Annotated in this window: 93 protein-coding genes and 3 pseudogenes (1 of these 96 running past the window's edge); 55 read left to right on the forward strand and 41 right to left on the reverse strand. The window is 64.5% G+C overall.

Annotated features, from left to right (window positions below; genetic code table 11):
• Positions 1–138: 138 nt before the first annotated feature.
• From EAV90_RS00005 to ugpB, 6 genes and pseudogenes are all read right to left on the reverse strand, one after another.
• A pseudogene (locus tag EAV90_RS00005) lies at positions 139–1,041 on the reverse strand (ABC transporter ATP-binding protein); the annotation flags it as partial.
• Between the two features lie 106 nt (positions 1,042–1,147).
• Positions 1,148–2,047, reverse strand: coding sequence for an ABC transporter permease (locus EAV90_RS00010; RefSeq protein ID WP_122406128.1), 900 nt, complete (start codon positions 2,045–2,047; stop codon positions 1,148–1,150).
• A gap of 3 nt (positions 2,048–2,050) precedes the next feature.
• Entirely contained in the window at positions 2,051–3,064 is a 1,014-nt protein-coding gene (locus EAV90_RS00015; RefSeq protein WP_122406129.1) for an ABC transporter permease, read from the reverse strand.
• Between the two features lie 98 nt (positions 3,065–3,162).
• Positions 3,163–4,785, reverse strand: a complete 1,623-nt coding sequence (locus tag EAV90_RS00020; protein WP_129142245.1) for an ABC transporter substrate-binding protein — start codon at positions 4,783–4,785, stop codon at positions 3,163–3,165.
• A 376-nt stretch (positions 4,786–5,161) separates the two neighbouring features.
• The gene (locus tag EAV90_RS00025; RefSeq protein ID WP_129142246.1) at positions 5,162–6,109 is read right to left on the reverse strand and encodes an aminoglycoside phosphotransferase family protein; all 948 of its coding nucleotides are present in this window, start codon (positions 6,107–6,109) and stop codon (positions 5,162–5,164) included.
• Positions 6,110–6,206: 97 nt separating this feature from the next.
• Positions 6,207–7,532: a sn-glycerol-3-phosphate ABC transporter substrate-binding protein UgpB gene (ugpB, locus tag EAV90_RS00030; RefSeq protein ID WP_164936706.1), complete on the reverse strand. Its 1,326-nt coding sequence runs from the start codon at positions 7,530–7,532 to the stop codon at positions 6,207–6,209.
• Between the two features lie 201 nt (positions 7,533–7,733).
• On the opposite strand from ugpB, the gene EAV90_RS00035 reads away from it, so the two are divergent.
• The 10 genes from EAV90_RS00035 (at position 7,734) to EAV90_RS00080 (ending at position 19,295) form a co-directional block, all read left to right on the forward strand.
• The gene (locus EAV90_RS00035) at positions 7,734–8,729 is read left to right on the forward strand and encodes a TRAP transporter substrate-binding protein (protein WP_122406132.1); all 996 of its coding nucleotides are present in this window, start codon (positions 7,734–7,736) and stop codon (positions 8,727–8,729) included.
• 6 nt (positions 8,730–8,735) lie between these two features.
• Positions 8,736–10,814, forward strand: coding sequence for a sensor histidine kinase (locus tag EAV90_RS00040; RefSeq protein ID WP_245162707.1), 2,079 nt, complete (start codon positions 8,736–8,738; stop codon positions 10,812–10,814).
• A complete protein-coding gene (locus EAV90_RS00045) occupies positions 10,784–12,529 on the forward strand; it encodes an ATP-binding response regulator (RefSeq protein ID WP_122406133.1) in 1,746 nt (581 codons plus the stop codon). The genes EAV90_RS00040 and EAV90_RS00045 overlap by 31 nt, the downstream gene beginning before the upstream one ends.
• Before the next feature lie 22 nt (positions 12,530–12,551).
• Entirely contained in the window at positions 12,552–13,289 is a 738-nt protein-coding gene (locus EAV90_RS00050) for a response regulator (protein WP_122406134.1), read from the forward strand.
• Between the two features lie 491 nt (positions 13,290–13,780).
• Positions 13,781–14,392, forward strand: a complete 612-nt coding sequence (locus EAV90_RS00055; protein WP_122406135.1) for a sigma-70 family RNA polymerase sigma factor — start codon at positions 13,781–13,783, stop codon at positions 14,390–14,392.
• Between the two features lie 405 nt (positions 14,393–14,797).
• Positions 14,798–15,496 carry a cytochrome c biogenesis CcdA family protein gene (locus tag EAV90_RS00060; RefSeq protein WP_129142248.1) on the forward strand — a complete coding sequence of 233 codons (699 nt, stop codon included), beginning with the start codon at positions 14,798–14,800 and terminating at the stop codon, positions 15,494–15,496.
• 30 nt (positions 15,497–15,526) lie between these two features.
• Positions 15,527–16,090 carry a thioredoxin family protein gene (locus EAV90_RS00065; RefSeq protein WP_129142249.1) on the forward strand — a complete coding sequence of 188 codons (564 nt, stop codon included), beginning with the start codon at positions 15,527–15,529 and terminating at the stop codon, positions 16,088–16,090.
• Between the two features lie 103 nt (positions 16,091–16,193).
• Positions 16,194–17,168 carry a hypothetical protein gene (locus EAV90_RS00070; protein WP_164936707.1) on the forward strand — a complete coding sequence of 325 codons (975 nt, stop codon included), beginning with the start codon at positions 16,194–16,196 and terminating at the stop codon, positions 17,166–17,168.
• 410 nt (positions 17,169–17,578) lie between these two features.
• The gene (locus EAV90_RS00075) at positions 17,579–18,172 is read left to right on the forward strand and encodes a L,D-transpeptidase (protein ID WP_129142251.1); all 594 of its coding nucleotides are present in this window, start codon (positions 17,579–17,581) and stop codon (positions 18,170–18,172) included.
• A gap of 85 nt (positions 18,173–18,257) precedes the next feature.
• On the forward strand, positions 18,258–19,295 hold the full coding sequence (locus tag EAV90_RS00080; protein WP_122406992.1) for an amino acid ABC transporter substrate-binding protein: 1,038 nt from the start codon (positions 18,258–18,260) through the stop codon (positions 19,293–19,295).
• A 196-nt stretch (positions 19,296–19,491) separates the two neighbouring features.
• On the opposite strand, the gene EAV90_RS00085 is transcribed toward EAV90_RS00080, so the two are convergent.
• Entirely contained in the window at positions 19,492–20,631 is a 1,140-nt protein-coding gene (locus EAV90_RS00085; RefSeq protein WP_129142252.1) for an acyl-CoA dehydrogenase family protein, read from the reverse strand.
• Between the two features lie 150 nt (positions 20,632–20,781).
• Positions 20,782–21,981 (reverse strand): acyl-CoA dehydrogenase family protein, encoded by a 1,200-nt coding sequence (locus EAV90_RS00090; RefSeq protein ID WP_162500507.1) that lies wholly within the window; start codon positions 21,979–21,981, stop codon positions 20,782–20,784.
• A 137-nt stretch (positions 21,982–22,118) separates the two neighbouring features.
• Here EAV90_RS00090 and EAV90_RS00095 point away from each other — a divergent pair, with 137 nt between their 5' ends.
• Together EAV90_RS00095 and EAV90_RS00100 are read left to right on the forward strand one after the other, a co-directional pair.
• A complete protein-coding gene (locus EAV90_RS00095; protein ID WP_122406143.1) occupies positions 22,119–22,664 on the forward strand; it encodes a carboxymuconolactone decarboxylase family protein in 546 nt (181 codons plus the stop codon).
• A gap of 88 nt (positions 22,665–22,752) precedes the next feature.
• Positions 22,753–23,247 carry a VOC family protein gene (locus tag EAV90_RS00100; RefSeq protein WP_122406144.1) on the forward strand — a complete coding sequence of 165 codons (495 nt, stop codon included), beginning with the start codon at positions 22,753–22,755 and terminating at the stop codon, positions 23,245–23,247.
• A 129-nt stretch (positions 23,248–23,376) separates the two neighbouring features.
• Here the strand turns inward: EAV90_RS00100 and EAV90_RS00105 are convergent, their stop codons facing one another.
• Both EAV90_RS00105 and EAV90_RS00110 read right to left on the reverse strand, forming a co-directional pair.
• Positions 23,377–24,612 carry an MFS transporter gene (locus EAV90_RS00105; protein ID WP_129142253.1) on the reverse strand — a complete coding sequence of 412 codons (1,236 nt, stop codon included), beginning with the start codon at positions 24,610–24,612 and terminating at the stop codon, positions 23,377–23,379.
• Positions 24,613–24,736: 124 nt separating this feature from the next.
• On the reverse strand, positions 24,737–25,984 hold the full coding sequence (locus EAV90_RS00110) for an MFS transporter (RefSeq protein WP_164936708.1): 1,248 nt from the start codon (positions 25,982–25,984) through the stop codon (positions 24,737–24,739).
• Positions 25,985–26,169: 185 nt separating this feature from the next.
• On the opposite strand from EAV90_RS00110, the gene EAV90_RS00115 reads away from it, so the two are divergent.
• Together EAV90_RS00115 and EAV90_RS00120 are read left to right on the forward strand one after the other, a co-directional pair.
• A complete protein-coding gene (locus EAV90_RS00115; protein ID WP_164936709.1) occupies positions 26,170–28,239 on the forward strand; it encodes a prolyl oligopeptidase family serine peptidase in 2,070 nt (689 codons plus the stop codon).
• A 155-nt stretch (positions 28,240–28,394) separates the two neighbouring features.
• On the forward strand, positions 28,395–29,222 hold the full coding sequence (locus EAV90_RS00120; protein ID WP_129142256.1) for an alpha/beta fold hydrolase: 828 nt from the start codon (positions 28,395–28,397) through the stop codon (positions 29,220–29,222).
• A gap of 253 nt (positions 29,223–29,475) precedes the next feature.
• Here EAV90_RS00120 and EAV90_RS00125 read toward each other — a convergent pair whose 3' ends face one another.
• A complete protein-coding gene (locus tag EAV90_RS00125) occupies positions 29,476–30,147 on the reverse strand; it encodes a DUF938 domain-containing protein (RefSeq protein ID WP_129142257.1) in 672 nt (223 codons plus the stop codon).
• A gap of 227 nt (positions 30,148–30,374) precedes the next feature.
• On the opposite strand from EAV90_RS00125, the gene soxX reads away from it, so the two are divergent.
• From soxX to EAV90_RS00185, 11 genes and pseudogenes are all read left to right on the forward strand, one after another.
• A complete protein-coding gene (gene soxX / locus EAV90_RS00130) occupies positions 30,375–30,731 on the forward strand; it encodes a sulfur oxidation c-type cytochrome SoxX (protein ID WP_129142385.1) in 357 nt (118 codons plus the stop codon).
• A 25-nt stretch (positions 30,732–30,756) separates the two neighbouring features.
• The gene (soxY, locus tag EAV90_RS00135; protein WP_129142258.1) at positions 30,757–31,248 is read left to right on the forward strand and encodes a thiosulfate oxidation carrier protein SoxY; all 492 of its coding nucleotides are present in this window, start codon (positions 30,757–30,759) and stop codon (positions 31,246–31,248) included.
• Positions 31,249–31,263: 15 nt separating this feature from the next.
• Positions 31,264–31,575 carry a thiosulfate oxidation carrier complex protein SoxZ gene (gene soxZ / locus EAV90_RS00140; protein ID WP_027577526.1) on the forward strand — a complete coding sequence of 104 codons (312 nt, stop codon included), beginning with the start codon at positions 31,264–31,266 and terminating at the stop codon, positions 31,573–31,575.
• Entirely contained in the window at positions 31,575–32,438 is an 864-nt protein-coding gene (soxA, locus tag EAV90_RS00145) for a sulfur oxidation c-type cytochrome SoxA (RefSeq protein ID WP_162500510.1), read from the forward strand. Before soxZ ends, soxA begins: the two co-directional genes overlap by 1 nt.
• Positions 32,435–32,740 carry a hypothetical protein gene (locus EAV90_RS00150; protein ID WP_129142259.1) on the forward strand — a complete coding sequence of 102 codons (306 nt, stop codon included), beginning with the start codon at positions 32,435–32,437 and terminating at the stop codon, positions 32,738–32,740. Before soxA ends, EAV90_RS00150 begins: the two co-directional genes overlap by 4 nt.
• Before the next feature lie 54 nt (positions 32,741–32,794).
• Positions 32,795–34,546, forward strand: coding sequence for a thiosulfohydrolase SoxB (gene soxB, locus EAV90_RS00155; protein ID WP_129142260.1), 1,752 nt, complete (start codon positions 32,795–32,797; stop codon positions 34,544–34,546).
• Positions 34,543–34,996: pseudogene (locus EAV90_RS00160) on the forward strand (DsrE family protein). The gene soxB and the pseudogene EAV90_RS00160 overlap by 4 nt, the downstream one beginning before the upstream one ends.
• Positions 34,997–35,205: 209 nt before the next feature.
• The gene (locus EAV90_RS00170) at positions 35,206–36,243 is read left to right on the forward strand and encodes an MBL fold metallo-hydrolase (RefSeq protein WP_122406156.1); all 1,038 of its coding nucleotides are present in this window, start codon (positions 35,206–35,208) and stop codon (positions 36,241–36,243) included.
• Between the two features lie 88 nt (positions 36,244–36,331).
• Positions 36,332–36,502 carry a hypothetical protein gene (locus tag EAV90_RS00175; RefSeq protein WP_164936710.1) on the forward strand — a complete coding sequence of 57 codons (171 nt, stop codon included), beginning with the start codon at positions 36,332–36,334 and terminating at the stop codon, positions 36,500–36,502.
• Positions 36,503–36,633: 131 nt separating this feature from the next.
• Positions 36,634–37,848: an MFS transporter gene (locus EAV90_RS00180; protein ID WP_129142263.1), complete on the forward strand. Its 1,215-nt coding sequence runs from the start codon at positions 36,634–36,636 to the stop codon at positions 37,846–37,848.
• A 108-nt stretch (positions 37,849–37,956) separates the two neighbouring features.
• Positions 37,957–39,672, forward strand: a complete 1,716-nt coding sequence (locus tag EAV90_RS00185) for an N-acyl-D-amino-acid deacylase family protein (protein ID WP_129142264.1) — start codon at positions 37,957–37,959, stop codon at positions 39,670–39,672.
• 55 nt (positions 39,673–39,727) lie between these two features.
• Here the strand turns inward: EAV90_RS00185 and EAV90_RS00190 are convergent, their stop codons facing one another.
• Positions 39,728–41,053 carry an MFS transporter gene (locus EAV90_RS00190; RefSeq protein WP_122406160.1) on the reverse strand — a complete coding sequence of 442 codons (1,326 nt, stop codon included), beginning with the start codon at positions 41,051–41,053 and terminating at the stop codon, positions 39,728–39,730.
• Between the two features lie 143 nt (positions 41,054–41,196).
• Here EAV90_RS00190 and EAV90_RS00195 point away from each other — a divergent pair, with 143 nt between their 5' ends.
• The 4 genes from EAV90_RS00195 to EAV90_RS00210 are packed head-to-tail and all read left to right on the forward strand — an operon-like array spanning position 41,197 to position 45,797.
• The gene (locus EAV90_RS00195; protein WP_129142265.1) at positions 41,197–41,850 is read left to right on the forward strand and encodes an ABC transporter ATP-binding protein; all 654 of its coding nucleotides are present in this window, start codon (positions 41,197–41,199) and stop codon (positions 41,848–41,850) included.
• A complete protein-coding gene (locus tag EAV90_RS00200) occupies positions 41,847–44,309 on the forward strand; it encodes an ABC transporter permease (RefSeq protein ID WP_129142266.1) in 2,463 nt (820 codons plus the stop codon). The genes EAV90_RS00195 and EAV90_RS00200 overlap by 4 nt, the downstream gene beginning before the upstream one ends.
• Positions 44,299–45,381, forward strand: a complete 1,083-nt coding sequence (locus tag EAV90_RS00205) for a lipocalin-like domain-containing protein (protein ID WP_129142267.1) — start codon at positions 44,299–44,301, stop codon at positions 45,379–45,381. The genes EAV90_RS00200 and EAV90_RS00205 overlap by 11 nt, the downstream gene beginning before the upstream one ends.
• 26 nt (positions 45,382–45,407) lie before the next feature.
• Positions 45,408–45,797, forward strand: coding sequence for an MAPEG family protein (locus EAV90_RS00210; protein WP_122406164.1), 390 nt, complete (start codon positions 45,408–45,410; stop codon positions 45,795–45,797).
• A gap of 152 nt (positions 45,798–45,949) precedes the next feature.
• Here the strand turns inward: EAV90_RS00210 and EAV90_RS00215 are convergent, their stop codons facing one another.
• The 3 genes from EAV90_RS00215 to EAV90_RS00225 all read right to left on the reverse strand — a co-directional run bounded on the left by EAV90_RS00215 (position 45,950) and on the right by EAV90_RS00225 (position 51,805).
• Entirely contained in the window at positions 45,950–47,140 is a 1,191-nt protein-coding gene (locus tag EAV90_RS00215; protein WP_122406165.1) for an ABC transporter substrate-binding protein, read from the reverse strand.
• A 310-nt stretch (positions 47,141–47,450) separates the two neighbouring features.
• The gene (locus EAV90_RS00220) at positions 47,451–50,609 is read right to left on the reverse strand and encodes an efflux RND transporter permease subunit (RefSeq protein ID WP_122406166.1); all 3,159 of its coding nucleotides are present in this window, start codon (positions 50,607–50,609) and stop codon (positions 47,451–47,453) included.
• Positions 50,606–51,805 (reverse strand): efflux RND transporter periplasmic adaptor subunit, encoded by a 1,200-nt coding sequence (locus EAV90_RS00225; RefSeq protein WP_164936711.1) that lies wholly within the window; start codon positions 51,803–51,805, stop codon positions 50,606–50,608. Before EAV90_RS00225 ends, EAV90_RS00220 begins: the two co-directional genes overlap by 4 nt.
• Positions 51,806–52,115: 310 nt before the next feature.
• Here EAV90_RS00225 and EAV90_RS00230 point away from each other — a divergent pair, with 310 nt between their 5' ends.
• The 7 genes from EAV90_RS00230 (at position 52,116) to EAV90_RS00260 (ending at position 60,593) form a co-directional block, all read left to right on the forward strand.
• Positions 52,116–53,270, forward strand: a complete 1,155-nt coding sequence (locus EAV90_RS00230) for an iron-containing alcohol dehydrogenase (RefSeq protein WP_129142269.1) — start codon at positions 52,116–52,118, stop codon at positions 53,268–53,270.
• A 16-nt stretch (positions 53,271–53,286) separates the two neighbouring features.
• Complete coding sequence (locus EAV90_RS00235) at positions 53,287–54,837, forward strand: AMP-binding protein (protein ID WP_129142270.1); 1,551 nt, start codon at positions 53,287–53,289, stop codon at positions 54,835–54,837.
• Between the two features lie 278 nt (positions 54,838–55,115).
• The gene (locus EAV90_RS00240) at positions 55,116–56,714 is read left to right on the forward strand and encodes an ABC transporter substrate-binding protein (protein WP_129142271.1); all 1,599 of its coding nucleotides are present in this window, start codon (positions 55,116–55,118) and stop codon (positions 56,712–56,714) included.
• A 38-nt stretch (positions 56,715–56,752) separates the two neighbouring features.
• The gene (locus tag EAV90_RS00245) at positions 56,753–57,700 is read left to right on the forward strand and encodes an ABC transporter permease (protein WP_129142272.1); all 948 of its coding nucleotides are present in this window, start codon (positions 56,753–56,755) and stop codon (positions 57,698–57,700) included.
• A gap of 9 nt (positions 57,701–57,709) precedes the next feature.
• Positions 57,710–58,603, forward strand: coding sequence for an ABC transporter permease (locus tag EAV90_RS00250; RefSeq protein WP_129142273.1), 894 nt, complete (start codon positions 57,710–57,712; stop codon positions 58,601–58,603).
• The gene (locus EAV90_RS00255) at positions 58,603–59,610 is read left to right on the forward strand and encodes an ABC transporter ATP-binding protein (RefSeq protein ID WP_129142274.1); all 1,008 of its coding nucleotides are present in this window, start codon (positions 58,603–58,605) and stop codon (positions 59,608–59,610) included. Before EAV90_RS00250 ends, EAV90_RS00255 begins: the two co-directional genes overlap by 1 nt.
• Positions 59,607–60,593 carry an ABC transporter ATP-binding protein gene (locus EAV90_RS00260; RefSeq protein WP_122406172.1) on the forward strand — a complete coding sequence of 329 codons (987 nt, stop codon included), beginning with the start codon at positions 59,607–59,609 and terminating at the stop codon, positions 60,591–60,593. The genes EAV90_RS00255 and EAV90_RS00260 overlap by 4 nt, the downstream gene beginning before the upstream one ends.
• Before the next feature lie 148 nt (positions 60,594–60,741).
• Here EAV90_RS00260 and EAV90_RS00265 read toward each other — a convergent pair whose 3' ends face one another.
• From EAV90_RS00265 to EAV90_RS00295, 7 genes are all read right to left on the reverse strand, one after another.
• The gene (locus tag EAV90_RS00265) at positions 60,742–62,718 is read right to left on the reverse strand and encodes an acetyl-CoA carboxylase biotin carboxylase subunit (protein WP_129142275.1); all 1,977 of its coding nucleotides are present in this window, start codon (positions 62,716–62,718) and stop codon (positions 60,742–60,744) included.
• A complete protein-coding gene (locus tag EAV90_RS00270) occupies positions 62,715–64,331 on the reverse strand; it encodes an acyl-CoA carboxylase subunit beta (RefSeq protein WP_129142276.1) in 1,617 nt (538 codons plus the stop codon). The genes EAV90_RS00265 and EAV90_RS00270 overlap by 4 nt, the downstream gene beginning before the upstream one ends.
• A 114-nt stretch (positions 64,332–64,445) precedes the next feature.
• Positions 64,446–65,312: a beta-keto acid cleavage family enzyme gene (locus tag EAV90_RS00275; RefSeq protein WP_129142277.1), complete on the reverse strand. Its 867-nt coding sequence runs from the start codon at positions 65,310–65,312 to the stop codon at positions 64,446–64,448.
• A 199-nt stretch (positions 65,313–65,511) separates the two neighbouring features.
• Positions 65,512–66,312, reverse strand: a complete 801-nt coding sequence (locus EAV90_RS00280) for an AraC family transcriptional regulator (protein ID WP_122406176.1) — start codon at positions 66,310–66,312, stop codon at positions 65,512–65,514.
• Positions 66,313–66,520: 208 nt separating this feature from the next.
• Positions 66,521–67,174 carry a glutathione S-transferase family protein gene (locus EAV90_RS00285; RefSeq protein ID WP_129142278.1) on the reverse strand — a complete coding sequence of 218 codons (654 nt, stop codon included), beginning with the start codon at positions 67,172–67,174 and terminating at the stop codon, positions 66,521–66,523.
• Positions 67,174–68,337, reverse strand: coding sequence for an acyl-CoA dehydrogenase family protein (locus EAV90_RS00290; RefSeq protein WP_129142279.1), 1,164 nt, complete (start codon positions 68,335–68,337; stop codon positions 67,174–67,176). Before EAV90_RS00290 ends, EAV90_RS00285 begins: the two co-directional genes overlap by 1 nt.
• A gap of 139 nt (positions 68,338–68,476) precedes the next feature.
• The gene (locus tag EAV90_RS00295; protein WP_129142280.1) at positions 68,477–69,613 is read right to left on the reverse strand and encodes an acyl-CoA dehydrogenase family protein; all 1,137 of its coding nucleotides are present in this window, start codon (positions 69,611–69,613) and stop codon (positions 68,477–68,479) included.
• Between the two features lie 268 nt (positions 69,614–69,881).
• Here EAV90_RS00295 and EAV90_RS00300 point away from each other — a divergent pair, with 268 nt between their 5' ends.
• Positions 69,882–71,432: an acyl-CoA synthetase gene (locus tag EAV90_RS00300; RefSeq protein ID WP_164936712.1), complete on the forward strand. Its 1,551-nt coding sequence runs from the start codon at positions 69,882–69,884 to the stop codon at positions 71,430–71,432.
• A gap of 72 nt (positions 71,433–71,504) precedes the next feature.
• Complete coding sequence (locus EAV90_RS00305) at positions 71,505–72,728, forward strand: ABC transporter substrate-binding protein (protein ID WP_129142281.1); 1,224 nt, start codon at positions 71,505–71,507, stop codon at positions 72,726–72,728.
• Between the two features lie 182 nt (positions 72,729–72,910).
• Here EAV90_RS00305 and EAV90_RS00310 read toward each other — a convergent pair whose 3' ends face one another.
• Positions 72,911–73,672, reverse strand: coding sequence for a helix-turn-helix transcriptional regulator (locus EAV90_RS00310; RefSeq protein ID WP_164936713.1), 762 nt, complete (start codon positions 73,670–73,672; stop codon positions 72,911–72,913).
• A 187-nt stretch (positions 73,673–73,859) separates the two neighbouring features.
• Here EAV90_RS00310 and EAV90_RS00315 point away from each other — a divergent pair, with 187 nt between their 5' ends.
• The 4 genes from EAV90_RS00315 (at position 73,860) to EAV90_RS00330 (ending at position 80,193) form a co-directional block, all read left to right on the forward strand.
• Positions 73,860–76,124, forward strand: a complete 2,265-nt coding sequence (locus EAV90_RS00315) for a marine proteobacterial sortase target protein (RefSeq protein ID WP_129142283.1) — start codon at positions 73,860–73,862, stop codon at positions 76,122–76,124.
• Between the two features lie 130 nt (positions 76,125–76,254).
• Entirely contained in the window at positions 76,255–76,824 is a 570-nt protein-coding gene (locus tag EAV90_RS00320; protein WP_122406184.1) for a class GN sortase, read from the forward strand.
• Positions 76,825–76,964: 140 nt separating this feature from the next.
• On the forward strand, positions 76,965–79,181 hold the full coding sequence (locus tag EAV90_RS00325) for an acetate--CoA ligase family protein (protein WP_129142284.1): 2,217 nt from the start codon (positions 76,965–76,967) through the stop codon (positions 79,179–79,181).
• A gap of 181 nt (positions 79,182–79,362) precedes the next feature.
• Positions 79,363–80,193 (forward strand): MlaD family protein, encoded by an 831-nt coding sequence (locus EAV90_RS00330; protein WP_129142285.1) that lies wholly within the window; start codon positions 79,363–79,365, stop codon positions 80,191–80,193.
• 66 nt (positions 80,194–80,259) lie between these two features.
• Here EAV90_RS00330 and EAV90_RS00335 read toward each other — a convergent pair whose 3' ends face one another.
• The 8 genes from EAV90_RS00335 to urtA form a co-directional block, all read right to left on the reverse strand.
• Positions 80,260–81,300 carry an aliphatic amidase gene (locus EAV90_RS00335; RefSeq protein ID WP_122406187.1) on the reverse strand — a complete coding sequence of 347 codons (1,041 nt, stop codon included), beginning with the start codon at positions 81,298–81,300 and terminating at the stop codon, positions 80,260–80,262.
• 39 nt (positions 81,301–81,339) lie between these two features.
• Complete coding sequence (locus EAV90_RS00340; protein ID WP_122406188.1) at positions 81,340–81,717, reverse strand: FmdB family zinc ribbon protein; 378 nt, start codon at positions 81,715–81,717, stop codon at positions 81,340–81,342.
• A 104-nt stretch (positions 81,718–81,821) separates the two neighbouring features.
• Entirely contained in the window at positions 81,822–83,051 is a 1,230-nt protein-coding gene (gene fmdA, locus EAV90_RS00345) for a formamidase (RefSeq protein WP_024336981.1), read from the reverse strand.
• A gap of 29 nt (positions 83,052–83,080) precedes the next feature.
• A complete protein-coding gene (urtE, locus tag EAV90_RS00350; RefSeq protein ID WP_122406189.1) occupies positions 83,081–83,770 on the reverse strand; it encodes an urea ABC transporter ATP-binding subunit UrtE in 690 nt (229 codons plus the stop codon).
• Between the two features lie 233 nt (positions 83,771–84,003).
• Positions 84,004–84,759, reverse strand: coding sequence for an urea ABC transporter ATP-binding protein UrtD (gene urtD, locus EAV90_RS00355; RefSeq protein WP_027575221.1), 756 nt, complete (start codon positions 84,757–84,759; stop codon positions 84,004–84,006).
• Between the two features lie 119 nt (positions 84,760–84,878).
• On the reverse strand, positions 84,879–86,021 hold the full coding sequence (urtC, locus tag EAV90_RS00360) for an urea ABC transporter permease subunit UrtC (protein ID WP_164936714.1): 1,143 nt from the start codon (positions 86,019–86,021) through the stop codon (positions 84,879–84,881).
• 13 nt (positions 86,022–86,034) lie between these two features.
• Positions 86,035–86,961, reverse strand: a complete 927-nt coding sequence (gene urtB, locus EAV90_RS00365; RefSeq protein WP_122406190.1) for an urea ABC transporter permease subunit UrtB — start codon at positions 86,959–86,961, stop codon at positions 86,035–86,037.
• Between the two features lie 131 nt (positions 86,962–87,092).
• Positions 87,093–88,352, reverse strand: coding sequence for an urea ABC transporter substrate-binding protein (urtA, locus tag EAV90_RS00370; RefSeq protein WP_122406191.1), 1,260 nt, complete (start codon positions 88,350–88,352; stop codon positions 87,093–87,095).
• A 169-nt stretch (positions 88,353–88,521) separates the two neighbouring features.
• Between urtA and EAV90_RS00375 the strand changes: the two genes are divergently transcribed.
• Positions 88,522–91,893 carry a hybrid sensor histidine kinase/response regulator gene (locus EAV90_RS00375; protein ID WP_129142286.1) on the forward strand — a complete coding sequence of 1,124 codons (3,372 nt, stop codon included), beginning with the start codon at positions 88,522–88,524 and terminating at the stop codon, positions 91,891–91,893.
• Positions 91,877–92,803 (forward strand): response regulator transcription factor, encoded by a 927-nt coding sequence (locus EAV90_RS00380; protein WP_162500516.1) that lies wholly within the window; start codon positions 91,877–91,879, stop codon positions 92,801–92,803. The genes EAV90_RS00375 and EAV90_RS00380 overlap by 17 nt, the downstream gene beginning before the upstream one ends.
• Positions 92,804–92,932: 129 nt before the next feature.
• Here the strand turns inward: EAV90_RS00380 and EAV90_RS00385 are convergent, their stop codons facing one another.
• A complete protein-coding gene (locus tag EAV90_RS00385) occupies positions 92,933–94,435 on the reverse strand; it encodes a flavin-containing monooxygenase (RefSeq protein ID WP_162500517.1) in 1,503 nt (500 codons plus the stop codon).
• A 125-nt stretch (positions 94,436–94,560) separates the two neighbouring features.
• A pseudogene (locus EAV90_RS00390) lies at positions 94,561–95,319 on the reverse strand (S1 family peptidase).
• Positions 95,320–95,429: 110 nt separating this feature from the next.
• Here EAV90_RS00390 and EAV90_RS00395 point away from each other — a divergent pair.
• Entirely contained in the window at positions 95,430–96,065 is a 636-nt protein-coding gene (locus tag EAV90_RS00395; RefSeq protein WP_162500519.1) for an HAD-IA family hydrolase, read from the forward strand.
• Positions 96,066–96,185: 120 nt separating this feature from the next.
• On the opposite strand, the gene mtnA is transcribed toward EAV90_RS00395, so the two are convergent.
• The 3 genes from mtnA to EAV90_RS00410 all read right to left on the reverse strand — a co-directional run bounded on the left by mtnA (position 96,186) and on the right by EAV90_RS00410 (position 98,597).
• Positions 96,186–97,292, reverse strand: a complete 1,107-nt coding sequence (gene mtnA / locus EAV90_RS00400) for an S-methyl-5-thioribose-1-phosphate isomerase (RefSeq protein ID WP_122406196.1) — start codon at positions 97,290–97,292, stop codon at positions 96,186–96,188.
• A gap of 18 nt (positions 97,293–97,310) precedes the next feature.
• Complete coding sequence (locus EAV90_RS00405) at positions 97,311–98,186, reverse strand: S-methyl-5'-thioadenosine phosphorylase (protein WP_122406197.1); 876 nt, start codon at positions 98,184–98,186, stop codon at positions 97,311–97,313.
• Positions 98,187–98,324: 138 nt separating this feature from the next.
• Positions 98,325–98,597, reverse strand: coding sequence for a phosphopantetheine-binding protein (locus tag EAV90_RS00410; protein ID WP_122406198.1), 273 nt, complete (start codon positions 98,595–98,597; stop codon positions 98,325–98,327).
• A gap of 359 nt (positions 98,598–98,956) precedes the next feature.
• On the opposite strand from EAV90_RS00410, the gene EAV90_RS00415 reads away from it, so the two are divergent.
• The 7 genes from EAV90_RS00415 to EAV90_RS00445 all read left to right on the forward strand — a co-directional run bounded on the left by EAV90_RS00415 (position 98,957) and on the right by EAV90_RS00445 (position 108,542).
• Positions 98,957–100,174 carry an acyl-CoA dehydrogenase family protein gene (locus EAV90_RS00415; protein ID WP_122406199.1) on the forward strand — a complete coding sequence of 406 codons (1,218 nt, stop codon included), beginning with the start codon at positions 98,957–98,959 and terminating at the stop codon, positions 100,172–100,174.
• A gap of 57 nt (positions 100,175–100,231) precedes the next feature.
• Entirely contained in the window at positions 100,232–101,212 is a 981-nt protein-coding gene (locus EAV90_RS00420) for an amino acid--[acyl-carrier-protein] ligase (RefSeq protein ID WP_129142287.1), read from the forward strand.
• A gap of 41 nt (positions 101,213–101,253) precedes the next feature.
• Positions 101,254–102,129: an acyl-CoA acyltransferase gene (locus EAV90_RS00425; protein ID WP_122406201.1), complete on the forward strand. Its 876-nt coding sequence runs from the start codon at positions 101,254–101,256 to the stop codon at positions 102,127–102,129.
• A 213-nt stretch (positions 102,130–102,342) separates the two neighbouring features.
• A complete protein-coding gene (locus tag EAV90_RS00430) occupies positions 102,343–105,207 on the forward strand; it encodes a PAS-domain containing protein (protein ID WP_245509432.1) in 2,865 nt (954 codons plus the stop codon).
• Positions 105,208–105,411: 204 nt separating this feature from the next.
• Complete coding sequence (locus EAV90_RS00435; protein WP_122406203.1) at positions 105,412–106,389, forward strand: tripartite tricarboxylate transporter substrate binding protein; 978 nt, start codon at positions 105,412–105,414, stop codon at positions 106,387–106,389.
• Positions 106,390–106,543: 154 nt separating this feature from the next.
• Entirely contained in the window at positions 106,544–107,029 is a 486-nt protein-coding gene (locus tag EAV90_RS00440; RefSeq protein WP_129142288.1) for a tripartite tricarboxylate transporter TctB family protein, read from the forward strand.
• Positions 107,030–107,033: 4 nt separating this feature from the next.
• A complete protein-coding gene (locus EAV90_RS00445; RefSeq protein ID WP_122406205.1) occupies positions 107,034–108,542 on the forward strand; it encodes a tripartite tricarboxylate transporter permease in 1,509 nt (502 codons plus the stop codon).
• A 108-nt stretch (positions 108,543–108,650) separates the two neighbouring features.
• Here the strand turns inward: EAV90_RS00445 and EAV90_RS00450 are convergent, their stop codons facing one another.
• Positions 108,651–110,345: a bifunctional diguanylate cyclase/phosphodiesterase gene (locus EAV90_RS00450; protein ID WP_129142289.1), complete on the reverse strand. Its 1,695-nt coding sequence runs from the start codon at positions 110,343–110,345 to the stop codon at positions 108,651–108,653.
• A gap of 221 nt (positions 110,346–110,566) precedes the next feature.
• On the opposite strand from EAV90_RS00450, the gene EAV90_RS00455 reads away from it, so the two are divergent.
• Positions 110,567–110,827: a hypothetical protein gene (locus EAV90_RS00455; protein WP_162500520.1), complete on the forward strand. Its 261-nt coding sequence runs from the start codon at positions 110,567–110,569 to the stop codon at positions 110,825–110,827.
• On the opposite strand, the gene EAV90_RS00460 is transcribed toward EAV90_RS00455, so the two are convergent.
• The 3 genes from EAV90_RS00460 to mtgA all read right to left on the reverse strand — a co-directional run bounded on the left by EAV90_RS00460 (position 110,828) and on the right by mtgA (position 112,638).
• Positions 110,828–111,472 carry a hypothetical protein gene (locus EAV90_RS00460; protein ID WP_164936715.1) on the reverse strand — a complete coding sequence of 215 codons (645 nt, stop codon included), beginning with the start codon at positions 111,470–111,472 and terminating at the stop codon, positions 110,828–110,830. It lies immediately after the preceding gene.
• Positions 111,473–111,611: 139 nt separating this feature from the next.
• Positions 111,612–111,794: a 50S ribosomal protein L32 gene (rpmF, locus tag EAV90_RS00465; protein WP_007598106.1), complete on the reverse strand. Its 183-nt coding sequence runs from the start codon at positions 111,792–111,794 to the stop codon at positions 111,612–111,614.
• A gap of 169 nt (positions 111,795–111,963) precedes the next feature.
• A complete protein-coding gene (gene mtgA, locus EAV90_RS00470) occupies positions 111,964–112,638 on the reverse strand; it encodes a monofunctional biosynthetic peptidoglycan transglycosylase (protein ID WP_122406209.1) in 675 nt (224 codons plus the stop codon).
• Between the two features lie 161 nt (positions 112,639–112,799).
• Here mtgA and EAV90_RS00475 point away from each other — a divergent pair, with 161 nt between their 5' ends.
• Together EAV90_RS00475 and EAV90_RS00480 are read left to right on the forward strand one after the other, a co-directional pair.
• Entirely contained in the window at positions 112,800–113,723 is a 924-nt protein-coding gene (locus EAV90_RS00475; protein ID WP_122406210.1) for a polyprenyl synthetase family protein, read from the forward strand.
• A gap of 131 nt (positions 113,724–113,854) precedes the next feature.
• The gene (locus EAV90_RS00480) at positions 113,855–114,544 is read left to right on the forward strand and encodes a DUF1345 domain-containing protein (RefSeq protein WP_122406211.1); all 690 of its coding nucleotides are present in this window, start codon (positions 113,855–113,857) and stop codon (positions 114,542–114,544) included.
• Positions 114,545–114,589: 45 nt separating this feature from the next.
• On the opposite strand, the gene EAV90_RS00485 is transcribed toward EAV90_RS00480, so the two are convergent.
• A protein-coding gene (locus EAV90_RS00485) for a caspase family protein (protein WP_129142291.1) crosses the window boundary here: on the reverse strand, positions 114,590–115,343 show its 3' portion. It continues 1,073 nt past the right edge of the window; only the last 754 of its 1,827 coding nucleotides appear in the window; the start codon falls outside the window, past its right edge; its stop codon occupies positions 114,590–114,592.

Below are 115,343 nucleotides of genomic sequence, written 5' to 3' on the forward strand. Positions count from 1 at the left end.
AAGCTGCGCAGCCCCGCCGAGCTGCGTAACCACTCTCGTCCAGTCCTCGTTCAGAAGCGATTCGTCTGCCATCCCGCCTTGGAATCACGTGTGATTCCAACACTCAAGAACAAACTTAACGCCTATGGGGCTGACCCGGGGGTCCATCGACTGAGATGAATCTTGCGACGTGTGATGGATGGCCGGGTCAAGCCCGGCCACGACGGCCGTGCCCTCCTCTTCCGGCAGCAGATCCCGCAAGGACACCCCGAGCCGCGGCGTCGCGCGCATCAACCTTTTTGTATAGGGGTGCTGCGGGTTCGCAAAGATGTCGGCGGCCTTGGCGGTCTCGACGACGCGGCCCTTCTCCATCACCACGACGCGGTCGCAATAGGCGGCGGCGAGGCCGAGATCGTGGGTGATCAGGATGGTCGACATCGCGCGGCGTTTGGTCAGCTCGACGATCAGGTCCATCACCGCCTTCTGGGTGGTGACATCGAGACCCGTCGTCGGCTCGTCCGCGATCAGCAGCTGCGGGTTGCAGGCGAGCGCGAGGGCGATGACGACGCGCTGGCACATGCCTCCCGACAGTTCGAACGGATAGGCATGATAGCGCTCGCGCGGGCGGGCGATCTTGACTTGCTCCAGCGCCTCGATGGCCTTCTCGCCGTGATCGGCAACCTGGGCCTGCTGCACATGAGTGCGCAAGACGTCCTCGATCTGGTCGCCGACTTTGCGGATCGGGTTCAGTGCCGCGCGGGGGTTCTGGAAGATCATCGAGACTTCGCGGCCGCGCAGATCGCGCATCTGGTTCTCGGTCGCGGCCTTGACGTCGATGCCGGAGAACATCACCGAGCCCTCGGCGATCTTGCCGGCGCGATCGAGGATGCGCATCACAGCGTAGGAGGTCACCGACTTGCCGGAGCCGGACTCGCCGACGATGGCCAGCGTCTCGCCCTTGGCGACGGAGATGTTGACGTGCTGCACCGCCTTGACGATGCCGCGGCGGGTGGTGAATTCGACCGTGAGGTCCTGGACGTCGAGCAGGGGCTGGGCGGTCATGGGCGGCTCGCGACACTCAAAAGGTCGAAAACAACCCCATGCACAGTAGACACCCCGTTGAAATCGTTAGGGAATTTTAATGAGGATTTTGGACGTGGAGCAACCATCACGTCCTCCGCTGGGGGTCGACGATGTCGCGCAGGCCGTCGCCGAGAAGGTTGAAGCAGAACACGGCGATCATCAGGGCAAGGCCGGGGAAGAGCGCGATCCACCATTCGCCTGAGACCATGAAGCCGGCGCCTTCGGCGACCATGATGCCCCATTCGGCGGTCGGCGGGCGGACGCCGAGGCCGATGAAGGAGAGGCCAGCGGCATTGAGGATGGCGTAGCCCATGGTCAGCGACATCTGCACGATCATGATCGGCATGATGTTCGGCAGAATATGCACCAGCAGGATGCGGAGCTCGCCGTTGCCGGAGAGACGCGCGGCCTGCACGAAGCCGGCGTTGCGGCGGACATTGGCTTCGGCGCGCGCGACGCGGGCATAGAGCGGGAAGTTGACGATCGCGGTCGCCAGGATGATGTTCTGCACGGTGTTGCCGAGCGCGGCGACGATGCCCATGGCGAGCACGAACAGCGGGAAGGCCATGATGGTGTCGGCGATGCGGCCGACGATGCGATCGGTCCAGCCGCCGAAATAGCCGGCCGCGATGCCGGCAAGGCCGCCCATCAGGAACACCAGCGCGACGGAGGCGATCGCGATGAACGTGTCGAGCCGTGTCGCCACGATGACTCGGCTGAAAATATCGCGGCCCAATTGGTCGGTGCCGAACCAGTGCGCGGCCGATGGCGGCTTCAGCGCCGCAGCAGTATCGGACGCGAGCGGATCGTACGGCACGACATAGGGGCCGAAGATCGCGGCGGTGAGGATCAGGATCAGTAGCGCGAAGGCGAAGCCGGTGACCTTGTTCTCGCCCAGGACGTAGCGGGTTTGTTCGAGGACGGCGGCAAACCCCGAGGTTCGTGCGGGACCAACGGGTTCAACAGCAGGCGCAACGGAGCTCATGGTTTAGCCCTCCAGCCGCACGCGCGGATCGATCACGCCGTACAGGATGTCGATGACGAGATTGAGCAGCACGTACATGACCGCCATGGTCAGCACGAAACCCTGTACCGGCGCGAAGTCCGACGAGATCAGCGCTTCCACGGCGTAGGAGCCGATGCCGGGCCAGGCGAACACCTTCTCTACCAGCACGTTGGCGCCGAGCAGGAACGAGAACACCATGCTGAGCGTGGTGATCACCGGGAGCATGGCGTTGCGGAAGGCGTAGGTGACGATGACGGTTGCCGGCGACAGGCCGCTGGCGCGCGCGGTGCGGACGAATTCGGATGCGAGCACCGCCAGCATCGAGGCGCGGGTCATGCGCGCGATCGGCGCCAGCGAGAAGATCGCGAGCGTCGTCGCCGGCAGGATGAGCTGGCTCAGCGCCGAGCGGAACGCCTCGACATCGCGGGCCAGCAAAGTGTCGATCAGATAGAAGCCCGTCACCGTCGGCGGCGCGCTGTAGAACACGTCGAGGCGGCCGAGCGGCGCCGGCGACCAGCCGAGCCGGAAATAGAAGACATAGACCAGCACGAGGCCGGTGAAGAACACCGGCAGCGACACGCCGGCCGTCGTCGTGACACGACAGAGATGGTCAATCCATGATCCCGGTCGTGTCGCCGCCAGCACGCCGAGCGGGATGGCGATCGCAATGGAGACGATGAGGCCGAGCAGCGTCAGCTCGGCGGAGGCCGGCAGGCGGTTGCGGATCTCGGTGGCGACCGGCTGGCCCGTGGTCAGCGAGTTGCCGAAATCGCCATGGGCGAGGTCGTTGGTATAGCGGAAGAACTGCTCGATCAGCGGCTTGTCGAGGCCTAGCTTCTTGCGGATCTGCTCGACCGCTTCCTTGGTCGCGGCGGGACCGGCGAAATAGGCGGCGGGATCACCGGGCAGCGCGCGCGTCAGCAGGAAGGTGACGATGACGACGCCGATCAAGGAGGGAATCGCGAACATCAGGCGCTTGCCGATCATGGTCAGCATGACGACCTCCCAGCGAGGAAATGAGATCGTGCGGCGCGCTCTGCTGCACTCCGAAATACGGCTAGCGTCGCGGCCATGTTGCGCGCGAGCATGTCCTCTCACCCCTTCGCCAGCGCGCGATAATCCAGTCTCCGGTGGAACCAATACTGGTAACCGCTGACGTTCTTCTGCATGGCGACGTTGACGAAGGGTTGGTACAGCGGGATGCGCGGAACGTCGGTGTAGGCGAGATCGATGAAGCCCTTCACGTCGGCATCATAGGCCGCCTTGTCGCCGGTGGCGGCGGCGGTGCGTGCGCCGTCGATGAACTTGTCCATCTCCGCCGACTTGTAGCTCATGGTGTTGAAGACGGAATTGTTGCCGTGATAGCACCAGTAGAAGAAGTACTCGGGATAATCGAGCCAGCCCGAGAACACGTTGGTGAAGAGCGGCATCTCCTTCTTGTTGAGCTCGGTGCGCCAGTTGGCACCGGGCACCTTGTTGATGGTGGCCTTGATGCCGATCTGCGCAAGGCTCTCCTGCACCAGCACGCAGAGCGGCTCGTTGACGCCCGCAAAATTCAGGTCGAACGAGATCGTGGTCTCGAAGCCGTTGGCGTAGCCGGCCTCGGCCAGCAGCGCCTTCGCCTTGTCCATGTCGGTGTTGTACTTGTGCGGCTGCGGCCAGGCGACCTCGGTGGGCTTGTCCTTGGGCGCACCGAACATCGGGTTGGCGAGGCCAAACATCACCGCGTCCATGATCTTCTGATAGGGCAGCGCGTAGGCGACCGCCTGGCGGACTTTTGGATTATCGAACGGCGGCTTGGTGACGTTCATGCCGATATACTGGATGCCGTTGGAGAACGGCAGCGAGACGACGTTGAGCTTGCCGTTCGCCTTCATCTCCTGAAAATCCTTGTTCGGCAGTTCGTAGGAAATGTCGGCGTCGCCGCGCTCCAAGAGCGCACGGCGGTTGCCGGCCTGCGGCACCATGCGCCAGATCACGCGCTTGATCTTCGGCAGCGGACCGCACACCCAATCGTCGTTGCGCTCCATGATCACTTCGGTGCCGGCGGTCCATTTCGTGACCTTGTAGGCGCCGGAGCCCGCGGTCTGCTGCTTGGTGAATTCCAGACCCCAGGGATCCTTCTCGCTGGCATTCTTCTTCACCAGCTCGGAGTTGACGATGCAGGGCACGATGACGGCGAGATCGGGAATGGTGAGCTTGTCCTTCTTCAGGAAGTCGACGCGTACGGTATGGTCGTCGATGACGACGAACTGCTCCGGCTTCGTGAGAGAGCCCGCGCTCATCTGGAAGGTCGGGAAGCCGCCGACGCTGACGGCGCGGTCGAGCGACCACTTCACGTCCTTGGCGGTGACGGGCGTGCCGTCGTGGAATTTGGCGTTCTTGCGCAGCTTGAAGGTGACCGACATGTCGTCGATCCTGAAGTCTTCGGCCAGTTCGCCCTTGAACTTGTCGCGGTCGTAATAGGGCACGCCGCCTGGGCCGCTCTTCATCTCGTGGCTGATCAGGCGGTCGTAGCAATTCCAGGACACCTCATAGCCGGGCACGTTGGTGCCGACGCCGTGGATGTCCAGATTGTTGGGGCCGCCTTCCGAGACGATCAGCAGCGTCTCCGAGCGGGCATCGGCATAGGCGGAGGAGATCACTGACGGCACGGCCGGAAGCGCCGCGCCAGCGGCCAATCCGGAAACGGACTTGAGGAAATCGCGGCGCTTCATGAAATCGCTCCAACACAACGTTTTTGGTTGGAACCGGATTCGCAAGGTTCGTGCCAGAGCTTAACGGAAGCTTACATCGCACCTAAACGATTGATCTGTAATGGGATTGTCCGAATTCGGCCCACTGGGCAGTTTTGAGGAGCCCCACTCTTTGCATACAAAGAAATGATTTTGACCATAAAATAAGCAGACGAAGTCAAGGGCCCGATTTGTCGCCACCTCCGCACACATTTCATGCCGCGGGCCGCAGCCTCGACTGGATCCGGGCTCGCGCACCAAACTCGCCATTGCGAGGAGCCCTTGCGACGATGCAATCCAGAATCTTTCCGAGGAGACGATCTGGATTTGCTTCGCTGCGCTCACAATGACGGAGCGCTCACCCCGGCCAGATCAGGTCCTGAAGCTCGGCCAGGTCGTTGGCTTTGTCCTGCCAGCCCGCGATACAGATGTGCGCGTTCAGGTCGCTGGCGCGGTGCAGCAGCATCAGGGCCATCAGGCGGCGCTTCAACTCGAAATCCAGCTTCGCGTAGCCGAAGCCTTCGAGCAGGCTCTTCACCCGGCCCGGACGGCCCGCCGCCATGAAGGCGCTGGGGCCGAGCAAGTCGTAGTCGCGCCATCCTGCGAGCACGTCGCCGAAATCGAACAGGCCTTTGAGCGACCATTGACCGTCATTGCAGGCGAGCAGGAAATTCTCCGGGATGTATTCGCCGATCAGGATCACCGGCGGTGCATCCATCGGAATGAGCTTTGTGGCATCGCGCAGGAGGTCGTCGAGGCCGGCGAGGAATTTTGGTGCGAGGCCGAGACGGGTGTGCCGCGCGCGGCAGCCCTGCATCTGGGTGCGCATGAACGCGTCCCAGCGCGGCTCGATATGCGCGAGCTCCCCAAACGGGGCACGCTGCACGGCGGCGATGGTCTCGCCGATCTGGCGCAGCAGGCGTTCCTTCTGATCTTCCGGCAGTGAAGGCCACACCTCCGAGCCGAGCGTGCCGGCAAGGCGCGTGATGATGAGGTACGGCCAGCCGTCGCGCGTCCCTTCGGCGACGATCTCAGGGATCGGCAGGGACAGCCGGCCGGCGAGCTGCGTCAGCGAGACGCGCTCGGAGAGGAATTGCGCACGGAGCAGCGGCGGAAAGATTTTCAGGATCAGCTTGTCAGCGAGCCCGACCACGAGATTGGTGCCGGTCGCGAACGCATGCGGCGAGCCGGCATCGAGCTCGTGGCTGCGCGCGATGTCGAGCGCGATTGGCAGCCATCGTGAAGAAGCGGAACGAAAGGCGCGAAAGCTTTCCGCGTCGGCGAAGTGAGGGAGAGTCATCGACATTGCGAGCTTGATGCGTTTGAGATGGCGGGGACAAGCCCGGCCGTGACGCGATGGAAAGATCCTGCGCCAACGCCAAGCTTCGCTTCTCAGGTCATAGCTACCGTTCCGGACTCGCGCGCTCGAACTGGCGCAAGAGCTTATTGCCGCGCTCGACGGCGGAATCCAGCGCGGCTTGGGCGCTCTTGTGGCCGGCGAAGGCCTGCTCGAGTTCGTCCTCGATCGCGCCGCGGATCAGGACGAAGGAGCCGAGCCGGGTGCCCTTGGAGTTCTCCGTCGGCGGATTGAGCGTGATCTGCTCGAACGAGATCGCCGAGCCCGGATTGCGCTCGTAGAATCCTTGAGCGCGAGTCAGCTCGAAGGCAGCGCGGGTCACAGGGAGATAGCCGGTGTTCTGGTGCCAGGCGGCCTGCACGCCGGGTTGCGACAGATAAGCGAAGAATCGCGCCACGCCCTTGTATTCCTCGCGCGGACGATCGCGCAGCACCCACAGCGTGGCACCACCGATGATCGAGTTCTGCGGCGCGCCCTTCACATCAGGCCAATACGGCATCATGCCGTAGCCGATCTCGAATTTCGAGTTCGCCTTGATGTCGGCGCGCGTCGCCGAGGAGCCGATGAAGATGCCGCATTCGCCGTTCTGGAAACGCGGCTCGGCCGCTTGTCCGCGCCCGCTATAGTCGAACAGCTTCGTCTTCTGCCACTCGGCGAGCGCCGCGATGTGATGCACGAGAGACGGATTGTTGATGGTCAATTCCGCGTCCAGCCCGGCAAAGCCGTTCGCCCGCGTCGCCACGGGCAGATTGTGGAAGGCGGAGAAATTCTCGACGTGAATCCACGATGGCCAGGACGTGGTGAAGCCGCAAGGCGCACCGCGATCGCGCAGGCGCTTCGCGGCCGCGCCCAATTCCGGCCAGGTCTTCGGCGGCGCCTCCGGATCGAGGCCGGCGTCGCGGAACATGGTCTTGTTGTAATAGAGGATCGGCGTCGAGGAATTGAACGGGAAGGACAACAGATTGCCGCCCGCATCGGTGTAATAGCCGGAGACCGCGGGCAGGTAATCACCCAGCGAGAACGGCTCGCCCTGGTCCCGCATCAGGCGAAACACGGGATAGACCGCGCCCTTGGCCGCAGTCATGGTCGCGGTGGCGACCTCGTTGACCTGGACGATCGCAGGCTGGCTGCGCGAGCGGAAGGCGAAGATCGCGGCCGTCACCGTCTCGGTGTAGTTGCCCTTGTAAGCAGGCACGATGCGGTAATCGGACTGCGAGGCGTTGAAGTCGGCGGCGAGCTTGTCCAGTTGCCGGCCGAGCTCGCCGGACATGGCGTGCCACAACGCGATGTCGGTGGCGGCGCGCGCCGGGGCGGCCAGCGAGAGAGCCGCGACGGCGGCGAGGACCTGCAAAAGGCGCGATGCTGACGTCACGATGGCTTTTCCCGTGTCGCACGACGAAAGGCGGCTGCCCTGCTTAAGGCGCGGCCTCTGCGGTTTCAACCGGGAATGAGCGCCGACCGCGCCGCACAATCGAACCGTGGCCCCCCGGCGGGATGGCCTTCCCTTGACCATCTGCTAGATTGCATTGAACCTTTTCCTTCCGCCATAGACTCCATCTCTGAGGGGTTGAGTGTGCCAGTGCTGAGCCGTGCCGAACTCTCGCGGACCGGGGTGATCTTCGTCGCGCTTCTGCTCGTCGCCTGGGCGACGGACGCCGTTGCGCGCGAATTTCGCGCCGCCGATACCCAGGCCGAGGACTACCCGACCGTCCAGGCGCTGCGCTACATGGGCGCGCTGATCGCCGAGCGCACCAAGGGCCGGCACGAGATCAAGGTGTTCCACTCCCGTCAGCTCGGCGAGGAAAAGGAGACCATCGAGCAGACCCGGGCCGGCGCGATCGACCTCAACCGGACCAACGTGGCGCTGATCGGCAATTTCGTCCCGGCGATGAACGTGCTCGCCATGCCGTTCCTGTTCCGGTCCATCGAGCACATGCGGGAGGTGCTGGACGGGCCTATTGGCAACGAGATCCTCGGCAGCTTCGAGCCCTACGGCTTCGTCGGGCTCGCATTCTACGATTCGGGCGCGCGGTCGATCTACAACGGCGTCCGCCCGGTCCGGGGCATCACCGACCTCCGGGGCCTGCGGATCCGGGTGCAGCAGTCGGAGTTGATGAGCCAGATGATCCGCTCGCTTGGCGCCGAACCGGTCGAGATGCCCTACGGGCAGGTGCTCACCGGGCTTGCCAACCATCTGATCGACGGCGCCGAGAACAACTGGCCATCCTTCGTGACGACGGATCATTACAGGCATGCCGGCTACTACACGCTCACCGAGCACACGATGAGCCCCGAGGTGCTGGTGATCTCGCTGAAGGCCTGGAAGAGCCTTTCGACGGAGGAGCAGACCATCTTCAAGGAGGCCGCGCAGCGCTCCAGCCGGTTCATGCGCGAGAAGTGGCGCGACCTCGAGGAGCAGTCGCAGCGCAAGGCACAGGGCGCCGGGGTGACCATCATCAGGGATATCGACCGCAAGCCGTTCGAGGAGGCGATGGCTCCGATCTATGCCAAGGCCGCGCGCGATCCGGCGGCGGCCGCGCTGATCGAACGCATTCGCAAGGTGGAGTGAGGCCTGTTGGCTGCGCTTGGACATCAGGAACACGCGGACAGGCCGCCCGGCCCGATCGGGCAGCTGCGCGCGCGCCTCGTCGGCGTGCTGCGGGCGGTGCCGATCCGCTGGCGCATCCTGTCGATCGCGGCGCTGAACTCCGCCGTCGTGGTGGTGCTGGTCGCGATGATCTGGAACGGCGCGCAGGTGCTCGGCTCGGCCTGGGACGACGTGCGCCAGGTGCGCGAATCCGATCGCATCCTGGCGCTGCTCGAAAGCGAGACCGGGCGGCTGCAGAACCTGATCCACCGCTACATCAACCAACCGAGCCCGGACCTGTTCGCCGAGATCCTGCTGTTGCGCGAGGCAGTGCTGGGCACGCTGACGGGCCGCGCCGCCAAGGACCCGATGCTGTCGGGCTCGGTCGAGGAGCTCGAGCGCACCACCGACCGCTTCCTCAACGGCTTCGGCGAGCTGCGCAGCGTGCAGGCGACCATCGCGAAAACCTATGAGGAGCAGGTGCAGGGCCCGGCCAGGGACATGGCGGGCCTCTACTCCATCATCGAAGGCGCCACCGGCCATCGCGACGCGCTGATCTGGCCCTCGCTCGGCAAGTCCCGCGAGGCCTTCACCGCGATGCTGGTGGCGGCCAATTCCTATTATCTGTCGCAGTCATCGGGCGCCGCCGACGACGCGCGCCGCAACACCGAGACGATCGAGAAGACCATCCCCGTCATGATCGATCTCGCCGACAACGACCTCCAGCGCATGGCGCTGCAAAAGCTCGCGGCGCGCACCGCGTCCCTGCGCGAGGGCTTCGCAAAGCTCTCCGAGCAGCTTGCGAGCCGCACCGAGCTCCTGCGAAACACCATCGACGCCAGCCAGGCCGAGGCGATCGGCGCCATCGACGACCTCTCGACCAAGATGCGCCGGCGCGAGCAGAAGGCGCAGGAGACCTTCGACCGCACGCTGGCCGACATTTCCCGCCGGGTGCTGTCGATCGCGATCATCTTCCTCGGCATCATCCTCACCGCCGGCGTTCTGATTGCCTTGTCGATCCGCCTGCCGCTGCAGCAGATCATGACGGCAATGCGCGCGATCACGCTCGGCGACCTCGGCCGCGAGGTGCAGGGCACCAATGCACGCGACGAGGTCGGTGCCATGGCACGCGCGGTGGAGGTGTTCCGCGAGAACGCGATCGCCAAGCGCCAGACCGAGGACGAGCTGCGCGCCTCGAAGGAGAAGGCCGAGAGTGCGCTGCTCGAGCTCAATACCGCACAGCAGAATTTGATCGATGCAGAGCGGCTCGCCGCGCTCGGCGGACTCGTCGCCGGCGTTGCCCACGAGGTCAACAACCCGATCGGCATCAGCCTGACCGTGGCGTCGAGCTTTGCCCGCCGCACCGAGATTTTCGAAGCCCAGCTCAAGGGCGAGGGCGGCCTGCGCCGCTCTCAGCTGGAAGAGTTCGTGCAGTCCTCGCGCGACGCCTCGCAGCAGCTCGTCGCCAACCTGCAGCGTGCCGGCGAGCTGATCCAGTCGTTCAAGCAGGTTGCCGTCGACCGTTCCCATGCCGAGCGCCGGCAATTCAGCTTGAGCGAAGCCACCGATCAGATCATCGCCAGCCTGCGCCCGGTGCTGAAGCGCTCACCGATCACGCTGGAGGTCGACGTGCCCGAGGGGCTGCTGCTCGACGGCTATCCCGGCTCCTACGGCCAGATCCTGACCAACCTGTTCCTCAATGCCGCCAACCACGCCTTCGCCGATGGGCGCGCCGGTACGATCGCAATCTCGGCGCGGCCGCGCGGGACCGAGGACATCGAGATCAGCTTCGCCGACAACGGGGCCGGCATGACCCCCGACGTGCAGCGCCAGGCCTTTGACCCTTTCTTTACCACCCGGCGCAATGAAGGCGGCACGGGACTTGGCCTGCACATCGTCTATAACCTCGTGACCCAGCAGCTCGGCGGCCGCATGATGCTGGAATCCAAGCTGGGACAAGGCACGACTTTTCGCATTATCATGCCCCGCATCGCCAAGGGCGGCGCGCAAAGCACAGAAAGTGACGGGACTTCTCAATGGCCGAACAGGACGATGTCCTCCACCTGATCGACGACACCGGTACCGCGTCGGAGGACAGCAACGCCCGAAAATGGAAGATCGCCGTCATCGACGACGATCCGGCCGTGCATGACGGCACGCGTTTTGCTCTCTCGGATTACAGCCTCAACGGCCAGAGCCTGGAGATCCTGTCGGCCTATTCCGCGGCGGAAGGCCGCAAGCTGATGGCCGAGCACAGCGACATCGCCGCCGTGCTGCTCGACGTCATCATGGAGACCGACGTCGCCGGCCTCGAGTTGGTCGAGTTCATCCGCAACGAGATCAGGAACGAAACCGTGCGCATCATCCTGCGCACCGGCCAGCCCGGCCAGGCGCCGGAGCGGCGCGTCATCGTGCAGTACGACATCAACGACTACAAGGCCAAGACCGAGCTCACCGCCGACAAGCTGTTCACCTCACTGACCGCGGCGCTACGCTCCTATCAGCAGCTCGAGCGCATGGTGCAGACGCGGCGCGGCCTGGAGATCATCATCGACGCCGCCTCGACGCTGTACGACTTCAAGTCGATGCAGCGGCTCGCCGAGGGCGTGCTGACCCAGCTCGCTTCGCTGCTCAACGTCGACTGCGCCGGCATCCTGGTCCTGCGCGACAATGGCGGCGCCGATCCGGAGCTCTCGGTGCTCGCCGGCAGCGGCTGCTACAGCCGCTTCATCGGCACCACATCCTCGAAAGCGCTCGACCCCGAACTGCGCGAGATGGTGGAGGCCGCGTTCCAGCGCCGCAAGAACGAATTCGCCGACCACCGCAGCGTGATCTATCTGCGCACCGGATCCGGCCGCGAGGTCGTGGTGCTGCTGCAGGCCGAGCGCGAATTGTCCGAGACAGACCGCTCGCTGGTCGAGATCTTCTCCAGCCGGCTCTCGATTGCCTTCGACAACGTGATCCTCTACCAGCAGCTCCAGGACGCCAACACCCAGCTCGAAGACCGCGTCGCCCAGCGCACCCGCGCGCTTATGCAGGCCAACCGCCGCCTCTCCGCGCAATGGCTGCGGCTGCAACGCGCCAACGGCTTCAAGAACGAGATTCTGGGCACCGTCGCGCACGACCTGAAGAACCCGCTCGGCGTCATCCTCGGCCGCACCGAGATGCTGAAGGAGCTGATCTCGACCGGCGCATCGATGGGCGGCGTGGTCGCCCAGGTCGACCACATCCGCGACGCCACCAAGCGGCTGACCACGATGGTCGATCACCTGATCTCGGATGCGATGGCCGATGCCTTCGACATCACCATCCGCCGCGAGCCGGTCGACGTCGCGGCGCTGGTCAAGGAGGTCGCCGAGGCCAACCAGCCGCTGGCGTTCAACAAGCAGCAGGCGATCAGCGTCACCGCGCCGCCCAACATCGTCACCATGTGCGACACCGACCGCATCCGCGAGGCGATCGACAATCTCATCAGCAACGCCATCAAATACTCGCCGATCGGCGGCAAGATCGACGTGGCCGTCACTCACGAGGGCAGCGACACCATCGTCCGCGTCAGCGACGAGGGTGCCGGGCTGTCGCCGGAAGATCTTGGCCGCCTGTTCGGCCGGTTCCAGCGGCTCTCCGCAAAACCGACCGGCGGCGAGAGCTCGACAGGGCTTGGGTTGTCGATTGTAAAGCGTATCATCGACATGCATGGCGGCGAGGTGACCGCAGACAGCGACGGACCCGGCCAGGGCTCGACATTCACCATCACGCTGCCCGCGACAGAAATGCCATGATTTGAGCGAAGATTTTAGTGACATGACCCAAAGCCAGCACATCATGATCGTCGACGACGAGGCCCCGGCCCGGGAGATGGTCGGCGATTACCTCAAGATGCACGGCTTCACCGTGACGCTGTGCGACGGCGGCAAGAGCTTGCGTGCTGCGATCCAGGGCAGCATGCCCGATCTCGTCGTGCTCGATCTCAACATGCCCGAGGAAGACGGGCTCTCGATCATTCGCGACCTCAAGAGCCGCAACAACGTGCCTGTCATCATGCTGACGGCGACCGCGAGCCCGATCGACCGCGTCGTCGGGCTCGAACTCGGCGCCGACGATTACGTGGCAAAGCCGTGCGAGCTGCGCGAGCTGATGGCGCGCATCCGTTCGGTGCTGCGGCGGAGCGGGCCGGCCAAGGCAGCAGCGCCCGACGCGTCGGCGGCGAAGTCGGACAAGGACCAGCTGGTTCGCTTCGGCACCAAATGGCTCGATCTCGAAGCGCAGGCCTTGCGCGACGACGAGGGCAACGAGCATCCGCTGACGGCGTCCGAATTCGGGCTGCTCAAGGTGTTCGCGGCCAATCCGAAGCGCGTGCTGTCGCGCGAGCGCCTGCTGGAGCTCGCCAATGCGCGCGACGCCGAAGCCTTCGACCGCGCGGTGGATCTGCGCATCATGCGCATCCGCCGCAAGATCGAGCCAGATCCGGCAAAACCGGCCGTGATTCGCACCATCCGCGGCGGCGGCTATCTGTTCTCGCCCCAGGGCGAGAAGGCGTAGGGCGGCACCGCCGGCTCCAGACCGTCATTGCGAGCGCAGCAAAGCAATCCAGAGTCCGTCCGCGGAAAGGCTCTGGATTTGCTTCACTGCGCTCGCAATGACGGAGCAAATGGCATCGGCGCCACGCTCCATCAGGCATTTCAGGCAGCAGACCCACCGCCCGCACGATGCCGCTTTGACCCGATCAAACGCCCTGGACCCGGCGCTTCCCTCCGCGAGCACGGCATGGGTGCCGCGCCGCCAAACGCAATCCTCCGAAATACGTTCCCGGCGCCTGCGCCGGCATCAAAACCTCCGCCCCGTATTTCCCGTATATTGAAATTCCACGACTTTTTGCCCCGAATGTTTCGTCGACCCATTTGCGACGAAACAATTTGGCGGCGCACGAAACCATTTTCCGCTTTTCGTGCAGACGTCCCGAAACGTTGGCTCATTAACACTTTCACCGAAGGAAACGCCGCTCGGTTGCGGCGGTACGGGGAGCCAAGTCCATGCGGAACGTCATCGCCATCAACGCCCAGGCCAGCCAGAGCATCATTGCCGCTCAGGCGACTTCGGACGACATGCTCCTCGAAAGCATCGCCGACGGCAACCGTACCGCCATGCACATGCTCTATTGCCGGCATAATGTGCGGGTGTACCGCTTCATCCTGCGCATCGTGCGCGACGCCACCACGGCGGAAGACCTGGTCAGCCAGGTGTTTTTGGACGTGTGGCGGACCGCCGGCCAATTCCAGGGCCGCTCGCAGGTGTCGACCTGGCTGCTCTCGATCGCCCGCTTCAAGGCGCTGACCGCGATGCGCCAGCGCCGCTTCGAGGACATCGACCAGGAAGACGTCCGCCAGATTCCCGACGATCACGATACGCCCGAGACCTCGCTCGATCGCAGCGACACCAGCGCCATCCTGCGCGCCTGCGTGCAGAAGCTGTCGCCCGCGCATCGGGAGATCATCAATCTCGTCTACTACCACGAGAAGTCGGTGGAGGAGGTCGGCCAGATCATCGGCATCCCCCAGAGCACGGTGAAGACGCGGATGTTCTACGCCCGCAAGCAACTGGCCGACTTGCTCAAGGGCGCCGGCGTCGATCGCTTCGCGGCCTGAAGTTCAGATATTTCAACGGGATAGGACCATAGCTTGGGTTCTACCGGGACACGGAAACGTTACCGCCGACGAAACAATTGAAACAAACGACAACATCAGGCGGAAAAACTTTCCCCCTATAAAGCTCGCATACGGTTTCGTTAAACCTCCCAAGACCTCCAACGACCCGGACGATGCCCAGTCCGGGTCGTTTTGTATTTGGGGCGCCCGGACGCCTCCGCATCGTCATGGCCGGGCTTGACCCGGCCATCCACGCCTTCCTGCGCGACAAAGAACGTGGATGCCCGGGACAGGCCCGACATGACGGCCTCGGCAAATTCCGCCCCCGTCACGAAGCCGTGACGCGGCGTAACGATCGACGCGCGACGGACGAACTGCCCTCGTGACCTCATCCACGAGTGCCTCATGCTCGCACTGATCTTCGCTGTCCTCGCCGGCATCCTCACCATCGCCGCGCCCTGCACATTGCCGGTGCTGCCGATCCTGCTCGGCGCCTCGATCGGGCGCGCGGGACATCTGCGACCGGCGATGATCGCGCTCGGCTTCGTCATTTCCTTCTCCGCAGTCGCACTGCTGCTCGGCGCGATCACGCACCTGTTCGATTTCGATCCGAACGTGCTGCGCGAAGCCGCATCCATCCTGCTGCTCGGCTTCGGCCTGTTGATGCTGTGGCCCGCGCCGTTCGAATGGCTGTCGATCCGGCTCAATGGCTGGCTCGCTCTCGGCAGTTCGAGCGGCGCGCAGCGCGAGGGCGCGTTCGGCGGGCTCGTGCTCGGCACCACGCTGGGTCTGGTCTGGACACCCTGCGCCGGGCCGGTGCTCGGCTCGATCCTGACGCTGGTGGCGACGTCGAAGGATGTTGCCTGGGCCGGCACGCTGCTGGTTGCCTACGCCATCGGCGCGGCGATCCCGATGCTGGCAATCGCCTATGGCGGACAGGCCGCGACGACGCGCGTGCGCAGCCTCGCGCGGATCTCGCCACAGCTGCAACAGGGCTTTGGAATCGTCGTGATCGGCTTCGCAGTTGCGGCCTATTTCCAGTACGACACGCTGATCGTGGCGTGGCTCACCGGCTTCTATCCCACCGGCCAGATCGGCTTGTGATCACCCTCATTTTCACCGGAGGACTCGTCCATGACTGTCAAACTGCTCGTCGTAGGCGCCGCATTGATCGGCATCACCGTCACCGGCGCCGTCATCCCCGGCATCTGCGACGAGGCTGCGCGTGCCACACCCATGGTCACCGCTGCCGCGAGCCAACAGACCGCGCCCGACTTCACCGGCATCAGCAACTGGTTCAACTCGAAGCCGCTCAGCATCGCCGATCTCCGCGGCAAGGTCGTGCTGGTCGACTTCTGGACCTATGGCTGCGTCAACTGCGTCAACACGCTGCCGCACGTCACCGACCTCTATGCCAAGTACAAGGACAAGGGCCTCGTCGTGGTCGGCGTGCACACGCCGGAATTCCCCTTCGAGCGCTCGGCCGCCAACGTGCAGGCCGCGCTGAAGCGCCACGGCATCACCTATCCGGTGGCGCAGGACAACGATTCCAGGACCTGGAACGCCTATCGCAACCAATACTGGCCGGCACAATACATCATCGACCAGGGCGGCAAGATCGTGTTCCAGCACGCCGGCGAAGGCAGCTATGAGCAGATCGACCGCACCGTGGCACGGCTGCTGAACGTCAATAGCTGACGCCGCACGGCCAGCGCGCGGCGGGTTTCAGTTGTCGCCCTTGTTGCTTGACTCCACGGACCCGTCCGTGGAGTTTCGCAAGCGACGCAATCAGCCGCCAGCAATGGACGACACGCCCAGCCATAGCGACATTCGCCTTCGTGAAGGCTCTTCGATCGCGCAGCGGCTGGTCATGTCCGGCTTTGCGGTCGCCGTCGCACTCTGCTTCACGCCGGGCCTGTTCACCCAGGACATTCTGGAGATCTTCATCTCGGTGGTCGCGCTCCTGGTCGGCGCGGGATTCGTCGTCGGCATCATGCTGGCGCCGGCCGTGGTGTGGATCATCACGCCGAACGAGATCCTGATCGGGCGGCAAAGTCCGTTCGGAAAGCTGCGCACGCGCATCGTGGCCAAAGACGACATCACGGGGTTGCAGGTCCCCGGCAGCAAGAGAGTGAAGGCCCGCTTTCAACTCGTCTTCACGCTGGCCTCCGGAGAACGCCTGACGTCTCCGCCGATCGCCGACGTCACCCATGTTCGCGACACCGTCGCCCGGATCGCCGCGCAGTTCGAGGTTCCCAATGTCGAGGAGCCCGTCAATCCGCTCGATGCCAGCAATCCCGAGATGCATCTCGGCGAGCCGCTGGAGGCGTTTTCCGCACGCGACATCAGGATCGTGTCGCTGGTCGCCGTCGCGTTGTGCGCCGTGCCCTACGCCTACAAGCTCTGGCGCGGATGGCCGCCCACCCATGTCGATATCCTGCTGCTGCCGCTCGGCGTGATTGCGGCGTTCGCCGTGCATCGCTACGCCAACCTCGTCACTGGCGCGTTCTGGATCATCCGCGAGGGCGACATCCGCGTCGAACGCCTGTGGGGCGACGGCACGCCGCGCGCAGACCATATCGAGGGGCATGACGTGAAGACGATCACCGTGGAGCGCCGCGGGCGGTCCGAGGACGAACATTGCATCGTGACGATCCGCCTGCGCTCGGGACGGCGGTTTCGCAGCCCGCGGATCGGCTCCCGGGTCGAGGCCCGCGCTGTGGGAACGGAGATCGTGCGGCGGCTGGGGATCGCGGCGGAGAGCAATAAGATCTAAAGCATGATCCGGAAAAGTGCGAAGCGGTTTTCCGGAAAGATCATGCGTAAACAACAAGCTAAAGCGCGATGACGATTCATCCAAATCTCATTGCGCTTTGGGCCGACTGCCTCGGCATCGTCATGGCCGGGCTCGTCCCGGCCATCCACGCCTTGACCCGCCGCACGAAGAACGTGGAAGTCCGGGCATGACGGCATCTGCGAATGCATTTCGGCTGCCCCACCCGGCGCGGATACCGCGGGCACTGCTTTTCGCGCCATCCCCCGTTTGTGGCATTGCTCCGGCCCCGTCAAAAAACCAAAGCATTCTCGCGACATGGCAGGACAGCGCGTCATCAACTTGCCATGAACTTGCCCCTCAGGTTTGATGGTTCCGAATGATTTGCACTGTGGCAGCGGGGAGAGCTTGAAATGACGGATTTTCGTCGCCTGACCGGGATTTTCATGGCTGCGATCGGACTGGTCCTGTCCACGCCGCACGCCTTCGCCCAGCAGCCGGACCGCGGCGACGAGCCGGGCCTGATCGCGGACGATTCCTACCAGCTTGATCCGGAATGGCAGAAGCAGGTGGTCTACTTCCGCACCACGGAAGCACCGGGCACCATCATCGTCTCGACCGCCGAACGGCACCTCTATCTGGTGCAGCCCGGCGGGCGCGCGATCCGCTATGGCATCGGCGTCGGCCGCGATGGCTTTCAGTGGCAAGGGCTGGTGACCATCACCAACAAGAAGGAGTGGCCGGACTGGACGCCGCCGCCGGAGATGATCCAGCGCCAGCCCTATTTGCCGCGCTTCATGGCCGGTGGTCCCGGCAATCCGCTGGGCGCCCGCGCCATGTATCTGGGCACTACGGTCTACCGCATCCACGGCACCAACCGTCCAGACACGATCGGCACCAAGGTGTCCTCGGGCTGCTTCCGTCTCGTCAACAACGACGTCGCCGACCTCTACGATCGCGTCCCTGTCGGGACCAAGGTCGTGATCCGGCAGAAGCCCGAGCTTTAAGGGCTACGGTTCGAGCATGATCGCTCCGGTCATGCTCCACCCCCTCCTCCAATTTCCTTTTCCCGATTATTTCGAGAGAGACATCATGCGCACTTTTCGAGGCGGCCTGCTGATCGGGCTCGCGGTCGCCGTGCTGGTCGGCGTCGTCGCCATCATCTATGAATTCTACGACACCCGCACCCTGAAGCGGACTGTTCGCCGCGGCGAGGTGCTGTGCGGCGTCAACAAGGGCCTGCCGGGCTTCTCGATCCCCGACGACAAGGGCAACTGGACCGGCTTCGACGTCGATTTCTGCCGCGCGGTCGCCGCGGCGATCTTCAACGACCCGGGCAAGGCGAAGTTCATTCCGCTCGACGCCAGCGAGCGCTTCAAGGAATTGCAGAGCCGGAAGGTGGACATCCTCTCGCGCAACTCGACCTGGAGCATGGCGCGCGAGCTCGACTACGACCTCTACTTCCCCGCCGTCGCCTATTACGACGGCGCGGGCTTCATGCTGCCCCGCTCGCGCAACAAGGAGACGTCGCTGGATCTGAGCGGCAGCAAGGTCTGCGTGCAGGCCGGCACCACGACCGCACTCAACGTTGCCGATTACTTCCGCGCCAACAACATGAAGTACGAAGAGGTGAAGCTCGAAAGCCTCGCCGACGTGGTGAAGGCCTACGACACCGGCAAGTGCGACACGTTCAGCGCCGACGTCTCGCAGCTCTACGCGCTCAGGCTGAACCTGTCCAAGCCCGGCGAGCACATGATCCTGCCGGACATGATCTCGAAGGAGCCGCTCGCCCCCGTCGTGCGCCAGCGTGACGACGATTGGATGATGATCGTGAAGTGGACGCTGTATGCGATGATCAACGCCGAGGAACTCGGGGTCACCTCGGAGAACATCGACGAGGCCCTGAAGTCGAAGAAGCCGGAAGTGATGCGCCTGGTCGGCACCGAGGGCAATTACGGCGAGCAGCTCGGCCTCACCAAGGACTGGGCCGCGCGCATCATCCGTCATGTCGGCAATTACGGCGAGATGTACGAGCGCAATATCGGCGAGAAGTCCAAGCTGAAGATCCCGCGCGGCATGAACCAGCTTTGGAATGCGGGCGGGGTGCAGTACGCACCGCCGATGAGGTAAGGGGCGGACTCGCCACTGTCATTGCGAGCGAAGGCTGGCCTCTCAATCGTCATGCCCGGGCTCGTCCCGGGCATCCACGTTTCCGAGGCACCAAAGAACGTGGATGGCCGGGACAAGCCCGGCCATGACGGCTCAGGGCAAGCGCTATCCACCACCTGCACGTGAGGCACGCGCTCGCGCCTCACATCCGACTGTCTCAATACCCCCGCGCGCGCGCCAGCTGCTCGGTGTGGTAGTTCGCATCGCCGAACAGTTCCTCGCACACCCGTGCGCGCTTCATGAAGAAGCCGATGTCGAACTGGTCGGTCATGCCCATGCCGCCGTGCATCTGCACCCCTTCCTGCACCGCGCGCGTTGCGGTGGTGCCGGCGCGGGCTTTTGCCACGGCGACGGCTGAAGTGGCTTTCGCAACGTCGGCGTCCAATGCCTGCAGTGCCTTCATCACCGCGGCGCGGGTGATCTCGATGTCGACATAGAGTTCGGCGGCTCGGTGCTGCAGCGCCTGGAATTCGCCGATCAGCTTGCCAAACTGCTTTCGGCTCTTGAGGTACTCGACGGTGCGGTGAAATACTTCATCGCTGAGGCCGACCATCTCGGAGGCGACCGCGCCACGGCCGATATCGAGCACGCCATCGAGCAGGGCCGAGCCCTGATCGATCTCGCCGAGCACGCTGTCGGCATTGACCTCGACATTGGCGAATTCGATCCGCGCCGAGTTGTGCGCATCGACCATGATGGTGCGCTCGATCGCGACGCCTTTGGCCTTGGGATCGACCAGGAACAGCGTCAACCATTCGCGCTCGCCGGCGCTACCCGCGGTGCGCGCGGCGACGATGAGGAGGTCGGCGACATGGCCATCGACCACCAGAGCCTTGGCGCCCGAGAGCTTGAAGCCGTTGCCGGCGCGCACGGCCTGAAGGCTGGTCTGGAGCGGGCGATGCTTGGCGCCCTCGTCGATCGCGAGCGTCGCGAGCAGCGAGCCGCTGGCGATCTTCGGCAGATATTCCGATTTCTGCGCGGCATTGCCGCCGCGATTGAGCGCCGAGGCCGCGACCACGCTGGTGGCGAGGAAGGGCGACGGCATCAGGGTGCGGCCGATCTCCTCCATCACGACGCCGGCTTCGACATAGCCGAGGCCGCTGCCGCCGAATTCTTCCGGCACCAGCAGGCCGGCAAAACCCATCTCGGCGAAGGAGTGCCAAAACTCCTTGGAGAACCCGATGGGGTCCTTGCTGTCGCGCAAGTGGCGCAGATGCGACACCGGCGCCTTGTCGCTGATGAGCGCGCGCGCGCTGTCGCGGAGCATCGATTGTTCTTCGGTGAGGACGAGGGCCATGTGCAAAGTTCTCTAGCGTTTGGCGGAATGTGTAACTGTTGCTGTCGTTCCGGGGCGGTCGAGGACGCAAACCACGGAGCGCAATTGCGCTCCGGAGAATCTCGAGGTTCCGGGTTCGGTCCTGCGGACCGCCCCGGAACGACGGTGGAATTAGGCCCCCGGCAGATCCAGGATGCGCTTGGCGACGATGCCGAGCATGACCTCGGACGTGCCGCCTTCGATCGAGTTGGCCTTGGTGCGCAGCCAGGCGCGCGGGCGCGCGCCCTGCTTGGAGCGCTCGCTCTCCCATTCCAGCGCATCGACGCCGCCGGCCGACATCAGGATCTCGTAGCGGCGCTTGTTGAGCTCGGTGCCGTAATATTTCATCGCCGAGGAGAACGCCGGATGCGCCTGCCCGGCCTTGGCGAGATCGACCGCGCGCTCGGCGCAGGCCGCGAGCGCGGCCTCATCGACATCGAAGCGCGCGATCTGGCCGCGCAGCATGGCGTCGTCGAGCCTGCCTTGGCCATCGGTGCCGACCGAGTCGGCCGCGATCTGGCCGAGCGGCCGCCCGACGCCGCGCTCGCCCATGCCTGAGATCATCGCGCGCTCGTGCTGGAGCAGATATTTCGCGACGTCCCAGCCGCGGTTGACTGTGCCGACCACGTGCGACTTCGGCACGCGGACATTGTCGAAGAAGGTCTCGCAGAACGGCGAGTAGCCGGAGATCAACAGGATCGGCTTGGTCGAGACGCCCTTCGAGGTCATGTCGAACAGGATGAAGCTGATGCCGTCGTGCTTCTTGGCCGTGGGATCGGTGCGGACCAGGCAGAAGATCCAGTCGGCGTAGTTGGCATAGGACGTCCAGATCTTCTGCCCGTTGATGATGAAGTCGTCGCCGTCGCTCTCGGCCCGGGTCTGGAGCGAGGCGAGATCGGAGCCGGCATTCGGCTCGGAATAGCCCTGGCACCAGCGGATCTCGCCCGCGGCAATCTTCGGCAGGTGCTCCTTCTTCTGCGCGTCGTTGCCATATTTCAGCAGCGCCGGCCCGAGCATCCAGATGCCGAAGCTCGACAGCGGCGGGCGGGCACCGATCCGCGCCATCTCGGCGCGCAGCACCTTGTGCTCGGCGGCGCTGAGGCCACCGCCGCCATACTCCTTCGGCCAGTCAGGCACAGTCCAGCCCTTGTCGCGCATGCGCTCGAACCAGATGCGCTGCGGCTCGGAACTGAATTTTGCATTGCGCCCGCCCCAGAACACGTCGGCATCCGACGTGGCAGGCTTGCGCATCTCCGGCGGGCAGTTGGCTTCCAGCCAGGCGCGCGTCTCGTTGCGAAATCGTTCGAGTTCGGCGGATTCAGTTTCGCTCATGGTCGTTTCCATCACTCAAAAATCGACTTGTTGTGCGCGACTCTGGGCCATCGCACCGTGGAATTCAACCACTTCCGCAGGCGTGCATTCCGCTATAGTCGAGGGCATGGCGGCTTGAAAACAAAGAGGAAACGACAATGCGCCTGAAGCTTCTTTCGCCTGGCGAAATGAACGAGAGCCAGCGGCAGACCTATGACGAGTCGATTGCCGGCAAGCGCGGCAAGCCGCCGGCGCCGATGATGGCCTGGCTCAACAGTCCGGAGATGGCCCGTCACGCCACGCGGCTGGGCGAGGTGCTGCGCTTCGACACGATCTTCCCCGCCAAGCTTTCGGAGATCGCGATCCTGGTGACGGCGCGGCACTGGACCGCGCATTACGAATGGTACGCGCACAAGCGCCTCGCGCTCGCGGGCGGGCTGAACCCCGACATCATCGACGCCATCCGCGACCGCCGCACGCCTGATTTCGACGATCCCCAGGGACAGATGATCTACGACGTCGCGAAGTCGCTGCATGAGGGGCACGGCGTCGAGAAGGGACTCTACGACGCGGCGGTGAAGCTGCTCGGCGAGCGCGGCGTCGTCGAGGTGATCGGGCTGTGCGGCTATTACACGCTGGTGTCGATGACGCTGAACACGTTCGAGTTCGGCCTGCCCGACGGTGAGGTGTCGGAGCTGGCTTAGTTCTGATCCGGAAACGCTGGGTTTCGGGATCGGCGGTAGCACCATCTAGGAGCCCGCCTTATGTGCATGTTTTCAACGGAGCATTCACATGCCGCAGAACCAAGCCATCCATGCCGGCACCAGGATCGGCCACGTTCATCTCAAGGTCGCCGACCTCGATCGCGCGCTCGGCTTCTATTGCGGCGTGCTCGGCTTCGAGCTGATGCAGCGCATGGGCTCCGGCGCGGCCTTCATCTCGGCGGGCGGCTATCATCATCACATCGGGCTCAACACCTGGGAGAGCAAGGGCGGCTCGCCGCCACCGCCGGGCACGACGGGGCTCTATCACACCGCGATTCTCTATCCGACCCGGCCTGCGCTGGCGGATGCGCTGCACCGGGTGCTGACGGCCGGCATTGCGCTGGACGGCGCCAGCGACCACGGCGTCAGCGAGGCGCTGTACTTGCGCGATCCGGATCAGAACGGGGTGGAGCTGTATTGGGACAAGCCCAGGGAGCAATGGCCGTTCGGGCCGGATGGGAAGCTCGCGATGGTCACCAAGCGGCTGGATGTGGAGGATTTGTTGAGGCAGCGAGAAGGGTGACCTGCGCTCCCTCCACGCGTCATTGCGAGCGCGGCGAAGCAATCCAGACTGTCCCCGCTGAGACGGCCTGGATTGCTTCGTCGCCAGGGCTCCTCGCAATGACGGAGATTGTTGAACGGCCGTCGCGCCCTACGTGAGCTTCGCTCTCGGCTTACCCCGCACCAAGATCAGCGCCGCAGCCGCCACCTCCAGCACGAAGCAGAGATAGAACGGCAGCGTGTAGCCACCGGACCAATCACGCAAGGCTCCGACCACGCCGGGGCCGAAGGCGTAGGTGACCTGGTCGATCGCGGTGTTGAGGCTGATCAGCACGCCGAACGAGGCGGTGTCGAACTCCTGCTGCACGATCAGCGATGGCAGCGTGATGAGATTGCCGACGGAGAAGCCGAACACCGCGCAGGCGGCGATCAGCACATAATCATTGTGCAGGTTGATGACGGCGCACAGCGCCGCCGCCTGACTCAGGAACGACAGCGCCGAGGCAAGGCGCTGGTTGAGGCGGTCGATCACCAGCGAGAACAGCACGCGGCCGACCACCGCCATCGCGGTCAGCACGGCTAGTGCAACCGCAGCGCGCTCGCGGCCGATCACGGGATCGAGGAACGAGATCAGGTGCACGATGAAGCCGACTTGCGCGAACAGCACCAGCGCAAAGGCGATCGTGACGGTGAGGAAGCTGATGTCGCGCAGCGCAGCCTTGCGGATCTCCGTCGAAGACTGCGGCCTCTCTTTCCCTGCCGCGAGCCCGCCATGATGGCCCGGCGGCGAACCAACGGCGAGCAGGATCACCGGCACGAGCAGCACCAGCATGGCGGCAGCGGCGGCATACATCGCGCTGGCGAAACCGAGTTGACCGATCAAGCTCACCAGCAAGGGCACGCCGGCGATGCCGCCAAAACTGGCGCCGTTCAGCGCCAGGCTGATCGCCATGCCGCGCTTGTCGTCGAACCACAGGCTGATCGTGTTGGTGATCATGGCGAGACTGGTGCCGGCCCAGCCGAAGGCGAGCACGGCATTGGCGAGGTACAGCTGCCAGGGCTCGCGCACCGCGCCGATCGCAACCGCAGCCGCCGCCATCGCCAGCGTGCCGGCAATCAGGCAGAGGCGCGGGCCGTAGTTCCGCACGGCTTCGCCGACGAACACCACCAGCAGCGCGCCGAACAGATAGAAGAACGTCGTCCCTGCGGAGATCAGCGAGGTCGGCCAGCCGCGGGCGCGCTGGAGCTCGGCGACGTAGACGCTCTGGCCGTAGAAGCCGAGCCCCCAGCCGAAGGTCGCGAGCAGGAAGCACACGGCGACGATGCGCCAGCCTTCGTAGCGGAGGGAGGATTCATCGGTTTGAGGCTGTTGAGAATTGTCGAGCATGCGCGGCGCCCACGACGTGGATGACCGGGACAAGCCGGCCATGACGCATCAATTAATAGCTCGCTTCAGAAAATCACTTCGACGCAGCTCGAACCATCGGCGCTGCTGACAACCTCCTGCCAGTTCACACCGCATCCGGAAACTCACCCATGGCTGCGTCCAACCGCGCCTTGCGGCGGCGGGCCCAGGAGACCAGCGAGAGCACGATAAGCCCGAGCACGACCGGCGGGAACACCACCATGTTCACCGCCGACCAGCCGTAATTGGCGAGCAGCTGGCCCGAAGAGAACGAGCCGATCGCCATCATGCCGAACACCAGGAAATCGTTGAAGGCCTGCACCTTGTTGCGCTCCTGCGGCCGATGCGTCTCCAGCACCAGCGCGGAGGCGCCGATGAAGGAGAAATTCCACCCGATGCCGAGCACGATCAGCGTCGCCCAGAAATGCATCGCAGTGAGGCCGGAGAGGCCGATGCCGGCGGCGCCGGCTTCCAGCAGCAGGCCGGCGGCCACGATCCCAGGCGCACCGAAGCGGGCGATCAGCGCACCGGTGAAGAAGCTCGGCCCGTACATGGCGACGATGTGCCATTGAATGCCGAAATTGGAATCGGAGACGGACAAGCCGCACAGCTTCATGGCGAGCGGCGCCGAGGTCATCACCAGATTCATCATGGGATAGGAGATGACGCCGCACAGCGCCGCCGCGACGAAGCGCGGCTGGCTCACGATCGTGAGCAGCGGCCGCCCGCCATGCAGATCGGCCGGCCCGGGTTTTGGCATATCGACGCCGGCGACGATGCCCGTGGCGACCAGCGCCACCGCGGCCTGCACCAGGAAGCTGAAGGCGAACAGATAGGGCTGCCAGACGTCCATGGTCCATTGCACGAGCTGCGGACCAAGCACGCCGGCGAACACGCCGCCGGCCATCACCCAGGACACTGCCTTGGGGCGGTAGGCCGCGCTGGCGCCATCGGCGGCGGCGAAGCGATAGGACTGCGCCACGGCACCGTAGAGGCCGCCGAGGAAGGTCGCGAGGCAAAACAGCGCGAAGGAGCCGTGCAGGATGGCGAACGAGCCGGCAAGGCCCGTGAGCGTGCCGAGGCCCGTGCCGATGACGAAGGCCACGCGGCGGCCGAAGCGGCGCGAGATCGCGCCGGTCGGCAGCGTGCCGGCGGCAAGCCCGACCACATACATCGAGATCGGCACGGTCGCGAACGAGATGTCCGGGGCGAGCGTGGCGCCGACGATCGCGCCGGTGGCGAAGATCACGGCCGAGTTGGCGCCGGTCAGCGCCTGCGCCGCGGCAAGGCGCACCACATTGCTGCGCACGCGCGCGTCGTCGGCAATCTCGTCGGCAGCGGTCACATCAAGCATCGGCATTTCCGCCCAAGGGCTCTGTTGATTCCCGGCACTATGGAGGGACGCGCAAGGGCGGGCAACCGGCGCAAACGGACGCGGGCCATGCCGCTGACGCAATCGGTGGGATGATAGCGGACCGCGCTCTTGACGGCTTGCGCTCGATCAAATCCTATCCGCGGCGACTTGTTGGAGTTTCGTTCATGACCGTCGACGACAGGCCCACGCTCAGCGCTCCCGACGACGATCCCTGGCTGTGGCTGGAAGAGATCGAAGGCAGACAGGCGCTCGATTTCGTCGAGCGGCAGAATCAACTCACGCTCGCCGCGTTCGGCGGCGCGGCCTTCGCGCGCGACCGCGACATTCTCGCGGCGATCTATGATCGTCCTGACAACATCCCCTATGTCAGCCGGCGCGGCTCCGATCTGCACAATCTCTGGAAGGATGCCGCCAACCCACGCGGCCTGTGGCGGCGGACTTCGCTGGCGGAATTTCGCAAAGCCGATCCGGCATGGGACACCATGCTGGACATCGACCAGCTCGCGAGAAGCGAAGGTGAAGACTGGCTGCTGAGCTCCATCGTCACGATGCCGGGAAGCTCGCGGGCGATCCTCAGCCTGTCGCGCGGCGGCAGTGACGCCGTTACCTTGCGGGAGTTCGACCTCACCACGAAGAGTTTCGTGACGAACGGCTTTGCACTGCCGGAAGCGAAGGGCGGCGTCGACTGGCTCGATGCCGACACGCTGCTGCTGTCGAGCGCCCATGGCGAGAGCATGGCGACGAGCTCGGGATACTCTCGGACCGTCCGCCTGTGGCGGCGAGGTCAGCCGGTCGATCAGGCCGAGGTGATCATCGAGACCACCGCTGATCACATGGCGATCTCCGGTGTAGCCGACGACACCGGTGCGGCGCCACGGGTGTGGATCGTCGACCAGATCGACTTCTTCAACTATGGCATATGGCTGCGCGATGCGGCCGGTAACATGACGAAGCTCGATCTGCCGACCGGGATCTGGATGCAGGCGCATCGCGACTGGTTCGCGATGAAGCTGCGCAAGGACTGGACCATCGGAGGCCGGACCTATGCCACCGACACCGTGCTCGGCATCTCGCTCTCGGCCTTCCTGGCCGGCAGTCGCGATTTCGCGGTGCTGTTCGAGCCCGCACCGCGGCGCGCGCTACAAGGCTTGTTCTGGGCCGCCGGCAAGCTGGTGCTATCTATTCTCGACGAGCTCAAGCCGTGCTTCGAGATCTGCACGCCATCGGCTGCGGGCTGGAGCCGCGAGACGCTTCCCGGTCTGCCCGAGATCGGCGTCGTCGATGTCTGGCCGCTCGATCGGCATGCATCCGAGAGCAACGGCGACCTGCTCGCCAATGTGCAGGACCCGCTCACGCCGCCCTCGCTGCTGCTGCTCGAACGCGGCGTCGCAAGCCCTGTTGTGCTGAAGCAGGCGCCAAAGACATTCAATGCCGACGGTCTCGTGGTGACGCAGCACGAGGCGATCTCGATCGACGGCGAGCGCATTCCCTATGTCCAGACCGGCCCCGCTGCGGAGACCGGGGATGCGCCGGTCTATATGAGCGCCTATGGCGGCTTCGGACTTGCCGTGAAGCCGTATTACAACGCTTCGCTCGGCAGGCTATGGCTGGAGCGCGGCGGCACGACGGTGCAGGCGAATCTGCGCGGCGGCGGCGAGTTCGGCACGCGCTGGCACGATGCCGGCCGGCTCGCCGGCAAGAAGCTCTCGCACGATGATTTCGCGGCCGTGGCTGCCGATCTCGTGCGCCGCGGCGTGACGAGTGCGAAGCGCATCGCCGCGCAGGGCGGATCCAACGGCGGCATCCTCATCACCAACATGCTGGTGCGGTACCCTGAGCGCTTCGGCGCGCTGTTCTGCACCATCCCGCTGATCGACATGCGCCGCTACACGAAGTTGCTCGCAGGCGCGAGCTGGATCGCGGAATATGGCGATCCCGACAAGGCGGAGGAGTGGGAATGGCTGAAGACCTACTCGGCCTATCACAACGTGAACGCCGGCCAGGCCTATCCGCCGATCCTGATCGCCACAACGCGGCGCGATGACCGCGTTCATCCCGGCCATGCCCGCAAGATGGCGGCAAAGCTCCGGGCGATGGGCTATGAGGCCTGGTTCTACGAGCCGGCAGCCGGCGGCCACGGCTACGGCAAGGACAACAAGGAGCGCGCGAGCTTCGAGGTGCTCGGCTTCCGGTTCTTGAAGGAGAGGATCGGATGGAGGGATGGCGAAGGCTGAGGGGCGCGAGGTAGCACGTTCAATGCGTCGCTTTGCGATGGCGCGACTTCGCAGAGTGACATTTGCATTCCGCCCATGCAGGCAATGAGGGTTCTTGACTCCCGCGATCCCCTTTACGCTCGTCGACAAGCTCGTCAATTCTGGACATGCAGTTCATGCAATTCGTTGCGTCCGGTCGCGCCAGGCTCGCGACCGAAGTCCTTGGCAACGGCACCGCGGTTGTCTTTCTTCATGCCAATGTGTGCGACCGGCGTATGTGGCGCGCCCAACTGGATGCAATCGGCGCCACCCACAAGGCGGTTGCTTACGACCGGCGCGGGTTCGGCGAAACACGCTCCGAACCGGAAGACTTCTCCGCCCTGTCGGACCTGATGGCGGTGCTGGAGGCAACCGCAGACGGCAAGCCCGCAATTCTCGTCGGCTGCTCCCTCGGCGGCTGCATCGCGCTCGATGCCACTATCCGTCATCCGTCGCGCGTTCGCGCCCTCGTTCTGATCGCCCCCAATGTCGCCGGCGCGCCTGATCCGACCTATACGCCCGATATCGCCAGACTGATGGCACGGTCGAAACAAGCCGAGATGTCCGGCGATCTCGATCGGCTGAACGCAATGAAGGCGCGCCTCTGGCTGGATGGACCGCTGGGGGGCGAAGGTCGCGTCGCGGGCCCTGCGCGCGATCTGCTCCTCGACATGAACGGTATCGCGCTTCGCTCGCCGCCGTTCGGAACGGATGTCGACATTCAGCCCTTCTTCGATCGGCTCAGCGACATCGCCGTGCCAACCCTCGTGCTCTGGGGCGATCTCGACTTCCCCTATGTCCAGGAACGCTGCCGCCATGTCGCTGCGGTCGTGCCGGGCGCGGAGGGGCGAGAAATGTCGGGCGCGGCGCATCTTCCAAGCCTGGAGCGCCCGGCGGAAACGACCGCTCTCATTTCCGAATTCGTCGCCCGGCATGCAGGAGCAGATGCGGGACTTATGCCGTGACCACCGCCACCCTCCTCTTGAGACCGGTGCCTTCGGCCATCCTTCGAGACGCCCGCTTTAGGCGGGCTCCTCACAGGATGAGGACGGAATGCGTGGCAGCAATTTCAACGGGCACTGTGCTGCTTAGCCTCATCCTGAGGAGACCGCTGGAAGCGGTCGTCTCGAAGGACGAGGCGTGCGGTTAAGCGTTGCCAAGAGTCATATGCGATGACCCTCCCCGCAGGCGGGGGAGGGAGCGCAGCGCCCCCTTGGCTTAGCGAGAAAACACCAGCGTCAGATTGTTCGCGGGCATCTCGATCGTCTCGACCAGGCGAAGGGCCACCGCGTTCGCCAACTTCTCGACGTCGCTGATGTCGCGCACGCCCCAGTCGGGATTGCCTTCGCGCAAGGAGGTGTCGAACACCGCGTTGCTGATCGCAGTGTGCTTACCGTCGCGCTTGAATGGGCCGTAGAGGAACAGCTTGCCGTCGGGGCGCAGATAGCGGCCGGCGCCGGTGAACAGGCCTTCGGCCACGGCCCAGGGCGCGATGTGGATGACGTTGGCGCAGAACACGGCTGCGAGGCTGGTCGGTCCCTGCCCGCTTTTCATCTCCGGGCACCAGTCGGGATCGGTGAGGTCGATCCGCAGGGGTGAGCGGATGTTCGGCAGGCCCGCATGCACGCGCCAGGCTTCGATGCTCTTGAGGTGGCGCTGGTTGAGGTCGCTCGGCCACCAGATCAGGCCGGGTGTGTGGCGGGCGAAATGAACCACGTGCTGGCCGGTTCCACTGCCGAGTTCCACAACGTCGCCGGTCGTGCCGGCAAGATGCTTTTCCAGCGCCGCCCAGATCGGTTCGTGATTGCGATGGAAAGCCGGCGCATCGAGCCGGCCATCCGGCTCGACCCGTCCGCCGTCCCTGCCAAATTCAACGACGTATTCAGCCAAATGACGTCCCCAGAAAATGTGAAACAGAACACGGCCCTAGGGGCAAACGCCCGAGAATAATTTGCCAATCCCAGACGATGTGATGAATGAACTATCTCAACGGTTGCAATGCGGGGGATATTAATCCCATTTTGCCGCCTGCATAGTCTTGATTGTCAGGCGATGCCCTTTGTGCTTTTGAACAATTCCGCAAACGAGATCATCGACATAACGCTCGGGACGAAACCTTGACCGTCTTTCCTTGCAAGCCCGCCCTGCTTGTTGCGCTGGCCCTCCTCGCCGGCGCGGCCGTGGCCCCGGCGGGGGCGCAATCCACCGTGACTGAGGGCCAGAAACTCGCTTTCGACCGCGGCAAGGGCAATTGCCTGACCTGTCACGTCATCAAGGGCGGCGACCTGCCCGGAACGATCGGGCCGGAGCTGAAGGACATCAAGGCCAAATACCCCGATCGCAACGAGCTGGTTGCGATCATCTTCGACGAGACCAAGCGCAATCCGCAAACCATGATGCCGCCGTTCGGCCGGAACCGGATTTTGACCGAACAGGAAATCAACGCGATCGTTGATTTCCTGCAGACCCTGTAACGGCCGGCAGCCCAGGAGATTTGAGATGACCACGACCACCGGCCCTCATCCGACGCGGCGCCTGATCCTTCAGGGCGCAGCCTCCGTCGCGCTGCTCGGCCTGGGCAATCTGCCGTTCGGCGCTGCGCCCGCGCGTGCGGCGGCGAACGACAAATATCCGGAAGAGGCCTTCAGGCAGAAGAGCGAGGCGGACGCGATCAAGGTGCTCTACGGCAAGACCGCCGAACCGTCGGACAAGGTCAAGCTGGATGCGCCCGAGATCGCCGAGAACGGCGGCGTCGTGCCGATCTCGGTGACGACGACGCTGGACAAGGTGACCTCGATCTCCTTCTTCGTGGCCGAGAACCCGTTCGCGCTCGCGGCAAGTTACAAGATTCCCGATGGCACGATCCCTGCGGTCGCCAACCGGCTGAAGATGGCCAGGACCACCAAATTGGTGGCGATCGTGGAAGCCGACGGCAAGCTCTACAGCGCGACCAAAGAGGTCAAGGTCACCGTCGGCGGTTGCGGCGGTTAAGCGAGGCAGTTCGACATGGCATCAAGCATTCGCGTACGCGCAACGTCCAACGGCGACATCACCGAGGTGCAGGCGCTGATCCAGCACCCCATGGACACGGGCCTGGTCAAGGATTCCAAGGGCGAGCTGATCCCCGCGCATTTCATCCAGGAGCTGAAGTTCGAGTGTAACGGCAAGGACGTCTTCGTCGCCAATTGGGGCACTGCGGTTTCCAAGGACCCCTACGTCAAGTTCAGCTTCAAGGGCGCCAAGAAGGGCGACGAGCTCAAGATCTCCTGGACCGACAACAAGGGTGGCTCCGACACGACCACCGCGAAGATCGCGTGATGAAACAGCGCGCTACGATCCTGCTCGGCTCGGCGTTCGTCGCACTCGCGGCGCTTGCCTTCGCCGCAACGCGCGTCGTCGCGGCCGACAAGGTCGACCCCGTTGCCGACGCCAAGGCGTTCCAGAACTTCTTCTTCCAGAAGTTTCCGGACGTGAAGCACGAGGATTTCGTCAACGGTCCTTATTCGATGAACGAGGACATGAAGCGGCAGTGGCAGGAGAAGGAAGAATTCCCGCCTTACGAGTTCGCGCTCGATGCCGGCAAGGAGATGTTCTCGACCCCGTTCAAGAACGGCAAGACCTACGCCGACTGCTTCCCGAACGGCGGCATCGGCATCCGCCAGAATTATCCGTACTTCGACACCAAGGAAGGCAAGGTCATCACGCTCGAGCTCGCGCTCAACCGCTGCCGCGAAGCCAATGGCGAGGCACCCTATTCCTACGTCAAGGACGAGATGGCCTCGCTCACCGCCTATATGGCGTACACTTCGCGCGGCAAACCGATGGACATCAAGATACCCGATGATCCGCGTGCCCTTGCGGCGTTCGAGAACGGCAAGCGCTATTTCTACACGCGGCGCGGCCAGATGAATTTCTCATGCGCGAGCTGCCATGTGCAGAGCCCGGGCGAACGTATCCGCGCCGAGACCCTGGCACCGGCGCTCGGCATCCTCAACGCGATGCCGATCTACCGCTCGGAATGGAGCGGCATGGGCACCACCAGCCGCCGCTTCGTCACCTGCAACAGTCAGACCCGCGCGGTTCCGCTGGAGCCGCAATCGGATGAATATCGCGACGTCGAATATTTTCTGTCCTACGTCGCCAACGGATTGCCGATCTCAGGTCCGGGAGCACGGCCATGAAGCGGTCACTTGCTCTCGCCATGCTGCTCGCATTGAGCCTTGCGCCATCCGCGCGCGCGGCAGATGAGGCGGATTACAAGGCGGCCTATGCCGCCGCCGAAGCCGCCTCCAAGGGGGCGGCCGGCTTGCGCAATCAGTGGACCGTGACCGTCTCTGCGCTGGCGGCAGCGAAGAAGGCTGCCGACGGCGGCGATTTCGACCGTGCTGTCGCCGCAGCCAAGGAGGCCGAGGCGCTGGCGCAGGCCTCGATCTTCCAGGCGAAGACCGAAAAAGAAGCCTGGAAGGCGATGGAAATCCGCTAGACTGCTCCCGAGTGGAACAATCCAGCGATCACGAGAGGCGCGGAGAATTTCTGAATGGCGATCCGCCGCCGCGACTTCCTGAAGAGTGCAGGCCTTGCGGCCGCAACGCTCGGCCTGCCCCGGCTGGCCCGTGGCACTGAAGCCGCCAGCATCTACGACGTCGAGCGGTTCGGCAATGCGCGGATCCTGCACCTCACCGACACGCATGCGCAGCTCAATCCGGTCTATTTCCGCGAGCCCAGCGTCAATATTGGCATCGGCGAGATGGCGGGACGGCCGCCGCATCTGGTCGGCCGCGCCTTCCTGGAGCGGTTCGGCATCCGGCCCGACAGCGCGGATGCCTATGCCTTCACCTGCATCGAGTTCGAAAAGTCCGCAGGCCGGTTCGGCAAGCTCGGCGGCTTCGCCCATCTGAAGACGCTGGTCGATCGCTTGCGCGCCGATGTCGGCGAGAAGCGTTCGATGCTCGTCGACGGCGGCGATCTCTGGCAGGGCACGGGCCTCGCCAACCTGATGCAGGGCCGCGACATGGTCGAGGTCGCCAATCTGCTCGGCATCGAGGCGATGACCGGGCATTGGGAATTCACCTATGGCGAGCAGGCGCTGCGCGACAATCTCGAGCGCTTCAAGGGCGAATTCCTGGCGCAGAACGTGTTCCTGACCGAGGAAGCCGCGTTCAACGACGCCCCCGCCTTCGACAAGGCCACGGGACGCGTGTTCAAGCCTTCGATGATCAAGGAAATCGGCGGGCATCGCGTCGCGATCGTCGGCCAAGCCTTCCCCTACGTTCCGATCGCGCATCCCAAGAGATTCACGCCGGACTGGAGCTTCGGCATCCGCGAGGAGGAGTTGCAGAAGCATGTCGATGCCTTGCGCGGCACCGACAAGGTCGACGCCGTCATTCTGCTGTCGCACAACGGCATGGATGTCGACCTCAAGCTCGCGAGCCGCGTCACCGGCATCGACGTCATCCTCGGCGGCCACACCCATGATGCCGTACCGCAGCCGATTGCGGTGAAGAATGCGGCCGGCAGCACGCTCGTCACCAATGCCGGCTCCAACGGGAAATTTTTGGCCGTGCTCGATCTTGCACTCGACAAGGGCAAGGTCAGCGACATCCACTATCATCTGCTGCCTGTCTATTCCGAGTTGCTGAAGCCCGATCCTGGAATGGCCGAGCTGATCGGCCGGCTGCGGGCGCCGCATGTGAGCGACTGGTCGGAGAAGATCGCAACGCCCGATCGCCTGCTCTACCGCCGCGGTAATTTCTCCGGACCCATGGACGAACTGATCTGCGCCGCGCTGCGCACCGAGCTCGATGCCGAGATCGCGCTGTCGCCGGGCTTCCGCTGGGGCGTCACCGCGCTGTCGGGCCAGGCGCTGACCATGGAGGATGTGCTGGCGGAGACCGCGATCACCTACCCCGAGACCTATGTGCAGGATATGACGGGGGCTCAGATCAAGGACATGCTGGAAGACGTCTGCGACAACCTCTTCAACGCCGATCCCTATTACCAGCAGGGCGGCGACATGGTGCGCGCCGGCGGGCTCAGCTACACCTGCACGCCGGACGCTGCGATCGGTAGCCGCATCTCGGAGCTGAAGCTTGGCGACGGCAGGGCGCTCAGCGCCGGCCACCGCTACAAGGTCGCGGGCTGGGCGTCGGTCAATGGCCAGCAAGGCGCGCCGGTGTGGGACGTCCTCGGCAAATATCTGCGCTCGGGCCGGATGTTGCAGGAGCGACTCGGCTCCGGTGTGACCTTGAAAGGCATCGAGGGCAATCCAGGCATTGCAGGACAGGGATGATGCGGTCGCAGCTCTTATCCGCAATGATGCTGGCACTGCTCGTCTGGGGCCCCGCCCACTCTTGCGCAACAGATCCCGCTCCAGGACAAGCCGTTCGCCGAGCACAAGGTCGTGCTGCAACTCTCCGACGGCGATGCGAAGAAGCAGGCGCTGGTGCTGAGCATCGCCAACAATCTGCTCAAGGCCTACGATCCCGACAAGATCGCGATCGAGGTGGTGGCATTCGGTCCCGGCATCGACCTGCTTCTTGCCGGCAGTGAGCGGCGCAAGCAGGTCGAGAGCCTGATCGCGCAGGGCGTGCGCTTCGACATCTGCCTCAACACGGTGGATACGATCGCGCGGGAGACGGGCAAGCGGCCGGAGTTCATCCAAGCGGCCACGCCGGTGCAGGTCGGGGTTGGGCAGATCCTGTTCCTGGCGGAGAATGGGTATACGGTGGTGCGGCCGTAGGTCCCTACCTGTCATTCCGGGGCGATGCGAAGCATCGAACCCGGAATCTCGAGATTCCGGGTTCGGCTCTGCCAGCCGCCGCGGAATGACGGGCTAGGCCCTGCGATAGCAATCTTCCACTATTGCCGCCAGTGCAGTGAATTACTTCTCTTTCCGACCCGGAGCGTAGTAGAATCTTTGGAAACCAGTTCCACGCCGGGGTCTCTGCCATGATCTTCCGCCAGCTCTTCGACAGCGTTTCAGGCACCTATAGCTATCTGCTCGCCAGCCGCCCCGGCGGCGAGGCGCTCATTCTCGATCCTGTGCTGGAGAAGGTCGACCGCTACTGCCAATTGCTGCGCGAACTCGACCTCAAGCTGGTCAAGGCGGTCGACACCCATCTGCATGCCGACCACGTCACCGGCCTCGGCGAGCTGCGCGATCGCACCCATTGCATGACAGTGATGGGCGACCAGACCAAGGCCGACGTGGTGGCGATGCGGGTGGCCGACGGCGACAAGCTGACGATCGAGGGCCTGTCGCTCGACGTGATGTACACGCCGGGCCACACCGACGATTCCTACTCATATCTGATGGGCGACCGCGTCTTCACCGGCGATACGCTGCTGATCCGCGGCACCGGCCGCACCGATTTCCAGAACGGCTCGTCGCGCGCCCAATACGATTCGATCTTCAACCGCCTGCTCAAGCTGCCGGACGAGACGATGGTGTTCCCCGCGCATGACTACAAGGGCGACACCGTCTCCACCATCGGCGAGGAGAAGCGCTACAACCCGCGGCTCCAGGTGCGTTCGGTCGACGAATATATCGAGCTGATGGCGAATCTGAAGCTGCCCAATCCGAAGATGATGGACGTGGCGGTCCCCGCCAACATGCATGTCGGCCTGCATCAGGAGGAGCTGGAGAAGGAGGGCCGCGCGCTCAGCGCAATCGAGGCGATCCGCAGCCTCGGCCGGCCCGACATCCTGCTGGTGGACTTGCGCGAGACCAACGAGCGGCTGAAGCACGGCATGCTCGAAGGTGCGCTGCACACGCCCTACCCGTCGGTCGAGGAGAGCCTGAAGCCCGGCGGCATGCTGCGCGAGGTCGCGGCCGCGACGGGACGCCGCGTGGTGTTCTTCTGCGCCTTCGGGGAACGCTCGGCGATGGCGGTGGCGGCTGCGAAGGAAGCGGGACTTCTCAACACCGCCCATATCGCCGGCGGCATCGATGCCTGGAAGAAGGCGGGCGGGCCGGTGGTGCAGTGACGGCCTCGTCGCGGGCCTTGAGTTAAGTCAGCAACCGCACATATCTGGCGGATAGATTCGGATGCAGCATCACCATCCGGGACCAGCCATGGCCAAGACCGGGAATACGACCGCAAAGCCGAGCGCGCCGCCGAAGCAGGCGCAAGACAAGGCAAAGAAGCCCTCGCGCCGGCGCGAGAGCGACGACGACGAATACGAAGACGGCGACATCGCAACGCCAAAGCGCGATCGATATGGCCCTGACGACGAGCCGTTGTGAGGGGTAGCGCCACACTCCACCGACGCCCCTCACTCCCCCGCCAGCACTACCTGCCATGCGCCTGCGTTCATGGACAAATAACCGCCCTCCCCGATAGTTTGCGCGTCCATCGGGAGTGAAACGGAACTGCAATGGTCGACGTTCTCGCCGCACCGCAGCAAGGCAAGGCGGATAGTGCGCTGCGCACGCTGACCGGAATCTCGATCGCGCACTGGGTCAGCCATTTTCATTTGCTGGTCCTGCCGATGCTGTTTCCGTTCCTGAAGGAGAAGCTCGGCGTCGGCTATGTCGAGCTCGGCTTCTCGCTGACCGCGCTCGCCGTCGTTTCGGGCCTGACTCAGGCGCCGACGGGCTATCTCGTCGACCATTTTGGCGCGCGCAAGATCTTGCTGATCGGGCTGACCCTCGGCGGCTGCGCGCTGATCCTGCTCGGCCTGCACCTCAGCTACGCCGCGCTGATCGCCTGCGCCGTGCTGCTGGGCCTCGCCAACAGCGTCTATCATCCCGCCGATTACGCCATTCTGGCCGAGCACATGGACGAAGCGCGGATGGGGCGCGCCTTCTCGGTGCACACCTTTGCCGGCTATCTCGGTGGCGCGGTGACGCCGGCTATCGTCGCCGCGCTGGTCACGCTGTGGGGCGGCGTCGGCGCGCTGGTCGCGTCGGGCGCGATCGCCATCGTGGTGGCGGTGCTGCTGATCGCCATGGGCATTCCCGAGGCCGGCGCGCACAAGAAAAAGCCGGGTGGCGAGAGCACACCGAAGCAGGCGGTGATCACGCCGGCGCTGATCACGCTGACCGCGCTGTTCATGCTGCTCAGCCTGTCGGTCGCCGGCATCAACAATTTCGGCGTGGTGGCGCTGATGAGCGGATACGGCACGTCTTATTCGATCGCCAATGTCGCACTGACCGCGTTCCTCGCCGCCAGTGCCGCGGGCGTGCTCGCCGGCGGCTTTCTCGCCGATCACACCGAACGTCACGGCTATGTCGCGGCGGCCTGCTTTGCCGCGAATGCGGCCATCGTGCTGCTGATCGCGCTGGTGACGCTGCCGGGCTGGGCCCTGACTGCCACGATGGCAATCGCAGGCTTCCTCTCCGGCGTGATCGCGCCGTCGCGCGACATGCTGGTGCGCAATGCGGCGCCCGCGGGCGCCGCGGGCCGCGCCTTCGGCATCGTCTCGACCGGATTCAATCTCGGCGGCATCGTCAGCCCGCTGCTGTTCGGCTGGATCATGGATCAAAGCGCGCCGCACTGGGTGTTCGGGGCGTCCGTGATTTTCATGGTGGCGACGGTGGTGCTGTCGCCGTTCACGGAACGGAAGCCGGCGAAGGCGGTTCGTGAGTAGCGAAAGCGGCTGGTTACGGGATCGGCGCGCGCCTGAGGGCGCGCTTGTCCGGGACGACGAGTGGAGAGAATTTCGAGAACAACAAACGACAAGACGGGAAGAAACATCATGAGCAATGCTGATCTCGTGATCCGCGGCGGCACCGTCGCGGATGGCCACGGCGGCGAGTTGTTCGAGGCTGACGTCGCCATCAGCGGCGGGAGAATCAGCGAGGTCGGGAAGATTTCCGCCAAGGGCCGCGAAGAGATCGATGCACGCGGAAAGCTCGTGACGCCGGGCTTCGTCGACGTGCACACCCACTACGACGGCCAGGTCACCTGGAGCCAGGACATCACGCCGTCTTCGCAGAACGGCGTCACCACCGCGATCATGGGCAATTGCGGCGTCGGCTTTGCGCCGTGCAAGCCTGATGACCACACCCGCCTGATCCAGCTCATGGAGGGCGTCGAGGACATTCCGGAGCCGGTGCTGAGCGCCGGCATTCCCTGGGCGTGGGAGAGCTTTCCGGACTACATGGACTGGCTCGCCAAGCGCGATTTCGACATCGACGTCGGCGCGCAGCTGCCGCATGCCGCGCTGCGGGTCTATGTCATGGGCGAGCGCGGCGCGCGCCGGGATCCCTCGACCGCGGAGGACAATGCGGCGATGGCGAAGCTCGCGGGCGAGGCGGTGCGCTCGGGCGCGCTCGGATTCTCGACCTCGCGCACGCTCAACCACCGCACATCGACCGGCGACTTTACGCCGACGCTGAAGGCCGGCGAGGACGAGCTCGCCGCGATTGCCGGCGCGATGCATCGGCAGGGGCGCAGCGTGCTGCAGTTCGTGCTCGACCTCTCCACCATCCACGAGGACCTGCCGATGATGCTGCGGGTGGCGGACGTCACCAAGTGCCCGATCTCATTCTCGATCACGCAGAACGACAGGGCGCCGCAGCGCTGGCGCCAGACGCTGGATGAGATCAATGCCGCGGCCAAGCGCGGCCTCTCCATCACCGCGCAGATCGCGGCACGCCCGGTCGGCCTGCTGCTCGGGCTCGAGCTGTCGCGCAATCCGTTCCAGACCCATCCGAGCTACAAGGCGATCGCGCATCTGCCGCTGCAGGAGCGTTTGGCGCGGCTGCGCCAGCCGGATGTGCGCAAGGCGATCCTGGGCGAGACGGCGACCGCGACCGACGATCCGCTGTTCTTCCGGCCCAACTACGACAAGATGTTCCTGCTCGGCGATCCCCCCGACTACGAGCAGCCGCCGGAGAACGCGCTGGGACCGCAGGCGCGCAAACAGGGGCGTCAGCCGGAGGAGCTAGCTTATGACGCGATGCTGTCGGACGAAGGCCGCGGCATGCTCTACGTGCCCTTCCTCAACTATTCCGACGGCAATCTCGACGCGACGCGCGAGATGCTGCTCGACCCGCAATCGGTGCCGGGTCTGTCCGACGGCGGCGCGCATTGCGGCATCATCTGCGATGCGAGCTTTCCGACTTATCTGCTGACGCACTGGACGCGCGACCGCAAGCGCGGCGAGAAGCTCACGATCCCGTTCGTGGTCGCGGCGCAGTCGCGCAAGACCGCGTTGTCGGTCGGCCTCGCCGATCGCGGACTTATTGCTCCGGGCTATAAAGCTGACGTCAACGTGATCGACTACGACCGCCTGCATCTGCATCCGCCGAAGGTGCATTACGACCTGCCGGTCGGCGGGCGGCGGCTGTTGCAGGATGTCGACGGCTATGAAGCGACCATCGTGTCGGGCGTGGTGACGCGGCGACACGGCAAGGCCACCGGGCGCCGGCCGGGGAAATTGATCCGGGGCGCGCAGGGGGTGCAGTAGCGGTGGCTGCCGCTACCCTCCCCTGGAGGGGGAGGGTAAAAAACAGCACCTACTATTACGTCGGCGATACCGCGCCCTTCAGCGCGTTGGCCTGCGCAGCGGCGGCGCGCGTCAGCCTGGCGCGCTCGGTGTTGGGCCAGAGCAGCAGAAGACCGAGCAGACCGGAGCAGACCATGATCACGGCATTGATGGTGAAGCCGGTCATGTAGCCGTCGATCGTGCTGCCGGCACGCTGGATCACCGTCCCCATCACGGCCGGGGCGATGATGCCGGCAAGCGTATAGAGCGCACCGTAGATCGCGAGAATCGCGCCGCGCTGCGACGTCGGGGTGAACTCGCCGAGCATGGGCGGGCAGACCACATAGATCGCCCCGCACAGGCCCGAGCCGACCACGAGCAGCGCGATCTGGAGGCCCGCGCCCTGGACATGCGGCATCATCGCCAGGATGAGCCCGCCGATCACCAGCGGCACCGAGCCGAGAACGCCGCGCGCCACGCGGGTGTTGTAACCGCGCGCCATCATCACCTGCGAGATCCAGCCGGTGAGAATGACGATGGTGGCGCCGAACACCCAGGGCAGGATCGATATGAAGCCAGCCTGGCTCTGCGAGAAGCCGAGCCCCTTGACGATGAACGGCGTGAACCAGGTCAGGCCGAGCGACAGCGCCCAATAGGCGCCGAAGGTTGCGGCGACGCATCCGATGAAGGTGCGCGAGGTGAGCAGCTGCAAATAGGGGATCTTCGGTTCGGTCACGGCCGAGGTTTGCGTGTCCTCCAGCGGCCCTTCCTTGCCGAGCGCGAGCCAGGCCGCAACCCAGATCAGGCCGACCACACCGAGCGCGCCGAAGGCATAGTGCCAGGAATGGTTGACGATGATCCAGTTCAGCGCCGGCACCGCGAGGATGACGCCGAACGCCGAACCCTGCGACAGGATCGCGGTGGGCAGCGTGCGCTTCTCGTCGGGGAACCATTTGTAGATCGCGTGCGCGGCGACCGAGAAGGCCGGGCCTTCGCCGGCGCCCAGCACGATGCGGCAGATCAGGAGCGTGGTGAACGAGACGGTGCCGACCATCGGAAATTGCGCCAGCGCCCAGACCACCGCGAGCGACAACAGCACCCAGCGCGTCGGCACCTTGTTGACGATGAAGCCGACCACGATGGCGGCGATCGAGAACAAGAAGAAGAAGGAGGAGCCGAGCAGGCCGAATTGCTCCGGCGTGAGCTTCAGATCAGTCATGATCGGCACGCCGGCAAGACCCACGACGATCTTGTCGGCGAAGTTCACCAGCATGAAGAGGAACAGGAGAAAGGTGATGGTCCAGGCGCCCTTTGGCGTCCTTGTCGTCTTGCCCGCCGCCGCCGGCGTTCCCTGAGCGCTCATGAATCTCCCCGTATGTCTTTTTGGCACTTTTTTGATTTGGCCATCTTGGAAGCTAACAACGGCTTCGAGACCAACGCAACCAGCATTTCCCCGGCAGGTGTGCTACGCAGCAATTCCGTTAATTCCGTCCGGCGCCATTCATCGTGCTGAGCATCCGAAATCTTTCCAAGACCTTCTCCGCGGCCGGCGAGCCGGTCCATGTGCTGCGCGGCGTCGATCTCGACCTCAAGGCTGGCGAACGCGTCGCGCTGACCGGCGAGTCCGGCAGCGGCAAGAGCACCTTGTTGCACCTGATCGCGGGACTCGATGCCGCCGATGGCGGCACGATCCGGCTGGAGGAGATCGAGGTCACCAAGCTGTCGGATGCGGGACGTGCCAGCTTGCGGCGCGACCGCATCGGCCTGGTTTTTCAGCAATTCAACCTGATCCCGAGCCTCTCGGTGGCGGACAATCTCGCCTTCCAGGCGCGGATCGCCGGGCGTCACGATGCAGCCTGGACCAAGGAGCTTGTCGAGCGGCTCGGAATCGGCAGCCTGCTCAAACGCTATCCAGAGCAAATATCAGGCGGCCAGCAGCAGCGGGTCGCGATCGGCCGGGCGCTGGCGACAAAGCCCTCGCTGCTGCTGGCGGACGAGCCGACCGGCAACCTCGATGAAGCCACCGCCGAGGACGTGCTGGCGCTGACGCGCGACCTCGTGGCGCGCACCGGCTGCGGCTTCCTGATGGTGACGCACAGCCTGCATCTGGCCGCGACGCTCGACCGTCATCTCACCTTGCATGCAGGACGAATCGCATGAGGCGCGCGCTGTGGGTGCTGGCGGTGCTCCTGAGCCATTGGCGGCGGCACGGGATGCAGTTCGCGACTCTGCTGATCGGACTGATCGCGGCGACCGCGCTGTGGAGCGGCGTGCAGGCCATCAACCAGCAGGCCCGCAGCGCCTATGACCGCGCGGCGGCGACGTTCGGCGGCGTGCGCACCGCGATGCTGGTCGCTCCCAATGCGGCAACCTTTCCGCAAGAGCTGTTCGTAAAGCTGCGCCGCGCCGGGTGGCCGGTGTCACCGGCGCTGGAGGGCAGGATCCAGATCAACGGACGCTCGGTGCGGCTGCTCGGGATCGAGCCGGTGACGCTGCCGGTCGCTGTCGGCAACGCGCCGCGCCTCGGCGCCTCGGATCTGAGCAGCTTTGTGGCACCGCCCGGCCAGACCTTGGTGGCACGGGAGACGTTGAGCGACTTGCAGGAAACCGAAGGCGCGTCACCGCCGATCAGCAGCGGCGCAAAGCTGCCGCCGCTACGCGTACAGCCGCAGCTCGCGCCCGACGTGCTGGTGGTCGATATCGGCGTGGCACAGCGATTGCTGAACAAGCCGGACCAGATATCGCGGCTGCTGATCGGCAAGCCGAAAGGCAAGCCGGCGCCGCTCGCGAGCCTCGTTGGCGAGCGGTTGCAGTTGATCGAGCCGACCGCCGAGACGGAGCTGGAGCGTCTCACCGACAGCTTCCATCTCAATCTGACGGCGTTCGGCCTGCTGTCGTTCTTCGTCGGCCTGTTCATCGTCAACTCGGCCGTCGGCCTCGCCTTCGAGCAGCGGTTGCCGATGCTGCGGACCTTGCGGGCCTGCGGCGCCTCGGCGCGGCTGGTCAACACGGTGCTGGTGATCGAGCTGGTGGCGCTGGCGCTGGTCGCAGGCCTGATCGGGCTCGTTTGCGGCTATGTCATCGCAGCCGCATTGTTGCCCGATGTCGCCGCCTCGCTGCGCGGGCTCTATGGCGCACGGATTCCGGGACAGCTCAGCCTGCGACCCGAATGGTGGGTTGCCGGCATCGGCATCAGCGTTGCCGGCGCACTTGTTGCGGCCGCCACCAGCCTGATCAAGGCGATCAGGATGCCGGTGCTGGCGACCGCGCAGCCGCGCGCCTGGCAACAGCGGCAACGCCGCTGGCTGGTCCTGCAGAGCTGTGCGGCCTGCGCCGTGTTCGCGGTCGCAGTGCTGCTGCTCCACTACGGACAGTCGCTGATCGCAGGGTTCGGCGTGCTTGCGGCGCTGATGTTGGGTGCGGCGCTGATCCTGCCGGCCTTCCTCGACATCATCCTGCTCGCCGGCCAGCGCGTTGCGCGAGGCCCGCTTGCGCTGTGGTTCTGGGCCGACAGCCGGCAACAGCTTTCCGGATTGTCGCTCGCGCTGATGGCGCTGCTGCTCGCGCTCGCGGTCAATGTCGGGGTGTCCACCATGGTGGAGACGTTCAGCCGCACCTTCATCGGCTGGCTCAACGGGCGGCTCGCCGCCGACGTCTACATCAGCGCGTCCGACAATGCGCAAGCCGTCGCGATCCGCAATTGGCTGAAGGATCGCAGCGATGTGCAGGCGATCCTCTCGGGCGGACGCGCCGAGGCGCAAATCCAGGGCCAATCGGTGGAGTTGCTTGGCCTGCCCGATCACGCGCTGTATCGCGAGCGCTGGCCCCTCTTGGAAACTGCGCCGCGCGCCTGGACGCAGCTGGTGCCCGGGAATGCCGCCTTCATCAGCGAGCAATTGAGCCGCCGGCTGAATGTGCGGATCGGTGACGTCGTCGAGGTGCCGGCGCCGGGCGGGAGCTGGGCGCTCGACATCGTCGGCATCTATGCCGATTACGGCAACCCCAAGGGGCAGCTCACGGTGAATGTCGCCGCACTGATCCGGCAGTTCCCGCAGACGCCGCAGACGCGGATCGGCCTCATCGTCGCGAAGGAGAACATCCCCGCCCTGATCGCGGCCCTGCAGAAGGAGTTCGCGCTCGACGATCGCAGCGTCGCCGACCAGGCGACGGTGAGGGCGGAATCGATCCGCATCTTCAACCGCACCTTTGCGGTGACGTCGGCGCTGAACGCGTTCACGCTCGGCGTCGCCGGCATCGCGCTGCTCACCAGCCTTTTGACGCTGGCGAATTCCCGCCTGCCGCAGCTCGCGCCGCTGTGGGCGATCGGCCTGACGCGGCCGCGCTTGGCCGCGATCGAGTTGACCCAGACGCTGTCGGTCGCGCTGTTCACGGCGGTGCTGGCCGTGCCGCTCGGCCTCTTGGTGGCGTGGTGCCTGATCGAAATCGTGAACGTGAAAGCATTTGGCTGGCGGCTGCCGTTCCATGTGTTTCCACTGCAGCTGATCGAGCTGGTCGCGGTCGCGCTGCTGGCCTCGCTGTTTGCGGCGCTGCTGCCGATGGTGCGGCTGGCGCGGATGCAGCCGGCGAATCTCGTCAAGGTGTTTGCCAATGAGCGCTGAAGCAATCTCGCGGCGTACATTCGCCAGCGGCATTGCCGCCCTCGCTCTCGCGCGCCGCGCAGGCGCGCAAGGCTATGCCGGACTCGGCGAGACCGCCGACGGCTTCGCGAAGGTGACGCCGGGAAGGACATTCACCTTCCCCGCCGATCACGGGCCGCATCCGGAGTTTCGCATCGAGTGGTGGTATCTCACGGCCAGCCTCACAGACAGCAGCGGCGCCGCCTGTGGTCTGCAATGGACGCTGTTCCGCCAGGCGGCGCAGCCGGGCCCGCAACGCGAAGGCTGGGCCAATCAACAGGTGTGGATGGCGCATGCCGCGGTGACACGCGCCGACACTCACCGCTTCGCCGAAACATTTTCGCGCGGCGGCGTCGGGCAGGCCGGCGTGACGGCCAAACCGTTCGATGCCTGGATCGACGATTGGGAGATGAAGAGTCTCGAGCGCACCGACGATCGCACCTTGGCGCCGTCGACGCTGAGGGCCTCCGGCACCGATTTCAGCTATGCGCTGACGCTCGAAGCCGAGCGCCCAGTGGTGTTGCAGGGGGATGGCGGCTACAGCCGCAAGTCGGAGCGCGGGCAGGCGTCCTACTATTACAGCCAGCCGTTCTATCGCGCGCGCGGCACGCTCGCCATCGACGACAAGGCGGTCGATGTCTCGGGCCAGGCCTGGATGGACAGGGAATGGAGCAGCCAGCCGCTCGATGCCGACCAGACCGGCTGGGACTGGCTCTCGCTGCATCTTTCATCCGGCGACAAGCTGATGCTGTACCGGCTGCGGCAGAAGGACGGCAAGGATTATCCGTTCGGCAACTGGATCAGCGCCGGCGGCAACACGCAGATGATCGCGGGCGGCGACATCCAGATGATGCCGAAGGCCACCGCGGACGTTGCGGGACGCAAGTTGCCGGTGGAATGGCAGATCGCAATTCCCTCGCGATCATTCTCGATCCTTTGCAAGCCGCTCAATCCCGGGGCCTGGATGGGGACCGGATTTTCATACTGGGAAGGACCGATCAGCCTTGCCGGGACACATGACGGCGTTGGCTATCTCGAGCTGACCGGATATTGAGGCGCGATCTCTCGAAGGAACCAGCGATGTATCATCTCACCGCCCTCGTCACCCTGCTGGCGATCGCGTTTTATTTCTTCACCGCCATCAACGTCTCGCGCTCGCGCGACAAGACCGGCGTCAAGGTACCGGCGATGTCGGGCCATCCGGATTTCGAACGGGCCTTCCGCATCCAGATGAACACGTTGGAATGGATGCCCATTCTCCTGCCCGCGCTCTGGCTGTTCGCGATCTACATCAGCGACGCCATCGCAGCCGGACTCGGCGCGGTCTGGATCGTCGGTCGCGTCATCTATTTCATCGGCTATTCGCAGGCCGCCGCAAAACGCGGCCCGGGCTTTGCGATCCAGGCGCTTGCTGCCATTACGCTATGGGTTGGGGCGATCGGGGCGGTGGTGTTGCGGCTGGTGAAGTGAAGCACGGCATCGCGCGTGCTCATGTCCCGGTGCAGCGTGCAACGCTGCGCCGCTGAACCGGGACCCAGTCAGGCCTCCATGGCCGGAAAGGCGTGGGTCCCGGCTCTGCGCAGCAGCGTCTTGCGCTGCTGCGCGTCCGGGACACGAGAGCTTCACTTCGTCAGCGGGCAGCCGCTTTCCTTCGCGGTGAAGAAGGCCTTGTCGCCGGGGACGGTGGCCAGCAGCTTGTAGTAATCCCAGGGCTTCTTCGATTCCGAGGGCTTCTTGACCTCGAACAGATACATGTCGTGGACCATGCGGCCGTTCTCGAGCACCTTGCCGCCCTGCGCAAAGTCGTCGTCGACCGGAAGCTCCTTCAGCTTCTTGGCGACGGCATCCGGATCCTTGGTGCCGGCGGCCTTGACGGCCTTCAGGTAGCTCAGTGTCGCCGAATAGGTGCCGGCGTGGATCATGCTCGGCATCCGCCCGGTGCGCTTGAAGAAGCGTTCGCCGAGATTGCGGGCCTTGTCGTTGAGATCCCAGTAATAGCCTTCGGTCAGCACCAGGCCTTGCGCGGCCTGAAGCCCGAGGCCGTTGACCTCGGCGAGCGTCATCAACAGGCCCGCGAGCTTCTGGCCGCCGGAGACGATGCCGAACTCGGACGCCTGCTTGATCGAGTTGGTGGTGTCGAGGCCGGCATTGGCAAGGCCCACGATCTTCGCCTTCGAGCTCTGCGCCTGCAGCAGGAACGAGGAGAAGTCCGACGAATTGAGCGGCACGCGCACCGAGCCGAGCACCTTGCCGCCGTTGGCGGTGACGATCTCGCTGGTGTCCTTCTCCAGCGCATAACCGAAGGCGTAGTCGGCGGTGAGGAAGAACCAGGTGTCGCCGCCGGCTTTCGTCAGCGCACCACCGGTGCCGACCGCGAGCGCGCGGGTGTCATAGGCCCAGTGGAAGCCGTAGGGCTGGCAGGCATCGCCCGTCAGCCGCGAGGTCGCGGCGCCGACGACGATGTCGATCTTCTTCTTTTCCTTGGAGAGCTCGTGGATCGCAAGCGCGACCGATGAAGTCGTCAGCTCCGTGATCATGTCGACGTTCTCGACGTCGTACCAGCGACGCGCGATCGAGGTCGCCAGATCCGGCTTGTTCTGGTGGTCGGCGGTGACGAGCTCGATCTTATGGCCGAGCACCTCGCCGCCGAAGTCCTCGATCGCCATCTTGGCCGCTTCGACCGACCATTTTCCGCCGTAATCGGCGTAGACGCCGGACTGGTCATTGAGGATGCCGATCTTGACGCCTTGCGCGGAGGCCGGCACCGCCAACAACAAGGCAGACGCAGCGGCCGCCAAAAGTGCTGATTTCATATGTTATCTCCCGACAGTCTTCTGTTGTGAAATCGCGCGGATAGTAGTGAAGAACCCCACGCCTGCCCATCCATTGCATGTTGGTCGTTAGTATGAAGGGCGCGCCGCAAAATCGATGTCGTCCCCGACAAGCGCAACGAAGCGGAGCGCTGATCCAGGACCCATAGCCACAGGATCCAGTTTGACGAAGACTCGTGGTTACCGCCTCGCGCCCACAACCACTCCCTGGGGGTATGGGTCCCGGATATGCGCTTGCGCTTGTCCGGGACGACACCGTGATTGAGGATGCACCATTGGCTAAAGGCCGACGTCAGGCTACCACCTCCGGCTTCTTGTCGCGCCGTCCTTCCGCCAGGTTCCGCACCACGACATAGAAGATCGGCGTGAACAGAAGCCCGAACAGGGTGACGCCGAGCATGCCGAAGAACACGGCAACGCCCACGGCCTGCCGCATCTCCGAGCCGGAGCCGGTCGAGATCACCAGCGGCAGCACGCCGAGGATGAAGGCGAAGGAGGTCATCAGGATCGGCCGCAAGCGCAGGCGGCAGGCTTCGATCACCGCCTCGAGCCGCGGCTTGCCTTCGAGCTCGATGTCGCGCGCAAATTCGACGATCAGGATCGCGTTCTTTGCCGCCAATCCCACCAGCACGACGAAACCGATCTGGGTGAGGATGTTGACGTCCTGGCCCATGATACGCACGCCGATGGTGGCGGCGAGCAGGCACATCGGCACGATCAGGATAACCGCGAACGGCAGCGTCCAGCTGCCATATTGCGCGGCGAGCACGAGATAGACGAACAGCACGCAGATCGGAAAGACGTAGAGACCGGCATTCCCGCCAGTGACCTGCTGATAAGACAGGTCCGTCCATTCGAAGGTGAAGCCGCTCGGCAGGGTGTCGTCGGCGAGCTTCTTGATGGTGTTGAGCGCGGTGGTCGAGCTTACGCCCGGCGCCGGCTCACCCTGGAGCTCGGACGCCGCATAGAGATTGTAGCGCGCGACGCGGTCGGGACCCGAGACGTCCTTGAACTCGACCACGCTGCCGAGCATCACCATGTCGCCGGAAGCATTGCGCGTGCGCAGGCGCGCAAGGTCACTCGGTTCCTTTCGGAACGGGAAATCGGCCTGCGCGGTGACGTGGTAGGTGCGGCCGAACAGGTTGAAGTCGTTGACATAGGTCGATCCGAAATAGGTCTGGATGGTGTCGTTGATGTTGGCGATGGGCACGCCCAGCTTCTGCGCCTTGGTGCGATCGATGTCGACGAAGAGCTGCGGCGTGTTCGCCGTGAACGGCGAGAACACCGAGGTCAGGGTCGGCGCCTTGCGCGCGGCAGCAACCAGCTCGTCGGTCGCGGCTGCGAGCATTTCCGGCCCTCGACCCTGGCGGTCCTGAACGCGGATGGTGAAGCCGCCGCCGGTGCCTATGCCGGGCACGGCCGGCGGCGGAATCACGATGATGAATGCACCTTGGATCGCGGACAGACGCTTGCGCAGCTCGGCCGTGATGGCGTTCGCGGACAACCCCTTCTTCAGCCGCACCTCCGGCTCATCGAACACCGGGAACAGAGCCGCCGCATTGCCGGCCTGCGTACGCGTGGCGCCGGAGAAGCCGGCGAAGGCGGCGACGCGGACGATGCCGGGCGTATCCAGTGAGATGCGCTCGATCTCGCGCACGATTTCCGTGGTGCGCGCCAGCGAGGCCGCGCCCGGCAATTGCACCGATACGATGACGTAGCCGCGGTCCTGCGCCGGGATGAAGCCTTGCGGCGTGGTCACGATCAGCCAGCCGGCGCTGCCGATCAGCACGACATAGATCAGGAGCATCACCACCGAATGCCGGATCACGAAATTGGCGAGGCCGGCATAGCCATGCGAGAGCCGGTCGAACACGCGGTTGAACAGGCCGGTGAAGGCGCCCCATGCCCGCGCGATGACGTTCCAGGCAGCCGGCGGCCGCTTCTCTTCGTGCGGGGTGAGGATCTGCGAGGCCAGCGCCGGTGACAACGTCAGCGAGCAGAAGCAGGAGATCGCGGTCGCAACAGCAATGGTGACGGCGAACTGCTGGAAGAACTGCCCTGAGATGCCGCCGAGGAACGCGGTCGGGACGAACACCGCGCACAGCACCAGCGCGATCGAAACCAGCGCGCCGCCGACCTCCTCCATGGTCTTCAGCGCCGCATCGCGCCGGCTCAGGCCGTGCTCGAGATGGCGTTCGACATTCTCGACCACCACGATGGCGTCGTCGACCACGATGCCGACCGCGAGCACGAGGCCGAACAGGGTCAGATTGTTGATGGAGAATCCAAGCGCCGCCATCACCGCGAAGGTGCCGACCAGCGAGACCGGGATCGCGATGATCGGAATGATCGCGGGCCGCCATCCCTGCAGGAACACCAGCACCACGACGACCACGAGCAGCATCGCCTCGTAGATCGTCTTGATCAGCTCATGAACCGACTGGGCGATGAACTCGGTCGGATTGTAGCCGATATTGTAGTCGAGCCCCTTCGGGAAGCTCTCCTTCAGTTTCGTCATGGTGTCGGAGATGTGCTTCGCCGTCGCGAGCGCATTCGACCCGGGCCGCTGCGTCACCAGCATGGCGACCGCCGATTTGCGCAGCAGGAAGCTGTTGGTGGAATAGGCCAGCGCGCCGAGCTCGATGCGTGCGACGTCGCGCAGCCGCACCGTTCGCCCGTCGGAACCGGCCTTGATCAGGATGTCCTCGAACTGCTTCTGGTCCTTCAGCCGTCCCGTGAAGACGAGGTTCGGCTGGAAGGCGCGGTCAACGATCGGCGGCTCGGCGATCTGTCCGCCCGCAATCTGCACGTTCTGGGCGCGGATGGCCGCCAGCACCTCGGTCGAGGTCAGGCCGAGATTTGCGATTCGATCAGGGTCGAGCCACAGCCGCATCGAATAATCGCGCGCGCCGAAGATCTGAATGTCGCCGACACCGTCGATGCGCAAAAGCTGGTCGCGAACCTGGAGCAGCGCATAATTGGAGATGTAGAGCTGGTCGAACGTGTCGTCGGGCGACAGCATGAACACGACCATCAGGATGTCGGGCGAGTTCTTGCGCGTGGTGACGCCGTTGCGCTGGACCTCCTCGGGCAGTCGCGGCTGCGCGATCGCGACGCGGTTCTGCACCAGCACCTGCGCCTTGTCGAGGTCGGTGCCGAGCTTGAAGGTGACGGTGATGGTGAGCTGGCCGTTCGAGGTCGCCTGGCTGTAGAGATACAGCATGTCCTCGACACCGTTGATCTCCTGCTCGATGGGAGCGGCGACGGTATCGGACACGGTCTGCGCCGAGGCGCCGGGATATTGCGTGGTGACGACGACGGTCGGCGGCACCACTTGCGGATATTCGGAGACCGGCAGCGTCGTGTAGGCGAGCGCGCCGACGATCAAGAGCACGATCGACAGCACCATCGCCAAAATGGGCTGGTTGATGGAGAGGCGGCCGAGATTCATGACTTGCCACCGGCCGGAGCTTGCGCGGTCTGGGGAGCGACCTTGGCGCCGACGCGGGCGCGCTGGATGCCGTTGACGATGACGCGGTCATCAGCCTTCAGCCCTTCGCGGATCACGCGCAGGCCGTCGTCGAGCGGTCCGAGCACCACGGGGCGCGCTTCCACCGTGTCATCAGGCTTGACCACGAACACCATCTTGCGGGACTGGTCGGTTGCAACAGCGACATCGGGGATCAGCAACGCCTCGTAGGGCGCGCTGCCGATCAGGCGGACGCGGCCGAACTGACCCGGCAGGATCGACAGATCGGTGTTCTTGATGACGGCGCGGCTGCGCAGCGTGCCGGTGGAGACATCGAGGCGGTTGTCGAGGAAGTTGATGGTGCCTTCGTGCGAGGGCTTGGTCTCGCCGGCGAGCGTCACCTGCACCGGGTTCGCGGTGTCGCGCGAACTCGGGCGCCTACCTTCGAACCACAGCTTGCTGTATTTGATGTAGGTCGCTTCATCCATGTCGAAATAGATGTAGATTGGATCGAGCGTCACGATCGAGGTCAGCAGTGTCGAGGCGCCGTTGTCGCTGCCCTGCACGAGATTGCCCGGGCTGACGAGATGGCGGCTGACGCGGCCGGTGAGCGGCGCGGTCACATGCGTGAACTCGATGTTGAGCTTGGCGGCCTTCAGCGCACCTTCGGCCTGCACTTCGGCAGCGTGCGCGGCTTGCAAGGCCTGGCGGCGTTGGTCGACGACCTGCTCGGAGACCGCGCTGGTCTGCACCAGGTTGAGGCCGCGATCGAGCTCGCGCTTGGCAAGCTCTACCTTGGCGCGCGCGTCGGAGAGCTGGCCGTCCGCCTGCGCGGCCACCGCCTCGAACGGACGCGGGTCGATCACGTAGAGCAGGTCGCCCTGACGCACGATGGCGCCGTCCTGGAATTCGACGGAATTGACGAAGCCGCCGACGCGCGGGCGCACCTGCACCTCCTCGACCGCCTCGAAGCGCCCGGTGAACTCGTCCCAATCGGTGACGGTGCGCTTGACAGGCTGGGCCACCGTCACCGGCGGAGGCGGCGGGGCAGCTGCCTGCGATGCCGGCTTGTCGCAGCCGGCGAGGGCGAAGGCTGCGGTGAGAAGCCCGGCAATGGCGCTGAGCTGAACGAAATCGTGCTTTTTGACAAACTGCTCGCTTCCGTCCGGTCCGCTCATCCCAGGTCCTCGCATAAAAGCCGCGGAAAAAGCAGGGTACGCCTCCACCTGCGGGGGCCACAACATGGGTGGCAAAGATGAACTCTTCAAGACCACTGCACGCGCAATGCCCGGCCAGATGCCCTGGCCGGATGGTGGGTTGACAGAGGAAAGGGTGGTCGCGCACGCGCACCATTCTTCGCCTCTCCCCGCGTGCGGCCGCGTGCGGGGAGAGGGAAGGAGCCGCCAGCGTGTTCGCGCATGACGGACGCGGCGGGCTCGGCTAGACTGTCCCTTACAAAACAAGACGAATTGTCCGGGGAGGACGGGCGTGCACCAGGGACGTGTCGTTATTGGCGCGATCGAAGAGGTCGTGTTCGGCCATCCTGCGGCCGGCGCGATCGTCGCGCAGATGGACCGGCTGGGAACCCGCCGCGCCTTCCTGATGGTCTCAGGGACGCTGAACCGTCAGACCGGCGAGATCACGAAAATCAAGGACGCGCTCGGCGAGCGCTGTGCCGGCCTGTTCGACGCCATGCCGGCGCACACGCCGCGCGAGGCGGTGATCGCGGCAACCAATGCAGCGCGTGAGGCGGGCGCCGACCTGATCGTCACCGTCGGCGGCGGCTCGATCACCGACGGCGCCAAGGCGGTGCAGCTCTGTCTTGCCAACGACATTGACGACATCGACGGCATCGAGCGAATCCGCGTGCACAAGGGCGTCGCACCCGAGATGAACGCGCCGACAGTGCGCCAGATCAGCGTGCCGACCACCATCGCCGGCGGCGAGTTCTCATCGATTGCCGGCGTCACCGACCGCAGCAGCAACGTGAAGCAGATGCTGCGGCATCCGCTCATGGTGCCGCGCGCGACCATCCTCGACCCACGCATCACCGTGCACACGCCGGAATGGCTGTTCCTGTCGACCGGCATCCGCGCCGTCGACCATTGCGTCGAAGCGATCTGCTCGCGCGAGACCCACCCTTATGCCGACGCGCAATCGGTCAAGGGCCTTGCCATGCTCGCCGATGCACTGCCGCGGGTGAAGGCGGACCCTGCCGATCTCGACGCCCGCATGGATGCGCAGATCGGAACCTGGCTGTCGATGGGCGCGCTCGCAGCGGGTGTGCCGATGGGTGCGAGCCACGGTATCGGCTACGTGCTGGGGGCCGCCTTCGGCGTGCCGCACGGCTACACCTCCTGCATCATGCTGCCGGCGGTGATGCGCTGGAACGCGCGCGACAATGCCGACCGCCAGGTGATCGTCGCCGCTGCGATGGGCTATCCCGGCCGCGATGCCGCCGACGTGCTCGATGCCTTCATCCGCTCACTCGGCATGCCGCGCAGCCTCGCCGAGATGCGCGTCTTGCCGGAGCATTTCGAGACAATCGCCGAACAGGCCATGCGAACGAACTGGATTCCGCGCAACCCGCGCAAGATCACAGGGCCCGCCGACATCAAAGAAATCCTGCTTCTCGCCGCATGATATAGCCGGAGGATAGATGTACACTGGTCGCCACGCCCGCCTGCGCCCGCTGCAGCCCGCATTCATCATGGCGGCGACGGGCGAGACCGTCACCTATCGCGAGCTCGAGGCACGCAGCAATCGCCTGGCGCATCTGTTCCGCAAGCACGGCTTGAAGCGGCTCGATCACTACTCGATCTTCATGGAGAACAATTCGCGCTACCTGGAGGCCTGCGGCGCGGGTGAGCGCTCCGGGCTCTACTACACCTGCATCAACTCCTTCCTGACGCCGGGCGAGCTCGCCTATCTCCTCGTCAACAGCCAGTCGAAGATTTTGATCACGTCGCTGGCCAAGCTCGCCATCGCGCGCGAGGCGATTCAGGCCTGCCCCGACGTCAAGCTCTGCATCGTCGCCGATGGTCCGGGCGAGAGCGAACGTATCGTCGGACTTGCGGACGTGACCGCGGACATGCCGACAACACCGATCGCGGATGAATGGCTCGGTACCGCCATGCTCTATTCATCCGGTACGACCGGACGGCCGAAGGGCATTTTACGGCCCCTTCCGGAAGAGCCGCCGAAGCACAATCTGCCGCTGTTCGATTTTCTGACCAAGCTTTGGCACTACCGCGAGGGCATGGTCTATCTGTCGCCGGCGCCGCTCTATCACTCCGCGCCGCAGGCCGCAGTGAACCTCACGATCCGCATGGGCGGGACCGTCATCGTCATGGAGAGTTTCGATCCAGAACGTTACCTCCAGCTCGTCGAGCAATGGGGCATCACCCACACGCAGCTGGTGCCGACGATGTTCTCACGCATGCTGAAGTTGCCGGCGGAGGTGCGTGGCCGCTACGACCTGTCCTCGCTGGAGATCGCGATCCACGCCGCGGCGCCCTGCCCGGCCCTGGTCAAGGACGACATGATCAAATGGTGGGGACCGATCATCCACGAATACTACGGCGCCACCGAGGGCCTCGGCTTCACCGCCTGCAACAGCGAGGAATGGCTCGCTCATCGCGGCACCGTCGGCAAGGTGCTGCTCGGCGACCTCCACATTCTCGACGAGAACATGCGGGAGTGCCCGGTCGGCACCCCGGGCCAGGTCTGGTTCAAGACCGCCTCGCCGTTCGAATATTTCAACGATCCCGAGAAAACCAGGGAGGCGCGCTCGGCCGACGGCAGCATGAGCACGGTCGGCGACGTCGGCTATGTCGACAAGGACGGCTTCCTCTACCTCACCGATCGCGCGACCTTCATGATCATCTCCGGCGGGGTGAACATCTATCCGCAGGAATGCGAGAACCTGCTGATCACCCACGCGAAGGTCGCCGACGCCGCGGTGTTCGGCGTGCCCAATGCCGATCTCGGCGAAGAGGTGAAGGCGGTGGTGCAGCCGATGCCGGGCGTGGTGCCGGGGCCGGCTCTCGCCGAAGAGCTGATCGCGTTCTGTGCAAAATCGTTGTCGCGGCAGAAGGTGCCGCACTCAGTCGATTTCGAGAAGGAACTGCCGCGGCTGCCGACGGGCAAGCTGTACAAGCGGCTGCTCAGGGACCGGTACTGGGGGAACAAGGCGTCGCGGATCGTATGAGGGGCACCGCAAGCTCCACTGTCTTCCCGGAGAAGCGCGCCTCAAGCGCGCGCCGATCCGGGAGGACGGCGGAGCATGGGGATAGGACTGCACATAACGTCAGCGCGGGAACCGCTACTTCGCACCTGCACTCGCACATTGTGAAAGTGTGAAGCCTGCGGCCTTACGTCATCCAAATTGCCAAGGCCGCAAAGAGCCTTGCCCGTTGCCTCGCTCCATCTGCCTCGCTATCGTCTGACAAACAGGTCGCAAAAGGCCGAGGTCCAGGGAGGATGAGCATGCGGAGCGTGTGGGCGCTCGCCGCAATGGTGGCGCTATCTGTGCTGACGGCCTCGACCGCCACGCGCGCCGGCGAGCCCAAGCAGGGCGGTATCCTGCGGATGTATCACCGCGACAGTCCGGCCAATGCGTCCATCCTCGAGGGCGCGACCTATTCGGTCAACGTGCCGTTCATGGGCGTGTTCAACAATCTCGTCATCTACGACCAGCACATCGCGCAGAACAGTCCTGACACGCTCCGGCCGGAGCTCGCCGAAAGCTGGTCCTGGAGCAGCGACAACACGAAGCTGACGTTCAAACTGCGCCAGGGCGTGAAATGGCATGACGGCAAGCCATTCACGTCGGCCGACGTCAAATGCACCTTCGATCTCCTGATGGGCAAATCGCAGCAGAAGCTGCGGCAGAATCCGCGCAAGGCCTGGTACAGCGAAGTCAACGAGGTCACCACGAGCGGCGAGTTCGAGATTTCCTTCGACCTGAAGCGGCCGCAGCCCTCGCTGCTGGCGATGCTCGCGTCCGGTTACACGCCGATCTACCCCTGTCACGTCTCGCCGGCGGAGATGCGCACTCATCCGATCGGAACCGGACCGTTCAAATTCGTCGAGTTCAAGGCCAATGAATCGATCAAGCTGACGCGAAATCCGGACTACTGGAAGAAGGGCCTGCCTTATCTCGACGGCATCGAGTACACGATCATCACGAACCGCTCGACCGCGATCCTCGCTTTCGTCGCCGGCAAGTTCGACATGACCTTTCCGACGCACATCACGATCCCGCTGCTGAAGGACATCAAGTCGCAGGCGCCGAACGCGACCTGCGTCGTCGAGCCAACTAACGTTTCCACCAACATCATCGTCAATTCAACCTCGCCTCCGTTCGACAACATCGACATCCGGCGGGCGATGGCGCTTGCGCTCGACCGCAAGGCGTTCGTCGACATCCTGTTCGAGGGCCAGGCCGACATCGGCGGCACCATGCTGCCGCCACCGCAGGGCATCTGGGGCATGCCCAAGGACAAGCTCCAGACCATTCCGGGCTATGGACCCGACGTCAACGCGAACCGCGAGGAAGCCAAGAAACTGATGCAGAAGGCGGGCTACGGTCCGGACAAGCATCTCGCGGTGAAGGTCTCGACGCGCAATCTCGCGGAATATCGCGACCCCGCGGTGATCCTGATCGACCAGCTCAAGAGCATCTATATCGACGGCGAGCTCGATGTCGTGGAAACCGCAAACTGGTTTCCGAAAGTCGCGCGCAAGGACTACATGCTCGGCCTCAATCTGACCGGCAGTTCCGTCGACGATCCCGACCAATCGTTCTACGAGAACTATTCCTGCGGCTCGGAACGGAACTACACCAATTACTGCAACAAGGAGATCGAGAAGCTGTTCGACGTCCAGTCGCAAGAGACCGACGTCAGCAAGCGCAAGCCACTGGTGTGGGATATCGACAAGAAGCTGCAGGAGGACGTCGCCCGCCCGATCATCTTCCATGCACGGGCCGGCACCTGCTGGCAGCCCTATGTCAAGGGCGTCACGATCATGTCGAACAGCTCCTACAACGGCTTCCGCTACGAGGATGTGTGGCTCGACAAGTAGCGTCAGGCTAAAGATCAGCGGCTCGACGGAGGCACGTGATGTTTGCCTATCTGGTGCGGCGCCTGTTCCTGATGCTCGTGACCCTGTTCGGGATCTCGGTCGTCATCTTCTTCCTGCTGCGCATTGTGCCCGGCAACATCGTCGATATCCTGTTCGCCGCCGCCGGCTATGTCGATCCGGCCGACAAGGCCGAGCTCGAGAAACAGCTCGGCATCGACCAGCCATTGGTTGCGCAGTATCTGCACTGGATCGGCGGCTTGCTGCGCGGCGATCTCGGCTACTCCTATGTCTCCGAAAAGCCGGCGCTTCAGGAGATCCTGCCACGGATCCCGATCACCGCGCGGCTCGCCGGGCTGGCGCTGCTGTTCTCGGCATCCATCGGCATTCCGCTCGGCGTCATCAGTGCCGTGAAGCAGGGCACGAAGCTCGACTACGCGCTGCGCGTCGTCAGCCTCAGCGGCTTGTCGCTGCCGTCGTTCTGGCTCGGCCTTCTGATCCTCACCGCGTCGGTGGCGATGTTCGGACAGATGCCGATCTTCAACCCGAATCCGAAGACCTGGCTCGAGGCGTTCGCGACCTATGCCGTGCCGGCCGCCGCCGTCGGCTTCCGCAGCGCGGCGCTGACCATGCGCATCACGCGCTCCTCGATGCTGGAGGTGCTGCGGCAGGACTATATCCGCACCGCGCGCGCCAAGGGTGCCTCCGAAGCGGCCGTGAACTATCACCACGCGCTCAAGAACGCGATCCTGCCCGTGATCACCGTGATCGGCATCGAGGCGGCGTTCCTGATCGGCGGCCTGATCGTCACCGAGACCGTGTTCAATATCCCCGGTGTCGCGCGCTTTCTGGTCGAGGCGATCCGCTGGCGCGATTATCCGATCGTGCAGAACCTCGTGATGTTCATCGCCGTCGTGGTGGTGTTCGCGAACTTCACCGTCGACATGCTCTATGCGGTGTTCGACCCGCGGATCCGGTACTCGGAATAGGAGATCAGCTTGGCCGCGATCGACTATGATCTCGAACTGAGGCGGGCCGGCGCGCATGCAACCGGCGGCTGGCGACGCGTGCTGTTCATGGCGCAGCGGCATGTGCTGGGTGCGGCCGGGCTCGTTATCATGACGGTGTTCGTGCTGACGGCAATCTTCGCCGACTTCATCGCACGCTACGATCCCCTGACGGTCGATTCGGCCCGCGCGCTGGCCCGCCCGAGCCTGGCGCACTGGATGGGCACCGATTCCTTCGGCCGCGACGTGTTCAGCCGCATCATTCACGGCGCGCGGATCTCGCTCGCGGTCGGGCTCGGTTCGACCGCGCTCGGCGGCACCATCGGCGTGATCGTCGGCCTCACCTCGGGTTATCTCTCGGGCTGGGTCGATCTCGTGTTCCAGCGCGTCTCCGACGTTCTCCAGGCTCTGCCGCTGCTGGTGCTGGCGCTGGTCATGACGGCGGCGCTCGGCCCCTCGCTGCCCAATGTGATCATCGCCATCGCCATTCCGCTGATCCCGACGGTCGCGCGCGTCATCCGCGCCAACACGCTGGCGCTGCGCGAGCAGCCCTTCGTCGAAGCCGCAAAGTCGATCGGGATGAGCGAGATGCGGATCGCGCTGCGCCACGTGCTGCCGAACACGCTGGCGCCGCTGATCGTGCTGGCGACGGCGCAGCTCGGCTCGACCATCCTCACCGAAGCCTCGCTGTCCTTCCTGGGCCTCGGCATTCCCGAACCCTATCCGTCATGGGGGCGCATGCTCTCCGAATCCGCCGCCGAATATGTCCGCACCGCGCCGTGGCTCGTGATCTTCCCGGGCATCGCGATCAGCCTCGCCGTATTCGGCGCCAATCTGTTCGGTGATGCCCTGCGCGACATCCTGGATCCGAGGCGGCGCGGCTGATGGCGGACAAATCCGATCTCGTGCTCGAGGTGAAGAACCTGAAGACGGTGTTCTTCACCAACTCCGGCCTCTTCAAGGCCGTCGACGATCTCTCCTTCAGCGTGAAGCGCGGCGAGACGCTGGCGATCGTCGGCGAGTCCGGCTGCGGCAAGAGCGTGACCGCGCTCTCGCTGATGCGGCTCGTGCCCGATCCGCCCGGCCGCATCGTCGGAGGCTCCGTCTCGCTCGAAGGCACCGACCTGCTGGCGCTGGATGAAACGCAGATGCGCAGGGTCAGGGGCAACCGCATCTCCATGATCTTCCAGGAGCCGATGACCTCGCTCAATCCGGTGATGCGGATCGGCGACCAGATCGTCGAAGCCGTGCGGCTGCACCGGAACATCTCGGCGAAACAGGCCCAGAACATCGCGGTCGAGATGCTGCGGCTGGTGCGCATCCCCGAGCCGGCGCGGCGCGCGCGGGAATATCCGCACCAGCTCTCCGGCGGGATGCGCCAGAGGGCGATGATCGCGATGGCGCTGGCGTGCCGGCCGGCGCTGCTGATCGCGGACGAGCCGACCACTGCCCTCGACGTCACCATCCAGGCGCAGATCCTGGCGCTGATGCTCGACCTCCAGAAGGAGCTCGGCACCGGCCTCGTGCTGATCACGCACGATCTCGGCGTCGTTGCGCAGACGGCGCAGCGCGTGATCGTGATGTATGCCGGGCGAAAGGTTGAGGAGGCCAGTGTCGAAGCGCTGTTCGCCTCGCCGAAGCATCCCTATACGCGCGGGCTGATGGCCTCGATCCCGGCCGTCCCCGCATCCGGTGTTCCTGCGCAGGCGCGGCTGAACGAAATTCCCGGCACGGTGCCCTCGCTGGTGCGGCTGCCGAAGGGCTGCGCCTTCGCGCCGCGCTGCAAGCTCGCCATCAAACGTTGCGAGGCCGAATATCCGCCGCTGGCGGACTGGGGTGGCGGCCATCTCGCCGCCTGCTGGCGCGCGGAAGAAGTCGCGGAGGTGGCATGACCGCGACGCTGCTCGAAGTCACCGATCTCAAGAAGCACTACCCCGTGCGCGCCGGCGTGCTGCGGCGGCAAGTCGGCACCGTGCATGCCGTCGACGGCGTCTCGTTCGCGCTTGGAATCGGCGAGACGCTGGGTCTCGTCGGCGAATCCGGCTGCGGCAAGTCCACGGTGGCGCGCAGCGTGCTGCGGCTGGTGGAGCCGACCTCTGGCCAGATCCGCCTCGACGGCGAGGACATCACCCATCTATCGAAGACCGCGCTGCGTCCGCATCGCCGCTCGATGCAGATCGTGTTCCAGGACCCGTTCGCCTCGCTCAATCCGCGCATGACTGCAGGCGATATCGTCGGGGAGCCGCTGGCCGTGCACGGGCTTGCGAGCGGCAAGGAGCTGGAGACACGGGTCGCGAAACTGTTCGAGCAGGTGGGCCTGCGGCCCGACCAGATGCGCAATTTCCCGCATCAGTTTTCGGGCGGCCAGCGCCAGCGCATCTGCATCGCACGCGCGCTCGCGCTCGAGCCGCGCCTGATCGTCTGCGACGAGCCGGTCTCCGCGCTCGACGTCTCGATCCAGGCGCAGGTGATCAACCTCCTGATCGACCTGCAGCGCCAGCACGGTTTCTCCTATCTCTTCATTGCGCACGATCTTGCCGTGGTGGCGCATATCAGCCACCGCGTCGCCGTGATGTATCTCGGCCGCATCGTCGAGATCGCCGACAAGGACGAGCTGTTCCGCAATCCCAGGCATCCCTACACGCAGGCCCTGCTCGCCTCGGTGCCGATCGCCAACCCGCTAGCGAAAAAGCTCACGCCGCTGGTCGATGGCGATGTGCCCAGCCCGGTCAACCCGCCCTCCGGCTGCGCGTTTCACACCCGCTGCCGGTTTGCGATGGAGCGGTGCAAGACGGAGCGGCCGGCGCTGGTCGACGCGGGCGACGGGCATCAGGTGGCGTGCTTGCTGAACGAGGGGACGGGTCGGAGCCAATAGCTCCACTGTCGTCCCCGCCCCTTGTCAGAGCGGAGTTTGAGGCAGCATCTCGCCCCATCGTCATTGCGAGCGCAGCGAAGCAAATCCAGACCGTTACCGCGGAGGGATTCTGGATTGCTTCGCTACGCTCGCAATGACGAGCTTGGCATCAGCCCGCCTCGATCTCCACCACGATCCTGCCCGTGGTCACCTGCTCACCCTCGGTGACGTCGATCGCGGCGACGACGCCGTCGATGCCGGCCTTGTGGACGTGCTCCATCTTCATCGCTTCCAGCGTCAACACCGGCTGGCCCGCGGTGACGCGGTCGCCGGGCTTGACCAGCACGGCGACGACGCGGCCGTTCATGGCCGCGCGGACCTTGCCATCGCCGCCATTGGCTGCGGCCGCCTTCGGCGCGGCGAGGGTGAGATCGGTGATCGCCAGCGGGATGCCGCGGTGCTGGACGTAGAGGCGATCGCCATCGCGCAGAACTTTTGCGCTGTCCATCACGCCGTCGTGGCGGAAGCGGATGGAATCGGGATCGAGCTGATCGATCTCGAACCTGTCCTGACGTCCATCGACGACGACACTGTAGCTGCCATCGCGCTCGCGCGTGACTTCGAGCTCGTATCTCTCGCCGGCGATCTCGATTTTCGCCGGCAGCGGAAAGGTGGCCGCGAGACTCCGCCCGCCCTGCCACAACGGCGCGCGTGGGTTGGTGACGTAGAGCAGCAGGCCCGCCAGCGCCACGTCGAATGCCGCGTTCGCGCGCGCTGTCAGCAGCTCGTCGCGATGCGCACTGATGAAGGCCGTCGTCGCCTCGCCTTTGGCGAAGCCGGGATGACGCAGGCAGGACATCAGGAACGCCTGGTTGGTGGTCACGCCAAACGCGGTGAGCTGCTCCAGGCCGACGATCAGCCGCGCCCTCGCCTCCTCGCGCGTGGCGCCGTGGCTGATCACCTTGGCGATCATGGAATCGTAGAACGGTGGAATCTCCGAGCCCGATTGCAGCGCGTGCTCGACACGGATACCGTCGGGCACCTGCCAGCGCGCCATGCGGCCGGACTGCGGCATGAAATCCTGCGCGGCATCTTCCGAGCAGAGGCGGACCTCGATGGCATGGCCTTCGAAGCGGATGTCCTGCTGCTTCACGGGCAACGGCTCGCCGCGCGCGATGCGCAGCTGCAGTTCGACGAGATCGAGCCGGGTGATCGCCTCGGTCACGGGATGCTCGACCTGCAGGCGCGTATTCATCTCCATGAAATAGAACTCGCCGCGTGCATCGAGCAGAAACTCCAGCGTGCCGGCGCCCTCGTAGCGCAACGCCTTCACCGCGGCGACAGCGACCTCCCCCATCTTCGCGCGCAGCTCGGGCGTGACGGCGGGAGACGGCGCCTCCTCGATCAGCTTCTGGTGGCGACGCTGCACCGAGCAGTCGCGCTCGCCGAGATGGATCGCATTGCCGTGGCTGTCGCCGAACACCTGGATCTCGATGTGCCGGGGATTCTGGATGGCGCGTTCGAGGATCACGGTGGGATCGCCGAACGCCGCCTTCGCCTCGGAACGCGCACTGCGCAGCGCATCGGGAAACGAGGCCGCATCGGTGACTAGCCGCATGCCGCGGCCGCCGCCACCCGCGACCGCCTTGATCATCACAGGGAAGCCGATCTTTCCGGCTTCCGCGAGCATGACTTCGTCGCCCTGCTCAGTGCCCTGATAGCCGGGGACGATGGGTACGCCGGCCTTCTTCATGATCTCCTTGGCGCCGGCCTTGTTGCCCATCGCCTCGATCGCCTGCGGCGAAGGGCCGATGAAGACGAGGCCGGCATCCTTGCAGGCGCGCGCGAACTCCTCGTTCTCGGCGAGGAAGCCGTAGCCGGGGTGAACGGCATCGGCGCCGCTCGCCTTCGCCGCGGCAATGATCGCGGGGATGTTGAGATAGGATTGCACCGGCAAGGCTTCACCGATGCGCACGGCCTGGTCGGCCTGGTGCACGTGGAGGGCATCGCGATCGGCATCCGAGTGGACCGCGACGACGCTCAAGCCCAAGCGCCGCGCACTGCGCATCACGCGCAATGCGATCTCGCCGCGATTGGCGACCAAAACCTTGAAGAACGGGCGGTGCAGCACTGATCCGTTCCTCATGGGCGGGCCACCGAGAATTGCATGCGCTGGGGCGTGCGTGCGTCGCCTTCGCGGCAGACCGCGAGCACCTCCGACAATACCGCGCGGGTATCGCGCGGATCGATCACGCCGTCGTCGAGCACGCGCGCGCTGGTCGAGAACACGTCCATCTGGCCGTCGAACACGCCGATGATCTCGGCCTTCATGGCGTCGAGCCTGTCCTTTTCGATCGGCTTGCCGCGCCGGGCTGCGGCGGCTTCCGTCACGATCGCCATGGTTTCGGCGGCCTGCTCGCCGCCCATCACTGCGGTCTTGGCATTGGGCCAGGAAAAGCAGAAGCGCGGATGGAAACCGCGGCCGCACATGCCGTAATTGCCGGCGCCGAACGAGGCGCCGCAATAGATGGTGATCTGCGGCACCGTCGCCGAGGTCACGGCCTGGATCATCTTCGAGCCGTGCTTGATCATGCCGGCTTCTTCATAAGATCTGCCCACCATGTAGCCGGTGGTGTTGTTGAGATAGAGCAGCGGCGTGCGGGTCTGGCAGCAAGCCTGGATGAAATGCGTCGCCTTGTTGGCACCGGCGGGATCGAGCGGCCCGTTGTTGGTGATGATGCCGATCGCCTGCCCCTCGATGCGGGCGTGGCCGCAGACCGTAGCCGGGCCATAATTCGGCGCCATCTCGGTGAAATCGGAATCGTCGACGATGCGGGCGATCACCTGCTTCATGTCGACCGGCCGCTTGTGGTCCATCGGCATGATGCCGAGCAGCTCGTCCTGATCGTAGCGCGGCGGCTTGAACTCTGGAGCCGCCCTGCCCGGCCGCTCCCATTCCATCGCCGCCATGATCTCGCGGGCAATGCGCAAGGCATCGCGGTCGTCCTCGGCGAGATAATCGCCGAGGCCGGAGATTTGCGTATGCATCTCGGCGCCGCCGAGCTCCTCCTCGGTCGCGATCTCGCCGGTCGCGGCTTTCAGCAGCGGTGGCCCGGCAAGGAAGGCGCGGGTACGGCCACGCACCATGACGATGTAATCGGATAGGCCGGTCTGATAGGCACCGCCCGCGGTGGAGGAGCCGTGCGTGACGGTGACGACCGGCAGCCCTGCCGCCGACAGCCGTGCCAGATTGCGAAAGATGTTGCCGCCGCGGACAAAATCCTCGACGCGGTAGCGCAGCAGATTGGCGCCGGCACTTTCGACGAGCTGGACATAAGGCAGCTTGTTCTCCAGCGCGAGCTCCTGCACCCGCAGTGTCTTGTCGAGGCCGTAAGGCTGCAGCGCGCCGGCGTCGATGCCGGAATCACTGGCGCTGACCATGCAGCGGATGCCCGAGACGAAGCCGATGCCGGCAATGACGCCGCCGCCGGGCACGCTCTTGTTGGGATCCGGCACGTCGAACATGTAGCCGGCGAGCGTCGACAGCTCGATGAAGGGCGCACCGGGATCGAGCACCAGCGCGACGCGCTCGCGCGGCAGCAGCTGGCCGCGCTTGTGGAAGCGGTCCTTCGCTGCAGCCGATGCGGCCCGAGTGCGCTGTTCGAGCGCGCGCATGCGGTCGATCAGCGCAAGCATGCCGTCGCGGTTGGCGAGGTAGGCGGCGCCGCCGGGGGAAATGGTGTTTTCGAGAATGGACATGACTCTATCCTGCTCGTCATTGCGAGGAGCGAAGCGACGAAGCAAATCCAGACTATTTCCGCGGAGAGATTCTGGATTGCTTCGCTTCGCTCGCAATGACGGGTGAGGCGATACCTACCTGTTCGTCCCAAAGATCTTCCGCGCCTCGGCCGGGCTGGCGATATCGCGGCCGGCGCGCCGCGCACAGGCGGCGACCGCTTCGATGAGCTGACCGTTCGACGTCACCTTCTTGCCGTCGGCGAGATAGAAGGTGTCCTCCAGCCCGGTGCGCAAGTGACCGCCGAGCTCGGCGCAGCGCTGATGCAGCGGCCAGATCTCTTCGCGGCCGATGGCGGTGACCTGCCAATGCGCCTCGGGGCGTTTCAGCTTCAACAGGATCGGCAGCAGCTCGGGATCAGCCGGCATGCCGGAGGCGACACCCATCACGAAATTGTATTCGAGCGGGCCCTTGTACATGCCGACCTGGGTGTACATGCCGACACAGCGGACAATACCAACGTCGAAACATTCGAACTCGGGGATGGTGCCGACCGCGTTCATGATGTCGAGATAGTCCTTCACCTTCTCGACCGCGTTGTCGAACATCATCGGCGGCCAGGCCCAGGTGTTGTCGGCCTTCACCTTCAGATAGTTCAGCGAACCGGCGTTGCAGGCGGCGATCTCCGGTTTTGTCTCACGGATACAGTCGAGCGCGCCGGAGTAGTTCGGCCCTGATACGCCCGAGGTGTGGTTGATGATGACGCCGGGACAGGCCTCGCGGATCGCCTGCTGGATCTCCTTGCTGACCGTGACCTCCCAGGACGGCAGATGCCCCTTGCCCGGCGCCTGCTGGCGCAGATGGATGTGCATGATGGACGCGCCGGCCTCGAAGGCAGCCTTGGCCTCGCGCGCCATCTGTTCGGGCGTCACGGGCACGTTGTGCTGCTTCGGATCGGTGAGCACGCCGTTCAGCGCGCAGGTGATGACGGCCTTGTCGCTCATGCCAAAAGTGTCTCGCACGTTGGGAATTCAACGGTTGCGATCATGTGACGCGCGACATGCGGCTTCTTGCGCGGAGAAGCTGGAAAAAACGAGGAATCGTAGGGCGGGCAAAGGCGCTCTTGCGCCGTGCCCACCACATTTCGGTGTTTGGAAAAGATGATGGGCATGCTTCCGCTTTGCCCATCCTACGAGAGCAGCGCTAGCTTGCCTCCGCCATCCGCACCGTCTCGGTGCTGCGGTAGATCGCGAGGTCGCGCGAGCCGACGAAGATCGCGCGCGGCTTCAGGCCGTAGAAGCGGCGGATCGAATGGCTGAAATGGGTGCTGTCGGGATAGCCGATGTCCTGCGCGAGATGGGCGAGGTTGAGGTCCTGGTTGGCGAAGTGCAGCAGATGCCGCGCACGCTTCCAGGCACGGAACGAGCGGAACGAGATGCCGGTCTCTTCCTTGAACAGATGCAGGAAGCGCGAGGCGGAGAGGCCTGCTTCGGCTGCGCAGGTATCCGCCGTCACCGGCTCGCCGGAGAAGCGCTCGATGCGGGCGACGGCGCGCATCACACGCGGATCGAGCACGCGGCGCGGCAACGCTTCGCCAAAGCACATCTCGTCGAATTCGGCGGTGGTGATGTCGCCGTAGCGGCGCCGGCGCAGCAACGCGTAGGCGGCAAGGATCTTGCGGGCATAGCCGGCCCGATCGGGTCCGGTCAGCCGTGCGGCCAAAGCCTCGATCACGCCATCCGGCATGCTTTCCGGCTCGAGGGTCACGCTGATCACGGTGCGGTAGTCGCTGGCAATGGAATGCCGCTGGTTCGGCAGGGTGACGAGCAGTTCGCCGGTGGAGAGGACGTCGTCGATCGTCAGGTGCAGATTGCCCTTCACCGCCACATAGACGTGGCAGCAGCCAGGCGTCCTCTTGCGGGGGCGGCCCAGTAGGCCGGCATAGAATACCCGCTCCGGCGTGATCAGCATCAGATGGTCGGATTCGCGACCTTTATCTTCCATTGGGGTCCTCCTCGCGCGGCTCTCTGGCCGCTGCGGACGGAGGTCACCTTAGCGGAAATTTGGGCGCTGTCACGATAGGATAGCGCTGTCATGGAAACAGCGCCGTCGTTCCGGGGCGGTCCATTGGACCGAACCCGGAACCTCCAGGATTCTCAGGCGCAACGGCGCACCGGAGTTCGATGCTTCGCATCGCCCCGGAACGACAATCTCAACGCACGCGTGGTGCAACATTCTGCTCGTTTCCGGCCTTTTGCTCAGCAGCAACCGCGCGCCTGAAGCCGTCGCGCTGCTGCAGGCGCGCCCAATAGGCCGCGACATTTGGCCCAAAATCCTTGGCGAGACCGATGCTGTGGGCGAGGCGCAGCGCATAACCGATGACAATGTCAGCGGCAGTGAAGCGGCCCGCGCACAAGTTTTCGGCATTGGCCGTGGCGGCCTCGACCGCGCGCAGTCTGCCCAGGAACCATTTTGCGTAATCGGTGGCGACCTGCGGGTTGCGCCGCTCCTCCGGTTCGAGTTGGGTGTATCTGAGCACCAGCGTTTGCGGGAAGGTTAACGTGGCGTCGCTGAAATACATCCAGTTCAGGAACGTGCCATAGGCGGGATCTTCCGGTCCCACCATCAGCGGCGTCGGGCCGTATGTGATGCCGAGATAATGGCAGATGCCGGAGGATTCGGTCATCCGCGTCTCGCCGTCGATCAGGAAGGGGATGGTCCCGAGCGGATTGAGCGCAAGATAATCCTTGGCGAACACCCGCGGCGGGAACGGCAGCATCTTCAATTCATAGGGCAGCCCCATCTCCTCCAGCATCCAGAGCGGGCGGAACGAGCGCGCGGCATCGCAGTGGTAGAGTGTGATCATCAAGCACTTCCTTTGCTGCCGGGCAGCGTGCCCATCATCTTGCACAGGACCATCAGCATGACCTCGTCGGCACCACCGCCGATCGAGGTCAGGCGGCTGTCGCGATAGGCGCGGCTGACCGGCGTCTCGTTGGTAAAGCCCATTCCGCCCCAATATTGCAAGCAGGCGTCAGTGAGCTCGCGGCCGAGCCGGCCAGCCTTCAGCTTGGCCATGGTCGCGAGCCGCGTCACGTCCTCGCCCGCGACCAGCTGCTCGCCCGCGCGATAGATCAGCGCGCGCAGCAGCTCGACCTCGGTCTGCATCTCCGCAAGCTTGAAATGGACGACCTGGTTGTCGAGGATCGACTTGCCGAAAGCCTGGCGATTGCGGGTGTACTCTATGGTCTGATCGATGATGTATTCGTGCGCCTTCAGGCAGGCCGCGGCACCCCAGAGCCGCTCCTCCTGGAACTGGATCATCTGGTAGGTGAAGCCTTTGCCCTCCTCACCGATCCGGTTGCGCTTGGGCACGCGGACATTATCGAAGAAGATCTGCGCGGTGTCGGACGAGCGCATGCCCATCTTGTCGAGCTTTCGCGCGACAGTGACGCCCTTGCTCTTCATGGGGACGCAGATCAGAGACTTGTTGCGGTGAACCGGCCCGTCGCCGGTGTTGGCGAGCAGGCAGATCCAGTCGGCCTGCGTGCCGTTGGTGATCCACATCTTGCCGCCATTGATGACGTAATCGTCGCCGTCGGAACGCGCCTGAGTCTTGATCGAGGCGACGTCGGAGCCGGCGCCCGGCTCGGAAACGCCGATGCAGGCGACGAAATCGCCCGAGATCGACGGCGGCAGAAACTCGCGCCGCACCTCGTCCGAGCCGAACCGCGCCAGCGCGGGCGTCGCCATATCGGTCTGCACCCCGATCGCCATCGGCACACCGCCGCAGGTGATGGCGCCGAGCTCCTCGGCCATCATCAGCGCGTAGGAGTAGTCGAGGCCGGAACCGCCGAACTCGACCGGCTTGTTCAGGCCGAGGAAGCCGAGGCTACCCATCTTCTTGAACAGCTCGTGCGCCGGGAAGATGTCGGCCTTCTCCCATTCGTCGACATGAGGATTGATCTCGTTCGCGATGAATTTTTGCAGGGAACGGCGGATGTCGTCGTGGTCGGCGGTGAATAGCATTCTTTCCCCTTTGTCATTCCGGGGCGCGCGAAGCGCGAACCCGGAATCCAGAGACTAGGTCCTACAAGATCGAGATCGCAGGTGCGCAAGAGCGCACCATAGTTCGACGCTTCGCGTCGCCCCGGAATGACGGTGAGGGTCACAACCCCATCTGCCTTGACGCCAGATCCTTCATGATCTCCTCGGTGCCGCCGCCGATGGCGTTGACCTTGACCTCGCGGTAGATGCGCTCGGCCTTGATGCCGCGCATGAAGCCGGCGCCGCCGAAGATCTGCACGGCCTCGGAGGCGCAGAACGCCATGGTCTGCGTCGCCTGGTTCTTCATCATGCAGATTTCGGCGACCGGGCTTTCGCCCTGCTCGAGCCGCCAGGCCAGCATTTCCAGCATCGCTTGGGAAGCGGCGACCTTCTGCGCCATGTCGACGATCTTGTGCCTGATGACCTGGTGCTGCGCGAGCGGCTTGCCGAAGGTGTTGCGCTCCTTGGCATAGGCGATCGCCTCGTCGAGGCAGACACGCGCGAAGGCGGTGCAGCTCGCCGCCATGCCCATGCGCTCGCTGTTGAAATTCTGCATGATGATCTTGAAGCCGTGCCCCTCCTCGCCGATCAGGTTCTCGGCCGGTACGCGGCATTCGTCGAAATGCAAGGTCGCGGTGTCGGAGGCCCACCAGCCCATCTTCTTCAGCTTCGTCCGCGACAGGCCGGGCGTGTCGCCCTCGATCAGGAGCAGGCTGACGCCGCCGGCGCCCTCGCCGCCGGTGCGCACGGCAACAGTCAGGTAATCGGCGCGCATCCCGGAGGTGATGAACGTCTTCTCGCCGCTCACGACGTAGTGATCGCCGTCGCGGCGCGCCCGCGTCCGGAGGTTTGCAACGTCCGAGCCGCCGCCCGGCTCGGTGATCGCAAGCGCGGAGATCTTCTCGCCTGACAGCACCTGCGGCAGCACACGTGCCTTCACCTCGGGCCGCGCCGCACGCGCGATCGGCGGCGATCCAATCGTATGACTCATCAAGCTGGCGCTGATATCGCCGGCGCCGGCTTGCGCCAGCTCTTGGCTGGCCACGATCTTCATGAACTGGTCGGCGGCGATCCCGCCATATTCCTCGGGAAATCCGAGCCCCAACAGACCGATCTCGGCCGCTTTGTGGTAGAGCGCGCGCGGGAATTCGCCGGCCTCGTCCCACTCGTGGGCGAAGGGCGTGATCTCCTTCTCGACGAAGCGGCGCATGACGCCGCGGAAGGCGTCATGCTCGGCGGTATAGAACGGACTCTTCATCGCACAGGTGCCTAGTGGAGGGAATCGTCCCGACAACCATGGCCGGAACCTTGGCAGCTCACTTGCGCGGAGTGGCTGACTGGAGCCGGCGCTCCGGGCAAGGCAGCAACCTAGCCACTCAACGCAAGACGATTTTCGCCGCTCGCAGGCCAACTCTGGCGCAAAAAAGTTGCTGCACAGACTCCGGCTGGCCCCCAGGGCCACGCCGGGCATGGTGCATGGGCAACAAAGAAAAGAGGGCGCACAAGACCGCGCGAGGGAGGAATTCTTGGCCATTCGTTACTACGACTGGATCGCCCATCATGGACGCCGCGCGCCGAACAAGGTCGCGCTCATCGATCTCGCGAGCGAGCGACGCTTTACCTATTCGCAGCTGGATGCCCGTGTCTCGTGCCTCGCCTCGTTCCTGCGCCACACGCTCAACGTCTCGCGCGGCGATCGCGTCGCAGTGCTGGCGTTAAACACGACCGATACGCTGGAGGTGCAGTTCGCTTGTGGCCGGTTGGGTGCCATCTTCGTGCCGCTGAACACCCGCCTCACCGTTCCCGAGCTTCAGTTCATCACCGGCGATTGCGCGCCGAAGGTGATGATCCACGATATTGATCTGGCCGAGACCGCGCAGAGCGTGGCGAAGCTTTGCGGGGTTACGACGAACCTGCTGCTTGGTCCGGGCGGCACCTATGAGGCCGGCGTCGCCGCCGCAAAGCCGCTGGGCAGCGCCGAGGAGGTCACGCTCGATGATATCTCGACCATCATGTACACCTCGGGCACGACCGGACATCCGAAGGGCGCGACCATCACCCATGGCATGACGTTCTGGAACTGCGTCAATCTCGGCGGCCCCGCCTGCATCGGTCCGTCCTCGGTGCTGCTCACCGTGCTGCCGTTGTTCCACACCGGCGGCCTGAATTGCTACACCAATCCGGTGCTGCACGCAGGCGGGACCGTGATGATCATGCGCGCATTCGATCCCGGCACGGCGCTCGGCCTGATCAACGACCCCGCGCAGGGCATCAACGTGTTCTTTGGCGTGCCTGCGATCTATCAGTTCATGGCGCAGCATCCGGCCTTCGCGACCACCGATCTCAGCCGGCTGATCGTCGGCGGTGTCGGCGGCGCACCGATGCCGGTGCCGTTGTTGAAAGTCTGGGAGGCACGCGGCGTCGCGCTGCAGCAGGGCTATGGCATGACCGAGACCTCGCCGGCCGTGCTGGTGCTCGACCGAGAGGATGCGGCGCGCAAGGCCGGATCCGCCGGCAAGCCGGTACTGCACACCGAGGTGCGCGTCGTCCGCCCCGATGGCAGCGACGCCGATGTCGGCGAGCTTGGCGAGCTCTGGGTCCGGGGGCCGAACATCACGCCGGGCTACTGGAACAGGCCGGAGGCGAACAAGACATCCTTCACCGATGGCTGGCTGCATACGGGCGATGCCACGCGCGTCGATGATGAGGGTTTTTACTACATCGTCGACCGCTGGAAGGACATGTACATCTCGGGCGGCGAGAACGTCTATCCGGCTGAGGTCGAGAACGTCCTGCACCAGCTCACCGCGATCGCGGAAGCCGCCGTGATCGGCATTCCCGACGTGCAATGGGGCGAGGTGGGGCTTGCCATCGTCGCGCTCAAGCCCGGCCAGAAGCTGACCGAGGCCGACGTCTTTGCGCATTGTGCGGCCAATCTGGCGCGCTTCAAATGCCCGCGCCAGATCCGCTTCGTCGATGCGCTGCCGCGCAACGCCACCGGCAAGATCCACAAGCCGACCTTGCGCAAGCAGTTCTCGGTGACTTCCGAAGTCGACAAGAAAGTCGCCAACGCCTGAAAGAAGCGCCCCTCACGAGCGCTTTTCTTTTTTGAAGTGCCTGCCCCACCCCACAAAAGCAAAGGTATTTCCATGAAGAACAAGAAAATCGCCTTACTCGCCGCGGCGACGGCCCTGACCTTGCTCTCGGTTCAGAGCGCCTCTGCGCAGAAGAAGTACGACACCGGTGCCAGCGACACCGAGATCAAGATCGGCAATGTCGAGGCCTATTCGGGCCCTGCTTCCGCCTACGGCGTCATCGGCAAGACCGAGGAAGCTTATTTCAAGATGATCAACGACCAGGGCGGCATCAACGGCCGCAAGATCAACTGGATCTCCTACGATGACGGCTATTCGCCGCCCAAGACCGTGGAGCAGGTCCGCAAGCTGATCGAGAGTGACGAGGTGTTCCTGGTGTTCAACGCGCTGGGCACGCCGACCCAGACCGCCGTGCAGAAATATCAGAATGCCAAGAAGGTGCCGCAGCTCTTCCTCGCCACCGGCGCCAGCAAATGGAACGACCCGAAGAACTTTCCCTGGACCATGGGCTTCCAGCCGAGCTATCGGGTCGAGGCGCGGATCTTCGCCAAATATATCCTGCAGGCGAAGCCGGATGCCAAAGTCGCCATCTTCTATGCCAACGACGATTTCGGCAAGGACTACGTCGCCGGCATCAAGGAGATCTTTGGCGAGAAGGCATCTTCGCTGATCGTGGCGGAGGAGAGCTATGAGACCACCGAGCCCTCGATCGATTCCCACATCGTCAAGCTGAAGGGCACCGGCGCCAACGTGTTCGTCAACATCTCGACGCCGAAATTCGCGGCACAGGCGATCAAGAAGATCGCCGAGCTCGAATGGAAGCCGATGCACGTGATGATCGACGTGTCGATCTCGATCGGCGCGGTGATGAAACCCGCGGGGCTCGACGCGTCGGAAGGCGTGCTGTCGGCGACCTATCTGAAGGACGCATCAGACCCGCAATGGAAGGATGATGAAGGCATGAAGAAATTCCTCGCCTTCATCGACAAGTACATGCCGGGCGCCAACGTCTCCGACACCAATCTCGTCTACGGCTATGCCGCTGCTCAGACCCTGGTGCAGACGTTGAAGCAGTGCGGGGACAATCTGACGCGGGAGAACGTGATGAAGCAGGCCGCAAGCCTGAAGGACTTTACGCCCGATACGCTCATCCCGGGCATCAAGATCAATACCAGCGCCAACGACTTCGCGCCGATCGAGCAGCTCAAGATGATCCGGTTCAAGGCTGGTCAATGGGAGCTATTCGGCGACATCATCAGCGCCGAAATCGGAGGCTAAAGCATGATCCGGAAAAGTGCGAAGCGGTTTTCCGGAAAGATCATGCGTAAACAACAAGCTCAAGCGCGATGACGATTCATCCAAATCTCATCCCGCTTTAGTCCGGACCGGTTGAATACGCCCCCTGCCAGATTGCGGCCGAAAAGGCCGCTATCTTTTCAAGTGAGCGAGGTCGAGCAAGGTTATGCCGGCAGGAACAGCGCGAACGGCTCATCCACCGTGCGGCGCAGGTGCTTTCGGTACAGCTCATAGTTGGCATCGCCGGACGCGACCCGCCCGAGGGACGGCTTCGCAACGCTCCTGATCGGTACATAGGCGATGGGTGCAGCGATCGGCGTCAACTGCGAGCCGGGGCCGGCGCGGAGCGTCGAGATGATGCCGTACATCTCGCCGGAAACCGTCGGGCGCGACACCGTGATCACGCGATGCTGGCCGTGCTTGATGATGACGAGGTAGATGAAGCCGGACTGATGGGGCACGGCGACCTCGCCGGTGTGCTCATAGGCGGCATCGGTCCGATCGCCCTCGCGGAAGACCAGCGACGAGACCTTCGGCTCCCAGACGATCTCGGTGCGATAGGCGAAGATCGCATCCTTGTCGCCGAATGAGGGCCGCAGGGTGACGTAGACGTCCTCGAGCCAGGTGACGGCGCGATGCGCATAGGAGCCGAGGCTGTCGGGCGCGACATCGTTTTCGGCGGGAGGCGTCACGACGACGGCGTTCTTGCGCAAGGACACGCCCAGCGCTTGCTCCAGACGGACCGTCGTTGCCAGCGTGAACGGCCGGCGGCCGCCTAAAACTTTCTCCAGCGTCGACAGACTAAGCTTGGCCTGCTCCGCCAGCGCCTGCCGGGAGATCCGGCGTCTGGCCAGCTCCTCGCGAATGGTTTCCGCGATCTCGCGGCTCTGCTCGTCTGAAAGCTGCTTGTCGGCCTGCGTCTGCATCGTCAACCCTGCCCTGAGAGTCCCATCCTAGCAGGGCGGACAAACCAGCACAAAACCGCACATGGCCGCCCCGGCGGAAGCAAGTCCGGGCCGGCCGCGGCGGAACATTGCCGATCATTCTGCTCGCGAAAAGGTGCCCTGCCGGCGGATGTTGAGAACCAGCAAACACGCTTCGGGAGCAAGCCAAATGGACACCTACGACACGGCGGAGAGCGACGAACACCCCCTGTTGAGCCGGCTCATCAAGGTCGGACTGTTCCTTCTCGCACAGAGCATCGCAGTGATGCTGGTCGCCGTCCTGGCGCTGCTGGTGAGCTTCGGGACGAGCTGGTCGGCAACGACCGAACAGGCCGGCCTGCTCCAGCCCGGCGACGCCAGATCCGGCAGCCTGCTGCTGAAGGAAGACGGCGCCTATGCCGAGGCGATCCGCCTTGGCACGGACATCGATATCACGGTATCGGGCCCGACGCTGCGCGCGCGCGTCACCCAGGTGTTTCGCAACCCGACCAAGGATTGGGTCGAAGCCACCTACGTCTATCCGCTCGCGACCGATGGCGCCGTCGACACGCTGAAGATGGTGGTCGGCGACCGCGTCATCGTCGGCGACATCAAGGAGCGGCAGCAGGCGCGCGTGATCTACGAGGAGGCGCGCCGCGCCGGCCGGAAGGCCGCGCTGACCGAGCAGGAGCGGCCCAACATCTTCACCAACTCGGTCGCCAATATCGGCCCCGGCGAGACCGTGCTGGTGCAGATCGAATATCAGGAGCCGGTGCATCAATCCGGCAATGAGTATTCGCTGCGCCTGCCGCTGTTGGTCGCTCCGCGCTACAATCCGGCGCCGATCGTGCAGAGCGTCGACTTCCGCAAGGACGGCTCGGGCTGGGGCGCGACGACATCGGATCCCGTGCCGGATCGCGACCGCATCTCGCCGCCGGTGCTGGATCCTGCCAGGAACGCGCCGGTCAACCCGACCAGCATCACGGTGCGCCTGAACGCCGGCTTTGCGCTCGGCGAGGTCAAGAGCCACCATCATAACGTTAAGATCGAGAGCCCGGACAACACGACGCGCATCGTCACGCTTGCTGATGGCGCTGTCCCCGCCGACCGCGATTTCGAGCTGATCTGGAAGCCGGCCGCGAACAAGGCACCGTCGGTCGGCCTGTTCCGGGAGCGTGTCGGCGATGCCGATTACGTGCTCGCCTTCGTCACCCCGCCGAGCGCCGAGCAGGCGACGCAGAAGCCGCTGCCGCGCGAGGTCGTGTTCGTGATCGACAATTCCGGTTCGATGGGTGGCACCTCCATCGTCCAGGCGAAGGCGAGCCTGCTCTATGCGCTCCGCCGCCTGCAGCCGAATGATCGGTTCAACGTGATCCGCTTCGACGACACCATGGACGTGCTGTTTCCGGCCTCCGTGCCGGCGGATGCCACCCATGTCGGCGAGGCGACCTCGTTCGTCGGCGCGTTGCAGGCGCGCGGCGGCACCGAGATGGTGCCGGCGATGCGCGCGGCGCTGACCGACGAGCTCGGCGATACCAGTATGGTTCGCCAGGTCGTGTTCCTGACCGACGGCGCGATCGGCAACGAACAGCAACTATTCGATGCGATCACGACGATGCGCGGTCGCTCGCGCGTGTTCATGGTCGGCATCGGGTCGGCGCCCAACACCTATCTGATGACCCGTGCCGCCGAGCTCGGCCGCGGTGCCTTCACCCATATCGGCTCCGTCGAGCAGGTGGAGGAGCGCATGCGCGGCCTCTTCGCCAAGCTGGAAAATCCGGCGGTGACCGGTCTCAGCGCAAAATTCTCCGACACCAAAGCCGACGTCACCCCGGCGATCATTCCGGACGTCTATCGCGACGAGCCCTTGGTGCTGGCGGCCAGGCTCGACAAGCTCGCGGGCTCGCTCGAGATCAAGGGCCGCGTCGGCGACCGTCCGTGGTCGGTGACGCTGCCGCTGCAAAACGCCGCCGAGGGCAAGGGCCTGTCAAAGCTCTGGGCCAAGCGCAAGATCAGCGATGCCGAAGTGGCGCGCACCTTGCGCGAGATGACGCCAGAGGAAGCCGACAAGGCGATCCTGGCGCTGGCGCTCGATCATCAGATCGTCACGCGACTGACCAGCCTCGTCGCGGTCGACGAGACACCGAGCCGTCCTGAGGGCGAACCGCTCAAGCTCAGCGACCTGCCGATCAATCTTCCGGCCGGCTGGGACTTCGAGAAAGTGTTCGGCGAACGGCCGCATCCGACGCCGACGCAGCTGCGCGAACGTCATGCCGATGCGCGCGATCAGCCGGCGGCACGACGGCCGACACCCGCCGCACCCGATGCGATCCGCCTGCCCAAGACTGCAACCTCGGCCGAGCTGAAGATGATTGCAGGCCTGATCCTGATCGTGCTCGCCCTGACCCTGTTCGTGTTCAAGCGGCGTCGGTCCTTGCTCACCGACGCCGCTTGAGAGAGGAGCATCCCCGAACTCCTCTGTTAGCGCGCGCGGCTGCCCGTCCCGTACAACGGCCGCGCGCGCCCTTTTTTGATCGTCATTGCGAGGAGCGAAGCGACGAAGCAATGACGGGAGACGAAACACAATGCCCCGCCTCATCTCTCCCCTGCTATTGGCGCTGATCGGCCTCATCCTGTTCGGCGACGGCGCCTATATCCATGCCAAGGCGTGGTTGGCGCAGGTGTTGCTGGAGCAGGCATTCGACAGGAGCATTGCGACGGGCCAGGCGGTGAAGCCATGGTCGTGGGCCGACACCTGGCCGGTGGCGCGCATCGAGGTCAAGCGGATCGGCGCCAGCGCCATCGTGCTGGAAGGCGCGAGCGGACAGGCGCTTGCTTTCGGGCCTGGCCATGTCCAGCACACGGCTGATGCTGGCGAACGCGGAACTGCTGTCTATGCCGCGCATCGCGACACTCATTTCCGCTTCCTGCGGAATGTTGCCATGGGTGACGTCATCGATGTCACGCGCAGCGACGGTCGACATTTTCGCTATCGCGCGGATTCGTCGGCCGTGGTCCGCTTCGATGCATCCGGTATCGACGCCGCGGCACAAGGTTTCGGGCTTGTCCTCGCGACCTGCTGGCCGTTCGACGCCGTGACCTCTGGTCCCGAACGCTACGTCCTGCATGCGACATTGATTGGAGCCGACAGATAGATCGCCGATCGGACTGACACACACCGATGCGCACTTCATTCCACCACACGGCATACCAGCCACACGGTTGCCACTCCGAAGGACTCGCCATAGAACAGAGTGACGCGCCACCAAAGAACAACAACAGGTGAGGTCACGCCATGGAAGCCCGTGTGTCTGCTGCATCCGCGTCCCGCGTATGGTCTCCGCCGCCAGATGCCAGCGACATCGTCAAGGGAATCCACGCCATGCTGCACCCGCACAACATCGTGTTGGTGGGCGCGACCGATAAGCCCGGCAATTATGCCGAGCGCATCTGGAACAATCTGGTCAAATACGGCTTCGAGGGCGGGCTCTATCCGGTCAACGCCAAACGCGAGATCATCTGGGGCGTTACCTGCTACAAGGATTTCGCGAGCCTTCCGGAAAAGCCCGACCACGTCCTGGTGCTGGTGCCGGCGCGCTTCGCCGTGCAGGTGATCCGCGATGCCGCCGCGGCGGGCGCGCGCTCGGCCACCATCGTCACCTCAGGCTTCAGCGAGCTGCAGGATGACGAAAGCCAGAGGCTCGCCGCCGAATTGCAGGCCGCGATCCGCGAGACGGGCCTCGCCGTCACCGGCCCGAACTGCCTCGGCAACTTGAGCGCCGGCGAGAAGCTCTTCACCAATATCGACGATCGCATCGTCACCATGGAGCAAGGCGCGGTGGCGATCGCAGGCCAATCCGGCGCCATCGTCATGGCGATCCGCCAGGCGCTGGAGGATCGCGGCGTCGGGGTCGGCTACATGGTGACGACAGGCAACGAGGCCGGACTCGAGACGCCCGACCTCATGCGCTATTTCGCCGAGGATCCGAGCATCAGGGTGATCGTGGTCTACCTCGAAGGCGTGCGCAACACCAAGGCGTTCCGCGATGCCTGCAAGGCGGCGCGCGCCGCCAGCAAGCCCGTGATCGCGCTCAAGCTCGGGGCATCAGAGGGTGGCCGCGCCGCGGCGATGGCGCATACCGGCGCGCTGGCGGGCTCGATCGAGACGTTCGACGCGATCGCCACACGCGAAGGCGTGATCAGGGTTGGGGGCCTCGACGAGCTGATCGAGACCACCGAATGTTTCGTTCATTCTGCCGTGCCGAAAGGTGACCGGCTCGCGGCCGTGACGCTGTCCGGCGGCAAACGCGGCATGCTGATCGACGCCTTCTACAAGGAAGGCCTGAACTTCGCGCCGCTAAGCCCGCATGTCAGCTCGGAGCTGGCAAAAATGCTCGGGCCGGGCTCGATCGTCGGCAATCCGCTCGACGCCGGCTTTGCCGCCGTCGTCGATCCCTCCGTCTACATGAAATCGATCAAGCTGATGATCGACGATCCCGATATCGACATCGTCATCATCGATGCCGAGCTGCCGAAGGTGCCGCACGAGCTGCGCGAGCGGAATTTGCGCATCGTCAACGAGATGGCGAGCCGGGCCGCAAAGCCCGTGATCTATGTCAGTGCGATGTCGATCGGCTTCACCGAATTCACCAAGAGCCTGCGCAAATCCCTGCCCCATCTTGCGGTCATGCAGGGCATGGACCGCGCGGTGACCGCGATCAAGTCGCTGCTCGATTACGCGAAGCTGCGCAAGGAGGTGCCCGACATCGTCTCCAGCTCTAAACCCGCCGCGCGTGCCGTGCTGGAGAAGGCATTGAGATCGGCGACTGGCGCCGCACTCGACGAGGTCGCCTCGAAGAAGCTGCTGAAGGCCTATGGCATCCCGATCTCGAAGGAGGCGATCGCACAGACCGCGGCGGAAGCCGCGACGATTGCCACGCAGATCGGATTTCCGGTCGTGGCAAAGGTCGTCAGCGCAGAGATCCTGCACAAGTCCGACATCGGCGGTGTGGTGCTGGATCTCAACAGCGCGGCCGAGGTGAAGAAGGCGTTCGCCGACATCACCGCACGGGTCAAGAAGCTGAAGGGCAAGCCGAAACTCGATGGCATCCTGATCGCACAGCAGGTCAAGGCCGAGCTCGAGCTCGTGGTCGGCGCTTCGCTCGATGCCGAGATGGGGCCGGTGGTGCTGTTCGGCACCGGTGGCATCGACATCGAGCTGATGAAGGACGTCGCGCTCGCCGGCGCGCCGCTGGATGAGGCCGAGGCGCGGCTGCTGATCGGCCGCACCAAGGCCGGGATCAAGATGCGCGGCTATCGCGGCAGGCCGGCTTTGCATGAGGCGTCGGCGGTGAAGGCGCTGGTCGGGCTGTCCAATTTGATCGCGGATGCCGGCGACCGGATCGCCTCGGTCGACATCAACCCGTTCCTGATCAACACCAGGACGGGCGTCGCGGTCGATGCGCTGATCGTGCTCAACAACGCCGCGGCAAGACGCGCGGCCGGGCATTGAAGGGGGCGGTCGGGTTAGCGGCAGCGTGATCGGCCAATCAGGTCCATCCACACACGCGGCGTTAGCGGATCACGATTTCGGCTTCGCTCCTCGCGCTTCGGCGGACAAGTCGTTAACCCGCCCGATGTACCATTGCGGGCTCCTTCCAACTTCCCCGGTTTGGCCGTAGAATCGCTCCTGCATGGCACGCGTGAGCAATCTTGTGATCGGAACGGCGACGCTGGCGGCGATCGCCGTGGCGTTCGGCGGCCTGCTCGGCGTGCAGAAATGGCGCACGATCCAGAGCCGCAGCCAGTTGCGCGTGGTGTTCGAAGGCGGCTCCGCCAGCGGACTGCGCCGCGGTGGGCCGGTCAATTTCGACGGCGTGCCCGCCGGCCAGATCCTGTCGATCAAGCTGGATAATCCCCGCAGGATCGTGGCGCTCGTCGCGCTCGACAACACCGCGCCGATCCGCAAGGACACCGTGGCAGGCATCGAGTTCCAGGGCCTCACCGGCATTGCTGCCATCTCACTGATCGGCGGCGCCCCCTCTGCGCCGCCGGTGCCGCTCGACGCAGACGGCATCCCCGTGCTGACCGCCGATCTCAGCGATGCCGAATCCATCGTCGAAACCCTGCACAGCGTCGACCGTGCCATCGTGAACAACGCCCCCGCGATCAAGGAGGGCCTGCGTACGTTCGAGACCACCACCGCCGATCTCAGGAGCAAGGGTGCTCAGATCGATTCGGTCATGGCCAAGGTCGACAGCGCCTTTGCGGGATTCGACAAGGCGGTCGCAAGGATCGAGGGCGTGGTGCCGGGCTTCGTCGACGGCAAGGCCGACGAGCTGTTCGAGAGAATCAAGGAGCTGCACGAGCTTGCCGGCACCATGAAGAAGAAGTCGGCGACCTACCTCGAAGACATCCGCCGCTCGCTGCTCGACGTCAGCGAGGCTGCCAACAAGATGAGCGGCGTGCCGGCAGCTACTACGGCCCCGCGCCCACCGCGCAGACCCACGGAGCAGAAGCGGTAATCTCCGACACGTGGTGCACGAGTTCCTTGCCGGCGTCACGAGCGGGTGACGTGCACCAGCACTGACTCAGTAATTGCTCGGGGACGCTCCATTCGGGATGCCTTCGATCGGGCACTCGTCCGTCCCCGGCGTCGAGCGGGTCATCGCCTCGACCATGTCCCGCGTGCCTTCGGGATCCCTAATCCAATTCTTGTAGAAGTCATACGGGCACGCCGCGACACCGCGCGGGCTGTCGCCGGAATTGATCATGCCGGTGTAGCCGCGGTGGACCAGCTTGTAGAGATGGTTTTGCGACTGGCCGTTGCGGCGCGCGTCGCGGATCAGATGTTTCGACAGCTGGGCGTACTGGATGCCATAATCCTCCTCGCCGCACTCGCCGAGCGTACGACCGTCGAAGCCGATGATCGCGGAGTGGCCGAAATAGGAATAGACGCCGTCGAAGCCGGCAGCATTGGCGACCGCGACATAGACGTTGTTGGCCCACGCCATCGCCTTCGAGATCATGACCTGCTGCTCCTTGGCCGGATACATATAGCCCTGGCAGCGCACGATCAGCTCGGCGCCCTTCATGGCGCAGTCGCGCCAGATCTCCGGATAATTGCCATCGTCGCAGATGATCAGGCTGACCTTGAGGCCTTTCGGACCCTCGGAGACATAGGTGCAATTGCCGGGATACCAGCCTTCGATCGGCACCCAGGGCATGATCTTGCGGTACTTCTGCACGATCTCGCCCTTGTCGTTCATCAGGATCAGGGTGTTGTAGGGCGCCTTGTGCGGATGCTCCTCGTGGCGCTCGCCGGTGAGCGAGAATACGCCCCACACCTTGGCCTTGCGGCAGGCCTCGGCGAAGATCGCGGTTTCCTCGCCCGGCACCACGGACGCGGTCTCGTACATCTCCTTGGAGTCGTACATGATCCCTTGCGTGGAATATTCCGGAAAGATCACGAGATCCATGCCGGGCAGGCCGGCCTTCATGCCGACGATCATGTCGGCGATCTTGTGGGCGTTATCGAGCACCTCGGCCTTGGTGTGCAGGCGCGGCATCTTGTAGTTGACCACCGCGACACCGACCGTGTCGTTGCTGCTGGAAATGTCGCCGTGAAGCATGTTCAGCGCTCCTGTCTTTTATTGGCGTGAGGCGTGGGGTTAGTGGCTGATCATCCAGGGCCGCGCGGTCGGAAAGCCCTTGGCGCCGCTCCTGGTCTTGGTCATCAGCCGCGCCGGCTTTTTCCTGTCCGTCGAGCTCTTGTCCTTCACCGTCTTGCCCGACGAGCAGCAGCCGCAGCCGGGTCCGTGCGAGGCCTTGTATTGCGCCAGCGTCTGCGGTGCGTGCGTGCTGCGCTCGTTGACGGCATGCGCCTTGCGCTTCTCCGCGGGCATGCAGAAGAAGTTCGGCGCCGTCAGGATCACCCGCGGGGCCATGCTCTCGCAATGCGGGCAACTTTGCGGATCATCGCATTCCGCCATCGGGCGGAGGTCCTTGAAAGGTCCGCAGTCGTCGCAGAGATATTCATAGACGGGCATCGCATCATCCCTAACGTGTTCAACGGAGCTCGCTGCTGCGCTCATGCGAAGGCAGCCCTCATCCCGACCCTCTCCCCGCAAGAACGGGGAGAGGGAGCGCGGCATCATTTGTCCGGCGAGATCGGCATCTGGATGTCGCCAGTGATGTGCTTGATGGGTCCGGCCGCCGACGGCATCACGTCGAAGTCGAAGATCTCGGTCGGCAGCCATAGCGTGGCGCAGGCGTTGGGCACGTCGACCACGCCGGAGATGTGGCCCTGGCACGGCGCGGTGCCGAGGATCGAATAGGCCTGGGCGCCGGAGTAGCCGAACTTCTTCAGGTATTCGATCGCGTTGAGACAGGCCTGGCGGTAGGCGATGTGGACGTCGAGATAATGCTGCTTGCCGGCTTCATCCACCGAGATGCCTTCGAAGATCAGATAGTCCTTGTAGTTGGGCGTGATCGGCGACGGCTTGAAGATCGGGTTCTTGATGCCGTATTTCGACATGCCGTCCTTGATCACCTCGACCTTCAGGTGCAGCCAGCCGGCCATCTCGATGGCGCCGCAGAAGGTGATCTCGCCGTCGCCCTGGCTGAAGTGCAGGTCGCCCATCGAAAGACCTGCGCCGGGCACGTAGACCGGGAAATAGATCTTCGAACCGCGGGAGAGATCCTTGATGTCGCAATTGCCGCCATGCTCGCGCGGCGGCACAGTGCGCGCACCTTCCGCTCCGATCTTGGCCTTGACGTCACCCTTGGCACGGCCGCCATGGGCGGTCGCCGCGAACGGCGGGTTAGCCAAACCGGGCACGCGGGTCGGATTGGTCGAGATCAGCTCGGCCTCGCGCTTGTTCCAGGTCTCAAGCATCTTCGGATCGGGCAGACAGCCGATCAGGCCGGGATGGATCAGGCCAGCAAAATTCACGCCTGGCACATGGCGCGAGGAGGTGTAGAGGCCCTTGATGTCCCAGATCGACTTCTGCGCCAGCGGGAAGTGGTCGGTGAGGAATCCGCCGCCGTTCTGCTTGGAGAAGAAGCCGTTGAAGCCCCAAAGGCTCTCCTTGAGCGGGCCGACGTCGAGCAGGTCGACGACGAGGAGATCGCCGGGCTCGGCGCCCTTGACGCCGATCGGGCCGGAGAGGAAGTGCACGATCGACAGGTCGATGTCGCGCACGTCGTCGGCGGAATCGTTGTTCTTGATGAAGCCGCCGGTCCAGTCATAGGTCTCGATGATGAAGTCGTCGCCGGGATTGACCCAGGCCACGATCGGAATGTCGGGGTGCCAGCGGTTGTGCACCATGTCGTTTTCATAGGCCGATTTGGTGAGATCGACCTTGATCAGTGTCTCTGGCATCGAGATGCTCCCCTTCTACTTGCGGTTGATTAGACGGACAGATATTTCGAGACCTGCGCGGCATCGACGGCGTCGCACGGATCGTCGCGCACGATCTCGCCGTTCTCGATCACCAGCACGCGGTCGGCGATATCGAGCGCGAAGCTCAGGACCTGCTCGGACACCACGATCGAGAGCCCCTTCTCGTCGCGGATGCGCTTGAGCGTGCGCGCCATCTCCTTGATGATCGACGGCTGGATGCCCTCTGTCGGTTCATCCAGCAGCAGCACCTTCGGCTTGGTCGCAAGCGCGCGCGCGATCGCGAGCTGCTGCTGCTGGCCGCCGGAGAGATTGCCGCCGCGGCGGCCCTTCATCTCCAGCAGCACCGGAAACAATTCGTAGATGTCGCTTGGCACCTCGGAGCCGCCGCAGACGACGAGGCCGGTCTCGATGTTCTCCTTCACCGTCATGGTGGAGAAGATCATGCGACCCTGCGGCACATAGGCGAGGCCCTTGGCGACGCGCTCGTAGCTCTTGAGACCGCCGAGCTCGGCGCCGTCCATGGTCACCGAACCGCTTTTGGCCGGCAGGATGCCCATCAGCGATTTCATCAGCGTGGTCTTGCCCATGCCGTTGCGGCCCATGATCGCGACGATCTCGTTCGGCGCGACCTTGACGTTGAGCCCGTGCAGCACCTCGCTCTGGCCGTAAGCGACGTGAAGATCTGAAATTGCCAGCATCGTTGGCTCCTAGACTCGGTGCTTCTTCACCTCTGCCCGGCGGGGAGAGGCATAGGCCGCTCTTCGCGGCCATGCTTCAAAACGCCGAAGCGAAGCTTCGGCTTTGGCGCAGCGCCGGGTGAGGGGGCCAAGGTCCATCGAGGGAGCGAAGCCCCTCACCCGAATGGCTGCGCCATTCGACCTCTCCCTATGGGAGGGGTGGACCGCGCGTGCTTGCCCCTTACTCGCCATCGTCAGTGTCCCAGATAGACTTCAACGACCTTGGGATCGTTCTTCACCTTCTCCATCGTCCCCTCCGAGAGGATCTGGCCTTGGTGCAGCACGGTGACCTTGTGCGCGATGTCTTCGACGAATTTCATGTCGTGCTCGATCACCAGCACCGAGCGATTCTTGATGATGCGGTTGAGCAGCTCGGCTGTCTTGGCGCGTTCGGACACGCTCATGCCGGCGACGGGCTCGTCGAGCATCAACAGGTCCGGATCCTGGATCAGCAGCATGCCGATCTCGAGCCACTGCTTCTGGCCATGGCTGAGCTCGTCGGCATAGGTATTGAGCTTGTCCTTCAGGAAGATCATCTCCGCGACCTCTTCGACCCGGTCCTTCACCAGCTGATCACGCTGAAAGGTCAGCGAGCCGAACACGGTGCGGCCGCGCGGAAACGAGATCTCGAGATTCTCGAAAACGGTGAGGTCCTCGAACACCGACGGCGTCTGGAACTTGCGCCCGACACCGGTCTGCACGATCTCGTTTTCCCTCATTTTCGTGAGCTCCTTGCCACGAAACTGAATTGAACCCGACGTTGCCTTGGTCTTGCCGCAGATCAGGTCAAGCACAGTGGTCTTGCCCGCGCCGTTGGGACCGATGATGACGCGGATCTCGTTCTCCTCGACGTAGAAGGAGAGATCGTTGACTGCCTTGAAGCCGTCGAACGAGACGGTCAGTCCGGAAACCGCGAGCAGGAATTCCTTGGGCTGATGACCGATGAGCATGATCTACCTCCTCACTGCCAGGGTGGCATCGGCATCGGGATGACCGATGAGCATGATCTATCTCCTCACTGCCAGCGTGGCATCGGCATCGGGATGACCGATGAGCATGATCTACCTCCTCACTCTGCCGGCGCGCCGTCGGCGACGGAGTTGTCGTTCCAGCCCGCCTTCGCCCTGCGCGAGGCGAACAGCTGATCGATGCGCGGCTGCACGTAATCGGCCCAGAGCCCGGACAGACCGTTCGGGAAGGCGAGAACGACGGCGATGAACAGCGCGCCGAGGCCGAACAGCCAGAGTTGCGGAAAAGATTCCGACAGGCTGGTCTTGGCGAAATTCACCAGGATGGCGCCCCAGATCGCGCCGAAGATCGACATCCGCCCGCCGACGGCGGTGTAGATCACCATCTCGATCGATGGCACGATGCCGACGAAGGACGGCGACATGAAGCCGACATTGAGCGCGAACATGGCGCCGCCGATCGCGGCGAAGATCGCAGCCATGCAGAAGGCAAAGATCTTGAAATTGGCGACGCTATAGCCGGAGAAGCGGACGCGGTCCTCCTGTTCGCGCATCGCCACCAGAATGCGGCCGAGCTTGGTCAGGCGGATGAATTGCGCGATGCCGATGCAGGCGAACAGCAGCACCACCTCGACGAAGTACAGGATGATCTTGGCGTGGTCGGGCCGGATGTCCCAGCCCTTGAGCGTGCGCAGATCGGTCATGCCGTTGATGCCGCCGGTATAGCCCTGTTGACCCACGATCAGGATGGTGAGGATGGCGGCGACGGCCTGGGTGATGATCGCGAAATAGGTGCCGCCGACGCGGCGCTTGAACATCGCGGTGCCGATGATCAGGGCGAACAGGCCGGGCACCAGGATGATGGCGAAGATGGTGAAGGTCAGGCTGTGAAACGGCTGCCAGAACAACGGCAGCGCCGTGATCTGATTCCAGTCCATGAAATCGGGAATGCCGGGCGTCGACTGGATCTTGGTGTTCTCGACGCTCGAGGCCTCGAGCTTGAGGAACATCGCCATGCAATAGCCGCCGAGGCCGAAGAACACGCCCTGCCCGAGGCTCAGGATGCCGCCATAACCCCAGCACAGCACGAGGCCGAGCGCGACGAAGGCGTAGGTCAGATATTTCGCGACCAGGTTGAGGCGGAACACGTCCAGCGTCAGCGGCAGGATCACGAACAACACGGCGGCCAAGGCAATGAAGCCCATGAGCTCGGATCGGTTGAAGAAGCGTGAGTTGATGATCATGACTTGCCTCTCGTTATTTCCGGACCTTGAGGGCGAAGAGACCCTGCGGGCGCAGCATCAGGATGCCGACGACCGCGAGCAGCGTCAGCACCTTGGCCATCGAGCCCGACATGAAGAACTCGAGGGTGGATTGCGTCTGCGAGATCGAGAAGGCCGAAGCGATGGTGCCGAGCAGGCTCGCCGCGCCGCCGAACACGACGACCAGGAACGTATCGACGATGTAGAGCTGCCCCGACGTCGGCCCGGTCGAGCCGATCATGGTGAAGGCGCTGCCGGCGACGCCCGCGATGCCGCAGCCGAGGCCGAACGTGAAGCGATCGACCTTCTCGGTGTTGATGCCGACTGCGCCAGCCATGACGCGGTTCTGCACGACCGCGCGCACCTGGCGGCCCCAGCGCGACATGTAGAGAACGTAGGCGACGGAGATGGTGATCAGCACCGTGAGCCCCATCACGAAGACGCCGTTGATCGGCACCTCGATGCTGTCGGTCACGTGCAGCGAGCCGAGCATCCATTGCGGCAGCTCGACACCCACCTCGCGCGCGCCGAAAACGGAGCGATAGGCCTGCTGCAGCATCAGGCTGAGGCCCCAGGTCGCGAGCAGCGTGTCGAGCGGGCGCTTGTAGAGGTGCCGTATCAGCACCCATTCCACCACCATCCCCAACGCACCGGAGGCGAGAAAAGCGAGGATCATGGCGAGGAAGAAGTAACCACTGAACAGACTCGGCAAATAGGTCTGGAAGAGATTTGACGTCATCCAGGTGACGTAGGCCCCGAGGATCATGAACTCGCCGTGGGCCATGTTGATGACGCCCATCTGGCCGAAGATGATCGCGAGCCCGAGCGCCATCAGAACGTAGACGGAGAACAGGATCAGTCCGGCAAACCCCTGCATGACGAAGATCGAGCCGAGGTCGCCAATCGAATAGTCGCCGAACATCTATGTCCTCCGTCGGGAAAGGGTCCCGCGTCGCGGGCAGATTCGCGACGCGGGGGCTTTAGGCATGGACTTGCGGTCCACGCCAGGGAGCGGTTTTGCCTTGGGGGAAAGTGCGGGGAACGCCGCGGCTCTTACTGATAGCCCTTGGGGAACGGATCCGGCTCGACGAGATCGGCGGTCTCGTAGATCAGCTCGAACTGGCCATCGAGCTTGGCGCGTCCCACCCGGGTCTTCGACCAGAGGTGATGATTCTCGTGGACGCGCACGTAGCCTTCCGGAGCTCCCTTGAACTCGACGCCCGGCGAGGCAGCGGCGATCTTGTCGACGTCGAAGGAGCCGGCCTTCTCGACCGTCAGCTTCCACAGCCATGGGCCGAGATAGGCAGCCTGGGTGACGTCTCCGATCACGGTCTTCTCGCCCCACATCTTCTTGAACGCCGACACGAAAGCCTTGTTGTTGGGATTGTCGAGGGACTGGAAGTACTTCATGCAGGCATAGGCGCCCGCGATGTTCTCACCGCCGATGCCGTCGATCTCATCCTCGGTCACCGAGATCGTGAGCAGCGGCTGCTTGGCGAGATCGACGCCGGCCGCCTTGAGCTGCTTGTAGAAGGCGACGTTGGAGCCGCCGACGACGTCGGTGAAGATCACGTCGGGCTTGGTCAGCTTGATCTTGTTGATGACCGAGTTGAACTGGGTCGAGCCGAGCGCATAGTATTCCTCGCCGACGACCTTGCCCTTGAGCACATTCTCGACGTGCTTGCGGGCGATCTTGTTGGAGGTGCGCGGCCAGATGTAGTCCGAGCCGATGAAGAAGAACGACTTGGCACCCTTCTCCTTGGCGATCCAGTTCAGGCCGGCGAGAATCTGCTGGGTCGCTTCCTGGCCGGTGTAGATCACGTTCTTAGATTGCTCGAGGCCTTCGTAGAAGGTCGGGTAGTAGAGCATGCCGTTATACTGCTCGACCACCGGCAGCACCGCCTTGCGGGAGGCCGAGGTCCAGCAGCCCATGATCGCCGCAACCTTGTCGTTCACAAGCAGCTTCTTCGCCTTCTCGGCGAAAGTCGGCCAGTCCGATGCGCCGTCCTCCTGGATGAACTTGATCTTGCGGCCGAGCACGCCGCCCGCCGCGTTGATCTGCTCGATCGCGAGCTTTTCGGCCTGGATCGAGCCGGTCTCGGAGATCGCCATGGTGCCGGTCGCCGAATGCAGGATGCCAACCGTCACTTCGGTGTCGGTAACTGCCAGACCCGTGGTGTTGACCGCCGAGGTCGCCGGCGCCTGCGCAAAGGACGCCCGCGGCAGCATCGTGATGGCCGGCACGGCCGCCATTCCCATCAACAATTTGCGCCGCAGCGGCGACAACAGGCCCTTGTTTGCTTCGTCTGACATGAGCACCCCACTTTTGTTCGAGAACACGCGATTGGTGCCCGTGAGGATGGCTCGAATTTATGCAGCCCAAGCATACGCAAGATCGCGTATACTGCACCGCAAAATGCCGACGTAGGCTTTTGGTACGGAATTTGCGAGGGGTCCGGGTCCGTATCGGGAGTAGGGTTAGGTGGCAGGGCGGCAGCGAATAGACCGCGTCAGGCGCCAGTACAACCAATGGGTCGCCAACCAGACGCTGGAAGACTACGCGCTGCGCTTCACCGCCAAGAGCGCGCGGCGGTGGTCTGCCGCCCGCGTCGCCAACACCGCAATCGGCGCGATCTCCTTCCTGGTGCTGGAGGCGATCGGCGGCACCATTACGCTGAATTACGGCGTCACCAACGCCGCGGCCGCGATCCTCGTCGTCTCCGCCATCATCTTCTGCTGCGGCGTGCCGATTGCCTATCATGCCGCCAAATGCGGCATCGACATCGACCTCCTCACCCGTGGCGCCGGCTTCGGCTATATCGGCTCGACCGTGACGTCGCTGATCTACGCGTCCTTCACCTTCATCTTCTTCGCGGTGGAGGCGGTGATCCTGGCGACCGCACTGGAGATGTGCTTGGGCATTCCGCGCCCGATCGGCTACCTCATCAGCGCGGTGGCGATCATCCCGCTCGTAACCTACGGCATCACACTGATCAGCCGCTTCCAGCTCTGGACGCAGCCGCTCTGGATCATCCTGCACATCCTGCCCTTTGTCGCGATCGCCTGGGCCAATCCCCACTCGTTCACGGAATGGCGCAAGTTTTCCGGTGAACACGGCGACCTCAACGGGCATTTCGACCTGTTGCTGTTCGGCGTGGCATCCTCCGTGGTGTTCTCGCTGGTGGCGCAGATCGGCGAGCAGGTCGATTTCCTCAGGTTTCTGCCGCGCGACCGCCGCGCCTCCAGGGCATCGTGGTGGATCGCGCTGATGAGCGCGGGGCCGGGCTGGATCGTGCTCGGCGCGCTGAAGCTCCTGGCCGGCTCGTTCCTCGCGTTCTTTGCACTGAGCCATGGCGTGCCGGCCGAAGAGGCCGCCGAGCCCGCGCATATGTATCTCGTCGCCTTTCGCTACGTGCTGTCCGAGCCGGACCTCGTACTGGCCCTGACCGGCATCTTCGTGATCCTGTCGCAGATCAAGATCAACGTCACCAACGCCTATGCGGGTTCGATCGCCTGGTCGAATTTTTTCTCGCGCCTGACCCATAGCCATCCCGGCCGCGTGGTCTGGCTGGTGTTCAACGTGATGGTGGCGCTGCTTCTGATGGAGATCGGCGTCTACAAGGCGCTGGAGCAGACGCTGGCGCTCTACTCCAACGTCGCGATCGCCTGGGTTGGCGCGCTGGTGTCGGACCTCGTGGTCAACAAGCCGCTCGGCCTGCGTCCGCCGCAGATGGAATTCAAGCGGGCGCATCTCTACGACATCAATCCGGTCGGTGTCGGCGCGATGACGCTCGCGATCATCGTCTCGATCGCGGCGTTCTACGGCCTGTTCGGCCCGACCATGAAGGCGCTCGCCGCCTTCGTCGCGCTCACGGTCGCCTTCGTCACCGCGCCTGTGATCGCCTGGCTGACGGACGGAAAATTCTATATCGCGCGCAAACCGAAGAGAAGCTGGGCCAATATCGAGGCGATCCAGTGCTGTATCTGCGAGCACAGCTTCGAGCCTGAAGACACCACCTCCTGCCCCGCCTATGCCGGCCCGATCTGCTCGCTGTGCTGCTCGCTCGACGCCCGCTGCCACGATCTCTGCAAGCCACACGGGCGTGCGCAAGTGCAGTTCGCCGACGCACTCGGCAGAATTCTGCCGCAGCCGATCTATGCGCGGATCAACTCGCAGTTCGGCCACTATATCGGCGTCTTCGTGGTCTCCGCCGGCCTCGTCGCGCTGGTGCTCGGACTGATCTATCTCCAGACCTCGGCCAGCGTGCATGGTGAAAACATGCTGGTCTCGAACGTGCTGTGGAAGGTATTCTTCTCGCTCAGCATCATCATCGGCGTGGTGGCCTGGCTGTTCGTGCTGGCGCAGCAGAGCCGCCGCGCCGCCGAGGCCGAGACGCGGCGTCAGACTGCGCTGCTGATCCAGGAGATCGACGCGCACAAGCGCACCGACGCCGAACTGCAGCGTGCCAAGGAGGTCGCCGAATCCGCCAATCTGGCCAAGAGCCGCTACGTGGTGGGTCTGAGCCACGAGCTGCGCTCGCCGCTGAATGCGATCAGCGGCTATGCCCAGCTGCTCGAGCAGGATACGACGCTGGGCCCGAAGCCGCGCGACCAGGTCCGCGTCGTCCGCCGCAGCGCCGATCACCTGTCCGGCCTGATCGACGGTATCCTGGACATCTCCAAGATCGAGGCGGGGCGGCTGTATCTGTCGCGCGACGAGGTGCGCTTGAGCGAATTCCTGGACCAGCTCGTCGGCATGTTCCGCCTCCAGGCTGCCGCCAAAGGCATCGACTTCGTGTTCAGGCGGCCGGCGCATCTGCCGGTCGTCGTCTATGCCGACGAGAAGCGGCTGCGCCAGGTGCTGATCAATTTGCTTTCCAATGCCATAAAATTCACCCAGACCGGCAGCGTGCAGTTCGTCGTGCACTATCGCAGCCCCGTTGCCGAGTTCGAGGTGATCGACACCGGCCCCGGCATCCAAGGCGACGATCTCGAGCGCATCTTCGCGCCGTTCGAACGCGGCGCGCTCGGCGTCGCGCAGCCGCAGACCGGCACCGGCCTCGGCCTGACCATCAGTCGCCTCCTTGCCGGCGTGATGGGCGGCGATATCAAGGTCACGAGCACGGTCGGCACCGGCTCAACGTTCAAGGTCAAGATCCTGCTCTCGGAGGTCGCCAATCCCCAGCGCATCGCGCCGGTGGAGGCGCCGGTCTCCGGCTATCACGGCGCGCGCAAGACCATCCTCGTCACCGACGATGATCCCGTGCATCGCGACCTCCTGCGCGAGGTGCTGACACCGCTCGGCTTCATCCTGCTAAGCGCACCCGACGGCGCGGGCTGCCTGGCGCTGGCACAGCATTGCCGGCCCGATCTATTCCTGCTCGATATCTCGATGCCTGCCATGGACGGCTGGGCTGTCGCCGAGGCCCTGCGCGCGAACGGACATCACCAAGCGCGCATCCTGATGGTCTCGGCAAGCGCGATCGAGGCCCACGGTGCGCCACTTGCACAACCCTTCCATGACGGCTACCTGATGAAGCCGATCGACATCCCGCGGCTGCTGGAGACGATCCGCCAGCTCCTGAAGCTCGAATGGCAATACGATTCGGACGAGGTCGCGGTGCCGTTCTGGCATCCCGAGACCGGATCAAAGCCGCCGCTGCGGCACATCGAGGCGCTGATCGGGCTAGGCCAGATCGGCTACGTCAAGGGCATCCAGTTGAAGCTGGACGAGATCGGCAGCGAGCATCCTGAACATGCCGACTTCGTCGCGCAGATGCGGTCGCTGGTCGATCGCTTCGATCTCGACCAGTACATGGCTACATTGAAGACGTTGCATGCTTATGAGCATTGAACCAAAGAAGCGCGACGTCGCGCTCGTTGTCGATGATTCCCCGGAGACGCTGCGGCTGCTCACCGACGCGCTCGACGGCGCCGGCATGACGGTGATGGTGGCGCTCGACGGCGCCGCGGCGATGCGCATCATCGATCAGATCACGCCCGACATCGTGCTGCTCGATGCCGTGATGCCGGGCATCGACGGCTTCGAGACCTGCCGCCGGCTCAAGCGCGATGCGGGTCTCGCCAACGTCCCCGTGATCTTCATGACAGGTCTTGCGGAGACCGAGCACATCGTTCGTGGACTGGAAGCCGGCGGCGTCGACTACGTGACCAAGCCGATCGTGATCGAGGAGATGCTGGCGCGCATCCGCGTCCATCTCGGCAATGCCCGGCTGACCCAGAGCGCGCGCGCCGCACTCGACGTCTCCGGCCGCTTCCTGTTCGCCGTCAATCGCCAGGGCACCGTGCTCTGGGCGACGCCGCAGGCGCAGAAGCTGCTGTCGGATCATCAGGGCGCACAGGCCGAGGACTTCATCCTGCCGCCATCGCTGCTGCAATGGCTGGAGCAGGCCAAAGCCAAGGGCAGCTCGAAGTCTCAAGGAGCTTCCTTGCCCGACAATCCGCAACTTCGGCTCTTCTACATGGGCGAGACCGCGCCGAACGAGTTCCTGCTGCGGCTCTCCAGGGAGTCCGGCACCGCGCTGCCACCCGAATTCACCAGCGAGCTCGGCCTCACCACGCGGGAGGGAGAGGTGCTGGCCTGGCTCAGCAAGGGCAAGACCAACCGCGACATCGCGCAAATCTTGGGCCTCAGCCCGCGCACGGTCGACAAGCATCTGGAGCAGATCTACTCCAAGCTCGGCGTGGAGAACCGGACCGCGGCTGCGGCGATTGCCGCGAATGCGACGCGACGGAATTCGTGAGTGTGCTGCGACTGAGTTGGAACGCCGCTACCCCAGTAAACGGTGTCGCCCGGGCTCGCTTCGCGCCCCGGGACGACAGTTGGGTGTGGGGTTAGCGTCGCCGCCCTCACCCCACGCCTACGAACGACCTCACCCGTAAACAAACGCCTTATCATCCAGGTCCGTCTTCGGGATCTCGTCCTTCTCGGTCCAGTAATCCTGGCTGTGCTGCCATTCCGGCTTGTCGCCGCGCTTGGGCAGCAGGTTCATGTTGCGCATCATGTAGCCGGGGTTGAAGTTTTCCGGATCGATCCAGGGCAGGATCGGCATGTTGTGGTCTTCGGGACGCAGCCTCACCTCGACCTTCTTCTTGCCCTTGGCCTTCATGTGTCCGAGCAGCCGACAGACGAAATCGGCGACGAGGTCGACGCGCAGCGTCCAGCTGGCGCGGAAGTAGCCGAACACCCAGACCATGTTCGGCACGCCCGTGAACATCATGCCGCGATAGGTGACGGTGTCGCCGAAGGCAAGCGGCTTGCCGTCGATCTCGAAGGCGATGTCGCCGAGCGCGGCAAGATTGAAGCCGGTCGCGGTGATGATGATATCGGCCTCCAGCAGCTTGCCCGATTTGAGCTGGACGCCGTTCTCGACGAAGCATTCGATCTCGTCGGTCACGACCGAAGCCTTGCCGCTGGCGATGCCCTTGAACAGATCGGCATCCGGCACGAAGGCGATGCGCTGCCGCCACGGCCGGTATCTTGGCGTGAAGTGGGTCTCGACGTCGTAGTCGGGACCGAGGACTGCGCTGATCTGGCCGATCAGCTCCTTCTTGACCTGCTCAGGCTTGGACACGCAGAGCTTCGTGAACGCATCCTGCTCGAACAAGATCTTCCGCCGCACGATCTCATGGATCCAGGTTTCGTCAACCTGAAGCCGGCGCAGCTCTTCCGCGATCTCGATGGCGTTGCGGCCAAGGCGGAAATAGGTCGGCGAGCGCTGCAGCATGGTGACGTGCGCGCAACTGTCCGCGATGTTCGGCACCAGCGTCGCCGCGGTCGCGCCCGAGCCGATCACAACCACGTTCTTGCCCGCGAGATCGATATCATCCGGCCAGGTCTGGGGATGGACGATGCGACCCTTGAAGCGGTCCATTCCCTTCCATTCCGGCGTATAGCCCTCCGAATGGCGGTAATAGCCCTGGCACATCCAGAGGAAGTTTGCGGTAAAGGTCTTTGCCTCGCCCGTATCGGTGGTCGTCGCCTCGATGGTCCAGAGATTCTGCTCGCTCGACCAGCTCGCGGAATTGATCTTGTGCTTGTAGCGGATGTGACGGGCGATATCGTTGTCGTCGATCACCTCTTTCATGTAGGAGAGAATCTCCTCGGCGGTCGCGATGGGCGGGCCGACCCAGGGCTTGAAGCTGTAGCCGAAGGTGTGGAGGTCGCTGTCCGAGCGGATGCCGGGATAGCGATGCGTGCTCCAGGTGCCGCCGAACGTCGCCTGCGTTTCGAGAATGACGTAGCTCGTACCCGGCAGCTGCTTTTCGATATGATAGGCGCTGCCGATGCCGGAGATGCCGGCGCCGACGATCAGCACGTCGAAATGTTCCGAGGCCTGCTTGGTGGTGGCGTGACTGCGAACAGCGACATTCATTGTTGCTTCTAAGCCTTGCTTGTTTTTGTGGCCGCCCTTGATCGGGCGACGCGTTTCCTCCGCGACGGGCATGGTCGCCCATCGCGCTTCCGCTTCAAAATGACATAGATCAAGTCGAGGTCAAATCACAGCGCCGCACCCCAGCTCCGCGCGGTCTGCAAAATCCAGTCGCGATAGAGCGTCAGCGGCGTCACGCCGGTCTATCCGCCGCAACCTGCGGCGCCGTTCGGCCCTGTCGACCAGCTGATGAGACCGACGAGCACGGGACCATTCGGCTTGTCCTCGAACACGGGGCCGCCGGAATCGCCGGTGCAGGCGCCAATTCCGTCGCGAACACCGTTGGTTACGGGATCGACCAGGCGAATCTGGAGCGTGCCGGGCTGGCCGGTCGTAACGAGGCCGGCAACGCGCGTCGTGCCGCCGCTCTTGCCGTCGCCCCGCACCGTGACGCCAATACCGGCGATCACGAAGCGGCTGCCGACCTGGATTGGAATCGCGGGCATGCCGACGGTCACCGTGGATTTTCCCTTGAGTGGAATATCCAGTTGCAGCAGCGCCACGTCGGCGGTGGCGCGATGCGCCTGCATCGCCTGCATGTTGAAATTCGGATGGATCGCGACGGTACGGACATTCAGCAATTGCGGCTGACCATCGGCGCTACGCTCGACGATCTTGTAGTCCGCGCCGGGCTGCACGCAGTGGGCCACCGTCAACACTACTTTTGGCGCGATCAGGCTGCCGGTGCAGAAATTGCCACGCGAGCCGACGATGGTAACGATGGCGCGCGCAATGCCGTCGGCTTGCGGCGTGCCGCCACCGACGATGGCGTGGGCGGGTGTGGCGAGCAGCAGCGCCGCTGTGATGAACGTGGCAAGCTTCTTCATGGGAACACGCTTTGGCGTCAGCATCCGGTGAGGAGGGGGACAGCTTCGGACTGGCTCTTGCCGATAACGCATGCTAGCCCTCTTGGAAAGGAATTGACGAGGGCAGGACATTGGCGATCGAGGCTGTGGTCTTTGATTTTGGCGGCGTGCTGACGAGCTCACCATTCGAGGCGTTCACGCGGTTCGAGACCGAACGTGGCCTGCCCGCCGACATCATCCGGCGCACGAACGCAGCCAATCACCAGGAGAACGCCTGGGCCAGGTTCGAGCGGGCCGAGGTCGATATCGAAACCTTCGATCACTTGTTCGCCGAGGAGTCCCGCGCGCTTGGCGCAGAAGTGCGCGGACGCGACGTGCTGCCGCTGCTCCAGGGCGATCTGCGGCCGGAGATGGTCGAGGCGTTGAAGCGGATCAAGGCACAATTCAAGACCGGCTGCATCACCAACAATTTGCCGGCTAACGCAATCGGCAGCATGACCGGACGCTCACTTTGCATCGCCGAGGTGATGGTGCTGTTCGACCACGTCATCGAATCCGCCAAGATCGGCCTACGCAAGCCTGACCCGCGCATCTACCGGATGATGGTCGAGACGCTGAAGGTCGATCCGAACAATTGCGTCTATCTCGACGATCTCGGCGTGAATTTGAAGCCAGCGCGCGAAATGGGCATGACGACGATCAAGGTAACGAGTGGGGCGCAGGCGATCGCGGATCTCGAGAAGGCGACGGGGCTGAAGCTGAGATAGCGCGTCATACTCCGTCACTGCGAGCGCAGCGAAGCAATCCAGGCTGTCTCCGCGGAAAGATTCTGGATTGCTTCGCTACGCTCGCGATGACGGCGGTGGCGAGATATCGACCAACCAAATCTACTCGGCCGCAGCCGCGATCCGCTCCGGGAACGCTGCGGCCAGCGAGTCACGATCCGGCTTCAGCACACCGCGCTCGGTAATCAGGCCGGTGACAAGCCGCGCCGGGGTCACGTCGAAGGCGTAATTCGCGACCGGCGAGTTCTCCGGCACGATGCGTACCGTCTCCAGCCTTCCGTCTGCGGTGCGGCCGGTCATGTCGGTGACTTCAACGCCACTGCGCTGCTCGATCGGAATGTCACGGATGCCGTCATGGACGGCGAAGTCGATCGTCGGCGACGGCAGCGCGACGTAGAAGGGCACGCCATTGTCATGCGCGGCAAGCGCCTTGAGATAGGTGCCGATCTTGTTGCAGACGTCGCCATTGGCGGCGACGCGGTCGGTGCCGACGATGGCGAGATCGACCATACCGTGCTGCATCAGGTGTCCGCCGGTATTGTCCGGGATCACCGTGTGCGGCACGCCGTGATGGCCGAGCTCCCAGGCCGTGAGCGAGGCGCCCTGGTTGCGCGGCCGGGTCTCGTCGACCCAGACATGGACCTTGATGCCGCGCTCATGTGCAAGATAGATCGGCGCCGTCGCCGTGCCCCAATCGACGGTGGCGAGCCAGCCGGCGTTGCAATGGGTCAGCACGTTGACCACTTCGCCCGGCTTCTTCGCCGCGATCGCCTCGATCAACTTCAGACCGTTGTCGGCGATGCCACGGTTGATCTCGACGTCCTGCTCGACGATCTCGTCGGCGCGCGCATAGGCCGCTTCCGCCCGTTCCACCGGATCGATCGGCGCGAGCGCCGCGCGCATCTCGTCCAGGGCCCATTTCAGATTGATCGCGGTCGGCCGCGCCACGACGAGCGTGTCATAAGCGCGCTTCAGGCCCTCGTCCGAGGCATCCTCGCGCATGGCGAGCGCCATGCCGTAAGCGGCGGTGGCGCCGATCAGCGGCGCGCCGCGCACCAGCATGTCACGAATGGCAACTGCCGCGTCTTCACACGCCGTCAGCCTCGCAATGACGAATTCATGCGGCAGCCGGCGCTGGTCGATCGCACCGACCGACCAGCCGTCACGCTCGCGCCAGATGCTGCGGAAATGCTTGCCGTCGACCTTCATGGCATTCTGCCTTTCGTATCACGCCCGCAGCACGCGTCCTGCCACGGCGTCGAGCTTCTTCAGAAGCTCGGGATCGCGCGCCTCGGGCGCCGTGATCAGCGCGGTGTCGAGCGCGCGGTCCGAACCGATCGGGCACGACTCGTGCTCGCGCGGGAAATCCTTGGCTAGCCGCGCCACCAGCGCCTTCGCCTTGTCGGCGTTCGAGTTCAGCACGCGGATGATGTCCTGAACGGTGACGGCGTCATGATCGGGATGCCAGCAGTCGAAATCCGTCACCATTGCAACGGTGGCGTAACAAATCTCCGCCTCACGCGCGAGCTTCGCCTCGGGCATGTTGGTCATGCCGATCACGGAATAGCCGAGCGTCTTGTAGGTCATGCTTTCCGCGTAAGTGGAGAATTGCGGCCCTTCCATGCAGACATAGGTGCCGCCGCGCGCGATCGCGATGCCCTCGGCCTCAGCCGCCGCGGCAAGATGGATGCGCAGCCGCGGCGAGACCGGATGCGCCATCGACACATGCGCGACGCAGCCTCGGCCGAAGAACGAGCTCTCGCGCTTGTGGGTGCGGTCGACGAACTGGTCGACGAGAACGAAGGTGCCCGGCGGAAGTTCCTCTTTGAAGGAGCCGCAGGCCGACAGCGAGATCAAGTCCGTGACGCCGGCGCGCTTCAGCACGTCGATGTTGGCACGGTAGTTGATGTCGGAGGGGGAGAGCCGGTGACCCCTGTCATGCCGCGGCAGGAACACCACCGGCAGGCCGGCGATGGAGCCACGCCGCAGGGGCGCAGAGGGCTCGCCCCAAGGGCTCTTGATCACCTCTTCGCGAGCACCCTCGAGGCCCGGCAGGTCGTAGATGCCCGAGCCCCCGATGATACCCAATACCGCCCGCGTCATGCCTGCTCCACCCTGTCCACCAAATGTGACATGGTTAAGCTATGCCAGTTTTGCGGCGGATTTGGAACGGGGGTGGAGGGGTGACGGCGGTCGCGTGAGGAGCGCGGACGACGCCGTGGAAGGAGCCGTGCGCTCGACTTAAGCCGCCGTTGCCGGCTGCAGCTGGGTCGCGACCATCCGCTCCAGCGTCTCGACCGACTGGAAATTCTCCGGCGTGATCTCGGACTGCGGGATGGTGAAATCGAACTCCGCCTCGACGCCGAGCATCAGATTGACCATGTCCATCGAGGTCAGGCCGATATCGACGAGCTTCGCCTGTGGCGTGACGTCAGCGGTAAGCGAGTTCTGTTCGAGAATGCCCTTCACCAGCTTGATGATGCGGTTGCGCAAATCGGTATCGGAGGCCTGCATCGGCAAATTCCCATCTGTCTATCGGAGGCGGATCGGACTGCCGGCCACGATGGGCACGGTCTGCCGGTCCTGCAATGGGCGGCAGCAATACTTCGCGCTTCTTAGTAAACGATGACTCAGATTGTCCGAAATTCAGGCTTCTTCCGGAATCCTAACACGATGCTGGAAAATCGGGTGATGCAAACAACCGGACCTTAACTGTTCGTTCGGAATTGGGTTTTGTTTACCCTCTATTTCATCGACGAATTTGAATTAAATCCGTAGCCTCGTCTCACAAGCAAAGATGGCCGGAGGATCGCTTCAAGCGGCATCGCGAATGATGCCGGCGATCTCGAACGGCAAACCGGAGGCGGACGAGTATGAACGTGCGTGAAGCAGTCCTCACTGTCGACGAGATGCAGACCGGATTTCTCGAGCAGGGTCCCTCCCTGATCGAGCGTGCCGCGCGGACCGCCGCAGCGGCCGCAGCCGACGCAGACGGGGTCGATCGCGACGCCCGCTTCCCGCACAAGGCTTTCGACGTCGCACGCGAGCAAAAGCTGCTCGGCGTGATGGTTCCGGTCGAGTTCGGCGGCTTCGGCGCCTCGATCTATGACGTCACCGACATCTGCTACACGCTCGGGCGCGCCTGCGCTTCGACGGCGATGATCTACGCGATGCACCAGACCAAGGTCGCCTGCGTCGTCAGGCACGGCCATGGCATTCCCTGGATGGAGACCATGATGCGCCGGGTCGCCCGCGACCAGTGGCTGCTCGCCTCTTCCACTACCGAGGGCCAGAATGGCGGCAACATCCGCGCCAGCGCTGCCGCGGTCGACCATGCCGGCGACACCGTCTCGCTCGTGCGCGACGCCACCGTGATCTCCTATGGTGCCGAAGCCGACGGCCTCGTCACCATCGCCCGCCGCGCCACCGATGCCGCCGCCTCCGACCAGGTGCTGCTGGCGCTCGCCAAGGACGACTATTCGCTGAAGCGGACGCTCGGCTGGGAAACGCTCGGCATGCGCGGCACCTGCTCGACCGGGTTCGAACTGAGGGTCGACTGCCCCGCCGACCGCGTCTTTCCGGAATCCTATGACAAGATCCACGCCCAGACCATGACGCCGTTCGCGCATCTGTGCTGGTCGTCGGCCTGGGCCGGCATCGCCGCTGCGGCCGTGACCCGCGCGCAGGCTTTCATCCGTAAGGCTGCGCGCTCTTCCGGCGGCCAGATGCCCCCGGCCGCGGCGCATTTCACCGCCGCCAAGATGTCGCTGGCCAAGCTGCGCGCGCTGATTGCCGCCAACATCGACGCCTTCGCCAGCGCCGAGCATGACGAGCGGGCGCTCGGCTCGCTCGACTTCCAGTCCTCCATCACGCTGCTGAAGGTGCAGGCCTCCGAGCTCGCGGTCGAGACCGTGATGCATGCTATGCGCACCGCGGGCCTTTCCGGCTACCGCAACGACGGCGAGTTCACCATGGGCCGGCACCTCCGCGACGTGCTGTCGTCGCCGATCATGATCAACAACGACCGCATTCTGGCCAACGCCGCCACCTCGACGCTGATGAGCGGGGTGCCATCGAGTCTTCATGACTGACGTGCCTTCGCGACCAGACCAACAAGCACAATTTCGAGATAGCAGGACATCGACCCCATGAATATTGCCGTCCTCCCCAATTCGCCCGATACTGCGCCGCAAGTGATCGATCCGCTCGATCATCTCGCCGACAAGCTGTTCCACCGCATGGGCGCCGATGGCGTCTATGCCCGCACCGCGCTCTATGAGGGCGTCGTCGAGAAGCTCGCCGGGTTGATCACCAGCCATCGCGAAGCCGGTACCGAAGTGATGCGCTTCCCGCCGGTGATGAGCCGCGCGCAGCTGGAAAAATCCGGCTATCTCAAGAGCTTCCCGAACCTGCTCGGCTGCGTCTGCGGCCTGCATGGCACCGAGCGCGAGATCAACGCCGCGGTCAGCCGCTTCGATACCGGCGGCGACTGGACGACGTCACTGTCGCCCGCCGACCTCGTGCTGTCTCCGGCCGCCTGCTATCCCGTCTACCCGATCGCGGCGAGCCGTGGCCAATTGCCGAAGGGCGGCCTGCGCTTCGACGTCGCCGCCGACTGCTTCCGCCGTGAGCCGTCGAAACATCTCGACCGGCTGCAATCGTTCCGGATGCGCGAATATGTCTGCATCGGCACGCCCGACGACGTCGCCGATTTCCGCGAGCGCTGGATGGTGCGCGCGCAGGCCATCGCCCGCGACCTCGGCCTCACCTTCCGCGTCGACTATGCCAGCGATCCGTTCTTCGGCCGGGTCGGCCAGATGAAGGCGGTGAGCCAGAAGCAGCAACAGCTCAAGTTCGAGCTCCTCATTCCGCTGCGCTCGGAGGAACAGCCGACTGCCTGCATGAGCTTCAACTATCATCGCGAGCATTTCGGCACGACCTGGGGAATCCAGGACGCCAATGGCGAGCCGGCCCATACCGGCTGCGTTGCCTTCGGCATGGATCGCCTCGCCGTCGCCATGTTCCACACCCACGGCACCGATCTTTCAGCCTGGCCCGCCAAGGTACGGGACGTCCTGGGCCTGCAGCCGCATGTTGCGGCAGGCGCCCACGGCGAAGGCTGGCGCTAACGCAACTCACGAGGCCGACCATTTCTACGGGCAAGACGAGCGTGATCCATACCAAGGTTCGATGCCGCGAAATCACCGAGTCCGACGTCGACAAGGTCGCGGACTTGCTGACGCGCGGCTTCGTCGGCCGCTCACGCGAATACTGGATTCAGGGCCTGCGCCGGCAGGCCTTCCGACCCGTGCCGGACGGTTATCCGCGCTTTGGCTACATGCTCGACGACGACGGCACGCCGGTCGGCGTGCTGCTCTTGATCTATACCGCGCGAAAGATCGGCGAAGAGACCGCCATCCGGTGCAATTTGTCGAGCTGGTATGTCGACCCGGCCTATCGCAACTACGCCCCGCTGCTGACCAAGATCGCCCAGCGGCACAAGGACGTCACTTATTTCAACATCAGTCCGGCGCCATGGACCTGGCCGATCATCGAGACGCAGGGCTTTCGCGCCTATTGCCGCGGCATATTCTTCTCGGTCCCTGCGCTGGCGCGTGCGCCACGCTGGAGCGAGATCGAGGTCATCGCGCCGCATGCCAAGGAGATCGAGGGGCTTTCGGAAATGGAGACCGAGCTCCTGACGCGGCATGCGCGCTACAATTGCCTCAGCCTCGTCTGCCGCACGCCGAAGGGAACGTTCCCCTTCATCCTGCAACCGGTGCGGATGCGCCGCGGTTTCATCGCACCGCCGGCGATGAAGCTGATCTATTGCCGGAGTGCCGCCGAATATGCCGAATGCGCCGGCCGCATCGGCCGGTTGCTGCTGCGGCTCGGCAAGATTTCGGTGGCCGTCGATTCCAATGAGCCGATTCCCGGCCTCGTCGGCATTCATACCGAGCGGCGCGGCCGCAAATACTTCAAGGGCCCGCATCGGCCACAGCTCGGCGATCTCACGGACACGGAGCTCGTGTTGTACGGGCCGTAGAGGAACGCTCAGCCCATACGCCGGACACCTGATATGTTGCGCCCTCTCGGCCGACTCTCGCAGGGACCTCTGCAATGAGGACACGCTCTCCAGCGTCAGTCACCCTCCATAAACTACTGCGATTAAGGGAATTTTCCGGGCTCTTCGCTACCCTCGGTGGCCGGAATAGGTTGCGTTAAGTCTTTTGCCTGCCGAGGTCCCGCCGACCCCATGATGTCGACCCGCGACAACGAGCCTGGTGCACGCAGCGAGCAGGGCCCGGAGGCCCTGGTCGCGCTGAGCCAGCTTGCGCTCGACCACATGGAGCAGGGCGTCTGCGTCTATGATGCCGACAACCGGATCGTGCTGGTGAACCAGCGCTACCTCAGCCTGTTCGACATGTCGGCCGAGATCGTGCGGATCGGCACCAGCTATCGTGAGGTGCTTGCGCATAGCGCCTCGCGCGGCAACTTCCCGGCGGACGAGCTCGACGCGCTGTACTCGGCGCGGATTGACCAGATCTCCGCGGGCAAGCCGTTCCGCACCGAGCAGCGGCTTGCCAGCGGCCTCGTCATGGCACTCGCGCTCAAGCCGCTTCCCGGCGGCGGCTGGATGACGATCTGCGACGATGTCACTCGCCTCGCCCGACTCGAGGCGGAATTGCGCGTCCAGACCGAGCGCAGCCAGCACGCGCTCGCCAACATGTCGCACGGCCTCATCATGTATGACGCTGAAAGTCGCGTCGTCGTCTGCAACGATCGCGTCCTGCGGCTCTATAACCTCGATCCCGGAATCGTGAAGCCGGGGGCCTCGCATTCTGCGGTGATCGAGCACTGGATCTCGCGCGGCAATCTGCCAGGCACCTCACCCGATAAATTCCATGACGCCAGGCTGGAGGACGTACGCACGCGGCGGGCGAAAACGCTGCTGGTGATGCGCTATGACGGACGAATGGTGCAGGCCGTCTCCCGGTTCCTGCCCGACGGCGGCTGGGTGACGGTGCACGAAGACGTCACCGAGCGCCTGCAATACGAGGAGACGCTGCGGCAGCAGAATGTCATGCTCGACGCGGCGCTGGAGAACATGGCGCACGGGCTCGCCTTCTTCGACAGCGACATGCGCCTTCGCGTCTGCAACACCACCTACCGCAAGATCTACCTTCTGTCGCTGGACGAGACCAGGCCCGGCACACACCTCTCCGAGCTGATCGAGCGCTCGATGGGGAGCGGCGCATTCTCTTCCGAATGCACTCCGCAGCAGCTGGTGGAAGTCGCCAGGAGCAGGATCGAAAAGCGGGACGCCTCGCCGATCCGCCGGCACATGTCCAACGGCACCGTGATCTCGGTCCGCTATTGCGCGCTCCCCGAGGGCGGCTTCGTCGCCACCTATGAGGACATTACCGAGCGCGAGCGTGCGATCGAGCAGCTGCGCGAACAATATCGCCGCTTCGATGCCGCACTGAACAACATGAGCCAGGGCCTGTGCATGCTCGATGCGAGCCTGCGCGTGATCGTCTGCAATCGCCGTTATATCGAGATGTACGGACTGTCGCCGGAGATGGTGAAGCCCGGCGTCTCGATGCGGGAGATCATGGAGCACAGCTGCGAGCTCGGCAATCATCCGAGCACGACCGGCGCCAAGCTCTATGCCGACTATGTCGAGAGGCTGCGCGAGGGCGAGCACACGCTGCACCGCCATTTGAGCGACGGCCGCATCATCAAGCTCAATCACAAGCGGATGGAGCATGGCGGCTGGGTCGTCACCTACGAGGACGTCACCGAGCGTCACAAGGCCCAGGCCCGGGTGGCGCACATGGCGCGGCACGATTCGCTCACCGACCTGCCCAACCGCACGCTGTTTCACGAGAAGATGGGCGAGGGACTGAACCAGGTTGCGATCGCCGGCGGCGCCATGGCCGTGCTGTGCTTCGACCTGGACAATTTCAAGACCGTCAACGACCGCCTCGGCCACGCCGCAGGCGATCGCCTGCTGCGCTGGGTCGCGGCGCGCCTCAAGGAGAATGTCGGCGAACACGACACCGTCGCGCGGCTCGGCGGTGACGAATTCGCCGTGCTCCAGCGTGGGCCGCAACCGCAATCGGCTGAGGAGCTCGCCCATCGCCTGGTCGACATCATCGGTCATCCCCCGCCGCTGGAAAGCCAGCCGATCCATGTCGGCGTCTCCGTCGGCATCGCGATTGCACCCGACCACGGGCTCGATGCCGACGAGTTGATGAAATGCGCCGATCTCGCGCTGTACCAAGCCAAGGCCAAGGGGCGCGGAGCCTATCAGCTGTTCGAGCCCGAGATGGAGGAAGAGGCGCGCAGCCGGCACGCACTGGAGCAGGATCTGGCCGGCGCGCTCGAAGGACATGAATTCCACCTGGTGTTCCAACCGCAGATGCGGCTCGATTCCTCCGAGCTCACCGGCTTCGAGGCACTGCTGCGCTGGAAGCATCCCTCGCGCGGCTTCGTCTCTCCGGCCGAGTTCATCCCGCTCGCGGAGGAGAACGGGCTGATCGTTCCGATCGGCGAATGGGTGCTGCGCACGGCCTGCGCGGCCGCCGCGGCCTGGCCCGGCGTCACCGTCGCGGTGAACCTGTCTCCGGTGCAGTTCCGCTCCCGCGGGCTGGTGGCGATGGTCGCGAGCGCACTTGCGGAAGCCGGCCTGCCGCCGCAGCGGCTCGAGCTCGAGGTCACGGAGACGGCGCTGCTCGACGACAGCGAGGCGACGATCGACATCCTGCATCAGCTCCGCGCCCTCGGCGTGCGCGTCAGTCTCGACGATTTCGGGGTCGGCTATTCCTCGCTGAGCTACTTGCGCAAGTTTCCGTTCGATCGCATCAAGATCGATCGGTCCTTCGTTGGCACGCTCGGCGAAAGCCCGGAGAGCGTCGCCATCGTCAGAACGATCGCAAGCCTCGGCTCCGTGCTCGGCGTCGAGACCACGGCCGAGGGGGTGGAGACCGAGGAGCAACTCGATTTCGTCCGCGAATGCGGCTGCACCGCCGTTCAAGGATATTATTTCGGCAAGCCGTGCCTCGCATCGGAGGTGGGCCGCACCATCGAGACGCTGAACATGGTGCGGCGCGTGGCCTGACGGCTTAGGCGCGTCAAATTCCGTCCCTCGGCACGCGGCCAAACGACGAATTGTCGCATGTAGCGGCTTTGCCGGTGTTACCCGGCCGACCGCCGCACGCGGTCCGCGCAATGCGCTTTTCTTCTCACTCGATTTCAGAAACAATCATCTCACAAGAACGAGAGACGGCGGTCCCAAAGAGGCCGCCGCGAGGGAGGCGTTTCGATGTCGGGATACGGGTTGAAGACGATCGCATTTGCCGCGCTGCACGCCGTCATGGGCGCATTGCTCACCACTGCCGTCAGTGCGCAGGACTACCCAACCAAGCCGATCACGCTGATCGTGCCTTGGCCGGCCGGCGGATCGACCGACATCTCGATGCGAGCGATCGCCGACAGCGCCTCGAAGGTGCTAGGGCAACCGATCGTGATCGACAACAAAGCCGGCGGCGGCGGCACGGTCGGACCGGCGACGATGGCCGCGGCGGCGAAGCCGGACGGCTATACCATCTCGCAGATCCCGATCACGGTGTTCCGCCTCCCCCTGATGCAGGAGGTGTCGTGGGATCCGGCGAAGGATTTCACCTATATCGTCCATCTCACCGGCTACACCTTCGGTGTGACGACCAGCGCGGAGTCGCAGTTCAAGAGCTGGAAGGACGTGGTGGAGTTTGCAAAGGCGAACCCGGGCAAGGTGACCTACGCCACGCCGGGCGCCGGCACGTCGCTGCATATCGGCATGGAGCAGATCGCCGCGCTGTCCGGCATCAAGCTGACGCAAGTCCCTTTCAAGGGCGGCGCGGAAACCAACGCCGCAGTGCTGGGACAGCACACCATGCTTCAGGCTGATTCCACGGGATGGCGGCCGCTGGTCGACGCCGGCAAGCTGCGGCTCCTGATGGTGTGGACCGGCTCACGCTCGCCGAACTATCCTGATGTGCCGACACTGAAGGAGCTGGGCTATCCCATGGTCTATGATTCCCCGTTCGGCATCGCAGGTCCGAAAGGCATGGATCCCAAGATCGTCGCCAAGCTGCACGATGCGTTCAGGAGGGCGATCGAGGATCCGGCGGTCGTGGCAACGCTCGCCAAATACGACATGGTCCCGAACTACAAGAACACCGACGACTACAAGAAGTTCGTCGCCGAGGTCACGGAGTCCGAGCGCAAGGTGATCGAGACGCTCGGGCTCGCGAAGAAGTAGAGCTAAGCCACCTGCGTACCCCCGGACGCGGTGCAGCGCTTCTTCAGCGGTGCACCGCAAAGCCGGGACCCAGCTTTTCGTCCACGCTCATGGGCCCCGGCTCTGCAGCGCACCCCTTTGCGCTGCGCTGCGTCCGGGACACGAGAGGATCGCGATGAACGACCCAACCAACGTCAAGCTCCGCCTCAGCAACTCCGAACTCTGGGGCGGGCTGATCGGGCTCGCACTCGGCGGCTTCGTGATCTGGTCGGGCTTGAGGCTCAAGCTCGGCACCATCAACGATCCCGGCTCCGGCTACGTGCTGTTCTACACGGGCATCCTGATGTGCGTGTTCGCAGCCGCCATCGTCGTCTCGGCGATCACCGAGGGCGGGCCGACGCTGGCCGCGCGCTGGGAGAATGTGCGCTGGAGCAAGCCGCTTCTCCTCATCGCCTGCCTCACCGCATTCTCCTTCGCGCTGGAGCCGCTGGGATTTCTGCTGTCGTCGATCCCGGTGATGCTGCTGCTGTTGCGGCTGATCGATCCAGTGCGCTGGGCTCTGGCGATTCCAATCGCCGTGCTGGTGCCATCAGGCATGTGGTGGGTGCTCAAGCGGCTGCTGTTGATCCAATTGCCCTCGGGCCTGTTCGGGATCGGTTGACCCTATGGATACGCTCGTCAATGTGGCACATGGATTCGGCGTCGCGCTGCTGCCGGTCAACCTGCTCTACTGCTTCATCGGCGTCTTCATCGGCACGCTGGTCGGCGTGCTGCCGGGCATCGGCCCGATCTCGGCGATGTCGCTGCTGCTGCCCGTGACGCTGTCGGGAACGCCGGAATCCGGCATCATCATGATGGCCGGCATCTATTACGGTTCGATGTATGGCGGCTCGACCACCTCGATCCTGGTCAACATCCCCGGCGAGGCCGCCTCCGTCGTCACCTGCATCGACGGCCACCAGATGGCGAAACAGGGCCGCGCGGGACCGGCACTCGGCATCTCCGCTTTCGGCTCGTTCGTCGCCGGCACCTTCGCGCTGGTCGCCCTGATGCTGGTGGCCCCGAAGCTTGCCAGCATCGCCATCGCCTTCGGCCCGGCCGAATATTTCAGCCTGATGGTGCTCGGCCTCGTCGTGCTCACCTTTCTCACCCAGGGTTCGATGCCGAAGGCGCTGCTGATGGCGTGCATCGGCGTCGTGCTCGGGCTGATAGGGCTCGACAGCATCACCGCGCAGCCGCGGCTGACCTTCGGCCGCATGGAGCTGATCGACGGCGTCGGCCTCGTGCCCGTCGTGATGGGCCTGTTCGGCATCGCCGAAGTTCTTCTCAACACCGAGCAGGCCATCAAGCGAGACATCATCAACACCAAGATCACCCGCCTCCTGCCCAACAAAGAGGATTGGAAGGTGAGCGCAGGCCCGGTCGGCCGCGGCACGATCCTCGGCTTTTTCCTCGGCATCCTGCCGGGTGGCGGCGCAGTGGTGGCCTCATTTGCATCCTACGCGCTGGAGAAGCGGCTGTCGAAGACGCCCGAGCGTTTCGGCCATGGCGCGATCGAAGGCGTTGCGGGGCCGGAGTCGGCGAACAACGCCGCGGCGGGCGGCGCGTTCATTCCGCTGATGACGCTCGGCATCCCGCCGAACGTGGTGATGGCGCTGCTGCTCGGGGCCTTCGTCATTCACGGGCTACAGCCGGGACCGCTGCTGATCACGCAAAACCCCGGCCTGTTCTGGGGCATCGTCGCCAGCATGTATATCGGCAACGTCATGCTGCTGATCCTGAATCTGCCGATGATCGGCATGTGGGTGCAGTTGCTCAAGCTGCCCTACAACATCCTGTTCCCCTTGATCATCCTGTTCACGATCCTGGGCGTCTACTGCTCGAGCAACAACGTGTTCGACGTCTATGTGATGATCGCGTTCGGGATCATCGGCTATTTCATGCGCAAGCTCGGCTACGAGCCCGCACCGCTGGTGCTGGCCTTCGTGCTGGGACCGATGATGGAGAACAATCTGCGCAAGTCGCTGATCCTGTCGCAGGGCGATCTCTGGACCTTCGTGCAGCGCCCGATCTCGGGCGCGTGTCTCGTGCTCGCGCTGGTGCTGCTGATCGCTCCGCTGCTGCCGTCACTGCGCAAGAAGCGCGAGCTGGTGGCGCTGGATGAGGGGGCCTGAAGTTTTCGCAAGGTAGGCAAAGCGAAGCGTGCCCACCCTTGGCGCCGCATTGTTGGAGAGCTGGTGGGCACGGCGCAAGTGCGCCGCCTTTGCCCACCCCACGGCACCTCAACCCGCCGCAGGGAGCGCGTTCTCCGACGCCACACCCCACGGCCGCTCGGACGAGGCAAGCCCGATCAGGCGGCCCTGGATGTAGTCGCAGCCCCAGTCGCCCAGCATGCTTGCGGCCTCTTCGTCCTGCACCCATTCGGCGACGGTCTTGATGTCGAGGCGCCGGGCGAGGTCGATCAGGGTCTGCACGAAGGCGCGGTCGTCGGCGGAATGGGTGATGTTCTGCACGAAGGCGCCGTCGATCTTCACGATATCCACGCCGAGCTTGCGCAAATTGCGGAACGAGGTGTAGCCGGCGCCGAAATCGTCGATGGCGATGCGGCTGCCAAAATGCTTGAGGCGGCTGACGAAAGCGCGAACGTCGTCGATGTCCTGGATTGCGACCGTCTCGGTGATCTCGACGATCAGCCGCTCGGCAACACCGGGATGCGCCTGCATCAGCGATTCGATCCCCGCCCACCAATCCGGATCCATGGTGGTATCCGGCGAGATGTTGAGGCTGAGACAAACGTCGGGCGCGGCCGCAAGCTCGGCGACCACGAGCTCGAGCACGCGGTGATCGACAAGGCGGATCAGGCCGAGCCGCTCGGCGACCGGCACGATGTCCGGCGCAAGCAGCACCTGGCCATCGCCCTGGTCCATCCGTACCAGGCATTCGTGGAATGCGCGTTCGCGCGAGGCGGCCGAGACCACGGGCTCATAGGCGAGCCTGATGCGGCGTTCGTTGAGCGCGGTGACGATCTCGTCGGTAACGCGGATGTTGACGCGGCGCTGTGCGTCGCGCGCCGGATCCGGACGCCACGCCGCGAACGATCCTGCGCGACGGCGCTTGGCGGCATCCAGCGTTTCATGGGCGCGGTTGACGGCCTCGTCGGTATTGCGGGCATAGCGCGGCAGGCTGACCGCGCCGATCGAGGCGGTGACCGAGACCGGGCCGGATTTCGTCGGCACCACCTCGTCGCGGATGCCGGCGAGGAAGCGCTCCGCGGCGACGTTCATGTCGTCGACGGTGCAGTTCTTCAGGATCAGGCCGAACTTGTTGCCGGAGAAGCGCCCGAGCACGTCGCCGCCGCGCAGGCGCGAGCGAATGCGCTTGGCAATGTCGAGGATCACGGCATCGGCAACGTCGAAGCCGAAGGCATCGTTGACGCGGGCGAGATGATCGATGCCGACCAGCATGAAGGCCGCGGTCGAGCGGAAGCGGGTGGTCTCCTCAATTGTCTCGGCGAGCGCCGCGATCAGATGCGAGCGGTTGAGCTCGCCGGTCAGCGGGTCGAGACGCGCCAGCCTCGTCAGCTCCTCGTCGCGGGCGTGACGTTCATTGTTGATGCGGACGGAGCCGATCGCGCGCACGGGACGGCCGTCGGGACCAGCGAACCAGCGGCCGGTCTCCTCGATCCAGATGACGGGATCGCCGGCGCTCATGCGCACGCCATACTCGACGCGATAGGGCGTGCCATCGGCCCCATGCACGGCGGAGGTTTGCGCCAGAGCTGCGGTCCGCAGCGTTTGCGCGGGCCCGATCAGCTTGGCGAATTCGGCGCCGGTCGCGAGCCGCTCGGCGGGGATGCCGGGAAAGATGGCGGCGACCTGCTCACCCCAGACGATGGCATCGCTTGTGATGTCCCAGGCGAACACCGCCTGACCGAGCACGGCCAGGATGTCGGAGGCTTGCGGCAATGCAGGAGTCAAAATCGCCTCGTTTTGGGACAGTGGAGAAGTCCTGAACCGGCCCAGAATAGAACCAGATTCGTCCCCGACCCTAAGCAAAGTTGATAAACAATTTGGAAACCACGTTTCCGAAGCGCCGGGAACCAAACCGGCCCGGTCGGCATAGGCCTTGCGAGTACAGGACTCGCACCGGCACCCGCGTCCCGAAACGCGACAAGCTTGCCGGATCGACGGTGATTGCGATGTTGAGTACGGATCGATTGGACACGGCGGACAACGGCACAGGCACGGCCCTGGTGCCGCTGATGCCGACGTTGCAGTGGGTTCACAAGGCGCCGCTGCCGCGTCCCGATCCGAGTTTCGTTACTCAGCTCATCGCCAATGCGGAATATCTGCCCCAGACCAGCCGGCTCCGCCGCGCCTCTTCCGAGGATGCGCGGACGGCCTATGGCAGCAAGCAGCCACTGGGAAGCGTCGCCGCGCGAACGCGGCAGGTGGCTTGATCAGCGCGGCGGTGTATCCGGCGAGGACGGCGTGCCGTTGCCCGGCTGAAGATGCGGCCAGGGAATTTCCGGCGAGGGGGCGCCCTGCACCGGCTTTGGCGCAGGATGATCCATCAGCACGGATTCGGCGACGGATTGCGCCGAGGGGGCGGGCGGCGCGGGCTGCGGCGCAATCACCGGCTCGAACTTGGAGGCGGCCTCCGCATCATCCGCCGGTGCTTCGGCCTTGCGCTTGGCCTTGCGTGGTGCCGGCACCGTGGTCTCGGCGACATAGGTGACGCGGCGGCGCGTGCGCTGGGCAATGCCGCCGAGGAAGTCGGCCATCGCCAGCAGCACCAGCAGGAAAAAGGTGGAGTTGCCGAATTTCGGCCACATCACGAATTCGGCTGCGGCCGCGCCGAAGATGATCAGCGACAGCAAATGATCCATCAGGAATTTCGAGCCCGGTCGCGCGCCCTTGACCACCTCGAGCAGCAGCAGCACCACGCCGAGCGCGAGCAGGAGATCGGCAAGCGTGACCGGCCAGCTCTCGCCCGTGATCATCGGCACCTTGAACAGCACATCCGAGAAGGACACGCTGGGCATCAGGAAGGCGATGATGTTGTAGACCGCGAGCGGAATCAGGAGCAGCGGGAAACCGACCATCGGCGAGATGCCTTCTCGATCAAGATATCCGGACAGAACAATGCAGCGGCGAAGCATTTGCTCCGCCGCCGTCACCGTATCTCATGGGTTGGCCGAAACCAGGCGGGTCCAATCTCTCGCCTGAGGAAAGGTCCTGGCTTCAGGACTCTTTCTTCTTCAGGACCTGGCGGCCCTTGTACATGCCGGTCTTGAGGTCGAGATGGTGCGGACGACGGAGCTCACCGGAGTCCTTGTCTTCCACATAGGTCGGCTTCTTGATGGCGTCTGCCGAGCGGCGCATGCCACGGCGCGACGGCGAGGTTTTTCTTCTCGGAACGGCCATTTCAATATCCTCTAGGGATTGGTGTCATCAGGGCATCGTCCGCGAAGGGACGGCTCAGCACCCGCAATACGAGGCGAGCTGAATGCCGATCAAGGCCGCGCTTATAGAGGAAGGCTGGCCGTAAAGCTAGGCTCTTGGGCTGGAAAATACGCCCGGAACGGTCCCAAAATCAGCGATTTTCGCGCCAACAGGTCGCCAGCGAGCTCGCCTGCCCTCGCGCCATATAGGTGGCCGCCAGTCGCCGCACGCCTGGACCGGGAATCCGGGCGCTGCGTTTGACCGGATTCGGCAGGATCGACGCCAGAAGTGCGGCCTCCCGGGGGGAGAGGTCTTCGGCCGATTTGCCGAAGGCATAGGCGCTGGCCGCCTCCACCCCAAACTGCCCCTGCGGGCCGAGCTCGGCGATGTTGAGGTAAATCTCGAGAATCCGCGGCTTGGGCAGGACGAGATCGATCCACAGGGCCAGCGGGAATTCGAGCCCCTTGCGGATGAAATCGCGCCCCTGCCACAGGAACAGGTTTTTCGCCACCTGTTGGGTGATGGTGGAGGCGCCCCGGAAGGCGGTGCCGTCCTCCCTCGCGTCGTCGATCGCCTCGCGCAGCGCGCCCCAATCGATGCCGTGATGCTTGCAGAAATGGGCGTCCTCGGCCGCCACCACCGCGCGCGGCAGATACGGCGACATATCAGCCAGATCGATCCACTGCCGCTGCATCGGCGCGCCCCGCAGGCTGCGCCAGGCCATCAGCGTCGAAACAGGGTGGCCGGCGCGGTAAAACGGCGCGATCACATAAGGCGCGAGAACCACGACCGCGATCGCTACCAGCAGGATTTTGACGATGCGCAAATCGACCTTTCCGGTGCAAACCGAACCGCGGCCACGGGCTGGACCATTAAGTCTGTGATAATCTGGGCCTTTTCCAGCACTTTTTAGGCCTTCCAAACGATTGACTGGGGCAGGCGCATAAAGGATTGTCCGGCCGAATTTTAGTTCTGGAGCCCTTCTTGATGACCGGCACGTCCCCGTCCGATTTCGCCAAGCGTCTGGACAAGACCGCTGATGACACCGAGGCCTTGCTCGCTCGCCTGCTGTCGGACGACATCCTGCACGACGAGATCGCCCGGCCCAAGCGACTGATGGACGCAATGCGCTACTCGAGCCTCAATGGCGGCAAGCGCCTGCGGCCATTCCTGGTGGTCGAGAGCGCGGCCGTGTTCGGCGTGCCGCGCGAGGCGGCCCTGCTCGCCGGCGCGGCGCTCGAATGCATCCACTGCTATTCGCTGATCCATGACGATCTGCCGGCGATGGACAATTCGGACCTCCGTCGCGGCCGACCCACCCTGCACAAGAAGACCGATGACGCCACCGCGATCCTCGCCGGCGACGGCCTCCTGACGCTCGCCTTCGACATCATCACGCGCGACGAGGTCCATCGCGATGCCAATGTGCGGCTGTTGCTGACGCGCGCGCTGGCGCGCTGCGCCGGCATCGGCGGCATGGTCGGCGGCCAGATCCTCGATCTCGCTGGCGAAGGCCGCTTTGGCGGCAACGAGCCGATCGATGTGGCCCGCGTTCAGCAGATGAAGACCGGTGCGCTCCTGCGCTACGGCTGCATCGCCGGCGCGATCCTCGGCCAAGCCTCGCAGAAAGAATATCAGGCGCTCGACGATTACGGCCGCGCGCTCGGGGAAGCCTTCCAGATCGCCGACGATCTGCTCGACGTGGAAGGCGATGCGGCCGCACTCGGCAAGCCCTCGGGCCAGGACGCGGCGCTCGGCAAGACCACCTTCGTCACCCAGCTCGGCATCGAAGGTGCCAAGCAGCGCGTGCGCGATCTGCTCGCGCGCGCCGACAGCGCCGTGTCGATCTTCGGCGACCGCGCCGCCGTGTTGCAGGCCGCGGCGCGCTTCGTCGCCGAACGGAAGAATTGACGTTGCGCGCGATCTCCACCTCTCCCCGCTTGCGGCCGCTTGCGGGGAGAGGTCGATCTTCAAGCGCAGCTTGAACATCGGGCGAGGGAGCAGACTGCCGTCGCGGCAACCGTGAGAGAGCCGTCACCGTCATGGCCACTGACAAGGAAGATCCCGTCCTCGTCCGCTTCGGCAAGATGTCGCGGCCGATGCGGCTCATCTATGCGCGGCCGCGGACCTTCACCGCGCTCGCGGCCGGCATTCTGGTCTGCCTGCTGCTGCCGGGGTCATACCGACTGGTGACACGGCTCCTATTCGGCTGGGATGCGCTGATCACTGTCTATCTCGTGCTGGTCTATGCGATGATGCTGTGCAATGACCATCAGCACATCCGCCGCGCCGCCGCGATGCAGGACGACGGCCGCTTCGTGATCCTGCTGGTGACGGCGACCGGCGCCTTCGCCAGCATCGCGGCGATCGTCTCCGAGCTCGGCACGCCGCATCGCGGCGTTCTCGAGCTGACGATCGCGATCACCACCATCGCGCTGTCGTGGGCGGCCGTGCACACGATCTTCGCACTGCATTACGCGCATGATTATTATCGGCACGGTACGGCAGGTGGCCTTCAGTTTCCGAGCGGCGACAAGGAGGACCACGCCGACTACTGGGATTTCGTCTATTTCTCCTTCGTGATCGGCATGACCGCGCAGGTCTCCGACGTCGGCATCACCGACAAGACGATCCGCCGCACGGCCACAGCGCACGGGATCGTGTCGTTCATCTACAATACGGCGCTGTTGGCCCTGACGGTGAACATCGCGGCGAGCGCGATTGCGAGCTGACGTCCTCTCAGCCACCAGGAACGACGATCTCGATCAGCACGGCCTTCAACGGCACACTTCTGCATTCGCATCGTTGCCGGGGCCACCGCCACCGCGATATTCCAGATGGCAACCGCGGCTGACGGGGCGACAGCCCGCGCTATTGCAGAAGACCTGCCCGCCACCGGCGGCGCGGCCTGCACCAGCGGCAGCAGCGATGCCAGCAGCGGCACCATAACCGCCCGCAGCTCCAGCAGCCGCACCTCCGGCCTGACGACGCTGTCGTGCAGGACGTCCATCGCCGTCGTCGCGCTTGGCCGTCGCAGGCTTGGCCGGCTTGGCTGCACGCTGCTTCTCGCACTCATTGTCGTCGTTGACCACATAGCCTTCGCGGCAGACGATTTTCGTGCATTTGTCGCCATCGGCCTTGAAGCCGTGCTCGCAGACCAGCGGACAGACGCGCGACGGTCTTGACTTGACTGCATCGAGCGCGTCGGTGCTTGCCACCTTCACGTCGAGCTTGGTGCCGGCATAGCGGTTGAACTGTGACAGCGATCGCTGCGAGGACGCATTCCAATTGCCGTCGACCTGCCCGGAGAAACACCCGACGCGACCGAGCTCGGTCTGCACCAAGCGGTTGAGATCGGCCGGCGCGGTCGCCGGGGTCAGCGAGGCGACGCTGGTGCCGACCGGGCTCGCCGTGCCGGTAGGCGGGGTGCTCGGCACGGCGGCGGCGAGATCGACGCGCTGCTGCTCGGCGGCGGCGGCCTGCTGTTGCGCCTGTTCCTTGGCCCTCTGCGCTGCAAGCTGCACTTGTTCG

This window comes from Bradyrhizobium vignae (assembly GCF_004114425.1).
Lineage (GTDB): Bacteria > Pseudomonadota > Alphaproteobacteria > Rhizobiales > Xanthobacteraceae > Bradyrhizobium > Bradyrhizobium vignae.

Bases quoted from the DNA above. Each gene is read 5' to 3' on its own strand.
- EAV90_RS00295 (WP_129142280.1), bottom strand. From the start codon at position 69,613: ATGAAGAGTCCGTTCTATACCGCCGAGCATGACGCCTTCCGCGGCGTC.
- urtC (WP_164936714.1), bottom strand. From the start codon at position 86,021: ATGATCATCAACTCACGCTTCTTCAACCGATCCGAGCTCATGGGCTTC.
- EAV90_RS00290 (WP_129142279.1), bottom strand. From the start codon at position 68,337: ATGCTATTCACCGCCGACCACGACGACATCCGCCGTTCCCTGCAAAAA.
- EAV90_RS00445 (WP_122406205.1), top strand. From the start codon at position 107,034: ATGGATACGCTCGTCAATGTGGCACATGGATTCGGCGTCGCGCTGCTG.
- urtB (WP_122406190.1), bottom strand. From the start codon at position 86,961: ATGTTCGGCGACTATTCGATTGGCGACCTCGGCTCGATCTTCGTCATG.
- EAV90_RS00460 (WP_164936715.1), bottom strand. From the start codon at position 111,472: ATGGTCGGTTTCCCGCTGCTCCTGATTCCGCTCGCGGTCTACAACATC.
- EAV90_RS00170 (WP_122406156.1), top strand. From the start codon at position 35,206: ATGATCTTCCGCCAGCTCTTCGACAGCGTTTCAGGCACCTATAGCTAT.
- EAV90_RS00025 (WP_129142246.1), bottom strand. From the start codon at position 6,109: ATGTCGATGACTCTCCCTCACTTCGCCGACGCGGAAAGCTTTCGCGCC.
- EAV90_RS00175 (WP_164936710.1), top strand. From the start codon at position 36,332: ATGGCCAAGACCGGGAATACGACCGCAAAGCCGAGCGCGCCGCCGAAG.
- EAV90_RS00055 (WP_122406135.1), top strand. From the start codon at position 13,781: ATGCGGAACGTCATCGCCATCAACGCCCAGGCCAGCCAGAGCATCATT.
- EAV90_RS00045 (WP_122406133.1), top strand. From the start codon at position 10,784: ATGGCCGAACAGGACGATGTCCTCCACCTGATCGACGACACCGGTACC.
- EAV90_RS00285 (WP_129142278.1), bottom strand. From the start codon at position 67,174: ATGATCACACTCTACCACTGCGATGCCGCGCGCTCGTTCCGCCCGCTC.
- EAV90_RS00245 (WP_129142272.1), top strand. From the start codon at position 56,753: ATGTTTGCCTATCTGGTGCGGCGCCTGTTCCTGATGCTCGTGACCCTG.
- EAV90_RS00270 (WP_129142276.1), bottom strand. From the start codon at position 64,331: ATGTCCATTCTCGAAAACACCATTTCCCCCGGCGGCGCCGCCTACCTC.
- soxY (WP_129142258.1), top strand. From the start codon at position 30,757: ATGACCACGACCACCGGCCCTCATCCGACGCGGCGCCTGATCCTTCAG.
- EAV90_RS00010 (WP_122406128.1), bottom strand. From the start codon at position 2,047: ATGAGCTCCGTTGCGCCTGCTGTTGAACCCGTTGGTCCCGCACGAACC.
- EAV90_RS00320 (WP_122406184.1), top strand. From the start codon at position 76,255: ATGCCCCGCCTCATCTCTCCCCTGCTATTGGCGCTGATCGGCCTCATC.
- EAV90_RS00275 (WP_129142277.1), bottom strand. From the start codon at position 65,312: ATGAGCGACAAGGCCGTCATCACCTGCGCGCTGAACGGCGTGCTCACC.
- EAV90_RS00305 (WP_129142281.1), top strand. From the start codon at position 71,505: ATGAAGAACAAGAAAATCGCCTTACTCGCCGCGGCGACGGCCCTGACC.
- EAV90_RS00440 (WP_129142288.1), top strand. From the start codon at position 106,544: ATGAACGACCCAACCAACGTCAAGCTCCGCCTCAGCAACTCCGAACTC.
- EAV90_RS00070 (WP_164936707.1), top strand. From the start codon at position 16,194: ATGGACGACACGCCCAGCCATAGCGACATTCGCCTTCGTGAAGGCTCT.
- EAV90_RS00080 (WP_122406992.1), top strand. From the start codon at position 18,258: ATGCGCACTTTTCGAGGCGGCCTGCTGATCGGGCTCGCGGTCGCCGTG.
- EAV90_RS00075 (WP_129142251.1), top strand. From the start codon at position 17,579: ATGACGGATTTTCGTCGCCTGACCGGGATTTTCATGGCTGCGATCGGA.
- EAV90_RS00190 (WP_122406160.1), bottom strand. From the start codon at position 41,053: ATGAGCGCTCAGGGAACGCCGGCGGCGGCGGGCAAGACGACAAGGACG.
- EAV90_RS00120 (WP_129142256.1), top strand. From the start codon at position 28,395: ATGCAATTCGTTGCGTCCGGTCGCGCCAGGCTCGCGACCGAAGTCCTT.
- EAV90_RS00180 (WP_129142263.1), top strand. From the start codon at position 36,634: ATGGTCGACGTTCTCGCCGCACCGCAGCAAGGCAAGGCGGATAGTGCG.
- EAV90_RS00225 (WP_164936711.1), bottom strand. From the start codon at position 51,805: ATGAGCGGACCGGACGGAAGCGAGCAGTTTGTCAAAAAGCACGATTTC.
- EAV90_RS00090 (WP_162500507.1), bottom strand. From the start codon at position 21,981: ATGAGCGAAACTGAATCCGCCGAACTCGAACGATTTCGCAACGAGACG.
- EAV90_RS00335 (WP_122406187.1), bottom strand. From the start codon at position 81,300: ATGCTTCACGGCGACATTTCCAGCAGCAACGACACGGTCGGTGTCGCG.
- EAV90_RS00085 (WP_129142252.1), bottom strand. From the start codon at position 20,631: ATGGCCCTCGTCCTCACCGAAGAACAATCGATGCTCCGCGACAGCGCG.
- soxA (WP_162500510.1), top strand. From the start codon at position 31,575: ATGAAACAGCGCGCTACGATCCTGCTCGGCTCGGCGTTCGTCGCACTC.
- EAV90_RS00405 (WP_122406197.1), bottom strand. From the start codon at position 98,186: ATGACGCGGGCGGTATTGGGTATCATCGGGGGCTCGGGCATCTACGAC.
- EAV90_RS00265 (WP_129142275.1), bottom strand. From the start codon at position 62,718: ATGAGGAACGGATCAGTGCTGCACCGCCCGTTCTTCAAGGTTTTGGTC.
- EAV90_RS00260 (WP_122406172.1), top strand. From the start codon at position 59,607: ATGACCGCGACGCTGCTCGAAGTCACCGATCTCAAGAAGCACTACCCC.
- urtA (WP_122406191.1), bottom strand. From the start codon at position 88,352: ATGTCAGACGAAGCAAACAAGGGCCTGTTGTCGCCGCTGCGGCGCAAA.
- EAV90_RS00185 (WP_129142264.1), top strand. From the start codon at position 37,957: ATGAGCAATGCTGATCTCGTGATCCGCGGCGGCACCGTCGCGGATGGC.
- EAV90_RS00100 (WP_122406144.1), top strand. From the start codon at position 22,753: ATGCCGCAGAACCAAGCCATCCATGCCGGCACCAGGATCGGCCACGTT.
- EAV90_RS00210 (WP_122406164.1), top strand. From the start codon at position 45,408: ATGTATCATCTCACCGCCCTCGTCACCCTGCTGGCGATCGCGTTTTAT.
- urtE (WP_122406189.1), bottom strand. From the start codon at position 83,770: ATGCTGGCAATTTCAGATCTTCACGTCGCTTACGGCCAGAGCGAGGTG.
- EAV90_RS00415 (WP_122406199.1), top strand. From the start codon at position 98,957: ATGAACGTGCGTGAAGCAGTCCTCACTGTCGACGAGATGCAGACCGGA.
- EAV90_RS00215 (WP_122406165.1), bottom strand. From the start codon at position 47,140: ATGAAATCAGCACTTTTGGCGGCCGCTGCGTCTGCCTTGTTGTTGGCG.
- EAV90_RS00205 (WP_129142267.1), top strand. From the start codon at position 44,299: ATGAGCGCTGAAGCAATCTCGCGGCGTACATTCGCCAGCGGCATTGCC.
- EAV90_RS00455 (WP_162500520.1), top strand. From the start codon at position 110,567: ATGTTGAGTACGGATCGATTGGACACGGCGGACAACGGCACAGGCACG.
- fmdA (WP_024336981.1), bottom strand. From the start codon at position 83,051: ATGCCAGAGACACTGATCAAGGTCGATCTCACCAAATCGGCCTATGAA.
- EAV90_RS00150 (WP_129142259.1), top strand. From the start codon at position 32,435: ATGAAGCGGTCACTTGCTCTCGCCATGCTGCTCGCATTGAGCCTTGCG.
- EAV90_RS00330 (WP_129142285.1), top strand. From the start codon at position 79,363: ATGGCACGCGTGAGCAATCTTGTGATCGGAACGGCGACGCTGGCGGCG.
- EAV90_RS00325 (WP_129142284.1), top strand. From the start codon at position 76,965: ATGGAAGCCCGTGTGTCTGCTGCATCCGCGTCCCGCGTATGGTCTCCG.
- EAV90_RS00220 (WP_122406166.1), bottom strand. From the start codon at position 50,609: ATGAATCTCGGCCGCCTCTCCATCAACCAGCCCATTTTGGCGATGGTG.
- EAV90_RS00235 (WP_129142270.1), top strand. From the start codon at position 53,287: ATGTACACTGGTCGCCACGCCCGCCTGCGCCCGCTGCAGCCCGCATTC.
- EAV90_RS00420 (WP_129142287.1), top strand. From the start codon at position 100,232: ATGAATATTGCCGTCCTCCCCAATTCGCCCGATACTGCGCCGCAAGTG.
- EAV90_RS00060 (WP_129142248.1), top strand. From the start codon at position 14,798: ATGCTCGCACTGATCTTCGCTGTCCTCGCCGGCATCCTCACCATCGCC.
- EAV90_RS00475 (WP_122406210.1), top strand. From the start codon at position 112,800: ATGACCGGCACGTCCCCGTCCGATTTCGCCAAGCGTCTGGACAAGACC.
- EAV90_RS00380 (WP_162500516.1), top strand. From the start codon at position 91,877: ATGCTTATGAGCATTGAACCAAAGAAGCGCGACGTCGCGCTCGTTGTC.
- EAV90_RS00115 (WP_164936709.1), top strand. From the start codon at position 26,170: ATGACCGTCGACGACAGGCCCACGCTCAGCGCTCCCGACGACGATCCC.
- urtD (WP_027575221.1), bottom strand. From the start codon at position 84,759: ATGCTCATCGGTCATCAGCCCAAGGAATTCCTGCTCGCGGTTTCCGGA.
- mtnA (WP_122406196.1), bottom strand. From the start codon at position 97,292: ATGAAGGTCGACGGCAAGCATTTCCGCAGCATCTGGCGCGAGCGTGAC.
- EAV90_RS00200 (WP_129142266.1), top strand. From the start codon at position 41,847: ATGAGGCGCGCGCTGTGGGTGCTGGCGGTGCTCCTGAGCCATTGGCGG.
- EAV90_RS00095 (WP_122406143.1), top strand. From the start codon at position 22,119: ATGCGCCTGAAGCTTCTTTCGCCTGGCGAAATGAACGAGAGCCAGCGG.
- rpmF (WP_007598106.1), bottom strand. From the start codon at position 111,794: ATGGCCGTTCCGAGAAGAAAAACCTCGCCGTCGCGCCGTGGCATGCGC.
- EAV90_RS00430 (WP_245509432.1), top strand. From the start codon at position 102,343: ATGTCGACCCGCGACAACGAGCCTGGTGCACGCAGCGAGCAGGGCCCG.
- soxZ (WP_027577526.1), top strand. From the start codon at position 31,264: ATGGCATCAAGCATTCGCGTACGCGCAACGTCCAACGGCGACATCACC.
- EAV90_RS00050 (WP_122406134.1), top strand. From the start codon at position 12,552: ATGACCCAAAGCCAGCACATCATGATCGTCGACGACGAGGCCCCGGCC.
- EAV90_RS00435 (WP_122406203.1), top strand. From the start codon at position 105,412: ATGTCGGGATACGGGTTGAAGACGATCGCATTTGCCGCGCTGCACGCC.
- EAV90_RS00410 (WP_122406198.1), bottom strand. From the start codon at position 98,597: ATGCAGGCCTCCGATACCGATTTGCGCAACCGCATCATCAAGCTGGTG.
- EAV90_RS00015 (WP_122406129.1), bottom strand. From the start codon at position 3,064: ATGCTGACCATGATCGGCAAGCGCCTGATGTTCGCGATTCCCTCCTTG.
- EAV90_RS00280 (WP_122406176.1), bottom strand. From the start codon at position 66,312: ATGGAAGATAAAGGTCGCGAATCCGACCATCTGATGCTGATCACGCCG.
- EAV90_RS00480 (WP_122406211.1), top strand. From the start codon at position 113,855: ATGGCCACTGACAAGGAAGATCCCGTCCTCGTCCGCTTCGGCAAGATG.
- EAV90_RS00340 (WP_122406188.1), bottom strand. From the start codon at position 81,717: ATGCCCGTCTATGAATATCTCTGCGACGACTGCGGACCTTTCAAGGAC.
- EAV90_RS00020 (WP_129142245.1), bottom strand. From the start codon at position 4,785: ATGAAGCGCCGCGATTTCCTCAAGTCCGTTTCCGGATTGGCCGCTGGC.
- EAV90_RS00310 (WP_164936713.1), bottom strand. From the start codon at position 73,672: ATGCAGACGCAGGCCGACAAGCAGCTTTCAGACGAGCAGAGCCGCGAG.
- EAV90_RS00240 (WP_129142271.1), top strand. From the start codon at position 55,116: ATGCGGAGCGTGTGGGCGCTCGCCGCAATGGTGGCGCTATCTGTGCTG.
- EAV90_RS00105 (WP_129142253.1), bottom strand. From the start codon at position 24,612: ATGCTCGACAATTCTCAACAGCCTCAAACCGATGAATCCTCCCTCCGC.
- EAV90_RS00110 (WP_164936708.1), bottom strand. From the start codon at position 25,984: ATGCTTGATGTGACCGCTGCCGACGAGATTGCCGACGACGCGCGCGTG.
- EAV90_RS00385 (WP_162500517.1), bottom strand. From the start codon at position 94,435: ATGAATGTCGCTGTTCGCAGTCACGCCACCACCAAGCAGGCCTCGGAA.
- EAV90_RS00065 (WP_129142249.1), top strand. From the start codon at position 15,527: ATGACTGTCAAACTGCTCGTCGTAGGCGCCGCATTGATCGGCATCACC.
- EAV90_RS00255 (WP_129142274.1), top strand. From the start codon at position 58,603: ATGGCGGACAAATCCGATCTCGTGCTCGAGGTGAAGAACCTGAAGACG.
- soxB (WP_129142260.1), top strand. From the start codon at position 32,795: ATGGCGATCCGCCGCCGCGACTTCCTGAAGAGTGCAGGCCTTGCGGCC.
- EAV90_RS00315 (WP_129142283.1), top strand. From the start codon at position 73,860: ATGGACACCTACGACACGGCGGAGAGCGACGAACACCCCCTGTTGAGC.